Source organism: Rhodothermales bacterium (assembly GCA_041391505.1).
Classification (GTDB): Bacteria; Bacteroidota; Rhodothermia; order Rhodothermales; family JAHQVL01; genus JAWKNW01.
This window is the reverse complement of sequence record JAWKNW010000001.1, coordinates 115,344-230,686: the sequence shown is the minus strand read 5'-3', so window position 1 is coordinate 230,686 and position 115,343 is coordinate 115,344. Positions and strand designations below refer to the sequence as shown.

Below are 115,343 nucleotides of genomic sequence, written 5' to 3'. Positions count from 1 at the left end.
GCGAAGATGATCGTCCAGTCAATCGAGGCAAGATGCATGGCGAGGCCGGCGGCGCTGGTGGGGTATCAGGCGCTGCGGTTCAACGCCTGATCGATATCGGCGACGATGTCGTCGATGTGTTCTAAACCGACCGAAATTCGGACAAGTCCGGGTAAAATACCAACGGCCTGCCGATCTTCTTCGCTGAGCGAGCTGTGGGTGGTGCTGGCGGGGTGGGTGGCAATGGACCGCGTGTCGCCCAGATTGGCCGAGAGCGAGCACAGCGCCAGGGCGTCCAGAAACCGCCGGCCCTGCTCGATCCCCCCCTTGACGCCGAACGTCACCACGCCGCCGCCGGCCGACATCTGCCGCCGCGCCAGCTCGTGCTGCGGGTGCGAGGGCAGATACGGGTACTTCACGAACTCAACGCCCGGGTGTCCTTCGAGGAAGCGCGCCAGCGCCAGGGCGTTGGCGCAGTGCCGCTCCATGCGCACCGCCAGCGTCTCGAGGCTTTTGCTGAACATCCAGGCATTGAAGGGCGAAAGCGACGGACCGGTGTGCCGCGCGAAAAACCGGATGGGCTCGATGATTTCCGCGCTCCCCAGAATCACGCCCCCGATGCCGCGCCCCTGGCCGTCGATGTATTTGGTGGCGGAGTGCATCACGAGGTCGGCGCCGTGCCGCATCGGCTTCTGGAGGATCGGCGTGGCGAAGATGTTGTCGACAAAAAGCAGCACCCCGCGCGCCTTGCAGAGGCCGGCGAGCCAGTCGAGGTCGATCAGGTCCAGCGCCGGGTTGGACGGCGTCTCGACGTAGCAGATCTTCGTATTCGGCTGGATGAGCGCCTCCCAGCGCTCGGGCGCCTCGATGTCGGCGTAGCTGTGCGTGATACCCCAGCGCGGGAGCAGCTGGGTCAGGATCTGGTGCGTGGAGCCGAAGACAGACCGCGACGCCAGGATGTGGTCGCCGCTCTTGAGCAGGCCGGCGAGCCCGGTGAACACCGCCGACATCCCCGACGCGACGGCGATGCCGTCCGCCGCCTCCTCCAGTTCGCACATCTTGACCACGAACTCGTCGACGCTCGGGTTGCTGTACCGCGCATAGATGTTGCCGCTTCGCTCCTTGGCGAACAGGGCGCGCGCATGTTCGGCGTCGTCGAACAGGAAGCTGGACGTCATGAAGATCGACGTCGCGTGTTCGCGCTGCGTCGAGCGCTCGGTCTGGGTGCGGATGGCGCGGGTTTCTTCGTGCAGGGATTTCGAGGGGTCGTGGGGGGCGTTACTGGGCATAATCGACAGCGTTGACGGAGAACGAGTACGTGATCTGGGCCGTTTTTTCGAGCGTCTTGGCCACGGAGCAGTATTTTTCGAGGCTCAGGTCGATGGCGCGGCGCACCTTGTCGGGGTCGAGGTCGCCCTCGAGGGCGTAATGGGCGTGGATGCGTGTGTAGAGGGATGGTATCTCCCCCTGGGCGCGTTCAGCCTCGAAATCGACGCGGAACGACGTGATGTCCTGCCGGCCTTTTTTCAGGATCGATACGATGTCGATCCCGCTGCAGCCGCCAAGCGCCATCAGGAGGGTTTGCATCGGCCCGGCGCCCTGGCCAGAGCCGCCATCTTCGACACCGGTATCCATGTGCACGGTATTGCCGCGGTCGTTGCGGCCCACGAAATGGAACGCGTCGTCAACACGCTCCACCTGGATATGAATCATACGCGGTAGGGAGGTAGGAGGGGAAAGCACGAAACGCCGTCAAGATACGAACGCCGGCATTGAAAATTTCTCCCCGATGGAGATCCCGAACAGGGCGGCGAAGCGGGCGCCGCTGAATGTGCCTTCGTCAGTGGCGACGATGGCGAGCTGGAGCACGGTGCCGCCCGCGCAGAGCACGAGCAGGCCGCGATCCGGCGTCGTGGCGATGACGGTGCCTGCCGGCAGCCGGGGAATCGGCTCGAACGGCGTCGGGCGCGCCTCCAGGATGCGGACCGGCGTGTCGCGCAGGAAAGCCACCGCCCCCTGATAGGTCGGATTGGCGGCGCGCGCCAGCGCCGCGATGGCGGCGGCGTCGGACGCGGACCAGTCGACCGTGAGGTCGTCGAGGCCGGGCCGGCCCTGATAGCCGGCCTCGGCTTCGGATTGCGCCGGGAGCGCGGGTAGCTCGCCGGCCGACAGCAGCGCGATGAACTGCTCGATGCAGCGGCCGGCGGCCTCGATCAGCACGCTAAGGTGCACGCCATACGTGTCTTCCGGCCCGATGGCCACCTCCTCCATCCACACGATCGGCCCGTCGTCGAACGCGGGCGTCATCCGGTGCAGCGTGGCGGCGCCCGACGCGCTGCCCTGTTTGATCTGCCAGAACACGGGGTCGGGGCCGCGAAAGGCCGGCAGCTTGCCCGGGTGAATGTTGAAGAACCCGTGCCGCGGGAGGTCCAGCACGGCGGCCGGGATGCGGTAGGGGAAGGTCTGCACGAGGGCCGCATCGGCCCGGCTGGCGATGAGCCAGTCCTCCAGATCCGAGGCGATCGTGGCGCGGGCCACGGTGGCGAAGGGGATGCCGAGCTGGCGAGCCTGCTCCTGGAGCATGCCGGCGATGTGAGGCGCGAGGTCCGAACAGGCGAGTCCGGCCAGCATACCGTGTTGCGCGAGAAGCGGGACGGACGGCAGTGCAAATTCTGAATTGCACAAAAAGGCGATGCGCATGGCTCGATCGGACGGCGTGTTCGGGCGCCCGGGGTGGCGAAGGTGAAAAACCTTCCTCCCACGCGACGGCGCGATCCGGGAATAGGCCGCTCGGCGCCTGGCGCCGGCCCTTTACCCGTGAAACGCGGTCAGATGAGCAATAATGCGACCAGAATCAGCAAGATGATAAAGCTGATGATAAACAGCGGGCACCCGAAGCTGGACAGTCGCGTCCTGGTCGCCGACTCGTTTTGCATGTGTCGCTCTTCCAAAGGCATGCAGCGCCTTTTGATTTAGGTACAACAGAGCAGGTGGACGCCTAGGCCGTTCTCGGGCGGCTTAGAGCCGCGGCGACGAGTTGGCGGGACAGGTCCTCGATGAGGTCAAAAGAAGCGGTGCCGGTCGTTGTTTGCACGCGCTCCTTGATATGATTCCAGACGTTCGGATTTCGGACATTGTCCAGGAAATCGTGGCCGCGCGACGTCAGGCTGCGAATCGCCGTAAACAGGATGCGGTTGTTCGTGGTGTATTTGTATTCGCCTTCGAGCATCTTGGAGTCGATGAGCAGCTTGACGTGCTCGTCGACGAGATGCTGATCCACGTCGTCCAGTGAAAGCGCGTGGATCAACGGCTCAGCCGGATCGCCCTGCTCTTCTACCTGGAGCAGGATGTGGCGCATCAGATCGAGATTTCGCTTCATACAATCAGTTTGGGACGGATGTGAATATAGGACATCCGAAGAAAAAAAACGCCACCGGGGCCACGGGAAGCGCCGGGGGCGCCCGCGGTGAAGGACGCCGGCCTCAAACCGGTCTCCCGCAACGATATACGCCGCGCAGCGGACCACATTGCGTCTCTGTCGTGCCATCGCGGGCAAAAGTCAGAAAAACACCCGGAAATTGGCGCATCGAAATGGCGCATCCGTTTGCATGGGAGCGGGGGCTGAGGTATGCTCCCTGGATCGGGCTTCCTGCTTCCACCCCCCGCATCGTCCAGCGCGGCGTGCTGTGACGTCCGGTCGCCCGTACTTGAAGACGTGCTCGCTGTCGGTTAAGATAGCGTCGTATCCCTGGACCTCGCTCACCCGCGCCCATGATCGTTCGCAGTCCGCTACCCGACATCACCATTCCCCGTGTTTCGCTGCATGCCTTTATCGCCGAGCGGTTTGCGGAGCTGGCGGATCGGCCGGCGCTGATCGATGGCGCAACCGGACGCACCCTCACCTACGACACCCTGCGCATATCGATCGAACGCGTCGCCGCCGGCCTGCATGCGTTCGGGCTGCGGCCCCGCGAGAAGGTGGCGCTCTATAGCCCGAACGTGCCGGAGTACGCGGTCGTTTTTCTGGCGGTGTCGATGAACGGGGCGGTCAACACGACCATCAATCCAACCTACACGGCGGACGAGCTCCACGCGCAGCTGATGGATTCGGAGGCCGTCTACCTGGTTGCGCATCCGGCCGTGATCGAGACCGCCAAAAAGGCGGCCTATGGCACCCACGTCCGCCACATCATCGTCTTCGGCGAGGCGGAGAGCTGCGTGCCGTACGAAACCCTGCGCGCCTCGAAGGCTCCGGTCCCCGAGGTCGCGATCGATCCCGAAAACGACCTGATCGCACTGCCCTACAGCAGCGGCACGACCGGGTTGCCGAAGGGGGTCATGCTCACCCACGCCAACATCGTCGGCAATGTCATGCAGGTCATGGCGGCCCTGCCGGTGACGTCGGACGATGTGCTGATCGGCATCCTGCCCTTTTATCATATCTATGGGATGACGGCCATCATGGGACTGGCGCTCTACGCCGGCGCCACGATCGTGACGATGCCGCGCTTCGAGCCGGAGTCGTTCCTGCAAAACATGCAGGATCATGGCGTGACCCTGGCCTTCCTGGTGCCGCCCATCATCCTGTTCCTGGCCAAGAGCCCGCTCGTCGACCGATACGACCTCAGCCGGCTCGTCCATATCACGTCGGGTGCGGCGCCGCTGTCCGAGGCGCTGGCGCGGATGTGCCAGGACCGGCTCGGCTGCACGGTCCGGCAGGGCTACGGGCTTACCGAGACCAGCCCGGTCACGCACATCTGCTCGCCGCTGGTCCCGGATCGGCTCGGCGCCGTGGGCACGTGCATTCCGAATACCGAGGTGCTGATCGCGGACCTATCCACCGGCGCTCCGGTCGCGACCGGCGAAACCGGCGAAATCTGGCTCCGCGGCCCGCAGGTCATGCGCGGCTACCACAACAAGCCGGACGCCACGCGGGACATGATCGACACGGAGGGATGGCTGCATACCGGCGACATCGGCTACACCGACGCCGAAGGCTTTCTCTACGTCATCGACCGGGTGAAGGAGCTCATCAAATACAAAGGGCTCCAGATCGCGCCGGCCGAACTCGAGGCCGTCCTGCTCACGCATGCCGATATCGCCGACGCCGCCGTGATCCCGAGTCCGGACGAGGAGGCCGGCGAGGTGCCCAAGGCCTTCGTGGTCCTCAAAGCCGGCGCGTCGCTCTCGGAGACGGCGCTGATGGACTACGTGGCGGAACGCGTCGCTCCCTACAAGAAGGTCCGCAAGGTCGCCTTCGTCGATCAAATCCCCAAGGTGCCGTCCGGCAAGATCCTGCGCCGCGTCCTCGTCGAACGCGAGCGGGCCGGCGCGGGCTGACGGCATTTCGCGACACCCGCAGTTGGTTCAAGGTTTGAGGATCAAGGATCAAGGACGTTTTCCTTAAACCTTGAACCTCAAACCTTGAACCCTCCCTCACCTGAACAGCCAGTACACGCCGGCGGCCAGGATGCCGCCGAGGATCGGGCCGGCGATCGGAATCCAGGCGTATCCCCAGTCGCTGTCGCGCTTGCGGGAGATTGGAAGGAGCGCGTGCATGATCCGGGGGCCGAGGTCGCGCGCCGGGTTGATGGCGTATCCGGTGGTGCCGCCGAGGGAGAGCCCGATCGCCAGCACGAGGAGCGCCACGGGCAGGGCGTCGAGCGGACCGAGGCCGACTTCCGCCTGAACCATGTACAGCACGCCGAAGACGAGCACGAAGGTGCCGACGATCTCCGAGATCAGGTTGTTGCGGGTGTGCCGGATGGCCGGCGCGGTGCAAAAGACGGCCAGCTTGGCGTCCGGGTCGTCGGTGCGCTCGAAGTGGTCCCGGTACATCAGCCAGACCAGGAACGAGCCAAAGGCCGCGCCGAGCACCTGGGCGATGATGTAATAGGGGACGTCGGCCCACGGGAAATTGCTGGCGGCGGCGAGCCCGATGGTCACCGCCGGGTTCAGGTGCGCGCCGCTGTACGTGGCGACGCAGAACACGCCGGTAAAAACGGCCATGCCCCAGCCGATCGTGATGACGATCCAGCCGGCGTTATGCCCTTTCGTCTGGGCGAGGACCACGTTGGCGACCACGCCGTCCCCGAGCAGGAGCAGCATGGCGGTGCCGATAAATTCCGCGAGAAATGGTGTCATGGGTGGGGAGGGTTAGGAGGGGGCTTCCCAGTTTTTGGATCGGTCCAGCGCTTTTTGCCAGCCGCGTTTGAGCAGGTCGACACGGTCGGCCGGCATGGAGGGGGTGAATCGGCGATCGACCTGCCATTGACCGGCGATCGCGGCTTCGCTTTCCCAGTAGCCGACCGCCAGGCCGGCGAGATAGGCGGCGCCTAGCGCCGTGGTCTCCAGCACTGTGGGGCGGACGACCGGTACGCCGAGGATATCCGCCTGGAACTGCATCAGCATGTCGTTGGCGGCCGCACCGCCGTCGGCGCGGAGTTCGGCGAGGCGCAGACCGGAGTCGGCCTCCATGGCGGACAGCACGTCGCCCACCTGGTAGGCGATCCCTTCCAGCGCGGCGCGCGCGATATGCGACGCCGTGCTGCCTCGCGTCAGGCCGGTGATCGTTCCGCGGGCGTAGGGGTCCCAGTGCGGCGCGCCCAGGCCGGCAAAGGCCGGCACGAGGTAGACGCCGCCGTTGTCCTCCACCTGCGCTGCAAGCGCTTCCACCTCGGCCGACGACGAGAAGAGCCCGAGGCCATCGCGTAACCACTGCACCACGGCGCCGGCGATGAAGATGCTGCCTTCCAGCGCGTATTCCGTGCGGTCGCCGATCTTCCATGCGACGGTGGTCAGCAGGTTGTTTTTCGAATCGACGGCTTCCGTGCCGGTGTTCATCAGCATGAAGCAGCCTGTGCCGTAGGTGTTTTTCACCATGCCCTGCTCCGTGCACATCTGGCCGAACAGCGCGGCCTGCTGGTCGCCGGCGATGCCCGCGATGGGGATGGGGGCGCCGAAGAGGTCGGCGACGGTCTCGCCGTACACCTCGCTCGACGAGCACACTTCCGGCAGCAGCGCATGGGGTACGTCCAGGAGGCGCAGCAGCTCGTCGTCCCACACGCCGGCCCGGATGTCATACATCAGCGTGCGCGAGGCGTTGGTGACGTCGGTCACGTGGCGGCGGCCGCCGGTAAGATTCCAGATCAGCCAGCTGTCGATCGTCCCGAACGCGAGCGAGCCGGCGTTCGCCATTTCGCGGGCGCCGGGTACGTTGTCCAGGATCCAGTTGACCTTGGTGCCGGAGAAGTAGGCGTCGAGCACGAGGCCGGTGCGCGACCGGAAGCGATCCACGTGGCCCGCCTTGCGCAGGTCGTCGCAAAAGCCGGCGGTCCGCCGATCCTGCCAGACGATGGCGTTGAACACCGGCTTCCCGGTTTCCCGATTCCAGACGACGGTCGTTTCGCGCTGGTTGGTGATGCCGATGCCGGCGATGTCCGCCGCGGTAAGTCCGTTTTTGCGGAGCACGTCCCGGGCGACGGCGAGCTGGGACGACCAGATCTCCATCGGATCGTGTTCGACCCAGCCGGGGCGGGGGAAGTGCTGCTCGAATTCCTGCTGCGCCACGCCGTGGATTTTGCCGTCGTGCCCGAAGAGAATGGCGCGAGAACTGGTGGTGCCCTGATCGAGCGCGAGAATATATTTCATGCGTTGTAAACCGGGTGAGCGGTGGGGCGTATGGTAGCCGCGCGTCACGCTTCGCGGCGCGGCACGCCAAGATAGAATCCATTCCCAAGACATGCTACTCGTCCGTTGCCGCGCATTTCTGCGAAAAAACTTCGGCAACCGCGCTTTTTCGGGATGAATAGCCCTACGTGCGTTCGCACATCGATGCCGGATCCATGCCTTCTCAACCCCTGATCGTGTCCCGTACGTCCATTCGCCGGTTCGCCGGCCTGTTGCTGCTCATCGCCGTCCTCGCGCCCGCGCGGGTACTGCCGGCCCAGCCGTTTCGCTGGGGTGTCGGCGCCGGCGCATCCTACCAGCAGCTGGTGCTCGATGCGCCGCTGCCGCAGTGGTCGGATGAAGGGCTCGTTTTTCCCACCCTGCTCGTCTTTGGCGAGGCGCCGCTGTCGCGCATCGAGGGGCCGCTGGGCAGGCGGCTCCACCTCGGCGGCGGGCTGCGGTACAACCGCCAGGCCGGGCGGATCGCCTGGACGTTCGAGGTAAGCGAATCCATGCAGACCTTTTCCGGCACCTTCACGATCAAGCAGCACTACGTGTCCATCCCGCTCTGGCTCCGGCTCGATCTCGGCGATTCACCGCTCTTCCTGACCGCCGGCCCGGAGGCCAGCCTGCTCGTCGCCGCCCGCAAGGAATCGCGCACGGACACACCCGCTTCCGCGCGGTCCCGGCGCGACGACGCGGTGGCCGAACAGCTCAATCGCTTGGGCGTGGCGCTGCGCGCCGGCGCCGGCGTCCGGCTCGGCGGACGCGCCCGGGCCGTTCTGACGTACTGCGGCGGACTGACCTCGGCGAAAAAGAACGCCGATCAGCCGGTGCTGGTCTCGGACTGGCAGAACCGCGAGTGGGCCTTCGAACTGTTGTATTCGTTGCGGGAATGACCGTTTATGCGATACATTAACACCCCCGGACACGGAACCGTCCTCTTGTACCTTTACTCGTTCTGACATGCAAGTCGGCAAGGCCATACTCATCACGCTGGTTACATTAGCCCTGCTTCAGTTTCTGACGCTCACGTTCCGAACCGAGCACATCGAGGCCGATCTCCTGCGCCGCACCCGGCAGCGGCTCGAGCAGGGACGCGCCGGCATCGCCATCGCGCAGGTCTCGTTCGCCGGGCGCGACGCCACGCTGGAAGGACCGGTTTCGTCCGAGGAAGAAAAGCTGCGTGTGGAAGGGCTCGTCGGGGTATACCCGGTGCGCGTCGTGCAGAATAACCTCGAAGTCACGCTATCCGAAGAGGCTGCGGCGAACGCCATGCCTCCCTCGCGTATCCCGGATGCGGAGATGATTTTCATGTTGGCCTCCTCCGCCAACCAGCAGTTGCTGCTCACGGGCCGCCTGCCCGATGCGGAAACGCGTGACCGTTTCCTGCAGGCGGCGCGATCCTCGTTTCCAGGGCACACGGTGACGGACGCAACCGTGCTCGACGCCGGCACGGCCGGACCCTGGGTCGACGGCGTGCTGTCCATGTTGCCATCCATCAGCGCGGTGCTGCGTCCCGCGCTGCGGGTCAGCGCCACCGCCGTCGAACTCCGCGGCGACGTGCCCACGACGCTGCAGGAAACGGTCGTGCTGCAGGACGCTCGCGCGGCCCTCGCCGAAGTGCTGCCGCTCCAGACCAACCTGCGGGTGCTCGATGCCGGCGCGGCGCCGGCTTCGGCTTCGGTGATTCAGATGCGGCAACGGCTCGAGGCCGTGCTCGCCGGCCACCGGGTGCAATTCCTGATCAACACCGCCGAACTGGTGCCGGCGTCCAAAGAGTTGCTCAACCGCGTGGCCGCCGTCCTGGGCGAAGCCGAGGACGTGCACATCGAGGTCCAGGGCCATACGGACATCCTGGGCTCGGTGGCCATGAACAATGCCCTCAGCCAGAGCCGGGCGGATGCCGTTCGCGACTACCTGATCTCGCAGGGGATCGCGCCGGCGCGGCTGACGGCCATCGGCTATGGTCCGACCCGCCCCGTCGCCACCAACACCACCCAGGAAGGACGCATCAAAAATCGGCGTGTAGAATTCAGCTTAAAGGGAGGCTCCTAATGGTTTATTTGTTCGGCCAGATCCTGTTCTGGATCGCCCTGTCACTCGTGGCGGGCATTGTGCTCGGCTGGTATCTGAGAGGCATCATCCGCGGCGATGCCTATCAGGAGCTGGCCATGAAAGAGGTGAAATACGAACGCCCCGTGCGCCCTGCCGTCTCGACCGACGGGATCGCCGGCGGCAGCACCGTCCTCAACGACGCCCTGCTCAAGGCCCAGCGCGATCTGGAGGCATGCCAGCAAAGCCTGGCGCTCGCCGAGGCCCGGCTGCAGTCGACCCACGCGCCGGTGGAAGAACCCGTGATGCGCAAGCCGTCGAGCGCCGCGAGCAAGCAGATGCCCGTCGTGCAGGAGCGGGATGACTTGAAGAAGATCTTTGGCATCGGGCCGTACATCGAACGCCGCCTCGCCGAAATCGAGATCACCACCTATCGCCAGATCGCGCAGCTTTCCGAGATCGAGATGGAACGCGTGGGCGAGCACCTGAACTATTTCCCGGGACGCATCCAGCGCGACGGCTGGACGGAAAGCGCGCGCCGGCTCCACCAGGAGAAATACGGCGAGTCGATCTGAAGCCCGCCCGGGGGCGTCGCTCAGTGGACGTATGCCGTGCGTACATTGCAGGGGACGGCGTCGGTCGCAGGTCAGTAGATAAACCCAGTAGAAAAAAAGGCCTTCTCGAATACCGAGAAGGCCTTTTTTACATCAAACCATAGCGGTGTCGCTCAGGCGCGCGCCCGCAGCAGGTCGCGGATTTCGCCAAGCAGCTTTTCTTCAGCCGAAGGAGCCGGCGGCGCCGCAGGTGCCGCTTCTTCCTTCTTCTTGAAGTTGTTGACCGATTTGACGAGGAGGAAAACGCAGAACGCGACGATCAGAAAGCTCACGACGGTGTTGATGAACGCGCCGTAGTTGATGCTGACCGCCCCGGCTTCCTTCGCAATCTCCAGCGAGGCGTACGGACCCGCAGTCGCCCCTTCTTTGATTACGAGGAATAGATTCGAGAAGTCCACGTTACCGAGTGCCAGGCCGATGGGCGGCATGATGACATCGTTGACGAGAGACTGGACGATCGTGCCGAACGCAGCGCCGATAATGATACCGACGGCCATGTCGACGACATTGCCCTTGACAGCAAACTCTTTAAACTCTTTGAGCATTGCTTTGGTGAGTGAGTGAGAAAAAAGGTGGACAGTGGTGGGTCCATATGCCGGCAAAAATAGGATGGGCGTGTTAAAAAACAAAAAACGGAATGCGGAGCGACGGATGGGCGGGATGGCGACGGCGCAGGGGCGGCGAGGGTGCTCCAGCCGGGTGTTTATTCGCCACCGGTGGCCTGGAAGCGCTACAGGGGATTGATGCACACGCAAATAGTACTTACTTTTGCGCGCGACCCATACAATGGCTGCTGTATCGTTGCTATTCCCCCGTATCGAGTGGATCCGCAACCGTAGAACGAATTGCGCCCATACCGGGCAGGCTCGTCAAGAGATATAGTTCAAGCAACAGCCGATCCGAGAATCTCTGCAACATCGAGTGCAACATTGCATAGGAGGCATTTATGGCAAAATTGACAACCATTGAAGGTATCGGCGACACGCTGGCTGAAAAAATGAAGAAAGCCGGCGTGGGCTCCGTCGAGGCGCTGCTCAAAAAAGGGAGCACGCCGGCGGGTCGCAAGGAGATCGCCGCGAAGAGCGGTATCGACGACAAGCGCGTCCTGCGCTTCGTCAATCACTCCGACCTCATGCGCATCAAGGGCATCGGCGGCGAGTATTCGGAGCTGCTGGAAGCGGCGGGTGTCGATACGGTCGTCGAACTCGGCACACGCAAGCCCGAAAATCTTCATGCGAAGATGGTGGAAGTGAACGCAGCCAAAAAGCTCGTCCGGCAGCTGCCGACGCTGGCGGCTGTGACGGATTGGTGCAAGCAGGCCAAAGGTCTTCCCCGCGCGGTCAACTACTGATCGCCCGCCCGCTCTGTTTTAAAACGGCCCGTACATGCCATCGTGTACGGGCCGTTCTGTTTTGTCCGGTCAGGGCCTGGGCTGCCAGAGCGGGTGGTCCACATGCGCCTCGTCCATCATCGCCGTCAGCTGCGCCACCCGTTCCGGCTGCGCCGCGGCCAGGTCGGTTGTTTCCCCCGGGTCGGCATCGAGATTGTACAGCTCGACCGGCCCGGTGAACATGGGTTCGCGCAGGGCTTTCCACGGGCCGGACCGGACCGCCTGTCGCGGCCCCTGCTCGAAAAACTCCCAGTAGAGATAAGGATGCTCGGCCTGTACGCCTGTCCCGAGCAGCGTGGGAACGAAACTGATGCTGTCCAGCGAGTCCGGCGGCATGGCGCCGGACAGATCGGCGAATGTCGTGATCACGTCGCCGAAATACCCGATGTGATCGGATACGGTGCCGGACATGATCTTCCCCGGCCAGCGTGCGATCATCGGCACGCGGATGCCGCCCTCGTAGAGATCGCGTTTGATGCCCCGCAGCGGACCGTTGGAATCGAAAAACGCGGGGTCGTTGCCGCCTTCGGCATGCGGACCGTTGTCCGAGGTGAAGATGACGAGCGTGCGGTTGTCGATGCCGTTCTGCCGCAGCCGCGCCATGAGCCGGCCGATGTCGCTGTCCATCCGGGAAATCATGGCGGCGAGGCCTTTTTGCGGCGCCGGCCAGGACTCGCCCTCGTAAACGCCCAGATCGGGCACCTCCATGCCCTCCTTGCCCGCTTCATTGTTGGCGTGCGGGATGGTGAGCGCGAGATACAGGAAGAAGGGTCCGTCCTTGTGCTGATCGATGTAGTCGAGCGCTTCCTTCGCGAGCAGGTCGTGGCTGTACGTGACCTTCTCGGCAGCCTGGCCCGATCCGTCAGGCCGCTTCGGCTCCGGGATGCGGTTGCCGTCGAGCGGCACCCGATCCTCGTTCCTGAACAGGAATTCCGGATAGTAGTTGTGCGCGTGCCGCTGGCCCAGATAGCCAAAGAAATAATCGAAACCCTGCCGGTTCGGGTGGCCTTCCGACCCAACGCTGCCGAGTCCCCACTTGCCGATCAGGGCCGTGGAATAGCCGGCCTGCCTCAGCATTTCGGCGACGGTCACGTTGTAGCCGGGCAACGGCGTCTGCCCCATGGGTTGCACTTCCAGATTTCCGCGGATATCATTGTGCCCCAGATGCTTGCCCGTCATCAGCACGCTGCGGGATGGGGCGCATACGGTGGAGCCGGCGTAGAACTGGGTGAACCGCATCCCCTCTCCGGCCATCCGGTCGATGTTCGGTGTGCGGATGCGCCGCTGCCCGTATACGCCCAGATCACCGTATCCCAGGTCGTCCACCAGGATGAAGATGATGTTCGGAGGGGCGGTTGTCGGCGCGGTGCGCGGTGCGCAGCCGGCGAGGCAAAGCGCGCTGCATAAAAGAACAAAAAAACGTTTCATGGGGCTCTTCACAATGGCGAGTAGATGGTCGAGCCCGAAGATACGAAACGCATCATGAGATACACCCTCATTGAAGGTCGCTCTCGGGCGCTCTGATAGGATGCGGGGTGTTGGAGAGGGGGATGTTGGAGAGAGGATGCAGGATGCAGGATGCAGGGGTTTTATGTAAAAACCCTGGCCTTGCTCGGTGATCCCGCATCCCAGCATCCTGCATCTTGCATCCTGCATCCCGAATCCCGAATCCCGTACCCAGCATCCCCCATCCCCCATCCCCCCAACATCACACCCTCATCCCACCATGCCCAATCCCGCACCCATCTGGCACAAGCCGGTCGATCTCGACGCGGTCAACGCGCTGGGACACGGCGCCATGCCCGGTTACCATGATATTGTATGCACGGAGGTCGGCGACGACTATCTCGTGGCGACCATGCCGGTCGATCATCGGACCCACACGCCGCATGGCGTCCTGCATGGCGGGGCCTCGGTCGTCCTCGCTGAAACGGTCGGCAGCCTGGCCGGCACGCTGTGCGTCGATTGGGAACGGCAGGTCTGCGTCGGCCTGGAGATCAACGCCAATCACATCCGGAGCGTGCGCGACGGGATCGTCGCCGGCACGGCGCGCCCGCTTCATCTCGGCAAACGGACGCAGGTCTGGAATATCGAAATCCGCGACGAGGCCGGCCGACTCGTATGCGTCAGCCGGCTGACGCTGGCCGTCATCGACCGCGGCTAACAAAAAAAGGCGGCAGAGCCGAAGCTCCGCCGCCTGGTAACGGTCCGGACATCGTTCCGGCGCGTGTTCAGATCCTCGAACCTGAAACCGGTACCCGGAACGGCCCGATCGCCGGGCGATCGGGTCTAGAAGTCCATGCCGCCCATGCCGCCCATGTCGCCGCCCGGGGCGCCGGCAGGGGCTTTCTCGCGTTCCGGCTTGTCGGCCACGACCGCTTCCGTCGTCAGGAGCAGGCCTGCCACGGATGCCGCGTTTTCGAGCGCCGAGCGCGTGACCTTGGTCGGGTCGATAACGCCTTCCTTGATCATGTTGCCGTAGGTCTCGGTGCGGGCGTTGTAGCCGAAGTCGGCTTTGCCTTCCTTCACCTTCTGCACGATGATCGAACCTTCCTGGCCGGCGTTGGCCGCAATCTGACGCAGCGGCTCTTCGACCGCGCGGCGGATGATCGCGACACCGATCGTCTGGTCTTCGTTCTCCGTCTCGACCTTGTCGAGCGCGGGGAGGGCGCGCAGGTACGCCACGCCGCCGCCCGGAACGATGCCTTCCTCGATGGCCGCGCGCGTAGCGTGCAGCGCATCTTCCACGCGAGCCTTCTTTTCCTTCATTTCAGGCTCGGTAGCGGCACCGATCTTCAGCACGGCAACGCCGCCCGACAGCTTGGCGAGGCGCTCCTGGAGCTTCTCGCGATCGTAGTCGCTGGTCGTGACTTCGATCTGCTGCTTGATCTGGTTGACGCGCGCCTTGATCTGCTCGGCTTCGCCGGCGCCATCGACGATCGTCGTGTTGTCCTTGTCGATCACAACCCGCTTGGCAACGCCCAGCGAGTCCAGCGTGGCGCTTTCGAGCTTGTAGCCCTTCTCTTCGGAGATGACCGAACCGCCGGAGATGACGGCGATATCTTCGAGCATGGCCTTGCGGCGATCGCCGAAGCCCGGCGCCTTCACGGCCGCAACGCGGAGCGTGCCGCGGAGCTTGTTGACGACGAGCGTAGCGAGCGCTTCGCCTTCGACGTCTTCCGCGATGACGAGCAGCGGACGGCCCATCTGCGCGATCTTCTCGAGGACGGGGAGGAGGTCCTTCATCGAGCTGATCTTCTTGTCGTGGATCAGGATGTAGGGGTCCTCGAGGACGACTTCCATGCTGTCGGCGTTGGTCACGAAGTAGGCCGACAGGTAGCCGCGGTCGAACTGCATGCCTTCAACCACTTCGAGCGTGGTTTCGGTGCCGCGCGCTTCCTCGACGGTGATGACGCCGTCCTTGCCCACTTTCTCAAAGGCATCGGCGATCAGGCTGCCGATGTCGGAGTCGTTGTTGGCCGAGATGGTGGCAACCTGCGCGATCTCCGTCTTGTCCTCGATCTCGCGGCTCTGCTTGCGCAGTTCTTCGACGATCGTGATGACAGCCTTGTCGATGCCTCGCTTGAGGTCCATCGGGTTGGCCCCGGCGGTGACGTTCTTCAGGCCGGCGCCCATGATCGCCTGCGCGAGCACGGTAGCCGTGGTGGTGCCGTCGCCGGCGACGTCGCTGGTCTTGGAAGCTACTTCCTTGACCATCTGGGCGCCCACGTTCTCGAGTTTGTTCTCGAGTTCGATTTCCTTGGCCACCGTGACGCCGTCCTTGGTGACGGTCGGCGAACCGAATTTCTTTTCAATGATCACGTTACGTCCCTTCGGGCCGAGCGTGACCTTAACGGCATCGGCCAGGGTGTCCACACCACGCTTGAGAGCGCTGCGGGCCTCCGAGTCGAAAATGATTTGTTTTGCCATGGTTGTGTCTGGTGTCTAAACGTACAATAGGTCGAAACAGCCCCGATGGGGCCGATGCGACAGGATCAGTCGACGATGCCGAGGATGTCCGACTCGCGCATGATCAGCAGCTCTTCGCCGCCGATCGTGATTTCGGTGCCGGCGTATTTGCCGTACAGCACGATGTCGGCCTTCTTGACGGTCATGTCGATCTTGGTGCCGTTCTCGACGCGCCCCGGTCCTACAGCGACGATGGTGCCCCGCTGGGGCTTTTCCTTCGCAGCGTCAGGAATGTAGAGTCCGCTCGAGGTTTTCTCTTCGGCGGGCTCGGGGCGGACAACAACGCGATCGCCAAGCGGTTTGATGCTTGCCATTTGGTTATCCTCCAGTATGATGGTTGTTGGTTGTTTGATTAGCGATAAAGATGACGCACCGCTTGTTAGCACTCTCCTCTGGTGAGTGCCAGCAGGTGGATGCACGTCAAGCTCTTGAAAAAAGAACAAGGGGAATGCGGTCAATGCCACGCGTGCGCTTCGCCATAGCGAAAGGCCCAGAACAGGACGCCGGCCCGTTCGTATGGAAGTGGAGCGAAGCGGGCCAGATAAACCCGACCCTATACCCCATGTTCCAGACGCCCGCAACCGGACCGAGCCTGACACCCTGACAAAGCGGAATCGCCTGTGTCAGACAGAGCGCCTGACGCTGTCAGGATGTCACGCAAAATCTGCCAGAATACATGAACAGTTGACCGGGCCATGGTACGTTCAAGCATGATGCCAAATCGTATAGCACGCCACGTGCTGTGGGCCGGTGTCTTTCTGGTACCCGTTCTGATCGTGGCTCCGCCCTTTCTCCCACCGGGCTGGCGACAGATTGTCCTGTGGGCGTTTTCTTCGGTCTGCCACCAGTTGCCGGATCGCACGTTTCATGTCCACGGCGTGTCGTTGGCCGTCTGCCACCGGTGCCTCGGCGTCTACGCCGGCCTGGCGCTGGCCCTGTGTCTCTGGCCGGCGCTGCGTCACGCCGCCGATCGGATCGAGCGTCGCGCCCTGGTTCTGCTGGCCGCGGGTATCCTGCCGCTGGGCATTGACTGGGGCCTCGGGTTTCTGTCGATCTGGGAGAACACCCCTTTCAGCCGCACCACGACCGGCCTGCTCTTCGGCATCGCCGCCGGCCTTCTACTGGCCCGCGCGCTCGATCAACTCGGCCGGATGGACGCGCCGCCGCTGGCGGCCGCGTGATCCTTTCGCATCCGTTTCATCTTTCTGTACGTAGCGCCTATCTTCAGACGCGTCGCGCCCTGCGCGATCCGCTACCCATCCGGTCATAAGAACAAACAGAAAGGCATGTCGAACAAGATGCAATCCATCCTCCTGAGCGGAGTCGCTTCGGGTGTGCTCGTGACACTCATGGCGAATATTCCGGTCGTAGGGGGGTGTCTCTGCTGTCTGGCCTATATCGGCGCCGGCGTGATGTCCACCTGGCATTACACGAATACAAACGAACTCACGATCGCCGGAGGAACGGGCGCCGGCATGGGGGCCCTGACGGGACTGATCGCGTCCATCGTCAGCTCGATCCTCGGGTTCATCTCGTCCAAACTCGGCCTCACCCCGACGATGGAGGAGGCGTTCCGGCAACTCGAGGAATCCGGACAGATGCCTCCCGAACAGCTCGACGTGATCATGGGGCTGGTAGATAACCCGATGTTTTATGTCGGCATTCTGTTCGTGGGAATGATCGTCGGCGCCGTCCTCGGGACCGCCGGCGGGGCGATCGGCGCATCGGCGTTCAAGAAAGGCGGCGCGTTCCCGAACGAGTAGCGGAGGGATGGTTCGAGGTTTGAGGTTCGAAGTTCAAGGCGGGCAGGACCCGATCCTTGAACGGTACACGTTAAACCTTGAACCCTGAACCTTCCACGCCGCCCACCAACGGTGGGCGGCCCCCTACGCACGGAAGCGCTTGAAGGCCGGCTCGTCGAGAATTTCCTTGAGCAGCCAGGCCCGTTTCAGCTTCTCCGGATCCTTCAGATCGTCCTTGATGTCGGCGCTCAGCAGGTCGGCCCGCGTCTTTTCGACTTGAAGCCCATCGTTCTTCTGGGCCGGCCGGGCGACCGGTTTCAGCGTCGGAGTCGTTATGGAGGGCGTCGGTCTGCGCGCGGGGATTCCCTCGCGTTCCACACGCATCTCGCGTTGGAACTGGGCTTCCAGATTGTGGAATTCGGGCGTGGGTTTGGGTGCGGCAGGTCTGGGTGGCAGGCGCTGCACCGGTTCCGGCGCAGGCGGCGGCGTCTCCGGTACGCGCTGTGGATTCTGAAGCGCCTCCTGGATTTCGCGCAGGGCTTCCGCCAGCGTGGCGGGTCGTTCACGGGGCTCGGTCCCGGGCGCATCGCCCGGCAGGGGCGGAAGCGACTTGTTCTTTGGCCTTTTTTTGTTGCCCAGCACCTGGAAAATCAGGTACAGCACAAAGAAAATGACCCAGACTACGAGTTCCGACATGATCGTTGAGGTTAGCAAACGGCGCGAACGCGGCCGGAGCACAGTGCCGCGAGGATGACCATCCCGACCTCAATATAGGCGTCCCGGCCCACCATCTCCAACGTCACGGAAGCCGGGTGATCGTTTTCGCGCTGCTGCCCGCCTCGCCGACGACGCGCAGGACGTACACGCCGGCCGCCAGCGTCTCGCCATCCAGCGTCGCGGTATGTTTGCCGGCCTCCACCCACCCGTCGAGCAGGGTCCCCGCGCTCCGCCCGAGCATATCGACGAGGTCTACCACGATGTGCTGCGCATGCGGCACGTCGTATACGACGGTCGACGTGCCCCGTATCGGATTCGGAAACACCGCGTGCACCGCGAGCCGTTCCGGGGTGGGAACCTCCACGTTCAGTTCGGCGACCGGAAAATGCATGTTCGCGCGCGGTTGATCGAAGAACACGCGGTACCGGTACGCTCCCGCGGTCGCCCCGGGGTCGACCACGGCATACACGCCGTCGCCGGCCGTCGCCGGGATTCGGGCAACGGATTGGTATACGGCCGATTGCGGCGCATCGAAGGGGTCCCCTTTATCCAGCCCGGCGCGTTCCACGACGTACGCCCCGTCGAGACGCTCCTGCTGAACCGACCAGCGGATGCGCACGACGCCATCGCTGCGTTCTGCGCCGGCCTCGCGCAGCACCACCGGCGCCTCGTCGACGCGCAATCCGGAAACGAGGAGGGAATAGGCGAACGCCTCCGTTTCGGCTGATCCCGGCTTGGCGCGCACGGTCAGTCGGTACGCACCGGGAGCGGCCTCGGGAAGCGCGATCTGTTCGATCGGATCGACGCGGTTATCCCCGGTCGACGCCGGCTCGCCCGGATGCTCCGGGTCGAGCACGAACGGGGCATATTCGATTCCGGAAGCCAGGTGCGTCAGGCGAATGTCGAGGTCTGTCCGCAGCTGAGGCGTGCGGTTGTCGAGCCGGCCCGCCCCGGATGCCGCGATCGGTTCGCCCGGCCGGTCTGTCCAGGATGCCGTGATCCGCAGAGGGCCGGCGACATCCACCCGGAGGTCGAATACATCGGGCTGCCGGTTGGATAGCGTGCGTTCTCCCAGCGCCAGCGCGTCGCGTCGCGCATCCAGCACGACCCGCGCGGCTTCACGGACATCGAGCGCCCCCCATCCCGTGGCATAATCCGGCCCCGGCTGCCCCATGTCGCGGGCGGTGTGGAGGACGAGTCCTTTGAGCGTGGCCGCCCGCAGGGGCGCTCCGCGCGTTTCGATGGCCAGCTGCTGGAGCAGCGCGAGACTGCCTGTAACGGTCGGCGCGGCCATGGAGGTGCCGGACGACCGGCTGTAGGCCGCCGGCCCGGCCGCGATGGATGAATACAGCGCTTCCCCGGGCGCCACCAGATCCGGCTTGATGCGGCCGTCGTCGGTGGGGCCGAAGCTGCTGAAATAGCTGGGCTGCGCGGCGTCTCTGACAGCCGGCATCGCGCCCACGGTCAGTACGTTTTTTGCCAGGGCGAAGCTGGATATCGTATCGTATCCCTCCGCGTCGCCGTCGGGGCCTATGGGTCGCTGCGTGGCGTCGTAGTCCGTCCACCGGTTCGAGGGATCGAGCGCCCGGTACCTGCCGGCAGCTGGCCCCGTGTCGTCCCGATCGTTGCCCGCGGCGACGACCGGAAGGAGGTAGGGGTAGGTATAGGTCACGGCATCGAAGAGGGAGGCATCGCGATCGTAGTAGCCGAAGGTGTAGTCCTCGACCTCGCTTACGGCCGCGTCGCCGAACCAGTACCAGACGGTGCTGCTTTCCGACTCCCGCATGAGATTCCAGCCTGCGATCCGGCTGTACGAGTGGTTCGAGATGAGCAGCCCCTCGTGCGCGTCATCGAGCAGCTCCGAGCCGTGGAGCAGCCAGTCGTGGGATCGAAGCCCCGCGTCGGGCGCCATGCCGCGCGCCAGCGGGTCGACGCCCCGGGCGGCGATGGTGCCGGCCACGTGCGTGGCATGGTTGGACGGGTAGCCGCCGTCGAGATCGAGGATGCGGCCATACAGCTCCTGGTGACCGCCCCACGCCGGCCCGTCGTCCCACAGACCCACCGTCACGCCGGCGCCGCTCAGGGCGATCCCGAGGGATCCCTCCGGCGCCACGTCGCGGGCTCCGATGGCCATCGCGGCATCCTCGTTCGCGATGCCGAAATACACGGGGCGGTCGTCGTCGAGCCCGACCAGGGCCACGGTGGAGTCGGCCAGGCGAAACACGTCCGGGCGCGCGGTATGTCGCGCCCACTCGAACCGGCGTAACGTCTCTGTGTCGAGCCGCGATGCGGCCTCTTGCGCCGAGGCCGGTTTCTGGATGCAAACGAAAAGCGCGACAGCCGGCGCCAGCCAGCGGCGAATCGATCCCATGGCGATGCGTGCAGGAGGTGCAGAAAGGGCACGGAAATGCAGTCGCCGCGGGAAATGCAAAAGCGGGGCCGGCGCCTCCTGTTATGTCGCGATGGCCTCGAAAAGGCGCCGACTGGCCCGGTCGAAGGCGAGGCCCTCGGCGGCGTCGGGCGCTGCCCAGCGCAGCCTGCGCCCCGCGAGGTCGTCGCCGATCCGGGCTTCCTGGCAGACGCAGGCGTGGAGCGTGATTTTGAAGTGCGAATACGCGTGGGAGAGCGTATGCGTCGGTGGCGCCACGAGGGTCTGGATGGAAAAGGAATCGGCCAGGGCGCGCGCGCAGGCGGCCTCGATGGACTCCGCCGGCTCCTGGCGGCCGCCGGGAAACGTCCACAGTCCGCCCAGCATGACGTCCTCCGGACGCTGGTAGATTAAATATTCGCCGGCCTCGTTCCGGATGATGCCGACGGCATGGTGGACATGCGGGACGGGCGCTTTTTTCGTCTTGACCGGAAAGAATGCCTGTCGATCCGCCGCACGCGCCGAGCAAAACGCGGCGACGGGGCAACGGGGACAGTCGGGCGAGCGCGGCGTGCAGCACGTCGCGCCGAGCTCCATCATCGCCTGGTTGAAGTCGCCGGGCCGCGACGGATCGATCAGCCGATCGGCCTCCTCCTGAAGCCGGCGTTTCGTCCGCGCGCCGGCCACGTCGTCGTCGATGCTGAACAGGCGGGTGAGCACGCGGATCACGTTGCCGTCGAGCACGGCATGGGGGCGCCCGTAGGCGATGGACAGCACCGCCGCTGCCGTGTACGGACCGATGCCCGGCAGCGCCCGGATCGCTTCGTAGGAGTCGGGCACGGTCCCGCCGTGCCGGTCGACCATCGCGCGGGCCGCGGCGTGCAGGTTGCGAGCGCGCGAGTAGTACCCGAGCCCCTCCCAGTTGAGCAGCACCGCATCCAGATCGGCCCCGGCCAGCGCCGGCAGATCCGGAAAAGCGGCGACGAAGCGTTCGTAATAGGGGAGGGCCTGATCGACGCGCGTCTGCTGGAGCATGATCTCCGAGAGCCAGATGCGGTAGGGATCGTTCGATGCACGCCACGGCATCGTACGCGCCACCCGATCGTACCAGGCAAGCAGCGCATCCCGAAACAGAGGGAGGTCGCGCTCGGGTACGGCGTCGGTCATATAAAAAGAGAGAAGCGAGAGGGCTGCCGCGCGTCAGCGGACATCCACGAGGACGTAGACCTCCTCCGCGACGCGTCCGCCGGCGAGGCCTTCAAAAACGATCGTATGCTCGCCGACATCCTTGGCGAGCGTGCGCCAGAAGTAGGAGCGCTCCACCAGCCAGCTGAGCGCCGGCGCGCGTTTGAGCCGATACGTGTCGATCTCCTGCGCACCGAAAGAGGTCGGCAGATTGAAGATGAGCACTTCACCCGAAGCGACGACGAACGACAGGGATTCGGCCGGCACCTCGCGACGTTCCAGCGGGAGCCCGTCGAGGGAGGAACGGAGGGTAGCCGCATTCGTTTGCTCCACGATATCCACCTGCGGGATCGTCACGACCGGATCGCCGGCCGACGGGCGCTGGAAGCCCGTCAGTACGAGCGCCGCCCCGAGGATCAGGGTAGCGAAAGCGGACAGCATCACACGAGATATGGGCATAGTCTTGTTGCGAACGAGATTTATGCAAAGATATGCAAATTCCGGCGGGAAACCCACCAGGTTGCCGTCGAAAAAATGGGTGTGTCTGTTTGCCTGTCTGGCGCTGGGGATGTCGGTCGGCGGGTACGATGCGGCGGCCCAGGCCGGCGGCGAGGCGGTTCGCTGGTTTGTCAACGACGGCCGCGCCCAGCGCGCGCTGAAGCCGGCGCCCGGCTGGCACCCCGACAGCCTCGCGCTCGTCGCCGGCGCGGTGATCGACGCCCTGCAGCGCGACGGGCATTATCAGGCGCGGGTGGATTCGATTCGCGCCTTTCCGGGCGCCGCGCCGGTCGTCGTGGTTTATGCCCATCCGGGGCCGGCGCCGCGCATCGCGGAGGTTCGGATTTCAGGCGCCCGCGTGATGACGGCCGAAACGCTCCGCGCCCTGATGAAAACGCGTCCGGGTCGTACACTGAACGCCGAGACGCTCGAATCGGACATCGACGCGTTGCTGGTTGCCTATACGGAACGCGGCTACGGGCTGGCGGCCGTGTCCGTAGCGCGCATCGAACTGGGCGCCACGGCGCAAGACGGTCTGATCGTCGAGCTGCAGGTAGACGAGGGCGAGCCGGTGACGGTGGCCGCCGTCGAACTCGTCGGCGCGGCACGGACGCGGCGCGCGTATGTGGAGCGGCTGACCGGGCTGCGCGCCGGCGACGTGCTGGCGCGCGACCTCGACGAGGTGCGTCTGCGGCTGGAGGAGACGGGCTTCTTTGCCCGCGTGGAGCGGCCGGTGCTGTATCGCCTGCCTTCCGGCGCGATCGCGCTGCGCATGGTGGTGGAAGAGGCGTCGCCGGGTGTGTTCGATCTCGTGCTCGGGTATCAACCCCCGGCGGGGAGCGCCCGCTCGCAGGGGCTGGTTGGAAACGGACATCTCGAACTCCGCAACCTGTTCGGCGGCGGCCGCGTGATGGCGCTGCACTTGAATCGGCTCCCGGGCCAGATCAGCCGGCTCGAAGCCTCGTTTCGGGATCCCTACGTAGCCGGATGGCCTCTCCAGCTCGAAATGACGTTCCTCGGGCTGCAGCAGGACTCCACCTACGCCACCCAGCGGTACCTCGGCGCGATGGGCTACCGGGTGGCCCCCGGCCTGGATGTGCTGCTTACCGTGAGTCGCGAAGTGACGCGTCCGGGTTTTGCGGGAGCGCAGCTGGTGGGCGGGCAGCAGCGTATCGCGCGCTCCGACGCCGTCTTCGCCGGCGCGACGGTGCGGTATCGCCGGGTCGATCGCCTGACCAATCCGCGCCGCGGGCTCGCGGCGGAGACGCGCTTCGAACGGGGAAACAAGGAGCGCGTGGCTTTTTCCTCCCTCGGGGTGGCGGATACGACCAGCGTCACGGCGCTGGTCCGCCAGGAGCGGCTTGCGATGCAGGCGCGGCTGTATGTGCCGACGCTGGCCCGACAGGTTTTTGTGCTGGGGGGAGAAGCGAATGCCGTTATTGGAAAAGTACTGGATGAAAGCGACCTGTTGCGTTTTGGCGGGGCCGCCAGCCTGCGCGGGTACGAGGAGGATCGCTTCCGGGGACAATTCGTGCAGCGGAGCTTCGCCGAGTACCGATACCAGTTCGAGCGCGACTCTTACGCGTACCTGTTTTTTGATCTCGGTTATGTGGATCGGCCGGCCACCGCCACGTCGGCGCGTCAGCGCGACGTCTACCCGGGGTACGGGTTCGGCTTCCAGTTCGGAACGTCCGTGGGGCTGATCAACACCAGTTTCGCGCTGAGTCCGGACGATGCGCCCACCGAGGCGAAAGTGCATGTCGGCATCTCCGTTGGGCTCTGACGGCCGGCTTGCTTCCGGAGCGGCGGACCAGTATCCTGGCGCCGAAATCGATAGGTATCTCCGATGACGACCTACTTCTATACGCCGCCGGATCGGGTCCAGGGCGATCGGCTCGTGCTGGACGCGGATGAGGCGGTGCATGCGTTTAGGGTATTGCGGCATCGCGCCGGCGATGAGCTCTGCGTCGTCGACGGCGAGGGCGGCTGGTATCGGGTCCGCCTGGATGCCATCGATGCCCGCCAGGCCGTGGGCCGGATCGTCGAGCGCCGGCGCGACGTTGGCGAGCCGGCCTTCCGGATGCGGGTGGGGATGGCCCTGCTCAAGCAGGAGAAACGCTTCGAGCAGTTTTTGGAGAAGGCGACCGAGCTGGGCGTGTCGGATGTGTATCCCATGACGACCTCCCGCACCGAGAAGCAGTCGATGCGGCTGCATCGCGTCGAACTCATCCTCCAGGCCGCGATGAAGCAGTGCCTCCGCTCGCGGTGCGTCACCATGCACGAGCCGGCCGGCTTCGACGCGGTGCTCGCGGCCGTGCCCGACGAGCTGGTGTTGATCTGTCACGAGGGGGCGGACCGCACCGCATCCGGGCTGCTCGATGCGATCGACCGGGCCGGGATGCCGGCTGCGTTAACCCTGCTCGTGGGGCCGGAGGGCGGATTCAGCGACGAGGAAGTCGCGCGCGCCGTTGGGGTCGGCGCCGTACCCGTATCCCTGGGCGAACGACGCCTGCGGGCCGAGACGGCCGCCATCGCCGCCTGTGCCGGCGTCATGCTGCATTATCAACAAAAAGATGGGGCCGCCCGATGAAGGACCTGCGGGAAGAACGCCTTTCCTCCAAATCCGTGTTCAGCGGCCTCCTGCTGGATGTGTATCGGGATGTCGTTCGGCTGCCCGATGGCAGCGAGGGCGTCCGTGAACGGATCGTGCATCCGGGCGCTTCCGCCGTGGTGCCCGTCCTGCCGGACGGACGCGTCATCCTCGTGCGCCAGTTCCGCTATGCGCTGGATCGGGAGTTTCTGGAGGTGCCGGCCGGCAAGCTGGACGGTCCTGAAGACCGGCCGGAGCGCGCCGCGCTCCGCGAGCTGGCTGAAGAGACCGGATGGACCTGCGATGAACTGGTGCCGCTCGGCGCCTTCCATCCGGCGATCGGGTTCAGCAACGAATGCATCTATTTCTTCCTCGCCCGGTCGCTGCGCGAAGGCATCGCCACGCCGGACCATGACGAATTCCTGGACGTGGTGTATCTTCCGCTGCGGGATGCGCTCCAGCGCGTGACCGACGGCGCCATCACCGACATGAAAACCGCGCTCGCCCTGCGTCTGGCTGCAGATAGCCTGGCAGGAACGAGCTGATCACGGCGGCGCCGGCCGCCGCACTTTCCGCCTTCAGGGCAGGATCTTATCAAGCCCATTGCGTTTAAAGGGCATTCTGAAACCTATCGACGCCCATGTTTACTTTTCTGATCATCCTTATTGCTCTCATCGCCGTCCTGATGACGTTCGTTGTATTGATCCAGAGCGGGCGTGGCGGCGGACTCGCGGGTATCGCGGCCGGCGGTACGCAGCAGGTTCTCGGCGCACGGCAGGCGCCTGACGTGTTGGAGAAAGCAACCTGGACGATGGCGACCCTTTTCATCGTGCTCTGCATCCTCTCGAACTTCCTGATTGACAAGGGCGAGACGCGGAACAGCGTGTTGCAGCAGCGTGCCGGCCAGCAGACCGAACAGGCTGCGCCGACGCTTCCGCCCCCGGCGCCTTCCACCGATGCGCCCGCTGGCGAAGCGACGCCGGCTCCGGAAGGTCAGAACAACTAGGTTCTGTCTGAAAAATCTTTCAGACTGCAACGTATCCTGAACGTGATTCAGGATCCAACGCTGTTTTGGCGGTTTTTTTGGATGCTCAGGGATGCCCCGAACATTTTTCAGACACGGCCTGGGGCAGCCGGAAAAATCCGCAGACGGTGGCGCGATCCTGACGTGATCCATGCCCCGCCCGTCGCACTGAAATAGGCCCGGAAAGGGCGAAGGCAGCAGGACGATGTCCTGCTGCCTTCTTTTTTTGCGGCAATCGCCTGCCTGTAAGCCGAATTCTGTTCGCCGTAGACCGGGCCGCGCCGGCCGTACGGGAGATCATCATTTATCTGGGACCTGTGTCGCCACAGGCCTCTAGCAGCCTACCCATCCCGTTCGACGGGCCATCCTATCCGCTGCCGCCGAAGCGGCAGCGGGCCGGGATTGTTTGGCCTTGCACCCCGTGAGGTTTGCCTGGCCGCCCCGGTCACCCGGGACGCCGGTGGGCTCTTACCCCACCATTTCACCCGTCACCTGTGTCCCCGAAGGGACCATCGGCCGGTTTGCTTTCTGTTGCACGTGCTGTTCCCGCCGAAGCGGGACCTTCCCGTTAGGAAGCACGGCGCCCTGTGGTGTTCGGACTTTCCTCATCCCGCGGATGCGGGACGCGATGATCCGGCAGACGATAATGCTTTGTGCCCGGGTTGACGGCGTGAAAACGCCTACTTGGCGGCCTGATCCATCTCGCCGATGGTCTCCAGGTACAGTTCGCTGTCCACGATGATGCGCCCGGTGTGTTCGCAGGCGACGATCCGGTTGCGCTGGCGGATTTCAACCTGGCGCTGCGGGGGGACGGCGTAGCCCGAGGCGGCGCCGCGCTCCAGCGGAACGAGGGCGCGGCCGTCACGGAGCCGGCTGCGAAGCCGCTTGTACGCCCGAAGATAGCGCGAATCGACGGCGCTTTCCGCTTCCGCGCGTTTCGCTTCGAGTTCGTCCTGCTCCTGCTTCGTATCGCCCAGCACCTCGTCCAACTCCTTGCGCTTTCCGCCGAGGATTTCGAGCAGGTCCTTCAGACGCAGTTCGGCTTCCTCGTGCGCCACCTTGTTGGATACGGTGGTCTGGTTGATCTGCTCGATCTGCAGGTTCGAATCGATGATCCGCTGCTTCTGCGCCTCGATTTCCTTCGTCAGCGCATCGTACTCGCGGTTGTTACGTACCTGAAGCTGCTGTTCCTCGTACTTCTTGATCAGGCCTTCGCTTTCCTTGATCGTCATCTCCGCCTGGCGGAGAGCGACCTCATTCTCCTTTTCCTCCTGCTTGAGATTGTTCAGGCGCGTTTCCAGGCCCGTCTTTTCATCCTCGAGATCGCGGATCTCGTCGGGCAGGTCTCCGCGCATCTTTTCGAGTTGGTCGATCCGGCTATCGACATGTTGGAGGCGAATGAGCGCCTTGAGTTGTTCACCGATGCCACTTTCATGGACAATGCTTGACATGGTCGACTCCCACGGGTTTAGGCTTCACTTGAGTTCGGAACGTAAACATGATAAACCGCGTCCGGGCGGGAATGTTCACCCCGAAAGGGCTCGGCCGGGCTTCCGGGCGGCAAAAGGGCGGATCTTGACGATTGTTTCAAAACGGGCCTGAGAGGCCGTTTCCCTTCGCCGGCTCGCTCCGCTCAGGGATAAGACTGCATCGGACTCGTACCATGTCCGGTGCGAATCCATCGAACCTTCGAAAAGCGCGTCGCCAGCCACTGCTGGAGCAGCGCTTCCGTATGGCGCTCGGTCTCGTAGTGGCCGGCATCGATTAGCGCCATGCGCGGGTCGCCGGCGCCGTCCAGTACATCGAAAAAACGGTGATACGTGATGTCGGCGGTGACGTACGCATCGGCGCCGGCGCGCAGCGCGTCGCCGATCAGGTCGCTCCCGGAGCCGCCGCACACGGCCACGCGCCGCACGGACGCGTCGCGCGAGCCGGCGAAACGCAGATGCCCGGCATCGAGGCGGTCCCGCACGCGCCCAAGAAACGCGTCGAGCGGCAGGGTGCTTTCCAGTTCGCCGATGGCGCCCATCCCGGTGCGGGAATAGGGCTGGAGCACCGGGTACACGTCGTACGCCACGGTTTCGTACGGGTGCGCGGCGCGCAGCGCGGCGACGACGGCCGGCAGCGTCCAGCGGGCCACCTCCACCTCCAGCCGCCGTTCCGCGACCTGCTCGAGTCCGCCGCCCGCCGTACCGATGTGCGGGTTGGCGTCCGGGCCGGGGCGGAAATACCCGGTGCCGGACAGGGCGAAGGCGCAGGCATCGTACGCGCCGATCGCGCCGGCGCCGGCTTCCGCGAGGGCAAGGCGCACCGCCTCGAAATGACTTTCCGGGACGAACGTGACCAGCTTGTAGAGCGAGTCCGGCAGGGGGCGCAGAAAGTCGACGCCGCGCAGGCCCAGCCGTTCGGCGAGAGCGATGGAGACGCCGCCGTGGGCCGCGTCCAGGTTGGTATGGATGGCATAGAGGGCGATGCCCGCGTTCGCGAGATCGAGGATCAGATCGCCATGCCAGTCGCCGCGTCGAACCGACCGCAGCGGCTTGAAGATCAGCGGATGATGGGTCACGATCAGCCCCGCGCCGGCGGCGATCGCCTCCTGCACCACGGCCGGCGTGAGATCGAGCGCGAGCAGCGCCGCTTCGATATGCGCCGCGGCGTCGCCCACTTGCAGACCGACGTTGTCGTACGACTGGGCCGAAGCGGGCGGGGCCCAGACCTCCAGGGCCCGGGCGATTTCGGCCACGGTGGGCCGTGCTGCGCTGGAGGTATCGGTCATCATGTTCGGTTTGCCGCGGCGCGGCCTTCGGCCTCGTTCACGGAGTGCAGGATGAGGCCGCCGATGAGGAACATCACCATCACCACCGCGACGCCCGCGCGCTGGCTGTTGAAAACCTGGGTGAGGCGCCCGAGCAGGAAGGGGCCGATGAACGCAGTCGCTTTTCCGGAGAACGCAAAGAAGCCGTAAAACTCGTTTTCTTTGTCCGGCGGCACAAAACGGCCCATCAGCGAGCGGCTGGCCGACTGGTTGGGCCCCATCAGGATGCCCACGCAGGCGCCGGCGATCCAGAACGCCGTTTCGCTCTGCGCGAACACCGCGAGCGCCGACGCCGCGAAGAGCCCGATGTTCGAGATCTGGATGGTCATCTTGCCGCCCAGGACGTCGTCGAGGTACCCGAAGGCGAACGCGCCCAGGCCGGCGCACACGTTGAGTACGATCCCGAAATACAGGATCTTGCGCGTATCGAATCCGAAGGTGCCGGCGGCGTAAATGGCGCCGAACGAGATGATCGTCACGAGACCGTCGTTGTAAAAAATGCGCGCCACGAGCATCCGGAACAGGTGCCGGTAGGTCCGGATCTCGTGGAAGGTATTGACGAACTGCCGGGTCGACGACCGGATGAGGTCGCTGGAAAGCGGAAGCCGGTCCTTCTTTTTTTCGCTGACGAGAAAGAAGATCGGGATGCTGAAGAGTCCGTACCAGACCGCCACGAGCAGGTTGGTCGCCCGGATATGCTCGCCAGAGGCCATGTCGAGCCCGAAGGGGGCTATTTCGGGCTGTATCAGCACAAAGAGCGCGACAAACAGACAGAGCAGGCCGCCCAGATAGCCCAGTCCCCACGCGTACCCCGAAACGCGGCCGATCCGGTCGGGCGGGGCGAGGTCGGGGAGGAAGGCGTTATAGAACACGGCGCCGATTTCGAACGCGAAATTGCCCACGGCGAACACCGCGATAGCGAAGCCGATCTGACCGGGTTTGGGGAAAAACAGCAGCGCCGTCGCGAGGACGCCCAGGATGGTGGACCAGAGCAAGAATCGTTTGCGAAAGCCGCCCTGATCCGCGATGGCGCCGGCGTACGGCGACACGATCGCCACGGCCAGGGCCGAAATCGTCACCCCGAGCGACCAGTACCCCGTCCCGCTGTTGGAATCGGGCGCAATGGCCTCCGTGAAGTAGGTCGCGTAGATGAAGGTGACGACGAGGGTCGTGAAGGCCGAATTGGCGAAGTCGTACATCGCCCAGCCCCATATCGCGCGTCGGTTGTAAATGGCTTCGTTTGCCACGGATTGTCGCCTGGCCGGTGAAAGAAACGATGGATGGTAAGGCGCAATCGGCACTCCGCCAAATCCGGAACCGTCGTAGCCGGCGTACGTGATACAGGGGTTTTTTAGCCTCCGTAGCTCAGGGGATAGAGCACAGGTTTCCTAAACCTGGTGTCGCTGGTTCGATTCCAGCCGGGGGCACGCATCTCGTTCGCATCCATCGGAACGCAAGAACCCACGCACGTTCGCCCTCCTCCTGAGCCTGTTGGGGCTGGCCGGCTGCCGATCCGCGGAGCCGACCGCGCGCCAGGCCGTCGTCGCCGAGCGCGGATCGATGGTGATGCCGTTCGATCTCGACCGGACGACGCACCATTTCGAAAAGCTGCCCGATGGCGGCCGGCAGCAGGTGGTGACGGACGACGGCGACGCTGGCCAGATCGCCCTCATCCAATCCCATCTCGCCGAAGAAGCCGAACGATTCAGCCGCGGCGATTTCCACGATCCCGCCATGATCCACGGAGATCACATGGCCGGCATGCACGAACTCGTCATGGGGCACGACCGGATCGAGATCGCCTACACGCCGCTGCCCGATGGCGGACAGATCCTTTACACGACGGACGACCCCGCGCTCGTGGAAGCCATCCACGCCTGGTTCGATGCCCAGGTATCCGACCACGGCCATCACGCGCAGGACCACTGACCTTCCCGGAAGATCACACCGCCAGGTGTTCCCTGGAGCTGCGGAAGTCGATCTTCGGCCATTTTTCGATCATGCGGTTGAGCAGCCAGGGGTTATCGGATAGATAAACCAGCGAGCCGTCGGTGTCCCGCGCCATGTTGTGCTCCTCGTCCCGCACGAAACGCTCCACCTCCGCCTCGTCCTCGCTTTCGATCCACCGGGCGACCTGATAGGGCAGCGGGTCCAGCAGCACATCCACATTGTACTCGTGCTGGAGCCGGTTGGCGACCACGTCGAACTGCAGCGGACCCACCGCGCCGAGGATGTAGCTGGCGCCGTGCAGCGGTCTGAAGAGCTGGATCGCACCTTCCTCGATCAGATGGAGCAGCCCTTTTTCGAGTTGCTTCGCCCGGAGGGCGTTCGAGAGCCGCGCGCGCCGGAAATGTTCGGGGGCGAAGTTGGGGATGCCCGTAAACTGGAGCGGCTCTTTTTCGGTGAGCGTGTCGCCGATGCGGATCGTTCCGTGGTTCGGGATGCCGATGATATCGCCCGGATAGGCCTCCTCGGCCCCGGTGCGGTCCTGGGCCATAAAGACCGTCGCGTTGGCGATCTTGATGTCCTGCCCGATGCGGTGATGCCGGAGGCGGATGCCGCGTTCGAAATGGCCCGAGCAGACCCGCAAGAACGCCACCCGGTCCCGGTGGTTGGGATCCATGTTCGCCTGGATCTTGAAGACGACGCCGGAAAACGCCTCTTCGTACGGGGATACCATACGCGTCGTGGTGGGGCGGGGCTGCGGCGGCGGGGCGATCTCGACGAAGGTGTCGAGCAATTCCTCGACCCCGAACCCGTTGATGGCGCTGCCGAAGAGTACGGGCGTCTGCGTGCCGGCCAGATAGGCGGCCTTGTCGAACGTCCCGCCGGCGCCGTCGAGCAGCTCGATCTCTTCGCGCAACGGGTCGGCATGCGATCCCAGGGCGCGGTCGATAAACGGATCGTTCAGATCTTCGACGACGAAGCTCGGGGGCAGCGACGCGGCCGTGTTCGGCGGGTACAGGTGGACGACCTTCGTGTAGCGGTTGTACGTCCCCTTGAAGGTGCCGCCGCGCCCGATGGGCCAGGTCATCAGGACCGCCTCGATCTTCAGGTTGTCTTCGATCTCGGAGAGCAGTTCGAGCGGATCGCGCCCCTCGCGGTCCAGCTTGTTGATAAAGGTGAGGATCGGCGTATTGCGCAGCCGGCACACCTCCATCAGCTTTTTGGTCTGGCTCTCCACGCCCTTCACACTGTCGATCACCATCAACGCGCTATCCACGGCGGTGAGGACGCGATAGGTGTCTTCGGAAAAGTCCTGGTGGCCGGGCGTGTCGAGCAGGTTCAGCTCCAGACCGTGGTAGCTGAAGTGGAGGACGGTGGAGGTGACGGAGATGCCGCGCTCCTTCTCGATGGCCATCCAGTCGCTGGCGGCAAAACGGGACGCCTTGCGGGCCTTGACCTCGCCGGCCTCGCGGATGGCGCCGCCGAGCAGCAGGAGCCGTTCGGTGATGGTGGTTTTGCCGGCGTCGGGGTGGCTGATGATGCCGAAGGTGCGGCGCCGGTTTGTTTCGCTGATCTGGTGTTGACTCACGGAGTTGGCAGGAATGCGGGAACGATGGCCACAGAACCCGGCAAGGGCCCCGCGGGTTCGGGCGCGCGCAAAATGAGGCCGATGCGAGCCGGAGGCCTGCGCACCAGATGCGAGGCATGCTCTTGAAATGATGATGGGTTTGTCTATTTTCTGAACCGGCGTCGCGTTTCCGGCTTCGCCATCGCATCAACCGGCAACCAGACCCATCAGGCAACGACCATGAAGGATGAAAAACCGACGCCCACGAACCCGACACGCCGAGACTTCCTGAAAAAGGGGGCCGTCGCATCTTCCTTTTATTTTGTGCCCCGGCATGTGCTCGGAGGCGTCGGGTTTACGGCGCCCAGCGATCAGATCAACCTGGCGGCCATCGGCGCCGGGGGTAAGGGCGCGAGCGATATCCGCAACGCTTCGGTGAAGGGGCGCGAACGGGTCGTGGCGTTATGCGATGTCGACTTCTCGGGTTCGGCGGCGAAGACCGTAGAGGAATATCCGAAGGCGAAGCTGTATGCCGACTACCGCATCATGCTGGACAAGGAAAAGGACATCGATGCCGTGACGATCTCGACGCCGGATCACGTGCATGCGCCGGCCGGCGTGTACGCCATGCAGCGCGGCAAACACGTGTACATCCAGAAACCCATGACGAACAACATCCGGGAGGCGCGGCTGTTGACACAGATGGCGCGCGACCAGAAGGTCGTCACCCAGATGGGCAACCAGGGCGGCTCGAACCCGCTGCTCGGCATGGTCCAGAACTGGGTCGACTCGGGAGTGCTCGGCAAGATCTCGAAGGTGCACGTGTGGACCAACCGGCCGGTGTGGCCGCAGGGATTCGCCATGCCGGCGCCCGACGAATCGCAGAAACCGAAAGACCTCAACTGGGACCTATGGCTCGGTCCGAGCGCCTACATGCCCTATACGCCGGGGCTGCATCCGTTCAGCTGGCGCGGCTGGTGGGATTACGGGACGGGCGCGCTGGGCGATGTGGGGTGCCACCTGATCGATATCCCGTTCCGCACGCTGGGGCTGAAATATCCGACCGACGCCGAATGTAGCGTGGGCGCCGTCTACACGAAGTTCTGGGAGGCCGACTACCATCCCGAGGGCTGCCCGGTGTCGTCGCACATCACCCTCCACTTCGCGGCGACGGAAAAGAGCAAGTCGTCGATCGAAATGACCTGGAGCGACGGCGGCATCCGCCCCTCGCGCCCCGAAATCATCCCGCCGGATCACGACATGGGCGGAAAGGATAGCGCCAACGGCGTGCTGATCATCGGAGAGAACGGGTTGATTTCGACGAACATCAACGACAGTTCGCCGCTGATGCCCAAGCTGTATCTGAACGACGGTACGACCGAGTTCGGCCCGGAAGTCGAGGACGACAGCGAGCCGGAATACGGGCATCAGCGCCTGTGGGTCGAGGCGTGCAAGGCCGGCTTCGGCAGCAAGGAGCACCGCGCCCTGACGTCCAGCTTCGACTACGCCGGCCCGATGACCGAGACGGTGCTCATGGGCAACCTGGCGATCCGGAGCTATTACCTGCGCCGGGAGCTGGAGGAGGGCCGGATGGATTATTACGCCCGCAAGAAACTCCTCTGGGATGGCGAGAACATGCGGATCACGAACATGGAAGAGGCCAACCAGTTCGTGGGCCGCACCTATCGGCCCGGCTGGGAGGTCTGATCGGACCGGCCGCCGCGGCCCCTGATTGGTCTGGCAAGACGATAACCGCCGGGAAGGCGATGTGGATGCGCGACGCGTCCGCATCGCCTTCTTCGTTTTTATGGATGGCGGCGCCGGCGTCCCGGTATTCCGCATCCGGTCCGGTCGCGCACGACCTGTGGATGAGCCACGCGGCGGAGAAACGGTGTGTAGTGCGTAAGCGGCGAGGAGGCCGGATTGCGTCAATTCCCGCGCAGGATTGCATCGCAGGCGCCCGGATAGTACTATGCTGCACCCCCAACCCATCACCCAGGAGCATACAGATGAAACGTAATGGATCGGCCGTATGGACCGGCGGCCTCAAGGACGGCAAAGGAACGGTATCGACGGCCAGCGGCGTCCTCAAGGACACCCAGTATTCGTTCAGCACCCGTTTCGAAGACGGCATCGGGACGAACCCGGAAGAGTTGATCGCCGCGGCGCACGCCGGCTGTTTTTCGATGGCGCTCTCCGGTCAGCTCGGCGCGGCCGGCCTCACCGCCGAACGTATCGCGACGACCGCCGCCTTGACGCTCGAGAAGACGGACGCCGGGTTTACGATCACGGCGATCCATCTGACGGTCAGCGCCAGGGTCCCGGGCGCTACCGAGGAAGCCTTCGCGACCGCCGCCGGTAATGCGAAAGCCGGCTGCCCGGTTTCGCGCGTGCTGAATGCCGCCATCACGATGGATGCCACGCTCGAAGCCTGAGCGGTACCGGGAGCGAGATTCATGGGCAGCCATTCCATCAGCCTGATCGCGCTGGTCGTCGCGGTTTTTTTCGCCGGCATTTACTTCCGGGGTGAATCCGCGCGCAAGAAAGAGATCGAGCGCGAGCTGGACGCCATCCGCGCGCGCCAGGTCGAGATCAATGCGGTCATCGGCGATATCAGTCGGGTTGCCGCGCGCAAGGACAGCCTGTTCCGCGCGCGCATCGACAGCGCGCGGGTGGACATCGAGCTGCTGAAACGCGAGGAGAAGGTGGTTCGCGCCCGGCTGGATTCGCTCGGAGCGGAGATCCTGGTCCTCCAGGCGGATATCCTCCAGAACATCCAGCTGATCCGCGACGCCGGCGCCTTCTCGATTTCGCCCGTGAGTCTCCATTCGGTGGCGATCGATCCGGACATCACGCCGGAGGATTCCATCCCCAACAACCCCATTGCCATCCACGTGGGCGATACCCTGATGACGCTCGACACGCGTCCCGTCGGGTCGCTGGTCCATCTGGAGACCGCCCGCACGTACGTGGGAGTGACGGAGCGCCCGAAGGATTCCAACCGGGGTACGGAGGTGGAGACGTTTCTCGCCGCGGTCAACCTGGCCCCCAGCAAGGATCGTTATGGCGCGTGGCACAGCTATCCGTATTGCGCCGCGTTCGTGTCCTTCGCGTTGAATAGCGCACCGAACGTCGACGCGCCCAGGGTGCGTTCGGCGCGGGCCCGCGACTTTGTCACGCGGGAAAGCATCGAAGCCCGGCTCGTACAGCGGGGGACGGTGGAAATTCCGCCCGGGACGATCGTCGTGTGGAAGGCGAAACGCGACCCTTCCGATACGTCGGGCCATGTCGGTTTCGTCGTGGAGTGGGCCGGCCAGGGCGGTACGACGATCGAGGGCAACACGAGTCCGGGCCAGGGCGGCGACCAGCGCGACGGCGGCGGCGTCTACCTGCGCAAGCGGATGCTTTCGCCCGGCAGCGCCTTCCGGATCACCCACTTTACGCCGGTTCGGTATGCCCCCTGAGCCCCCGGCCGCCCACCCGTAACCTGTAACCTGCCACCCGTAACCTGCCAACCATCCCTATGCAAGCCATCCTCGCCTTTCTCGGAGCGAACGCCGGCTACGTGAGCATCGGCGCGCTGATGCTTTCGGTGTTTTGCGCGGGCTCCATGCTCAAGGGCGAGCAAGTCCGCAAGGAAGAGATCCGCGAGCAGCTGCGCGACATCGAGGCGCAGACGGCATCGACGATGGAGCGGGTGCACCAGATCACGGCGCAGCTCGAAGCCCAGGATCGGCAGCTGGTGCAGGAGATCGAGAAGACGTACGGCGAACTGGCGGCCCTCTCTGCCGAGGAAACGGAGGCGCGCAGGGCCAAGGCGTCGGCGGATCAGCAGATCAGACAGGCCACCCGGCGGCCGGCGGGCTACCAGGCCATCCAGGACATCCCGGGCTTCCACATTCGCGGCAACTGAACGATGAACACGAACTACATCAGCATCATCGCCCTGGTCGTCGGCGTCTTCTTCTCCGGGATCTACGTGCGCGGCGAAGGCGCGCGGAAGCAGGAGATCAAGCGCGAACTCGACGCCATCCGGCAGCGGCAGGACGAGATCGTCGCGACCGTGGCCGAGATCAACCGGGTCACGGCCGAAAAGGACAGCCTGCTCCTGAACCGCATCGCCAGCGCGCGGACGTACATTGATCGGCTGGACGACAAAAAAGCGTACAGTGTGGAGCAGATCGAATCCTTCGGCCAGGAGCTGACGGCGCTGCAGAGCGGCATCGACAGCAGCATGGCCGCCATCCAGCCGTCAGGCGCTTTTTCCGTGGCCGAACCGGCCGTCGTCGTCGAGCCGGCCGGTCAGTGATGCCCCAATCCCACCTCGAATGAGTTCCGTCATGAACATCCGCGTTTTTCTCGTCCTTTTCTGCCTCGCCGGCCTGGCGCCCGCCGCGAACGCCCAGTTCAGAGGGTCCTCCGTCCAGTTCAGTCCGCCGGACGGGGCGCCGCTCGATGTCAACTACATTTCGGTGCCCGACAGCACGAGTCTGAGGGATCTCTACGGCAGGATGCCGATCATCGATTACCCGGTCGTGGTCGTGAAGGCGGCCGTATTCAGCGCCGGCGTGGCGATCGTGCGCGATCTCGAAAAACAGAAGGCGCTTTATGCGGAGCGCGACCACGAGTGGCAGCGGGTGGATTCGATCCAGGCCGTGAAGCTGGCGAAGCTCGAAGAGATCATCAGCTTGCAGGAGATGCGGGTAGAGGCACACGCGTCGGCGAACCGGCAACTACTCGAACAGATCGACTACCTGAACGAACAGTTGACGCAGTCGGTGGAGTTGACCGAAAAAAGTCTGCGCGGCCGGCAGGTGCGCAATATCTACATCGGCATGCTGGGTGGCGCAGTGGGTTTTTCGCTCGCGTCGCTGATTGCGCTGGCCTCCCAGTAGCGGAGAGGCGTTTATCGCCGCTTGCCCTTGAGCAGCGTCGCGGCCATGGTGTAGCCGCCGTCCGACCCGTCGACAAAATGGATGTGCCGGTCGCTGCGGTCGGTGATGTAGCAGGACATGATCGATTCGCGGCACACGAAAAGTCCGTACGCGATTTCGCCGGCGGCCTCCATGTCCGCAAGGCCGGCGTCGAGCGCGGCACGTTGCGCGGCGGTGCCGGCGATGACCGTGTTGATGCGCCCATCGATCACCAACGTATCGGTCTGTTCGACCAGCGCCTGTTTGTAGCTGCGTCCGGCTTCCCGCGCAAAATAGCCGATCCGGCTCCCCTGTGTGAGCGCCCAGTTGGAGACCAGGTGGGAGAGGCTGAGCCGCCCGAGCCGGACGCGCGTTTCGAGGGCAATTTTCTGGAAGCCGGGATCCAGCCGTAACCGCGAGGTGGAAACCGGGTTGCGGGCCTCGGGGGATCCGTACACCCGATCGATGAGCTCCACGACGGCCCGGAACGCCGCGGCCTGGGACCGGCCGGCGCCGGCGTTCACCAGCAGGCAAACGATCTCGTGCGCCGCGTGGGCCGGCTCGATGCGGTCCCACCGGCATTCCATCCCGCTCAGGTCGAGCGCGTCGTCGAAGTTGGAGGCCGCCAGGCCCTCGTCGGCCTGTTTGACGCGGCGTTCGGCTTCCGACAGACCGGTGCCGAGCAGGATGGGGATGGCGTAGCGGCCGGTGAGGGCGAGGCGGGCGATACGCAGCGGATGACCGGCCTCGTACAGGGAGGCGACGGACGACGAACCCACGCGCAAATCCAGCCCGAACGATTCCATGGTCTGGGTGCGGTGGGTGCTCAGCGCGCCGAGGACGGGGGCGAGGAGGCCTTCGGGGACGATCATCGAGGCGCCGTCCCCGCCGAAAAAGAAGGGAATGGCGAGGCGCTCCCGCCGGGCGAGGTTGAGGGTGGCGATGATGCTTCCCGCGGCGATCAGGTTGATCTCTTCGTGGCGGCCGGCGCGGTGGGCCCGCGTCGAGTTCTTGATGTCGGTCACGACGACGTGCCACCCGGCAGGTATCTCCATGAACAACGCCTCGTGTCCCAGCAGGTCGCTGAGCGCGATGGAATGGACGGGGAGATCGGCAAAAAATGAAGCGTCGGAAACGGCCGGCATGGTGCGCGCGTACGGAAAGACTACGCCGGCATACGCTTGGGCCGGCGTGCGAGGTCCCGCCGGCCCACGGACAGCCATTGCCTGTCGCCTACCCGGCCATTATCTTTGAGTTCGCTACTATCTCACCAGGAGGAATCCCCATGCATCGCACGCGAATCGTAATCGGTACGCTCGTTCTACTCATGACGGGCGTGCTATCCGCCACCGCCCAGGATCAATCAAAGGCTGTTGAAAATGGCGGCATCTCGGTTCCCGGCTGGTCCGGCGCCATCGATGCCAACGAGACGAAAAACGGACAGATGCTCGAAAATTCCAGCCTCTCGGCTCATGGCGAGATGCTGCACGTCAAGACCGGGCCTTCCGTCGTCTACTGGAAGCCCGAAAACAAGGCCAGCGGCGACTACACGATTTCGGCCACGTTCGAGGAGCCGGGCTACATGGCTGGCGGCGATCACCCGCATCCGTACGGGTTGTTCATCGGAGGAAACGACCTCGGGACGGATTCGGCGAGCTTCCTGTATTGCGCCGCGTACGGCAATGGTTCGTTCATCGTGCGGGGATTCGGCCCCGAGCCGTTCCAGATGAACGGCCGCCGGCCGGAAGCCAACGCCGCGGTGAACAAGGCGGCGGACAAGGGCACGGCCGTGACCCAGGCCATCTCGTTGTCCGTCAAGGGCGATAAGGTGGAATGCGCCATCAACGGCGCCGTCGTGGCGAGCTACGCCAAGGCCGACGTGGTCGGAGCCGGCAAGCTGAAATCGACGGACGGGCTGTACGGCATTCGCTTCGGGCACAACACGGAAGCGTCGGTCGCCGGCCTGAAGATGAGCAAATAGCACGTTGCGATGGGGGATGCCTGCGTGCACGCCATCAGGCATCCCCCATCGACATCCTTGCGGTCAGGGCATCGACGCGCGCAGCGCCTCCAGCACCTCGGCCGGCGAGGCGGAGGGATGCTGGCTCAGGTAGTGCGCCGCCAGGGCCGTGACATGCGGCGCGGCATAGGACGTGCCGCTGCCGCCGACGCGTTTCCAGGAGGCGAGGTGGGACACCGAGACGATGTCCACGCCGGGCGCCATCAGGTCGATGCCCGCGCCGTGATTTGAGAAGTCGGCCGGCCGCCTTTTCTGGTCGTAGGCCCCTACGGTGATCGCTTCGGCGACGTGCGCCGGCGTGACGGTGGCCACGTCGATGCCGTCGTTTCCTGCCGCGATCACGTACACGACGCCGGCCTCGATCGAGCGCTGGATGGCCCGGTCCAGGACGTTGTAGGCGCTGGAGCCGAAGTCGGCGCCGAAGCTCAGGTTCACCACCATCGGCCGCCCGGGGTTCGCCTGTTTGCGCGCCGTGATTTCGTCGATGGCCTTGAGTACGGTCGACATGTCGGTCTGACCGTCAGGCCCCAGCACGCGCATGTTATGGAGCGCAGTCCCCGGCGCGACGCCGCGCACCCCCATCATGTTGTCGCGCGCGGCGATGGTGCCGGCGATGTGCGTCCCGTGGCCCAGCACATCGGCCGCCAGGAGGTTGTTGGTCGTCGAGGCGAGTCCGAGCAGGGACGTGATCGGGTTCACAACGTCCGCAACGCGCGCCAGATAATACATCGAGAAGTCTGTCGACGAAGCCAGGGCGATCTCGGTCGAGGCGTTGATGCCGGAATCGACGACGAAGATGTCGACCTTCGAGGCGTCCCTGCGGGGGGCGTTCATCCGGGCGACGCCCCAGGAGACCTGCTGCCCGAGGCTGCCCATGTTGGAGAAGGCGCCGGGGTCGCCGGCGAGGAGCCGGTCGGGTTCAATCCAGGCCACATCGGGATCGCTTTCCAGGTCACGCAGCACGTCGCGCAGGGCGGAAGGTCGTATGGCCAGCGAAACGGCCTGCAGGGTGTAGCCCAGGTCCAGCCTGAACACCGCGTCGCCGTCGTATTTGGTGAGGATGCGGCGCGTCACATCGTAGCTGTTCAGCTTGCGCCGCGTCACGCCGGAGGCTTCGAGATCGCCCTGGTCCTCGTTGACGCCGACGATGAGGTAAACCCATTCGGCGTCGGTGGCGAGCAGCTCGTTCGCGAACGACAATTTGGTCAGCGTCCCGCTATCGCCAAGCAACGCGAGGCGTTGTTGCGACGGCGAGGGCTCGGCATCGATGAGCGCGTCGCATCCCTGCAACAGGGATGGGCTGAGGAACAGCGCGAACAGGACGCACAGTGCGATCCAGGGGCGGGGGAGTCGGGTAGCGTGCATACGAATGGCGGTAGGGTGGTCGAAACGAAAGTCGGCCGCCGCATCTTCGCAGGAGCTGGACGCTCCGCTGCACGCAAAGAGAGCTGGGACGAAAAAACCAGGCGCTGTGGCCCCGGCGTGATCCTGCCGGGCAGAATCGGGTGGGGCATGCCGTCGCGAGGGAAAGAGGCAACCGAGAAAACCCGCCTCTCGATCGCGACGCCGTGGGCCCGGGGCACAGTACGTGAAGGGTATATCGGCCGAGAATGGCCTGACTTAAATGAGCCGCCCGGAAGCCACGAGATCGAGGATTTCGAGTGCGGCCGATGGGGCGGAGCGGCGTGCGGCCTGGACGTCGGCTTCCAGCGCGCCGAGTCGCTCCTCGACGCCGGCCCGCTCCTTCCATTGCCGCTGCACACCCTCCGCGATGCGCTCGTGCAGCCAGCATCGTGTTTGCCGGGCTCGCAGGGCGGCGAGGTGCCCATCCGCCTGTTGCGACGCCAGGAATGCGTCAATGAGAGACCGGAGCGCGTCCAGTCCCTCTCCTGTCTGGGAAGAGGCGGTCAGCACCGCCGGCTCCCATTCCGGCCGGGGCGATTGAAAGAGGTGGAGTGCGTGCTGCATCTCCTTGCGTAGCACCTGCGCCGGCACCCGATTGTCGCCGTCCGCCTTGTGGATGATGAGCGCGTCGGCGATCTCCAGCACGCCGCGTTTCATGCCCTGGAGTGCGTCGCCGGCGCCGGTAAGGGTGAGCACCAGGACCATGTCGACGAGATCCGTCACGCTGGTTTCCGACTGCCCCACGCCCACGGTCTCGACGAACAGGAAATCAAAACCGGCGGCCTCGAGCAGGACGAGTGCCTCGCGGGTCCGGGAGGCGACGCCGCCGTAGGCGCCGGCGTTTGGTGTCGGGCGGATGAAGGCGCGCTCGTCGGCCGCGAGCCGGGTCATGCGGGTTTTGTCGCCGAGGATGCTTCCGTGCGTCTGTTTGCTGGAGGGGTCGATCGCGCACACGCCGACACGCCGGCCCTGTTCGAGCAGCTGCATGCCCAGGGCGTCGATGAAGGTGCTCTTGCCCGCGCCCGGAACGCCGGTGACGCCGATGCGGGGGGCGCCAGCGCAAAGCGGAAGGCAGCGGTCGAGCAGGGCCGCCGCCGCGCGCTCGTGGTCGGGCCGCGTGCTTTCCACCAGCGTCAGCGCCCGGGCGAGGGCGAGCCGGCTGCCTGCGCGCAGGCCGGCGAACAACGCGTCGATATCGGGCGCGACGTCAGCCATCGATGCGGCCGAGCAGCAGGTGCAGGAGTTCGGTGGCGGCCTCGGGAATGACGGTGCCCGGGCCGAACACGGCGGCGACGCCGGCTTCGCGGAGCCGGGCATGGTCGTTGGGCGGAATGACGCCGCCGGCGACGACGAGGATGTCCTCCCGGCCGAGGTCCTTCAGCGCGTCGAGGACGGCCGGGACGAGCGTGTTGTGGCCAGCCGCGAGGGAGGAGATGCCCAGGATGTGCACGTCGTTTTCGACGGCCTGGCGCGCGGCTTCTTCGGGCATCTGGAAGAGCGGGCCGATATCGACGTCGAACCCGAGGTCGGCGAAGGACGAGGCGATGACGCGCGCCCCGCGGTCGTGGCCGTCCTGGCCGAGTTTGGCGATCATGATGCGCGGCCGGCGCCCCGCGCGCGCGGCAAAGGTATCCGCCAGCCGGCGTGTGGCCTCGAACGCTTCGTTGTGGTTCATTTCGCGAGCATATACGCCGGAGATGGGCGCCATGCGGGCTTCGTAGCGCCCGAACGCCTCCTCCATGGCCATGGAAATTTCGCCGAGGGTAGCCCGGACCCGCGCGGCGTCCACCGCGGCTTCGAGCAGGTTGCCGCCCGCGTCGCAGGCGGCGCGCAGGCGGCGCAACGCGTGTTCGACGGCGCCGGCATCGCGGCCGGCGCGCAGCGCCTGCAGCCGATCGATCTGTGCCTGTCTCACCGCCGTGTTGTCGATTTCGAGCAGCTCGATCGGCGTGTCGTCGTCCGTCGTGAAGCGGTTGACGCCCACGATGACCGCCGAGCCGCGATCGATTTCCGCCTGCCGGCGGGCCGACGCTTCCTCGATCCGCGCCTTCGGAATGCCCCGCTCGATGGCCCGCGTCATGCCGCCCAGCGCCTCGATCTCCTGTATTTCGGTCCACGCCCGATCGATCAGGTCCGCCGTGAGCGCCTCGACATAGTCCGAGCCGCCCCACGGGTCGACCGCATGGACGATGCCGGTTTCGCGCTGGAGCATCAGCTGGGTGTTGCGGGCGATCTGCGCGGAGAAATCGGTCGGCAGCGCGAGCGCCTCGTCCAGCGCATTGGTGTGCAGGGACTGCGTGCCGCCGAACGCCGCGGCCATGGCCTCGACGCTGGTGCGGACGATGTTGGTGTAGGGATCCTGGGCCGTGAGGCTGTAGCCGGAGGTCTGACAATGGGTGCGGAGCATCATCGACCGGGGATCCTTCGGTGCGAAGGCCTTTACGAGCCGCGCCCAGAGGACGCGGCCGGCGCGCATCTTCGCGATCTCCTCGAAGGGATGCATCCCGATCCCCCAGAAAAACGAGAGCCGGGGTGCGAAGTCGTCAATGCCCAGGCCCGCCGCGAGCCCGGTGCGGAGGTATTCGACGCCGTCGGCGAGCGTGTAGGCCAGTTCGAGGTACGCCGGCGCGCCGGCTTCGTGCATGTGATAGCCGCTTACCGAGATCGAATTAAACAACGGCATCCGGCGGGCGGTGTACGCGAAGATATCCCCGACGATACGCATCGAGGGCGCCGGCGGGTAGATATACGTGTTACGCACCATGAACTCCTTGAGGATGTCGTTCTGGATGGTGCCGCGTAACGCTTCCGGGGAGACGCCTTGCTCCTCGGCCGCCACGATGTAAAACGCCATGATGGGGATCACGGCGCCGTTCATCGTCATCGAGACGGACATCTTGTCGAGGGGGATGCCGTCGAACAGGCGTTTCATGTCCTCGATCGTATCGATCGCGACGCCGGCCTTGCCGACGTCGCCTCGGACGCGCGGATGGTCGGAATCGTACCCCCGGTGCGTGGCGAGGTCGAACGCGATCGAAAGCCCCATCTGGCCAGCGGCGAGGTTGCGCCGGTAGAAGGCGTTGGAGGCCTCCGCCGTGGAGAAGCCGGCATACTGGCGGACGGTCCAGGGCCTTACGACATACATCGTGGCGTACGGACCGCGCAGATAGGGCGGCAGGCCGGCCGTATAGGCTTCATGGGGGTGCCGCGCGGACAGGCGGGCTTCGATCGCCGGCGCGGGGTAAGGTATCGTGGTGAAATCGGGCTTCATGGTCAGGCCACCTCGTCGTACCGGTCGAGGGACTCGGGGCCAAGCGCCACGCGCCGGTCCCGTTCCATCGCCTGAAAAATGCGCCATGCCTTGCGGGCGATCTGGTCCGTCAGGTGCTCCACATACCCGGCCCCGCCGGCGGCGTCGGCCGTCTGGCCGATCTGCGCCTCGTAGCGCAGCACGTGGTGGGTGTTGAGCGCGAGTCGATCCCAGGCGGAATCACGCGATGCATCCGTTTCCCTTCCGGGGTGGATGATCAGGGCGTCGCATCCGCCTATAATGGCGGCGAGGGCCATGGGGGTGGTGCGGAGGGCGTGCGCATAGGGGTCCCCGTCGGTACAGCGTTCGGTTTCAGCCACGATGTGGAGGGCCGGCCAGGCGGCGCGGTCGGGCTGATAGGCACGCAAAAGGACATCGACGGTGGCGCGGAGGGCGCGCAGGCGGGCCAGTTCGGGGAAGAACAGTCGGCCTGTGGGGACGGTGAACAGCATGCGGCCGAGCACGGTGTCGATCGGCCATCCGGCATCGAGCCCCAGCTCGATGTGGCGCCTCGTGGCCGACAGCGCGAGCCCGAGCTGGACCGGGAGCGACCGGCCGGCAGCCGGCACGAGGTCGATGGCAAGAAAACGAAGGGCCTGCTGTTCGGCCAGCGCCGGCGCGGCCACCCACTGGGTGCGGATGGCGTCGTCGAGGTCGTCGGGGGCGGCATCGGCCGGGGCGCGCAGGACGAAGGCGCCGGTTGCCGTGCCGGGGCCTAACGTAAGGGATGCGTGGGGGGCAAAGACATAGGCCGGCAGCGCGGCGGCGGGCCAGGAACCGGAGGTCAGGGTGCCGGCGAGCGTGTCAGCGCCGCCGGCGGCCGCTGTGGCGATGCGGCGAGGGGCCTGTGTGTCATCCAGGGCGCCGATCCACGCGCTCGATGTCCAGGTGCCGGGGAAAGGTACTCCGGCGAGTCCCGGTCGGGCGGCGGGGTAGAGCGCGCGGACCGCGATGCCCGGCGCCGGCGTCCAGTCGATGACGGAAGCGAGGTCCTGGCCCTTCAGTTCGGCGGCGACGCGTTTGAGCCACGCCGAGGGATCGGGCGGCGGGAAGTGCCGCGCGAGATCGAGCGCTTCGCCCAGTGGTTGCATGTTCATGGCTGCTGCTTCACGGTTACTCCTGCACGGTTACTCCGTGCGTTCATGCATCGCCGGCATACCCTGCAGCGCCCGATAGGCGCGGACGATATCATACACCGCGATGCCGTAAGCCACCGATACGTTGAGCGATTGTTTCGAGCCGTACTGGGGAATTTCCAGCGCGAGGTCGGCCATCGCCACGACGTCGTCCTGCACGCCGTGCACTTCGTTGCCGATCACGAGGCAGAGGGGGAAGTGCTCGGGCCGCAGGTCGGCGGGCAGGGAGGGGCTGTCGGTCAGTTCGAGGACGGCGACGGTATAGCCCTCGCTTTTGAGCCGGCGGACCGCGTCCACGGTATTTTCCTCCCGATGCCAGGGAACCGTTTCCTGGGCGCCGAGTGCGGTTTTGTGCAATCCATGATGGTCAGGGGTTGCCGTGATGCCTGTCAGATAGAGCTTCTCGATCCACGCCCCGTCCGACGTTCGGAAGAACGAACCGACATTGTGCGCCGAGCGCACGTTGTCGATCACGACCGCGATCGGATGTCGGGGCGAGCGGCCTGTTTCAGCAGGATCCAGACGCGGGATTTCTTCGTGTCGTAATTTTCGCATGCTGCCAACGGCAGAATCATCGGAAGCGGACGACCCACGCCGCCCCACGGAACGAGCATCGCATGAAACGCCGGATCATTCTTCCTTTAATTGTTATCGCACTCGCCCTGCCGGCATGGTCCGGCTGTCAGACGCTCAAGGAAATTGCCAATCTACGAAATGTCGACTTCTCCCTCGATCGGCTGACGGACATCGACCTTGCCGGCGTCCGCCTGGACGCGGTCCGTTCGTATCGGGACCTCAGCGCCGGCGACCTGTTCAAGCTGACCACGGCCGCCGCGCGGCGTGACCTTCCACTCCGGTTCAACCTGCATGTTGCCGCGCTGAACCCGGAGAGCAACAAGGTGGCGGCCCGACTGGTCCGGATGGACTGGACGCTGTTTCTCGAAGAGCGCGAGACGATCAGCGGGGTGTTCAATCAGGAGCAGGTGCTCAATCCGGGCCAGCTCGTCGATATCCCCGTGAGCATCGACCTCGAACTGATGAGCTTCTTCGACAAGAACGCGCGCGATATCGTCGAACTCGTGCTCTCCCTGAGCGGCGAGGGGGGCTCGGCGAAAAACATCCGCCTGCAAGCCATTCCGGTGATCGACACCGTCCTCGGGCCCATCCGGTATCCGGATCCGATCGTGATCGTGAACCGGGAGGTTGGGTGACAGGCCGGCCGGGCGCACGGCTTCCCTGTTTGATGTTCCATTTTCATGATGCGAAGTGCCTTTGTCTTCTCCCCCTCATCCGGCGATCATCGCGCTTGACGGCCCTGCCGGCTCCGGAAAAACGTCCACGGCCCGCGCGGTAGCCGAGCGACTTGGCTTTGTGTACCTGGACACCGGCGCGATGTACCGGGCGGTGACCCTCGCCGCGCTCGACGCCGGCGCGCCGATCACCGATGACGGGCTGGCCGGCGTGCTGGATGCGACCCGACTGGAGATCGGCTATGGGGAAGGGCGGATGGCCATCCGTCTGAACGGCGAAGACGTCTCGGATCGCATCCGCAGTGGGGAGGTGGGCCGGCACGTCTCTCCCGTCAGTGCGCTCGCGTCGGTGCGTCACCGGATGGTGGATATGCAGCGGGCGTTTGCCCGCGCGCAGCTCGTCGCCGGCCGCGGGATCGTGGTGGATGGACGGGACATCGGGACGGTCGTTTTCCCGGATGCCGAGCTCAAGGTCTTCATGTCCGCCCAGCCCCGGGTGCGCGCGGCGCGCCGGCACCAGGAACTGGCGCAGAAAGGGGACGAACGATCCCTCGACGACGTGCTCGCCGAGATCGAACGGCGCGATGCGATGGACAGCGCGCGCGCGATCGCCCCGTTGCGGCCCGCCGAAGACGCCATTCTGCTGGATACGAGCGGGCTGACGATGGACCAGCAAGTTTCATTCGTAGTTAACAAACTGTCGGAACGCCAGCAGCAGAGCGACGTATGAGCCGTTTGTGCAATTCGACCGGGGCTTTTCGACCACGGTTCGAATGCCCATGGGCTCGGCGCTTGCCGAGCAGGGGATCGTCCCCAGCCTAACCAGCTTGTTAAACCTAACCTCTTTCGGGAACGGCGCGTTGAGGCCGCTGTCCTGCGAAGAGTAAACACCCCAGGGCGCCATCGCACGCCTCTTCAAACCCAACGCGGTGGACCCGGAGAATCCGAATGGCTGAAGATCAGCAAAAAACCACTGAGACGCCGGAGACCGTCGAAACGGCGTCCGAATCGACAGACGTAACGGAGGCCGCGGCCTCCGCTCCCGAGACCCCCGAAGTTGTAGCGGCCGAGGCCGAAGCGCCTGTAGCCGAAGCGGCCGAAGCTCCAGTAGCCGAGGCGCCTGTAGCCGAGACGACAGTAGCCGAGACGACAGTAGCCGAGACGCAGGAAGCGCCTCCGGCTCCGGTAGCCGCCGCGCCGGCGAGCAAGCCCATCGACACGCCCGAATTCGTCGGTTTCCGCGGCGAAATCGAAGGTCAGGTCGTCAAGCTGGCCGACCTCGATCGCGGCATCGACGACCCGGCGGCGCTCGCGATGTACGACAATCTGCGCAAGATGATCGACGACACGCTGACCAACGTCTCGGAGAACGAGATCGTGGCCGGCCGCGTCGTCAGTATCGGCGAAAAGGATATCGTTGTCGACATCGGGTTCAAGAGCGATGGCATCATCGCCCGCAACGAATTCGACTCCGAACTCACGCCTGGCGATGAGATCGAAGTATTCCTCGAGCGCATCGAGGACTACCAGGGTCAGCTCATCCTCTCCAAGACGAAGGCCGATACGGTCAAGCGCTGGCAGAAGATCGAGACCGCTCACGTCGAGGAACAGGTGCTCGAAGGCACGATCGTGCGTCGCATCAAGGGCGGCATGATCGTCGAACTCTTCGACGGCATCGAAGCGTTCCTCCCGGGCTCGCAGATCGACGTCCGCCCGGTGCGCGATTTTGACGCGTATCTCGACAAGCGGATGGAGTTCAAGATCGTGAAGCTCAATCCGGCCAACGAGAACATCGTCGTGTCGCACAAGGCGCTCATCGAGAAGGACCTCGAGGAACAGCGTCAGAAAATTCTCTCCTCGATGGAGCCCGGCCAGGTCCTCGAAGGCACGGTCAAGAATATCACCGACTTCGGTGTCTTCATCGACCTCGGCGGCGTCGACGGCCTGTTGCACATCACCGACCTCTCCTGGGGCCGTGTGTCGCACCCGTCGGAGCTGGTCGAACTCGACCAGAAGCTCAACGTGGTGGTGCTGGACTACGACAAGGAGCGCCAGCGCATCTCGCTCGGCCTCAAGCAGCTCCAGTCGCATCCGTGGGAGAACATCGGCGAAAAGTACCACGAAGGCGACGAAGCCGAAGGCAAGGTGGTATCGATCACCGACTACGGTGCGTTCGTCGAACTGGAAAAGGGCATCGAAGGCCTCGTCCACATCTCGGAAATGAGCTGGACGGAGCATATCAAGCACCCGAGCCAGATGGTGTCCCTGGGGCAGATCGTCAAGGTCCGCATCCTGAACATCGACAACGAGGGCAAGAAGATTTCCCTCGGCATGAAGCAGCTGGAACCCGATCCGTGGGTGGGCATCGCCGCCCGCTATCCGGGTGGGACGGTGCTGCGCGGCAAAGTGCGCAACATCACCAACTTCGGCGTCTTCGTGGAGATCGAGCCGGGCATCGACGGCCTCGTCCATATCTCGGACCTGTCCTGGACGAAGAAAATCCGCCATCCTTCCGAATACGTGAAGAAGGGCCAGGATCTCGACGTCGTCATTCTCAACATCGACGAGAAGGAACGGCGTATCTCGCTCGGCCACAAGCAGATCGAGACGAACCCCTGGAACGACTTCGCCAAGATGTATTCGGACGGCACGGATACCGAAGCGACGATCAAGAAGATCGTCGACAACGGGATCGAGGTGTCGCTCGGGCTGGAGCTGGACGGCTTTGTGCCGGCCGGCGAGCTCAAGAGCGGCCCCAAGAGCTTCCAGGATGCCTACAAAGAAGGCGACACCCTCCAGCTGCGCGTGATCAAGTTCGATCCCAACCAGAAGGAGATCCTCCTCAGCGAAACGGCCAAGCAGCGCGCGGACGACCGTGCGAAGAAGGACGAAGAGCACAAGGAGCGTCGGAAGGAGCAGGACACCGAACGTCAGGCGGTCCAGGATTTCCAGCGCAAAACCGCTGCCGCCACGGGTCCGACGACCCTGGGCGAACTCAGCGGGCTCGAAGACCTGAAGCGCAAGATGGAAGCCAGCGAAGCAACGGAAGCTGCCGCTGCGACGGAAAGCGCGGCGTCCGAAGATGCCGGCGAGGAAGAAGCCGAGTCGTAGTTCATCGCTGCGACAAACCGATTAAAGGCCGTCTCCGCCATGCGGGGACGGCCTTTTTTTATGCCTGCCTGTTCGTGGATGCATCGTCGTCAATGCGCCGGCGATCCTCGGGGTGCGCGTCATCCCATCCACCCGGCCGCCCATCGCGCCAGGGCGGCGTCGGCCAGGTTCGCCTCGACGGCCTCCGCAAGCTGTTCCCCGACGAGTGGGCCGAACTTGAACCCGTGCCCCGAGAAGCCCGCGAGCACCCATACCCCTCCCTCGCGGCGGACGATGAAGCGTTCCTCGGGCGCGACGGCGTAGAAGCAGACGTGGCCGCGCTCGATGTCGAACCGGTCGAATGCCCGGATTCGCTCCCGCGCAGCGGCACATACGGCTTCGATTTCCCGGGCTTCCGCCGCGCGAGGCGCATCCGGATCGCCGGCGAGCGAGAACCGGTGATCGCCGATCTTGAGCCCGAGCCCATCCACTGGTGGAACGAGGTAGAATCCGCTGTCCGGATCGATCTCCAGCAGCATCGGCGATGCGGCCCAGGCGGCGCGCGCCTCCGGCGGGGGAGCGGCATAGACCACCACTTGCCGCGAGGCCGTGACCGGGACGTCGATGAGACGGCGCGACCACGCGCCGGCGGCGAGCACCACGGCATCGCCCGTCAGGATGCGCCCGTCCTCGGTGTACACACGGGTCGGCTCGCGGTCGATCCGCGCGATGCGGGTATGCGGCATCAACTCGACGCCGGCCGATTCGAGGTAGCGGGCCAGATCCGCCAGGATGGCCGATGCTTTCAGCACGCCACCCTGCGGCTGGTAGAAGGATCTGGATACCCCCGCGTCGTTAATCAGGGAAAAACGCTCTGCGACGGCCTCGGAGGTGAGCCGTTCATAGGGGATGCGGAGCGCGTCGAGCACGCCGGCTGAGGCATCAGCCCAGCCGTCGTGGGTTCTGCTGAGCACCAGCGTCCCCGTCTCGACATAGTGCGAGCGCCCGAGGTCGGTCCAGAGCCGGTCCCATGCCGGGTAGGCCTCGGCGGTCATCGCCGCGTAGCCGGTCATGGCCCCGTAAGGGTAGCGGATCAGTCGATGCTGATCGTGCGACGCGGCGAGCGGGTTCGGGATCGGACCCTGGTCGACGAGGCGGACGCGGTGGCCCTTTTTTGCCAGTGCGCGAGCGGCGCTGAGGCCGATGATGCCGGCGCCCACAAGGATGAATGTTTGGCTCAAGGCTCAGGAAGCGAGGGTTTTTCGATAAACCAGTTCGGCGGCGGCCAGGTCTTCGAGCGCGGTGCCGACCGATTTAAAGAGGGTGATCGACGCGTCCGATGTGCGGCCTGGAATGCGCCCGCGACACAGGTCGAACAGGTCGCCCCGGATGTCGGTTTCAGCGATGACGCCGGCCTGGATCGGCTGGATCAGGTCGCCGGCTTCGGAAAGGGCGCCGTCGCGCGTATCTACATAGATCGTGGAACGGCGCATCGTCTCGTCATCCGACTCGCGCATGGTGGGCGTGAAGCCGCCGATGAGGTCGACGTGCGTGCCGGGCCGCAGTCGCGCGCCATCGAACAGCGGCGCCCCGCTCATGGTGGCGCAGGAGACGATGTCGGCATCGTCCAGCGCCGCGTTCGGGTCGGGCACGGCGCGGGCGTCCAGACCGCCGCTCGCCAGTTCCGCGGCCACGGCCGCGGCACGCTCGGGGCGCCGACCCCATACGTGAACGCGGTCGATTCCAAGGACCGCGACGTAGGCGCGGGCGATATAGGGCGCGAGCCGGCCGGTGCTGAGCAGGAGCAGCCGGCGGCTGTTTGCGCGCGCCAGATAGCGGGCTGCCAGCACCGAGGCGGCGGCTGTGCGATGGAGGGTGATCGTGGCGGCGTCCATCGCGGCGAGCGGGGTCCCCGTGGCGGCGTCGAACAGGCAGTATATACCCTGGATCGACGGCAGGCTGCGCGCGGGGTTTTCGGGGTAGACGGTGACGAGTTTGACGCCGGCGAGGCCGCCGCTCCATGCCGGCATCAGCAGCAGAGTGCCGGGCTGCCCGATCTCGTGGTGGTGCCGCACCGGGGCGGTGACGTCGAGTCGAAATTGCGCCTCCAGCGCGTCGACCAGGGGACGCCAGGCAAGCAGGGGGGCGAGTTTGTCGGCTGGGTAGAATCGCATACGTTTAGGTGAGTTCGCGGCGATGTATGATTCCTCACCCCACGCAAAAGCATGGGGGAAAGCAAAGAGTTTAGCGGCGTCGTTGTTCGAAGACAAACGATCGGCAATGTCCATAGCCCCCATGCTTCAGCGTGGGGCTATGGGTAGGGTACGAGGCGCGTCGATGCAAAATGCCCCCACGCTAAAGCATGGGGGAGAGCAAAGAGTTTAGCGGCGTCGTTGTTCGAAGCCAAACGATCCGGCAACGTCCATAGTCCCCATGCTTCAGCGTGGGGCTATGGGTAGGGTGCGAGGCGCGTCGATACAAAATGCTCCACGCTAAAGCATGGGGGAAAGCCAGGCGTTCCGCGGCGTCGTCGTTCGAAGCCAAACGATCCGGCAATGCCCATCGCCCCCATGCTTCAGCGTGGGGGCCATGGGGTAGGGCGCGAGACGCAGCGATGCATGATCCCCTCGCTTTCGCTGGGGGGAAAAGATTCGCATGCCTGGCGCCGAAGTCCGAAGAAACGCGATCTTTGAAGGTCCATGGCCCAATTTCTGTAGCCTTCAGTTTACGGCCTCCGCCCATCCATCCAGGCCCCTCCATTGCATTGCGCGCGCCTATGAAAAGCGTTTCGATAGGTTTCGCCGGCGTCCTCATGCTCATGCCGGGTCTCAGTTTAGCCGAATCGGGTCGCATCGCGCCGGACGAAATCCGCCCCGGTGACCTCCTGTTTTTCTGGATCAACGACCAGGTCCGGCACGTCGGCATCTACCTGGAAGATGGCGTCTTCTTCCATGCGTCAACCACCGCCGGCGTCACGCTGAGCAACCTGAACGAGGACTACTGGCGGTACCGGTTGATCTCGGTGCGCCGCGTCCAGCACAACATCTCGTTGAAGGAATTGCGGCAGGATTTCTCCCGATACGACCCCGCCGGCTACCGATACGGCAGCACGGGGCCGAAGCAGTACGACTGTTCGGGTCTCGTCTGGCGGGTTTTCGGCAGCCATGGCGTCGAGCTGCCACGAACGACCCGGGCGCAGATCCGCGCGGGCTCGCTCGTCATCAGCGGGCGAAACTATCTATTGACGCACCGCCGGAGCTAACAGGCCGGCGCCCCGGAGAGGCTCAACGGGTCTCTCCAGGGCGAACCGCCACCAGTTTACGGACTGATCGGATCCCGGCGCTCCGGACCTCCGAGGGAGGATCAAGGGGGGCAGGATCAACGATGCGGGCACCGTTCTTGGGAAAAATCCTGCACCCTGCGTCTCGTATCCCTCATCTCAACCTCATTTCGCCGCACTGCGTCACGTCACTCACTGGTTGTCGATCTGCGCCTTCTGCAGCTTGCCGCTGTAGTCGATGTAGACGCTCTTCGTCTCCGTATAGAAGTCGAACACCTCCCAGCCGCCTTCTCGGTGGCCGTTGCCGGTGGCCTTGACGCCGCCGAACGGCATGTGGGCCTCGGCGCCGATCGTCGGGCCGTTGATGTAGGTGATGCCGGCATCGATGTCGTTGATCGCCCGGAAGGCCACCGTCACGTCTCGGGTGTAGATCGAGGAGGAGAGGCCGTATTGCGTATTGTTGGCCACGGCGACCGCCTCTTCGTACGACGATACCTTGATCACGGAGAGCACCGGGCCGAAGATTTCCTCCTGGGCCACCCGCATATTTTCGGTGACGCCCGTGAAGACAGTCGGCTCGAAGAAGAAGCCGTCATCCAGGCCGGCGCCCGATGCGCGTTTGCCCCCGCAGGCGATGGAGACGCCCTCCGATTTGGCGACGTCCATGTACGAGGATACCTTGTCCATGGCTTTCTGGTTGATCAACGGGCCCACGTCCACGCCGGCGTCGTTGCCATACCCGAGCCGCAGCTTGCCGGCGGCGGCCACGAGGCGGTCGACCAGTTCGTCATGGATGTCCTCGTGCAGGATGAGCCGGCTCGTCGCCGTACAGCGCTGGCCCGTGGTGCCGAATGCGCCCCAGAGCACCCCCTCGAGCGCGAGGTCGAGGTTGGCGTCGGCCAGCACGATCTGGGGATTTTTGCCACCCATCTCGAGCGATACACGCTTGTTCTGCCGTCCGCAGGCCTCCGCGATGCGGCAGCCCGTCGCCGTCGACCCTGTGAACGAAACAGCGTCGATGCCCGGGTGGTCGACCATCGCGGCGCCCGTCGCGCCGGCGCCCTGGACGAGGTTGACGACGCCTTCCGGCAGGCCGGCTTCGATGAATACCTGGACCAGCAGCTCGCCGCTGTGCGGCGCGTCTTCGCTGGGCTTGAAGACGACCGTGTTGCCGGCCGCGATCGCGGGAAACATCTTCCAGGTGGGTACCGCCACCGGGAAATTCCACGCGGTGATGACGCCGATCACGCCGACGGGCCGGCGGATGCTCATGTTGAACTTGTTCGGCAGCTCGCTCGGGACGGTGTGCCCGAAGAGCCGGCGCGTTTCCGAGGCGGCGTAATAGGCCGTGTCGATGGCCTCCTGGACGTCACCGCGCGTCTCCGTGAACGTCTTGCCCATCTCGCGCGTCATCTCGAACGCGAGCTCGTCCTTGCGCTCGGTCAGCAGGTCGCCGATGCGCTTCAGGTAATCGCCGCGCTGGGGCGCCGGCATGCGCCGCCAGCTCTCGAACGCCTTGCGCGCCGCCCGAACGGCCTGGTCGACGTCCTGGGCGCCGGACTGCGGGAACTGGCCGATGATGTCGGCCTTGCGCGCGGGGTTGGTATCTGTGAAGGTGGCGTGATCGGCTGCTTCCTGCCAGCGGCCGCCAATATAATTCTTGAAATATGAAGTCATGGCTATGGGTTGGGTTCGACTCAGGCGTCGGTGTATATTGCAAATCGAAGCGGCCGCGACATCCGCCGCAGGGCCGGCTGTTGGAACATCCCACAACGTTTGCACGTGTCGGGTGATCCCGACGCCCGTCGGGAACGCGGATCACGAATTCATGGCGCACGCGCCCGTCTTTTATCATCTCCGGCTATCCGGTAACTCGTCTGTACGGCTATGGCACTCGCACCTTCGCAACGCACGTTGACCGATCAACTGTCCACCCGGGCCCGTGACGTCAAACCCAGCGGCATCCGGCGGTTTTTTGAAATCGCCGCGACCATGGAGAATGTCATTTCGCTGGGGATCGGCGAACCCGACTTCGTCTCCCCGAAACCGATCATCGACGCCGCCATGCAGGGGTTGCGCGATGGGAAGACCGGGTATACGGCGAATAGCGGCCTGCTCGAGCTGCGCGAGTTGATCGCGGCCGACCTGAAGGCGCGTTACGGCGTCGCCTACGACCCGAAGACGGAAGTGATCGTGACGGTCGGGGTGAGCGAGGCCATGCTCCTGGCGATGCTGGCGTTGCTCGATCCGGGCGACGAGATCCTGATCCCCGAGCCTTGTTTTGTGTCGTATGGACCGACGGCGGAGTTTGCCGGCGGGAAGGTGGTGTATGTGCCCACTTCCGTCGAGCACCAGTTTCAGGTGACGGCGGCGGACATCGAAGCGAAGATCACGCCCCGGACCAAGATGCTGTTCGTCGGCTACCCCAATAACCCGACCGGCGCCGTCATTTCGCGGGATACGATGGAAGCCATCGCCGAGGTGGTGGAGAAACACGACTTGATGGTGCTGTCGGACGAGATTTACGATCAGCTCGTCTACGGAGAGGCGAAGGCCGCCGGCCACGTCTGCGTCCCGTCGGTCGCCGGCCTGCGCGAGCGCACCGTGCTGCTGGGGGGCTTCTCGAAAAACTACGCCATGACTGGCTGGCGCATCGGGTACGTCTGCGCGCCGCGCGAGATCGCCCAGGCGCTGTACAAGCTGCACCAGTACGTCGTGATGAGTGCCCCGACGCTCGGGCAGATCGGCGCGGTGGCGGCGATGAAGGAATGCGCGGACGATGTCGAGATGATGCGGCAGTCGTACGACAAACGCCGCCGGCACCTCGTGGACGGGCTCCGCGCGGCCGGCTTGCCCACCTTCGAGCCCGAAGGCGCCTTTTATTGTTTCCCGGATATCCGCTCGACAGGGCTCACGTCCGAGGAATTTGCCCAGAAACTGCTCGAGGAAGAGCGCGTGGCCGTGGTGCCGGGGGATGCGTTCGGGCCGAGTGGCGCCGGCTACGTCCGCTGCTCCTATGCCACGGCGTACGAAAAAATCGAAGAAGCTGTGCGCCGGATTACCCGGTTCGCGCAGCGCTACCAGGCGCGGTAATGAGGATGCGGAACGGACGTACAGCCCACCTTGTGGGTGTCATGCTGCTGGGCATCGCCCTGCTTTCCGGGTGCGCCGGCCGCCGGCCGGTGGAGCCCGAAGAGCCGGCGTACCGTCCGCGCGTCATCCAGCCGCGCACGCCGCCGCCCCCGCCGGAGGAGCCGGCGACGCCGCCCGCGCCGGTCTATGTGCCGCCGGCCTATCAGGTGGTCCGCAATCCGGACGCCGCCTATGTGGAGCCCATCAGCAACTTCGACGTGCTCCACACGACGCTCGACCTGGGTTTCGATTTTCCCGGGGAACGGGTCATCGGCACCGCGACGCACACGCTGCGAACGCTCGTCTCGGGCATGACGCGTCTGACGTTCGACGGAAGGGATATGGAGATCCACAGCGCCACGTTGGGCCGGCGCGGCGCCACGCGCACGCCCCTCGAGGTGCAGTACGACGGCCAGACGCTGATCCTGGTGCCTCCGCAGCCCCTCGGTATCGACACATTCGACGTGGCGATAGCCTACACCGCTCATCCGACGCGCAACGGCCAGCGGCTCGGAATGAATTTCGTCGATGGCGCCGGCACGGACGCCTCGAAGCCGACGCAGATCTGGACCCTCGGCCAGCCCGAAGACAATCGCTACTGGTATCCGGGATGGGATTATCCGAACGATCCCGTGACGGTGGATGTGCTTCTGACGGTGCCGGCGTCGTACACGACGGTGTCGAATGGCGGCATCGTCGGGCAGGAACAGCTCGCCAATGGCATGCGGCGCGATCACTGGCGGCTGACGCGGCCGCACGCGTCGTACCTGACCGGGCTCGTCGTGGGCGAATTCGCGTCGGTGATCGACCGCTACGTGCGGCGTGACGGAAGCCAGGTGCCGCTGGCGTACATCGTCGAACCCGCCTACGCCAGCAAGACCTCCCTGATCTTCGGGGAAACGCCGCGCATGATGGGCCTCTTCGAGGACGCGACTGCGGTGGCGTATCCCTGGGGCAACTACAAGCAGGTCACGGTGCGCGACTTCACCGCCGGCGGGATGGAGAATACCACGGCCACCGTGCTTTTCGATGAACTCCAGCACGACGAGCGGGCGCAGCTCGACTTCAACGGCCGCGACCTGATATCGCACGAACTGGCGCATCAATGGTTTGGCGACCTGCTCACGATCCGAAACTGGGCAAATCTGGCGCTCAACGAGGGCTTCGCGAGCTACTTCGAGCGGATTTATATCGAAGGCAGCGCCGGCATCGACGAGGCGCAGGCGCATACGATCGAGGAACGGGACCTGTATCTGAAAGAAGCCGAGTCGATGCGCCGGCCGATCATCTGGTACGGCTACACCGATCCGAACGCGATGTACGATCGGCATACGTATGAAAAAATGGCGCTCGTGCTCCATCAGCTCCGTTTTGAACTCGGCGACGTGCTCTGGTACAACGGCATCCGGAAATACGTGCGCGACAACGCATCCCGGACCGTCGTAGCGGACGACCTTCGCAAGGCGATGGAGCAGGCGTCGGGGCGCAATCTCGGGTTCTTCTTTAATCAGTGGCTGCTCCAGCCCGGCCATCCGGAGCTGGATGTGACCCACACCTTCGACCCCAATCGCGGGCTCTACGAGATCCGGGTGCGGCAGGTGCAGGATAGTCTGCTATTCTTGCCGTTCCGATTCGACGTCCAGGTCGAACTCAATATCCAGGGCGGCACCGCGCCCTTCATGCAGCGGTTTACGGTGGCCGACCGCGACACCACGTTCCGGTTCGCCCTCGCCGGCGACGTCACGTTCGCCCGGTTCGATGTGGGCGACTGGCTCCTGGCCGACATCCACGTCGACAAGCCGCTCTCCGAATGGATCGCGCAGGTGCGGGGCGACGACGAAATGGCCGGCCGCTACGACGCCGTGGTGGCGCTGGGCGAGCTGGAGCCGACCAACGAAATCCGCGACGCCATCCTCCAGACCCTCGTGCGGGATCCGCATCATACGGTGCGGCAGGCGGCTGCCGCGGCCCTGAACGGCTACGCCGGCGATCCGGTCGTCCGCCAGACCCTCTCCAATACCGCCCGCACCGACACCGACGCGGCCGTGCGCAAGGCGGCCCTGCTGTCGCTTTCCCGGTATGCGGACAGCGTGTTGCTTTCGACCCTGCGCGGCACCATCGCCGATCCTTCCTATGCCGTCACGGCCGAGAGTGTGCGTCTGTTCGCGCGGGCCTACCCGAACGAGGCGCTGCCCGCCATGCGCTCGCTCTTCGAGGTCGATAGCTGGAAAAGCACCGTCGAACTGGCGATGATCGAAGGGTATTCGACCATCGCGGCGGTCGAAGGCATTCCGTACCTCGAGGCGCGCCTGAATCCGGCCGAACCCGAGGACGTCCGCGCCGCGGCGGCCGATGCGATGGGCGTCATCGCGCGCGCCCAGCCGGGCATCGGGGAAGGGGTGGGCCGGTCGCTGGTCGCGTTGCTGGACGATGGGATCGAGATGGAGCGGTTCTCCGCCGCTCAGGCGCTGCGTTCGGTGAACATCGCGCCGCTTCGGGAGGACATTCGCCGCTGTCTCGCAAAAGAGACCTCGGCGCGCGTGCGGTCGCAGCTCGAACAGCTCGTGGGGCTTTGACGCATGACGTGGCTACTCGGGGTTCTGGTCGCGCTCGTGGCGCATGTGGTCGCCGGATGGCCGTTCAGTGTGCTGGGCGGCGTCATCGTGGGGTACAGGATGGTGGATCGCGGCTGGTTGTGGGGGGGACTGGCCGTTGGCGCTTCATGGGCCGGCCTCGTGGCCTATAACTTCATCGCCGCCGCCGATCCCACGGCCGAGATGATCCGGGTCATGGCCCGGATACTGGGAAACATGCCCGAACCTTTATTCGTTGTGTTGACGATTTTCACAGGATGCGTACTCGGCGTGTGCGGCGGACTGGTCGGAGCCCAGGCGGCCCGAGTAGCGCGCACGCGGACCGCGCTGGCTGTCCGGCGCTGAGCGGATCCCCACCCAACTGGTTATCATGCAGAAAACCACTGAAGATATCCGTAGCCTGTTAGAGCGCGTTGTCGCGCTCGGGAGGTATCTTTGACCCGGCTCGTAGAGAAAAAGCCCTCGAGTCGTTGAATGCCCGTCGCCTGGATCCCAATTTCTGGTCGAACCAGGCCGAGGCGCGGGAAGTAGAGAAGGAGATCTCGCTCCACCAGGGATGGCTGGATGCGTGGAAAAAGGTGTCCCGTCGGGCGGAGGACATCGAGACACTGATGCAGCTAGAGGCGGAAGAGGGCGGCCTCGCCGACGAGATCCAGGAAGAGGCCGAGTTGCTCCTCCAGCAGGTCGAGGCGATCGAATTCCGCAACATGCTGAGCAGCCCGGACGATCCGCGCAACGCGATCCTCACGATCCACTCCGGCGCGGGCGGCACCGAAGCGCAGGACTGGGCGGAGATGCTGCTCCGCATGTACACCCGTTATTGTGAAAAGGCGGGTTTTTTGGTGAACCTGCTCGACTACCAGCCGGGGGACACCGCCGGCATCAAGAGCGCCTCCATACGCATCGGCGGCGAATACGCCTATGGCTATCTGAAGGCCGAATCCGGCGTGCATCGGCTGGTCCGCATTTCTCCGTTCGACTCCAGCGGCAAGCGGCACACCTCGTTTTCCAGCGTGTTCGTCTATCCGGAGATCGACGACACCATCAACATCGACATCAAGCCCGATCAGCTGGAGCTGCAGACCTTCCGCTCCGGCGGCAAGGGGGGGCAGAACGTCAACAAGGTGGAAACGGGCGCGCGGCTCATCTGGACCGGCCTGCTATCGAACGGCGAGGAAGCGCGCGTCGTCGCGGAGTGCACCGAAGAGCGCAGCCAGCTACAGAACCGCGAGCGCGCGATGACGATGTTGAAGAGCCGCATCTATCAGCTCGAACTGGATATCCAGGAGGCCGCGAAGAATGAAGTCGAGGGCAAGAAAAAGAAAATTGAGTGGGGGAGCCAGATTCGATCTTATGTCTTCCAACCGTATACTATGGTGAACGATCACCGCACGGAGACCAAAATCACCGATGTTCAGTCGGTCATGGATGGGGATCTGGACGAACTGATCAAAGCCTACCTCATGCAGCAGTCGTCGCAGGAATCGTAGTTTAGCACCCCCGGTGTCATGGCCGAACGGTACGATTTTTTGTTGCTCGGTAGCGGGATTGCCGGCCTGTCGTTCGCATTGCGGGTGGCGGAATTCGGCAGCGTCGCCATCGTCACCAAAAAGGAAAGTGCAGAGTCGAACACGAACTACGCCCAGGGCGGCATCGCCGCGGTGATCGACGACAGCGACTCGTACGAAAAGCACATCCAGGACACCCTCATCGCCGGCGCGGGACTCTGCGACCCGGAGATCGTGCGGATCGTCGTGACTGAAGGGCCGGAGCGGGTGCGCGAACTCATGGCGCTCGGCGCGGCGTTCACCCGCGAGAACGGCCGACTGCATCTGGGCAAGGAAGGCGGCCATTCGGAGAACCGCATCGTACACGCCGCGGATACCACCGGGAAGGAAGTCGAGCGCGCCCTGCTCGACAAGGTCAACGCGCACCCAAACATCCGGATCTTTCAGCACCATTTCGCCCTCGAGCTGATCACGGACCACCACCTGGGCCGGCACGTCACGCGCCTCCGCAACGACATCACGTGTTACGGCGCCTACGTGCTGGACGAGGAACACAACCGGGTCATCACGATGCTCGCGCGCGCGACCCTGCTCGCGACGGGTGGCTGCGGGCAGGTTTATCTGCATTCGACGAACCCGAGTATCGCCACCGGCGATGGTCTGGCCATGGCCTATCGCGCCAAGGCGCGGATCTCCAACATGGAGTTCATTCAGTTTCACCCGACCAGCCTGTTCCACGCCGAGGCCAATTCCTTTTTGATCTCCGAGGCCGTCCGTGGAGAGGGGGGCATCCTGCTGAACCGGGACGGGCACCGGTTCATGCCGGACTACGACGAGCGCGCCGAACTCGCGCCGCGCGATATCGTCGCGCGCGCCATCGACGATCAGCTGAAGCAGCGAGGCGATGACTACGTGCTGCTCGATATCTCCCATATCGGGGCCGATGCGGTCCGGCAGCACTTCCCGAACATCTACGAGACCTGTCTGCGTTACGGGTTCGACATGACGAAGGGCCCCATCCCCGTGGTGCCGGCGGCGCATTACCAATGCGGCGGAGTGCAGGTGGATGAGATGGGGCGCACGTCCATACACGGACTCTTCGCCTGCGGCGAGGTCAGCTGTACGGGTCTCCACGGCGCCAACCGGCTGGCGAGCAATTCGCTGCTCGAGGCGCTCGTGTTCAGCTACCGCGCGGCCAGGGAAGCTGTGCCGTATGCGGAGCGGGGCGCCTGGAAGGAGGGCGTGCCGGAGTGGGACGATAGCGGGACGGAAAAGCCGCACGAGTGGGTTATGATTTCGCACAACCGCGACGAATTGCGCCGGGTGATGTGGGATTATGTCGGCATCGTCCGCTCGACGCTCCGGCTCGAGCGCGCCTTCCGCCGCACGCACCTGCTCTACGAAGAGACCGAAGATTTCTATCGCCGGTCCCGGGTGTCGACCGGGCTGTGCGAGCTGCGCAATATGATCGCGGTGGCCTATCTGATCATCCGTAGCGCGCAGATGCGCCGGGAGAGTCGGGGGCTCCATTATATGCTCGATTTCCAGGAAACCGTCGAGTCGGAGCGGCGTCCAACCCTGGTCTGAACGACCGCGCCGGCTGCCCCCGAGCGATCTGGAACCATCGCCATATGGCTGCGTTTGATGGGTCCTCAGGAGCGCACGGACAGGTGCTTACGGCGCGTGTTTGCCGGCTTTAGGGTCGCTCGCGCGATAACGTGTAAGGGGGGGCAGTGGCCGCCCTTTTTTGTTGTTGTAGGTAAGATTCCTGCAGCGCCCGTTCTCGAAAGGATCGGGCTTTTTATTTATGAGCATTACGGTTGAACCGGAATACGATCCGCTGACCGCCCGCGTGCGGAAGATCATCGAAGAGGTGATCTCCGATCCGCCGTTTTTTCTGGTGGAGGTGTCCGTGCGCGGACGGGAAGGCGCACGCGTCGTGGAAGTCTTCGTCGATCAGGATGAAGGCATCTCGATCGACGCCCTTGCGGACCTGAGCCGGGAAATCGGATTTTTGCTGGAAACCGAAGATGTCATCAAGGGGCGTTATCATTTAAACGTCTCTTCGCCGGGGGCCGACAGGCCGCTGGGGCATCCCAGGCAATTCCGCCGACATAAAGGGCGCCCTGTGCGCCTCGTCCACCGGGCCGAAGACGGCGCCGAGCACACGGTGCGCGGCGTCATCGGAGCGGCCGGCGAAGACGATGTAGAACTTGAAATCTCAGAGGGTCAGACGCGACGCTTCCGGTATGCGGAGATCGCGGAAGCCAGGATCGAGCTGCCCTGGTAAGGCCGGGCAGCCGCGTTACTGGTCCACTTATTCACCAAGAGATATCTGATACGAAGGCAACCGCCATGCAGAGCACGAACCTAGTATCTTCATTTGCTGAAATCGCCCGGGAGAAGGGCATCGAACGCGATACGCTCCAGATGATTGTGGAGGATGTGTTTCGCGCGATGATCCGTAAACGTTATGGATCGGACGAGTCGTTCGAAATCATCTTCAACCCGGACAATGGAGATATTCAGGTTCTGCACATTCGCGAGGTAGTGGAGAATCTCGATCTCGAGGACCCGGTCACGCAGATCGAGGTGAAGGACGCCGTCCGGATCGACGAGGATTTTTCCGTCGGCGACGAAGTGGCGAGCGAGGTGGACATCGCTGATTTCGGCCGGCGCGCCGTCATGACCGCGCGGCAGACGTTCAGCCAGCGTATCCGCGACATCGAGAAGGAGAACGTCCACAAGGCGTACCAGGATATCATCGGCGAGGTCGTGGTGGGCGAGATCTACCAGATCCGCCGGCGTGAAGTGCTGGTGATCCACAACAAGGTCGAGTTACTTCTGCCGCGTGAAGAGCAGATCTATAAGGATCGGTACCGCAAGGGCGACATGCTGCGCGCCGTGGTGAAGGAAGTGCGTCGCGACGCCGGCAGCAATCCGCAGGTGATCATTAGCCGCGCGGATCCTATCTTTATGGAGCGGCTGTTCGAACTCGAAGTGCCGGAGATCTACGACGGGATCGTCGAGATCAAACGGATCGTGCGCGAACCGGGCGACCGCGCCAAGGTGGCCGTCGTCAGCCACGACGACCGGATCGACCCGGTCGGCGCGTGCGTCGGCATGAAGGGCGTCCGCATCCACGCGGTGGTGCGGGAGCTGGGTAACGAAAATATTGACGTGCTGGAATGGACGGACGACGCGCATGAGTTGATCAAGCGCGCCCTTTCGCCGGCCAAGCCCGTCTCGGTCAACGTCAACAACGAACTGACGCCCCCGCGGGCGAAAGTGGTTGTTCGGGCCGATGAAGTCAGCCAGGCCATCGGCCGCGGCGGCATCAACATCCGGCTGGCCTCGGCCCTCTCCGGATACGAAATCGACATCTACCGGGAAATCGCTGAAGATGAGGAAGACATCGAAATCAGCGAATTCGCGGACGAACTGGATGCCGACACCTTGACTCTGCTGCAAAACATCGGGTGCGACTCGGCTCGCGCGGTACTCGAGCTTTCCATCGAAGAGCTCGTGCGGCGCTCCGGTCTTGATACCGAAGCCGCCCAGCGCGTACTTGATGTGATCAAGGCGGAGTTTGAGGATGAAGAGGAGCTGGAAGAAGAATGATTGCGAGTGTACGCAGAAGAGGCGGCTTTTCGCCTAAGTGTGTATCTTAAGGTGTATGACAAAACAGACGACCTTTAAGAAAGTCAGGCTTTTCAACGTATCTAGAGAGCTCAACGTAGCGATCGATACGCTCCTCCAGCATCTGGAACAGGACGGCTTCAAGGATGTCCTGGTCGGAAAAGGAGTGAATGCCTCAATCACCGACGAGGATGCCTATCTCTCGTTGCTCGAGGCATTTGCCGAGGACATGGAGACGGCGGCCCGCGTAAAGGAAAAACGCGCGGCGCGGCTTGCGGATCTGGACGAGGAAGGAGCCGACGAATCGGAAGAGAGCCCGGCCGAAACGCCGGCGCCTGTCGCCGAGCCGGCGCCCGAACCGGTTGAGGTCGTCCAGCAACCCGAGCCGGAACCCGAACCCGAGCCGGAGCCCGTCGTGGCCGAGGTCGTCGAGCCGGTGGTGGAACCGGAGCCCGAGGCTCCCGTGGTCGTCGAAGAAGCGCCCGAAGAGGTAGTAGCCGCCGAGCCCGAAACGGTCGAAGCCGTGGCGGAGCCCGAAGTGGCCGCCGAGCCCGAGACCGAGGAGGTCGAGGAAGAAGAGGTCGAGGAGGACGAGGAGGAGGTTGAGGCCGTCGCTCCAGTCGCCGCCGGACAACCCGCGGAAAGCGAGGCCGGCGAGACGGTGGTCGACGAGGAAGGCTCCCTGGTATCGGCGAGCCGGTATCGTCTCGAGGGCACCAAGGTCATCGGCAAGATCGATCTGGCCGATGTCGACGATGCCTCCGGACGCAAAAAGCGCAAGCGCAAACGGAAACGCAAGGCGGACACGCCGGACGCGGAACCGGAAGCCGCAACGACGACGCCCGAGCGCGAGGTGCGCGAAAAGGACGCCGCGGCGAAGGCCAAAAAGAAACGCAAACGCGGCCCGCAGGTGGACGCGGCGGAAGTCGAGCAGTCCTACCAGGAAACGCTGCGCACCCTCGAACAGGGGGCCAGCCGTACGCGCCAGCGTCGTCGCCGGCAGCGCCGCGACGAAGTAGCGGCCGAGCGGCAGCGCGCCCAGGAGATGGCGGACGTCGACTCCCGGATTCTGCGCGTCACCGAGTTTATCTCGACGGGTGAACTGGCCAACCTGATGAACGCCTCGGTCAACGAGGTCATCGGCACGCTGTTCTCGTCGGGCATGATGGTGTCGATCAACCAGCGTCTCGACGCCGACACCATCCAGTTCGTCGCCGACGAATTCGGGTACGAAGTCGAGTTCATCACCGACTTCGCCACCGTCGATATCGAACTCGAGGAAGACGAACCGGAAGACCTGATCCCGCGCGCACCGGTCGTGACCGTGATGGGTCACGTCGACCACGGCAAGACGTCGCTGCTGGACTATATCCGCAAGGCGAACGTCGTGTCCGGCGAGGCCGGCGGCATCACGCAGCACATCGGCGCGTACCACGTCGACGTGGGCGATGGCCGGCAGATCACCTTCCTCGACACCCCGGGTCACGAGGCTTTTACGGCCATGCGTGCTCGCGGCGCCCAGGTGACGGACGTGGTTATCCTCGTCGTCGCCGCCGACGACGCGGTCATGCCGCAAACGATCGAGGCTATCAACCACGCGAAGGCGGCCGAAGTGCCGATCGTGGTGGCCATCAACAAGATCGACCGACCCGACGCCAACACGGCGAAGGTGATGCAGGGCCTCGCGGATCATGGTGTGCTCGTCGAGCAGTACGGCGGCAAGGCGCAGTGCGCGCTCGTCTCCGCGAAAACCGGCGACGGCGTCCAGGAACTGCTCGAAAAGGTCATCCTCGAATCCGATCTGCAGGAGCTGCGTGCGAACCCCGAGCGCAACGCGTACGGGGTGGTCATCGAAAGCCGGCTCGAAAAAGGGCGCGGCACGGTCGCCACGATCCTCGTCCAGAACGGCACGCTGCGGGTTGGCGATGCGTTTGTCGCCGGCATCTACAGCGGACGCGTCCGCGCGATGTTCGACGAGTGGGACCAGCGGGTGGAGTCGATCGGGCCGGCGTTGCCGTCCCTCGTCGTCGGGTTCACCGGCGCGCCCGAAGTGGGCGACCAGTTTATCGTGATGGACGACGAACGCGAGGCGCGTGAAATCGCGCAGCGACGGCAGCAGATCCACCGCGAGCAGTCCCTCCGCCAGCGCAAACACATTACGCTGGACGAAATCGGACGCCGGCTCGCGCTGGGCGACTTCCAGGAGCTCAACCTCATCGTCAAGGCGGACGTGGGCGGCTCGGTGGAGGCCCTGTCGGACTCGCTCCTCAAGCTGTCGACCGAGGAAGTGGCGGTGAACATCATCCACCGCGGCGTGGGTGCCATCACGGAGAGCGACGTCATGCTCGCCTCGGCCTCCGACGCCGTCATCATCGGCTTCCAGGTACGCCCCGACACCGGCGCGCGCAACCTGGCGGAGCGGGAAGAGATCGATATTCGGCTGTATTCGATCATCTACGACGCAATCGAAGACGTTCACAACGCCCTCGAAGGCCTGCTCTCGCCCGAAGAATCGGAAAAGATCACGGGTGTCGCCGAGGTCCGCGAGACGTTCAAGGTGCCGAAAATGGGTACGATCGCCGGCTGCTTCATCTCGGAAGGCCGTATTCGACGCAGCGACCGGATCCGGCTCATTCGCGACGGTATCGTGATTTACGACGGGGAGATCAGCTCCCTCCGCCGCTTCAAGGACGACGTCAAGGAAGTGCTCACCGGGTACGAGTGCGGCATCGGGATGGAGCATTACAACGACATCAAGGTCGGCGACTATTTCGAGTCCTACGAAATCGTCGAGACGAAGCGCAAGCTGACGGTGTGACGCGTGCGCATGGGGCCGGCCGGCTCCATGCGCCGTTTTTCAACGCCCCCAAAGAGAGGATAATGCGATGAGCATCCGCATGGAACGGGTGGCGCGGCTTGTCCAGCGAGAGATCGCCCAGATCCTCGGTCAAGACTATGCCGAGCAACTGCAACCCATGGTGACGGTAACAGGGGCCCGCGTGACGAAAGACCTGTCGATCGCCTACATCTACGTGAGCGTCATGGGCGCGACCGAGGCGCAGCGCAAGTCGGTCTTCAAGCATCTGGAAGGGTTGGCGCCGCAGGTGCGCACCGATCTCGCCGGCCGGATCCGCCATCAGGTCCGCACCATCCCCGAGATTCGATTTTTTCTCGATGAGTCGCAGGTGGAAGCGGAACGCATGGAGCACATCTTCGAACGCATTCGGGCCGAACGGGAACGTCGCTCGCCGGACTCCTGAGCGCTGTGTTATCGTGATCACCTCCCCGAACGACCCCACCGTGTACGGTTATCCCCATTTCCCCGACACGCAGGCAGCCGTGTTGCTGGTCGACAAACCCACCGGTCTTTCGTCCTTTTCGGTCATTCGCCGGCTGCGTCGCATCCTGGGCGTCCGGAAGATCGGGCATGCCGGGACGCTGGACCCGCTCGCTACCGGGATGCTCATCTGCCTCGTGGGCAAGGCCACCAAGCGGATGGAATCCTTCATGGGCATGGATAAGGTCTATACCGGCGTCATCCGGCTCGGGCAGACCACCGCGTCCTACGATGCAGAGACGCCGGTTGAGGTCGAGGTCGACGCCGGCGCCGTCACCGAGGAACAGCTCGAGGCCGCCCGCCGCCATTTCCTGGGCCGGCAGGAGCAGCTTCCGCCCATGTATTCCGCGGTCAAGGTGGGGGGCGAGCGGCTCTATCGCAAGGCCCGGCGTGGCGAGGAGGTCCAGCGCAAGCCTCGTGCGATCGAGATTTCGCGGTTCACACTGGGCGCGCGCGTCGGGAACGATCTGCCTTTCGAGGTGGCCTGCACCAAAGGCACCTACATCCGCACGCTGGCGCACGATTTTGGCGCCCTGCTGGGTGTCGGCGGGCATCTGACGGCGCTGCGTCGCACAGCCATCGGTCCCTACACGGTCGACGCGGCTTGGACGCTGGAGGCGCTGGCGGAAGCGGCCGAGGCACGAAGCGAGGAGCCTGCACCGTGATGGAACGCGTGGTAGGGATGGATGCGCTCGAACGCAACCCGCTGTCCGTGGTGACCGTGGGAACGTTCGACGGCGTGCACCTGGGGCATCGTTCGATCGTCCGGTATCTGGTCCAGCGGGCGCGCAGCCAGGGCGGTCTGAGCGTCGTGATCTCGTTTCATCCGCACCCGCGCGAAGTGGTCAAGGGCGAACCGATGCCGCTGCTCACCACGGTCGACGAGCGGGCCGATGCGCTCGAGGACCTCGGGCTGGATCGGTTTGTCGTGATTCCGTTTACGCCGGCGTTCGCCGCCATGGATGCGTCCGCCTTCGTCGAGGACGTGCTGCTTGCCCGCGTCGGGCTGAAGGAGATCGTGATCGGGTACGACCACGGCTTCGGGAAGGACCGCGCCGGCGACAGCGCGCTGCTGCGCGAACTGGGCGCCCGTCACGGATTCGGCGTCGACGTCATCCCCGCCCAGGTGCTCGAGGCCGACATCGTGTCGTCCACCCGGATCCGGCAACTGCTGGTCGAGGCGGGTGACGTGCGTCAGGCCGCCGGCATGCTCGGCCGGCCCTACCGGCTGACGGGCGAGGTCGTCCACGGCGACGGTCGAGGCCGGCAAATCGGCTATCCGACGGCCAATCTGGCCATCGAAAACCCGAACAAAGTCATCCCGCGCACGGGCGTGTATGCAGTGCGCGCCTGGCGGCAGGGCGCTGCAGCACCGGTCGGCGGGATGCTCAATATCGGGGTGCGGCCGACGTTCGACGGGGACTCGATGCGGATCGAGGCGCACCTTTTCGACGTCGACGCCAGCCTGTACGGCGAATCCCTCCGCATCGATTTCATCGAGCGGATACGGGACGAGCAAAAATTTAGGACGATCGACGCGCTCATCGAGCAACTTTCAAAAGATGAAGCGCGTTGTAAGGCGGAATTACAGCGCTGATATGCAGCGCAGGGTGTACGCAACGGCGATACCAGTGCCGGCGTGCATCTTCTTTAGCATGGTATAATCTAAAGAGGAGCCCTACATGCTCACCAAGGAAGTAAAAAGCGGACTGATCGAACAGTTCGGAAAAGCGGCCGGGGATACCGGTACACCTGAAGTTCAGATCGCCATATTCTCAAAGCGGATCTCCGAACTGACGGAACATCTGAAGATCCACCCGAAAGATCACGCCACGCGCCGGTCGCTCATCAAGCTGGTCGGCAAACGTCGCCGCCTGCTCAACTACCTCGTCGCGAAGGATATCGAGCGCTACCGCAAGATCATTGAGGAACTGGGTATTCGTAAGTAACTGACTATCGCCGCGTCGCGACCTGAGGTGCGTGAGGCCGTCCGTGTGGGCGGCGCGCCTCCTGCTGCTGTGTTTGACGCCCGATCCCATGTGCGCGTCCGATGGATCGTCTGTCGGATGGCCATCCGTTGATCCGATGTAATGCTGACCTTAAACAGGTGCGTCTGAGCACGCAGCAGCAGCGTCAAGTTGATTGATGGAGAACGCGTAGAAAAATACTATCATTTAATCGAAGAACATGTCTAAAGCAACCACTCAGGAGATTGAGTTCGCCCCCGGGCGATTCATTTCTCTGGAGACCGGTCGCCTTGCCAAGCAGGCAGGCGGATCGGTCGTCGCTCGGTTGGGCGACACGATGATCCTGGCTACGGCCGTACTGGCCCCCAAGCCCCGCGAAGGCGCCGACTTTTTCCCCCTCACCGTCGAATACAAGGAGAAATTCTCGGCCGGCGGCAAGATCCCGGGCGGCTTCATCAAACGGGAAGGACGCCTCAACGATAAGGAGACCCTGACCTGCCGGCTCGTCGACCGGACCCTGCGTCCGCTCTTCGCCGAAGGGTATCTGAACGAAGTCCAGATCATCATCTACGTCATTTCGGCGGACGACGAGCACGATGCCGACGTCCTCGCCGGCGTGGGCGCCTCGGCGGCTCTCATGCTGGCCGGCGCTCCCTACGACGGCCCGACGGCCGGCGTGCGCGTGGGCCTGGTCAATGGCGAATACATCGTCAACCCGACGATCGCCGAACTGGCGGAATCGGACATCAACCTGATCGTCGCCGGCAAGGAAGACGCGATCGTGATGGTGGAAGGCGAGATGAAGGAAGTCTCCGAAGAGCAGATGCTCGAAGCCTTCGAAGTCGGCCACGAAGCCATCAAAAAGCTCTGCCAGGGCCAGCGCGCCCTCGTCGAGGCCTTCGGTCAGCCCGCTACGATCAGCTTCGACCCGATCATGACGCCGAAGCCGTTGATCGCGCAAGTCGCCGGCCTGGTCAGCGACAAGATCAACAGCCTGCTCATGCAGCCGTACCAGAAGGAAACCTTCTACGGCGGGATCGACGAGATCAAGGAGTTTGCGCTCGCGCAGCTGCTGGGGACCAACAATCCGGAAACCGGCGAAACCCGGGCGGAAGCGACCGCGGAAGGGTATACGGCCTCGCAGATCAAGAGCGCCGTCGGCGCCGTGGAGAGCGATCTCATGCGTGAGATGATTCTCTCGGCCGGCCGCCGTCTCGACGGTCGCGGCCTGATGGAGATCCGCCATATCTGGTCGGAAGTCGGGTACCTCCCGCGTGTGCACGGCTCGGCAATCTTCACCCGCGGCGAAACGCAGGTGCTGGCGTCGGTAACGCTGGGCACCCGGAAGGACGCGCAGGCTGTCGATCAGGTGTTCGACACCACCGACCGCCGGTTCTTCCTGCACTACAACTTCCCGCCGTTCTGTACCGGCGAGGCCAAGATGCTCCGCGGCACCAGCCGTCGCGAGATCGGCCACGGGTACCTGGCGGAACGCGCTCTCTCCGCGATCATGCCGGCCGATGAGGACTTCCCGTACACCGTCCGCATCAACGCGGATGTGCTGGAATCCAACGGCTCTTCGTCGATGGCGTCGGTCTGCTCCGGCACCCTGGCCATGATGGATGCCGGCGTGCCGATCAAGACGCCGGTCGCCGGCGTGGCGATGGGCCTCATCACCGACGGGAAACGGACGGCCGTGCTCAGCGACATTCTGGGCACGGAAGACCACCTCGGCGACATGGACTTCAAGGTCACGGGCAGCCGCGACGGGATCACCGCGTGTCAGATGGACATCAAGGTGTCCGGTCTGACCAAGCAGATCCTCAAGAGCGCGCTCGACCAGGCGCGCGAAGGCCGGCTCTTCATCCTCGACAAGATGGCCGAAGTCCTCGAGGCGCCTCGCGGCGAAATGTCCCCGTATGCGCCTCGCCTCACCCAGATCACGATCGATTCCGAGTTCATCGGCGCGGTCATCGGGCCGGGTGGCAAGATCATCCAGGGCATCCAGCGCGAAACCAACACGCAGATCGAGATCGAAGAGCGTGAAGGTGTCGGCTATGTGACCGTGGCCGCGACCAACCAGGAGAACGCGGAAGCCGCGCTTCGCATCATCAAGGGCATCGTTACCGTCCCGGAAGAAGGCGAAGAGTACGAAGGCACCGTCCGCGACATCCTCAGCTTCGGCGCGATCATCGAGATCATGCCGGGCAAAGAGGGGATGCTGCACGTTTCGGAGATGGACCACGGCTATGTCGAGCGTCCGGAAGACTATGTGCAGGTCGGCGACAAGGTCCGCGTCAAGCTCATCGAAGTGCGCGACGACGGCAAGCTGCGTCTGAGCCGCAAGCCGTTCCTTCCGAAGCCGGAAGGGTACGTCGAGCGTCCTGAGCGGGATCGCGGTGACCGCGGTGACCGTGGCGGCGATCGTCGCGGCGGCGGTGGCGGCGGTCGGGATCGTCGCGGCGGTGGCGGCGGCGGTGGTGGGCGCGATCGCCGTGGCGGTGGCGGCGGCGGTCGGGATCGGCGTAACTGAGCCGTCCAGCCTACATGAATCGAGTACCGGGAGGGAGCACATGCTCCCTCCCGATGTTTCTGCCGGCGCCGCCTCCGAGCGGCGTTATCTCTAGATAGCCTCACAGGGGCCTGGATTATGAAGCAGCCGGCCGCTTCCGGATTCAATAAAACGACGCTGCCCAACGGGCTCCGTATCGTTACGGAAAGCATCCCATCCGTCCGCTCCATCTCCGTGGGCGTGTGGGTGCATACCGGCAGTCGCGACGAAAGCGACGCCGAAGCCGGGATCTGTCATTTCATCGAACACATGGTGTTCAAGGGCACGAAGCGCCGGCGGATGGATCAGATCGCCCGCCGACTCGAGTCCGTTGGCGGCTACCTCAACGCCTTTACCACCAAGGAATACACGTGCTATTACGCGCGGGCCCTCGATGAACACCTCGACCGCGCGATCGATGTGACGTGCGACCTGATTCTTCGCCCCACGTTTCCCGAGAAGGAGCTCGACAAGGAAAAGGACGTGGTGGTCGAGGAGATCAAGATGTATGAGGACGTGCCGGAGGATCTGATTTTCGATCGGTACGAATCCGTCGTCTATCGGGACCATGCGCTGGGCCGGCCCATCATCGGTTTCCCCGAGAGCGTTCGCTCGTTTACCCGCGACCAGCTCAACCAGTACATCGACCGCTGCTACACGCCGTCGCGGACGATCATTTCCGTTGCCGGCAACGTCAGCCACGATCGCGTGGTGCAGTACGTGCGCAAGGCCTTCGAGGACATCGATCGTACCCCGACCGCCCGCGTACCGGACGTGGTGACGCCCTATGGGCCCGGTGAACTCGTCGAAAAACGCCCCATCCAGCAGGCCCACCTCGTCATCGGGACGCGCATCTTCGGGATCCAGGACGAGCGCCGCAGCGCGATGAACGTCCTCAACACCATTCTCGGCAGCGGCATGTCCAGCCGGCTGAACCAGAATATCCGCGAGAAATACGGGTTCTGCTACAACATCTACTCCTTCGCCAACATGCAAACCGATACCGGCGACTTTGGCGTGTACATGGGGACGGATGGCGCGAAGATCGCGCGGGCGCGCAAACTCATCCTGCGTGAAACGGATCGCCTGGCGCAGGTGCCGGTGAGTCCACGGCTGCTGCATCAGGCGGTCAATCAGGTAAAGGGGTCGTTGATGCTCGGTCTGGAAAGCATGAGCAACCGCATGATGCGGCTTGGGCGGCAGGAGCTCTATTTCGGACGCAATTTCACGCTGGACGAGATCATCGAGTCGATCGAAAGCGTGACCGCCCAGGACATCCAGAATCTGGCGCAGACGCTGTTCGTGGCCGACTCGTTCTCGACTGTCGCGTTGACGCCGGCATGAAGGTGCTCGTGACCGGCGGCGCCGGCTTCATCGGCTCGCACGTCGCGGACGCCCTGCTCGAAGCCGGGCACGAGGTGCACGTGCTCGACAGCCTGGTCAACGGGTACCGGCATCAGGTGCCCGACGGCGCCGTCTTCCATGCCCTCGATCTCTCCGATCCGGCCGTTTCCCGGCTGTTCGAGACCCATCGCTTCGAGGCGCTCCTGCATCTGGCCGCCCAGATCGACGTCCGCAAATCGGTTGCCGATCCGGCGTACGATGCGCAGGTCAACGTCCTGGGCATGTTGCGCTTGCTCGAGGCCGGCCGCGCCCACGGGCTCCGGCGCGTGGTCTTCTCCTCATCCGGCGGCGCCATCTATGGTGAGCCCGACCGCGTTCCGCAGCAGGAAGCGGATCCCGAACGGCCCATGTCCCCCTACGGCGTTTCAAAGCTCGTTTCGGAGCGCTATCTTGCCTATTACGCCCGCGTGCATGGGCTGACCGCCGTCTCGCTCCGCTACGCCAACGTGTATGGTCCGCGACAGACCCCCGAGGGCGATGCCGGCGTGATATCGCGGTTTATCGATCGGATGCAGGCCGGCGCGCCTGTAACGATGTACGGCGACGGCGCACAGACGCGCGATTACGTTTTTGTCGGCGACGTGGTTCAGGCGAACCTCCTCGCACTCGATCAGGATGCCAGCGGCGCGTACAACATCGGGACGGGTGTCGAGACCAGCGTGCTCCAGCTGTACCGGCATCTGGCCGACGCTCTCGGCCAGGATCCGGGTTATGCGTTCGCGGCGGCTCGGACCGGCGAAATCGCCCGCAGCGCGCTCGATGCCTCCCTGGCCGCCGAACGGCTCGGCTGGAGGCCGGCCGTCGCCCTGCCGGACGGCCTCTCGCGCACGATTGGTTGGTTTAAATCTCGCGCCGCCGGCAGCCCGTTACGATAATCCTATGTAGCCCCGCCGAGTGCGAATGAGGACCCCTTCGCCAGGACGATCCGCTCCACCAGACGATTCATCTCGCAAGCATGTACCGTGTTCAACTGCAGGAATTCGAAGGTCCGCTCGACCTTCTCTTGTTTTTTATCCAGCGGGATGAGCTCGATATCCACGACATCCCGATTTCGAAGATAACGGACGAGTTTCTCGCGTATCTGCGCATCCTGGAGCAGATCGATCTGGATAGCGTGGGCGATTTTATCTACATGTCGGCCCAGTTGATCAACATCAAGGCGAAGATGTTGCTGCCGTCGGATGAGGTGGACGAGGAAGGAGAACCGGTGGACCCGCGCCGCGAGTTGGTGAAGCGACTGCTTACGTACATGCAGTACAAGGAGGCGGCACAGTCTTTGAACGATAATTACGAGTTGCGCGGCGAGCATTTCACCCGGTCGTTCTCCGAACAGGAGAAAGAACAGATCGTGGGGATGCAGGGGGTCGAACTCGAGGTTTCTGTCTTCAGTTTGATCAGCGCGCTGCAGCGTGTGCTCAGCGAGGTGCCGGAGGCGCCGGTGCACGCGGTGCACCGGAATCAGTATTCGCTTGAGTCTCAGCGTGAGTTTGTGCTGGAACGGCTCGCCTTCGATGATCGGCTTTCGTTTGTCCATCTCATCACAGGCCGGCCCAAGCACTTTGTCATCGTGACGTTCCTCGTCATTCTGGAGATGGCCCAGCAGGGTCAGGTGGCGCTGCTGATCAATCCGGAAGGGAACGACTTTTATCTGGAGCGCAAAGTGAATTACAGCGAGCCGGCGAACGGTTCGGAAAACGGACACGCCCCGTCCGAAGCGTGAGTCCATCGGCGCATGGCCTTTATCTGAAAAACGCAGCCAGGCGTCGTCAAAAGGCGTTCGATACGGTAGGCCGAACACGTTAAACTTACCCGAACGCCCCTGGCGTTTTTCCACATCCCCCCAAATCCCCGCACGTCACAGGCTGCCGGCGCAGCCCGACGTATGCATTTATTCACCGGCGAAACGGTTGCGGTGCAATGGCACGCTACTTTGGCGGATTTAGGGACCGGCTGTTAAAGAAAGGGCGCTCGTCGCCGCTTTCCGATCGGGATGTGGACTGGGTGAAGGTTTCGGGCACGGTCATCTGGTCGCCCGAAAAGCGTAACTACGAGTGGCTGGATCCAGAAACCTATCTATCGTCCTTCCTCGGGGACGCTCCCGAGCCGCAGAAGGCGGTTCCGCAGGAGCCTGAAGCGAAGCCGATCTGGGATCTCAGCGCGTTCGCCAACGAGGCCGAGGACGACCTCTACGCCGAAGAAGAAGGGTATCAGCCGCCCAGCGGGCTGTTCTCCACGGCTGGCGTCGCGAATTACCAGCCCGACATCGAGGCCGAACTTCCGAGCATCGAGGAATACAAGCATGAGCTGCTGTCGGCCCTGCGCCGGCGCGGCCTTCGTGTCGATGTCCGCAAGATATCCCTGCCCGAGGACGTCGAGACCGAACTGGAGCTGTTTCATCAGGGCGACAAGACGATCGATTCGCACGCCCTTCGCGCCCGACTCCAGCTCTTCAAGAAGCAAGTCATCGAGTCGTTCGACCAGTTCAGTCGCGTAGGCGAAACCTACATCATCCCGCACGCCCCGAGGTATCCGGATTTCGCCGGCGACGAGGCGTCCGATCCCGCGGCAAACGACCCGTTTGCGGACGCCGGTGAGCTCGAGTCCGACGTCGCCGAGGCCTCGTTTGAGGAGCCGGCGTTCGATCCCGACTTCCTGACCGAACCGGCCGCCGAGATCGAGGACGTCGTCGACGACGGGTACGTCCGCTTCGAGGACGAGCCCGAGCCGATCGAATCGATCGACAGCGATTTCGAGTCGTTCGTACTCAAATCGCTCGACAAGCTCGAGGCGTCGATGCATGAGGCGATGGAGCGTCCGGCCACGGACAGCCCGGAGGACGAGGAGGCGGCCCCGCGCGCGGTGCCCGAAGCGGAGAGGCCGGCCAACGAACGCATGATTTACGACCCGGTGAACGGGACGCTCGATGTACCCCGCAAGGCGGGCGACGTCTCGCCGCGCATACGGCCGTCCACCGGTAGTGCGGATCCCGAATCGCCTCGCGACCACGCCGGCGTCCCCGGCTTCGTCGGCGCCCGCCTCGATGGCGCGCCGTCTTCGGAGAGCTGGCTGGTTTCGCCGATTCAGAGCCGGAAGGCGCCGAGCGACGAGAAAGCGGCGGGGGCAACGCCGCCCGCGGATCGCCCGGCCGAAGCCGGCAAGGCCACCTCCGCCGGAAAGACGGACGCCGATCGTCGATCCTTGCGCGGCATGGATGTCGCGCCGAGCAAACCGGACATCCTCAAGGCGCTCAACACGATCCGCAGCGCGCCGGCCGACAAGGCGACGACCGCCGAGAGCGTCGATCCGGCGCACAAGGCTGAGCCGGACACCCCGAAGGATGCCGGCGATAAGAAAAACCCGTCGGCTGACGACCCGCGCCAGCAATCCCTGTCGATCCTGGAACGGCTGGACCAGCAGACGGGCGATGGCCACGCCTCGCCGACGCACCTGGACGACGCCGGCGATTCGGTCGAACAGCGACCCCGTTTCCCCGCGCTCGAGTCGATTACCGCCGCGATGGACGAAGGCGTGAAGGCCTCGGAGCCGGCGAAACCGGCATCACGATCCCGCTCGCAATCGCTATCGGATTTCCTGCTGAGTCTGAAAAACGACAACGAGGAGCAGCATCTCGCGGTGGGCAAAATGACGGCACCGGCCGCGGAGGAGAAGCCGCCGGCCGTCGTGTCGCGCGCGCCGGCGACGGAAGAGAAGCCGCCCGAAGCCCGTCCGCCGAAGCCCGCGGAGGAGAAAAAACGCACGGTAGGTCTGTTCGCCAAGCCGGAGCGTCGCACGCCGCCGCCCGAGGCGCCGCCGGCACCCGTGGATCCGCTGGATCTGCCGGTCGCTCCGCTCGACCTTTCGGACGTGCAGCTCGAATCGGAAGCGTTCACCCTGCAGGAAGAAGCGCCCGACCGCTTTCCCGCGCCGAAGACGGCATGGGTAACCCCGACTATCGCCCGGGAAACGTCGTGGCTGCATACCGACGTAGAGGATAGGACGCCCGAAGCGGCGGCGCCCGAAGAACCCGAACCGTCCCGAGTCGCGCCGGCCCGGGAAGCCGAAGCCCAGGTTATCCCGGAGGCCCCATCGCCGCCAACGACCGAGGGGCCTGATCAGGCCGCTATCGATCGGCTGGCCGAATGGCTGGATGCTTCGGATCGAGAACGGGCGCTGGATGAGCGGGAAGACGACGCCGCTCCGCTGGCGGAAGCGCCGACCGTCGAGACGAATGTGACGCCTGACGAAACAGACGCGCCGGCGCCCACCGACGCGCGCAGCGCAGCCCCGCCTGATGACGCACCCGAGGCGCCGTTGGCGCCGTCGCCGGCATACGCCCCGCGCTGGGCCGATGCGGTGGAGTCCGAGGTTGTGGAGTCCGAGGTTGTGGAGTCCGAGGTTGTGGAGCCCGGGGTGGTGGAGCCCGAGACCGTAGCGCAGCGGGCCGCTGAGGCGGTATCCGAGGCGGATGCCTCGACGGACGCGCGGCCCAAAGCGGATCTGGCGCAGGACGCGACGCCGGAAGCCAGTGTCCCGGAATCTAGTGTCCCGGAAGCCAGCGTCCCGGAATCTAGTGTCCCGGAATCAGGCATCCTGGCATCTGGCATCCTGGCATCTGGTACCGAGGATTCCGTGCCGCTTGCCGAGGATTCGGTCGAGAGCCCGGAGGACGGTGCGCGTCGCGTCGACCAGGAGGCGGAAACGATGACGGAGGAAACCCCGGATCCGGGCGAAGTGTTTAGCGAGCACGAAGCGCCAGAACCCATCATCGAAGTTTTGCCGGAGGAAGAGCCCGACGAGGTGGCGCCGGCAGAGAAACCACACAATTTCATGGCAAACGATAAGGCCGTCTCGGAGGATACCGACCAGCGTCACGCCGAAAAGCTGGCGCAAAGCGCCCGCGAAGCGCTCGAGGCGTTGGAGAGTCGGGATACGGCGGAAACGCCGGCCCCTGCGGTCGCTGCGCCGCCGAAGAAGGCGGCGACCCAGACGCCCCCCGGGCCCTATGAGAAGGCACTTGATGGGGTGGTCGAAGCGCTTGCCTTCGCCGCGGATGACCCGATCCCGCTGGTCAAGGTCTCCAAGGTCTTCTCTGAAGTCTCCGGCGAGCGCCGGCCCACGGAAGCGCAGGTGGTCGAGTCCGTGGAACGCCTCAATGCGCTCTATGCCGAACTGCGGCGCGCTTTCCGGGTCAAGATCTGGGCCGGCGGCATCCGCATGGCGACGGATCCGAGTTACGCGGAGTACATCCGCGCCATCTATCAGCAGGAGCGACCCAAGAAGCTGTCGCGCACGCTGATGGAAACCCTGGCGATCGTCGCGTACAGCCAACCCACTACGAAACCCGAAGTCGATTTCATCCGCGGCGTGGACAGCGATTATGCGGTCCGCAAGCTGCTGGAGCTGGGCCTGATCGACATCGTCGGGCGGAGCGAGGCGATCGGCAAACCGCTGCTATACGGCACCTCCGAACGGTTCCTCGAACAATTCGGGTTGAGCGAGCTGGCGGCCCTCCCCAAACTGAAGGAGATCGAGGAGCTGCTCGACGACCCTTCCCTGCAACGCGAACGCATGCACCTGCTCGCGCTGGAGAGCGGTCTGGCCGACGAAGGCGGCGCGGAGCCGCAAGAGGCCGAAGAAACCGCGACGGAAAACGAAGGGGACGCGCAGGCCGACGCCTAGCGCGCACGCGGAAGGCCGGTCTGTCAACCCATCAACGGCGCGAAGACCTCTGTGGCGTAGGCGAGGCTTTGCTTCTGGGCGTCGACAGTCGACATTGTTTTGGGCGTGCCTTTCTCGGCTGCCTGTTCAAGCACCAGATGCGGTTTGATGCCGCGTTCACGCAGCACGGCGACCAGCCGGCGATAATCGATATCGCCATCGCCGAAGGTTTCGCTCCAGATCCCGTTGTGCGACTGCCGGAGGTGAAGCTCCACGATGCGGTCGCCGTAGAGTCGGACGATGTCGAACAAGGCGACCTGGGAGTCGCCAGCCCCGCGGAACACCCAGTGCGCATCCAGGCATAGTTTCACGTTCGCGGGGTCCGAGGCGAGGAGCATGTGATGAAACTCGCGGGCGCCGGCGCGCAATTCCGGGTCGTGGGTATGGTAGGCGAGGGTGAGGCCGGCCTCCCGCAACATCGCGCCGAGCCGATTCAGTGCGCCGGCCTGCCGTGTAAGCTGTTCGTCGTTTTTGTTCTCCTGACTCCCCCAAGCAATCGGCGACGGATTGGTCACGACGATGCGCGCGCCCATCGATTTGCCCGCCTGCGCGATGGCGACCGCCTGCGCGATGCTTTCGTCGACGGCTTCGGCGAGATGCAGCGTCGAGTTGACGTACAACGACGACATCCACACGTCGTGCGATTTCAGGAACGGACGCAGCCGTTCGGCCTCCTCCAGGGAGCCGAATGCCGGCTCGTAGCCGTCGAGGCCGGAGGCGCGAAACGCACGGAACGAGGCGTCGTAGTCCGCGAACCAGTCTTTCTCTTCGCGCTGGTAGAAGTTGAACCAGGTATACTGCTGGCAGGCGATGGGCGAGCCCGGTGCGGCGAAAGCGTGTGAAGCCCAGCGCGGGTTAAGGGCGAGGGGGCCGGCAGCGACGGCGGTCTGTACGAAGTGGCGACGGCTTATCATGACGCAAAACGAACTGGGAGATGGGGTAAACCCCTGGAAAATAGGGGTAAACCCCTCGTAAATAGGGGTAAAGGTAAATAGAGGTAAACTCCCATAAGGTACTGCGCGCCAGACGGTAGCGCAACGCATGCTGCCCGCTCGCGGCCCGGTGGTGAGGCATCCGGTATGGCTTGGCCGAGTCGCCGATGCGTGACACCGCGACGGTAGCGTGCCATCGGGGCGATGCAGGGATGCAGGATGCTGGGGATGCAGGATGCAGGATGCTGGGGATGCAAGATGCAGGATGCAGGATGTCGGCCGAGCGCCGTGTCGTTGAACAGGGATCCGGCATCCCCGAATCCTGCAACGGATGATCGCAGCCTCCGGGCTGCCGGATCGGTCAGTAGATGATAATCTCGAGTCCGTACTGGCGGTCGGTAATCAGGAGCGGCTGCGTGGTGAACGGGATGTAGAAGTGGGTGTCCGAGTTGCGCTTTTTGGGGAGGTCCTCGACGTTCAGCGTGATGTAGTAGCCGTCCGACGTATAGCCGAACTGGTAGGCCATCGCGTTGGAGCCCGAGGAATTGGTCTGTTCGATCTCGAAAAAGCGCTTACGCTCTTTGCCTTTACGAAGCAGGATCTCGCTGAAACCGAAGCGGCGATCGACGCGCAGCGCGCGCGGGGTCATGCCTTTGTCGACGCCGTCGAGGAAAATACGCACCGGCTCGGCGCCGGCCAGGGTCGCGTCCCGCAGCTGGACGTCTTCCGTCTTGTCTCCTTCGCTGTCTGCGCCCGATTTCGATGCAAGCGCGCATCCGGAGAAGAGCAGCACGGCGCCGGCTAGGAGGAATGGGAGGTGCTTCATGAGGGTCTCCTTCTGATGATACCGGATTCGGTTGCAGGGTGCGCGTTCACGCCGGCTTGCGCGCGTAGGGCCACGGCGATGCTTTCCTTGTGATATACCTGAAACAGGCTGGATGCTCAGTGCCGGATGTAACGTTCCGGCAATCAAGGTACCGCCGGCCCGTATTGGATTGTAATGGGTCTCAATGGGTGATGTTTCCGGCGACCAATCAAAAGCCGTACCCGAACCGTGAGCGGACCCTCAGGAATTCGATCCCGCACGCTGGCGTTTTCGCTGTTCCAGCAGGAGATGGATATGGCGCAGGGGGTCCTCCGTCGTGCTCGCATCCTCGGCCGTCTGCCCCCGTCTCCGGGCGTGAACGAGCGCGGGTTGCGTATCCGGGAGGCGATGGGCCGGCGGTTTTGCCGGCGGAGTAGCCTCGGCGATCTCGTCGTGGTGCCCCATATGCAGGATCAGGCGCGCGCTGCGGTTGTGGGTCAGGTAGGTGCACAACCAGCTGATGAACACGTGCATGCGATTGTGGAAGCCCACGAGCAGAATGAGATGGAGAACGAGCCAGCTCATCCAGGCGAAAAAGCCCTCGAGCCGGATGTCGCCGGGAAACTCGGCGACGGCGGCGTGGCGGCTGACGGTCGCCATGATGCCGGGATTCCGGTACACGAACGGCGGCGCCGTCTCCTGGCGGAGCCGGTGCTGGATGACATGACCCACATGCCGGCCGGCCTGCCGCGCGACCGAGGCCAGCTGGGGGTGCAACGCGCCTTCCCCATCCGCGCTGGCCGCCATGTCGCCCACGACGAACACATTCGGGCGGTCGGGCAGGCTCAGGTCCGCATTGACCACGACGCGGCCTCCACGGGTCTGGTCGAGGCCCAACCGATCGGCCAGCGGGTTGGCGCGGACGCCGACCGCCCAGATCGGCGTGTTGGTCCGGATGAACTTCTTGCTGTCCAGGTGCACGGCGTGCGGCGTTACCCGAACAACCCGCTCGCTGAGCATGATGTGTACGCCCTGTTCGCGCAGCGCTTCGTAGGCGTGTTTCCGTGAGTCGGGTTTAAACGGCCCCAGCAGATGCGGGCCCCCCTCGATGAGGATAACGCGGGCCTTGTCGAGCCGGAGGTCCGGGTAGTCGTTCGGGAGCGAGTGCTGGAGCAGTTCGACCAGCGCGCCGGCCGTCTCGACGCCCGTCGGCCCCCCGCCGATCACCACAAAATTGAGCAAGCCATCCTGGATCCGCTCGGGGTACTGATCCGCCAGTTCGAACCGGTGCAGGATATGGCTCCGCAGCGCGATGGCGTCGGGCAGCGACTTCATCGGGAAGCTATGCTCACGCGCGCCTTCGATCCCGAAATAATGCGGCGTGGAGCCGGCGGCGAGCGCGAGGAATTCGTAGTCGATCCGTTCGCCCGTATCCAGGATGACCTGATTCTCCTCGAAGTCGACGCCATCCACCTTGCCGAGCCGGAATCGGTAATTCAGCTGGTTTCGGAAGACGCCCCGGATCGGATAGACGATCTCTTCGGGTTCGAGGCCGGCCGTCGCTACCTGGTACAGCAGGGGCTGGAAGGTGAGGTAGTTGTTCGGGTCGATCATGAGCAGCTCGACCGGAGTTTTGCGGAGCGCCAGGGCGAGCGCCTGGCCGCCGAAACCGCCTCCAACAATCACAACCCGGGGGAGAGATGGCGTAGGGATAACAGAAGACATAGATCCTGCAGTGATGAGTATGGGTCGACAGGGTGACCGGCGCGGCGGGGGAAGAGCGAGCGGAATGCGAGCCGGCGAGGAGCGATGAGGGTACGGTGATCGAGAACAAAGATGATGCCAGCGAAACGCCCTCTATGGCGTTCAGCGGCGCTTTTACCGGCATGGAAATTGTCAGGCCGATTTTTGCTCCCACGAGCGAGGCCCCCCACTAACGATCCCATAACCGCCCCTCGCCATCAGTAAGAGAGCATCATGCGTTCAACGCACCTTCTACGATTCGCGCCAACAGCGCCGCGTTATGTTAGTATTGTTCTGATTCTTCTGGCCACCGCGAGTACGTCGTTCGCCCAGAGTAAAGTGGGCGGGCATTTCGGTATGGTTACCCCACTCGTCCAGCTCGCCGCCGGCGACGTTTCCATCGCCGCGGACGGCCTCGGTCTGGGTTTCCCGATGGGCTTGAACCTGGGGGTCAAGCCGGGTGTCGCGTTCGATCTGGAACTGGTCCCCTTTATTCAGGATAATCAGGTTTCCAATGTGCTGATCCATCCAGGCGCCTTGATGGCCCTGACGAACGGCTATACGTTCGGTCTGCGCGCTGCCTTCGAGACGGGAGGCGCCTACGGTGTCACCGCGCTGCTGAACAAGGGGAAGCGCATCTCGAAAGACGTTACCCTCTTCGCAGAGTTCGTCGTGCCGATCCGCTTCTTCCGTGAAGCCCCGCAATTCGAAGGCGAGGTGACCGACGTCCGCAAGGCGATCGCCGGCGCCCTGCACGTCGGCATCGGCTTCTGACCCCGCGCCCCGGCCGTCATTCGACGACGACGGTACAGCGCGCTACGATCGGGTGGCCCTGGTACGCATACAGTTTATGGTCGTTTGAATTCAGTGTGACCATAAAGGTGTGGGTGCCAGGGCTTAATTCTGCGACATAGTGCCAGGGGCTGTACATCCGGGCGATTTTCCTGTCGTCGATATAGAGGTGCGCGTGCCCTTCGCCCTGGACCGGCTCCTGGCCCGCCAGCTCGGGCACGAAGGTGAAGCCGTCGGCGATGAGGTGTACGTTCCACCCGCCGGCGGCGTCCCGCGTTACGTCGACCGCCAGTGCCGGCGGCGCGTCGGGGCCTTCCCATTCCGCGCGGGCCATCGGCATGTCGTGGTCCATGGTTTTGCTGGCCAGGTAGACGTCCGTGGCGATGGCGTCGTACGAACCCAGCATCAGCGCATACATCGCCGTAAACGCGACGATCGAGAACGCCACGCGTTGCCACATGTGATAAAAGAAGGTGATCGGGGTCCGGAAGGTCTCGCCCCGACCCTGAAGGATGAATACGATCATGGCGGCGTGCACGATGGCATGTCCCACGAATTCCAGCTTGCCGAAGACCATCGTCGTCGTCATGAACAGGCCGGTCACCGCGATGGCGATCGGACGCTGGATCAGGCAGACGATGAGCAGGAAGCCGAGCGTGAATTCGACGAACGCCGCGCTCGTCAGAAAGAAGTTCGGATCGAATCCCATGGTAAGAAAAGGCCGATCCTGAAGGATGCTGAGCGCCCACTGGGGATAAACGAGCTTTTCGAGCGCGACCCAGCACAGCGAAAACCCGACGCTGGCGTACAACACGGGCAAGCCGCTGGCCCGTATCTTTTTCTGTTTCGACTGAGACGCGATCAGGTAATACGCGGCGCCGACGAGGTAGATGTAATCCAGAATGTGGAGCGCTCCGTACTTCCAGTAGGCCAGGATATAGAGTCCGATCAGCCCGTAGCCGGCGACCTGCGTAAAGCGGTTGGACAAGATCAGGATGGCCAGCAGAAGCTGGACGAAATCGACCAGGACGTGCGAGCTGGGAATTTCGGGCACGAGCATCGCACCCGACTGCCAGGATAGCAGCAGCACGCCGCCCACCGCGACGCGCAGCACCAGGTCGCTCCGGCTCGCGTACCCGCGGAGGCGCTCCACGAGATGCCGGTACCAGGCCGTTTGCGTCAGGCGCTCGTCGAGCACCACGATACCCGCGATGCTCACTACGGAGGCGGCGAACAGGAGGCCGAAGAGCGGCGTCATGATTTCATCGAAGGAAAGCGGACGCTCGGCGTAACTGTAATCGCTAAACCATTTTACGTGGGCAAAAGCATATCCGGGGAAAGCGATCAGGAGGGCCGCGAAAAGCGCGCGCAGCCGGTTGCGTTTAAACATTCGCATGGCGTGGGAACTGCTTGCATGTCGCCGTGTGTGAGGGGGCGACAAACGGCACGGGTGACGGAGAGGAACGGATGATGGGGGTGGGGAGCGTGCCGGGGATCTCGCCGGCGTCTCAACCAGGTACAGCCGCCGGGATACCGTAACTGGTTTTCAAGGAACGTGCCACTCGCATTCACGCTCGCTGTCGTTCACTATGGGCAAGGCAAAAACACCGGACTGGGTCAAGAACGCGGTATTCTATCAGATCTTCCCGGATCGTTTCGCGCGCAGCAAGCGCATGAAGCATCCTGCGTCACTGCGTTTTAAGCCGTGGGGCAGCCCGCCGGAAGAGCAGGGGTACCAGGGCGGCGATCTGTACGGTGTGGTCGATCGCCTCGATTACCTGCGCGGCCTCGGGATCACGGCCATCTACCTGAACCCGATTTTCGCTTCGGCCTCCAATCACCGGTACCATACCTTCGACTATTACCAGGTAGATCCGCTGCTGGGCGGCAACGAGGCGCTCCGCGAATTGCTCGACGAAGCGCACGCCCGCGACATGCGCGTGGTGCTGGATGGCGTCTTCAATCACGCGAGCCGCGGATTCTGGCCCTTCCATCACATCCTGGAGAACGGCCCCGATTCCCCGTATCTCGACTGGTTCATCGTCCACGACTGGCCGCTCAATCCGTATCCGCGGAAAGCCGGCGAGCCGCTGAACTACGACGCCTGGTGGAATCTGCCGGCGCTGCCGAAGCTGAACACGCGCAATCCCGACGTGCAGGAGTACCTCTTCGACATCGCCACGCACTGGCTCGAGTTCGGCATCGACGGCTGGCGGCTCGATGTGCCAGCGGAGATCGACGACGATGCGTTCTGGCAGACCTTCCGCCGTAGGGTGCACGCCGTCAATCCGGAGGCGTATATCTGCGGCGAGATCTGGGAAGACGCCCGCCGCTGGCTGCAGGGCGATCAGTTCGATGCGGTGATGAACTATATCTTCACCTGGGCGGTGCTGTCCTTCTGCGGCGCCGAGACGCTACGGCCCGACTACAAGCGGAATCATCTTTCGCTCGAGCCCCGCGACGCGCCCGCGTTCGGTGAAGCCGTCGCCTACATGCACGGCCTCTATGATTGGGAAATAAACCAGGCGCAGCTCAACCTCATCGGCAGCCACGACATGGCGCGGCCGCTCTGGATCGTCGGGGAGGATGTGTCGGCGATCCGTCTGAGCGCGTTTTTGCAGATGACGATGCCTGGCGCGCCCTGCATCTATTACGGCGACGAGATCGGCCTGTCGGCCGGCGACGACCCGGCATGCCGCGAGGCGTTCCCCTGGGAGGATCGATCGAAGTGGAAGCTGGATCTTCTCGATGCCTATACCCGGCTTACGGCGCTCCGGCACGCCTATCCCGTCCTGCGCACGGGTACGTTCGAGCCGATCATCACGAGCGGTCACGTGTACGGTTTTCGGCGCGAGCTGGCCGGTGTGGAGGCCCTGGTGGTCGTCAATGCCAGCCGCGAAGGCGTCGTGGTGGACCTGCCGCTCCACAATGCCGGCCCCGTTCGCTACGCGAGCATCTGGCCTGCCGGCGGGAAGGACATCGAAATCACGGAGCCCCGCAGTACGCTCACGCTGTCGCTGCCGGCGCGAGAAGGAGCCGTCTGGATGACGGATTCCCCCTCGCTCGCCGCGACACATGACAGGTGAGTGCAGGGGGGCTTCGTGTTGCCCTGGAAACAATAGGTCCTGATGAACGCGTTAGAAGGCCCGACACGTCGTGCGCACGGGGCGCACCCCATCCTTTCATCCTACGGGTATATGAAAAAAAGCTTGACCACACTCCTGCTCGTCGCAGGCGTGACGCTGTCGGCCATGGCTCAGAACGAGACCGCCGCGCAGTTTCAGAAAGAGTTTATGAACACGTTTAATGCCGCCGCCGAGAAGATCGACGGATTGGCCCGGGCGCTTCCCGCGGAGGCGTACGACTGGCGCCCCAGCGAGGGCGTGCGCTCCACGAAGGAGGCCATGATGCACGTTGCGGCCGCGAACTATTTTATCGGCAGCATGCTCGGCACGCCGGTTCCGGAGGGCGTCGATGCCCGCAACCTGGAATCCAGCGTCAAGACGAAAGACGAGGCCATCAAGCACCTCAACGCGTCGTTCGATTTCGTTCGTAAGGCGGCCGGCGCCGTCAAGCCGGCCGATCTGACGAAGGAGATGGACCTGTTCGGAAACAAGAGCACCACGATGGGCGCGATGTACGTGATCTCAGATCATATGTCCGAGCATCTCGGGCAGCTCATCGCGTACGCGCGTTCGAATAACGTCGCTCCGCCCTGGAGCCGTTGACGCCGCGCCCCCCGTCCGAAACGAGGGGCACCGATCGGTAGCATAAAAAAACGGCCGGGAGCACGCTGCTCCCGGCCGTTTTTCATTCAGGCAGAACCTGTCCTGTCAGGCAGGCGGAAGGCGCGTCAGAGCGCCGGCGCCGGCTGCAGCTTCATGACCTCGCGGCACAACCGGCGCCACATCTTGAGGTCGCGGCTGATCTCCGACTTCAGTTCGCGGAATCGCTGCTTCATCTCCTGAAACTCTGTGACGTGCACTTTCTTGTCCAGCGCGCGGAAACGATCCGTCACCGTCTTCGCCGAGGCGATCGAGGCCAGCAGCTGTTCATGCAGCTTGACCACGGTCTCCTTCAGCTCCGTCACGTCGATATGGGCGACGCGGTTGAGGTGATCGATGAGCAGCTCGCGGTCCGCCTGGACGAGGCGTTTTTTGATCATGAGCGGATCCGTCCGCTTGAGATCCCAGGCGAGGCCCAGCTTGCTGAGCGTCCAGATGAGGTACTTGGGCGGGTCGAATTGATACCAGCGAACGCCGTTGCGGTAGTCGCCGGCGAACGTGTGGTGGTAGTTGTGATACCCTTCGCCGTAGGTGAGCAGGGCGAGGATGAAATTGTTCACCGCCGAATGCTCGGTCGAATACGGCTTCGCGCCCCACATATGGCACAGCGAGTTGATGAACCACGTCGAGTGGTGCACGACGAACAGGCGAGCCAGGAATCCGATCACGAACGCGCCGATCCAGTCGCCCGTGATGAGGCCGAGGATGATCACCGCGATGATGTTCGTCACGGCCATGAACCAGCCGTAATGCGCGTGCTGGAGCCGGAGGATGCGATCTTCCTTGAGATCGCTGATATAGCGATCTTCGATCGGTTCGCCTTCCTTGAACATCCACAGGAGGTGTGAATGCCAGAATCCCTTGGTCGCGTCGTACGGATCCCCTTCCTTATCGACGAAGCGATGGTGGAGGCGGTGATCGAACGACCAGCGGAATACGCTGCTCTGCGTGGCCAGCGTCCCGAAGAACAGCAGCACCATTTCCACGGCGCGATGCACGCGGTAGGTACGGTGCGCGTACAGGCGATGATAGCCCGCGGTGATGCTGATCAGGGATGCGGCGGTGAAAAAGAAGGTCCAGCCGATCAGCGAGCCGCTCGGCGTCGTGTTCAGCAGGTAGAGGGGAAGCGTGATGAGGAGCAGTACGTGATAACTGGCTATAAAAATCAGGGCTACCCAGTCTACTTGATGGGTAGAGGAGTGCGTTTGGGGTTGGTTAGGCTGCATTCGCTCAGTTGCAAGAATCGTGAACGGGAAGGGGCGGGAGAACCGGCAGAACGCCTTACTTCTCCGGCCGTGTCTGGTGGTCTTCACACACGCGATGCCTTGCGAACCGAGGAACCCTGATGCCGTTTGGGGCCGGGGACGACGGAAGAGAGCAGTACAAAAGATGGCGTGTGTTGTTGGTTGGCTGCAAGTATACTTCTGCCCCCCAAAAATGACAACACACACGCTGCATTTCTGGATCCAGATAGGTCACTGCAATGCGGAGTAAACGCGCGGCCCCTGATTTTGATCTGCGCCCGATGCATCCGCATCACGATATGTTGTAGGCCTTTTTGCTTACAACAGAAACAGCGGGGCGTCTCAAACGTTGGGGGCATCGCGTGATCACGCGTTTTTCCCGTCAATCACATCGTTAGATGAAAAGAAATTTATTTACCCTCGCGCTGTTGTTCGTTACGTTTGCGGCCTGCCAGAACGGTAATTCGCAGAGCGGGTCCACCGCGGCCGGCGATCAGCAGCTGTTTTCGGTCGATGGCGACTTTGCCGGCTCGCACATTCTCGTCGCCTACTCCGGCGCGATGCGGGCCAATCCGAGCGTGACCCGTACGAAAGAGGAGGCGATGGCCAAGGCCGACAGCCTCATCGCGGTGCTCAAAGCGAATCCGGATCGTTTCGACGACCTGGCGCGCGAGGAGTCGGACGGGCCGTCCGGTCCCAGCGGCGGCAACCTCGGCGCCTGGAAGCGCGGGATGATGGTGCAGGAATTCGACGATGCGATTGCCGGCATGGACATCGGCGCGATCACCGAGACGCCGGTCGAAACGGCCTTCGGGTATCACGTTATCCGCCGCAATTCGCTTGAAGCGCCGTTTTACGGGGCGGATGCGTTCTTCGTAGGCTTCGCCTCCCCGCAGTCGCCGCCGGAAGTGACGCGCACGCAGGAAGAAGCGCGGGCCCTGGTCGAAGGCCTCAAGAGCAAGGTCAATGGCGCCAACTTCGAGGAAATGGGCGCCGAATACAACGACTTCGGCGACGAGCCGTTCTTCTTCATCGGGGGCTTCAAGGAAGACGACAACGTGCCGCCCCAGCTGCTGGAAGCCCTGAAGGGCGTCGCCATCGGCGAAGTCGCCGGCCCGGTGGAATTCCCCTCCGGCTATGCCTTCGTCCGCCGCACGCGGCTCGAACGGCGTTCGGGCGCGCACATCCTCGTGCCCTATGCGGGCGCGCAGCAGGCCGACCCATCGCTCACGCGCACCAAAGAGGAGGCACTCGCCCGCGCGAACGAAATCATCGGGATCCTGAAGGACGACCCCACCCAGTTCGCCGCGCTGGCGAGCGAGAATCCGGATATGACCGGCAGCCAGGGGGGCGATCTCGGCCTCTGGTTCAAGGGCAGCATGGTGCCGACCTTCGAGGATGCGATCTCCGACCTCGAAATCGGCGAGATCACCGAGACGCCGATCGAGACCGACTTCGGCTACCACATCATCATGCGCAAGGATCCGATCCGCTGATCGGACTCGGCGCATCCTGTACGGGGGGCCTCTCATCGAGAGGTCCCCTTTTTTGTTTGGCGTACGCCCGCATTGCGCCGGCCTCCAGGGGACGCTATCTTCCGCCATCGCACCCATGAACCGGACATGAACATGAGCTCTTCCGCCGTTTTTTCACCCGCCCGCCTGTGCGTGCTTCTGACCGTGATCTTGCTGGCTGCCGGCATCCAGCCGCTGCGCGCGCAGGACGACCCGGACCCGGGCCGCTTTGCCGAGGAAATAGCGGATTTTGAAGCGTGGGATATGAAAAACGTGACGCCGGAGCGCCCCATCCTTTTCGTGGGCAGCTCCAGCATCCGGATCTGGCTCACGGGGACCTATTTCCCGGATCTGCCGGTCATCAACCGCGGCTTTGGCGGTTCGCACATTTCGGACGTGAACTTCTACCTCGAACGGATCGTGCTCAAGTATGCGCCGCGCGCGATTGTGTTTTATGCCGGCGACAACGACATCGCCGGCGGCAAGTCCCCGGAGCGCGTGCTCGACGATTACAAGGTTTTCGTGTCCCGCGTGCACGCCCTGCTGCCGAAAACGAAGATCTTCTTCATCCCCATCAAACCGAGCCTGCTCCGGTGGGACATGTGGCCCCAGATGATGAAGGCGAATGCGATGGTCGCCACCTATTCCGAGGCGTCGCCTTACCTCTATTATATCGACATCGCCACGCCCATGCTCGGGACGGACGGCACACCGCGGCCGGAGTTTTTCAGGGAAGATGGCCTCCACCTGAACCGGGAAGGGTACGACCTGTGGACGCAGATCGTGCGGCCGCAATTGCTTTCGGCACTCGCATTGGATCTGCCCTGAACGCAGCACGGCACGGACCGCGGGGACGTCTCAGCGTCGCCTCACCGTCCGTGCCGCGCGGTTTGGGAATACTCGAATCTTACCGGCTTGCCTTTTTGAAGGCTTTTAGCCACGCCTCGGCCATGAGGTAGTTGCCTGGAGGCGCCGGATGGACGCCGTCCGGGCACCAGTAGGATGCCGGCGCTTTTTTCAGGGCAGCGTCGAACAGTTTCTGGTAGGGGACCCACTGCGCCTTGTAGTCGTCGGCTATACGTTTTGCGGCCGCCTGGTACGCATCGAATTCGGGGTGCCACGTTTCGTTGATGGCCGTGCCGCCTTCCACCGCGAACGGTTCGCACAGAATGAGGCGAACACCGGGCAGGGCGGCCTTTGTGCGGTCCAGCAAGGCGCGGTAATCGCGTTCGTAGATCTCCGGCGTCCCGTCGTAGTTGCCGTTTAGCTTGTGCCAGAAGTCGTTGACGCCGATGAGGATGCTGAGCACGTGCGGCTGGAGGTCCATGCAATCCGCCTCCCAGCGTTCGGCCAGCTGGTAGACCTTGTTACCGCTGATGCCCCGGTTGTAGCACTGCCAGTTGGCGCGGGGCTGCATGGCCAGCAACTGAGCGGCCGCCAGCGATACGTACCCGTTGCCGAGGCTGCGGCCGGCGTTGGGCTCCTGCTTTTCCTTCTCCCGGCCGGCATCCGTGATCGAGTCGCCCTGGAACAGCACGACGCGGTCGGCGGCGAGGAGGAAATCGGCGCCGTCGTCGTCGGCATCCTCAAATACGGAGGCGACGATGTCGGCGATGGGGATACCGGCGCCGGCGGTAAAGGCGGCCGTCTTCAGAAAGTCGCGACGGCTCGATGCGGATGGTCTCATGGTCTCTGGGGGATGGGGGTTATTCGGACGCTTCTTTTTTTGCGCGCTCGATCAGCTCCATAAAGAGGGCGCTGCTTTTGGCGCCATTGATGGCGTATCCATTCACGAAAAACGAAGGCGTGGAGCCGACGCCGAACTGGGATCCGATGGCGATGGATTGATCGATGGCGGTGTTGGCGCGCAGGTAACCTTCCGAGGTGGGGTCGCCGGCGCAGGTCGACCAGGCGTCCAGGTCGATGCCCGTGCGCGTGAGCTTCGCCCGGCTTTGCTCCAGGACGTTTTCTTTGGTGAGCCCCTTCTGGCCGGCAAAATAGCTGTCATGAAGCGTCCAGAAGGCGTCTTCGGACTGCTCGGCCGCGCATAGCGCTGCCACCGAGGCGATGCGGGCCCAGGGGTGGATGCTCTCCAGGGGGAACTGGGCGTAGACGATGCGTACGTCGTTCGGGTATCGGGCGACCACCTTGCGGAGGGTATCGACGGCGGCGGCGCAGTAGGGGCACTGGAAGTCGGAGAACTCGACGATCGTCACGGGCGCGTTGACGGGCCCCTTGATCGGCATGCCGGCCACGGCGGCCAGCAGCTTCTCGTGGGTATCCCGGGCTTCCGCCGAGGCCTCGCGCTCCCGCGCGGATTTCATCTCCACGATCTGGCCGGAAGAAAGGCCGGCGTTGAAGGGGCCGCCGGCGATCATGTACAGCGTTTCATCCTGGGGATCCGTGAGGAATCGCTGCACCTGCTGTCCGTTGATCACAAAGGAGCCTTCTTCCATCCCCGTGACGACGGAAGGCTCGAACTGGCCGATCGTGACCTGGTATTCTTCGAGCTGGGGAAAGAGGAAGAGGAGGTTGGCGTGGAGCCGGGCCTTGCGCGCCTCGGAGTTGTCGGCCGTCTGGCCGGCTGCCGGCGCGAGCCACAACAAGGACGCAAAAAACAGGATCGAAAATGATTTCATGAGACGATAGAAGCTCGGTGTATCCACCACGGTGAAGGAGCAATACGGCACGGGCCGGTAAAATTGCTACCTGAAACACCTGAACGCGTCGAATGATCGCATGCGGCGCAAAAACATGCGTCGCGCGGCGGAAGGGCACCATTGTTGCAAACGTTCCGCTCACCCTCCGACGTTCGAAATCCGCGGTTCTCCCGCTCGCGAACCGCCCCGCACCGGCGCCAGCCCCTCCGCGCCCGGATGCCGAACACCTCCTGTTTCCGTTTCCATTCCAGGACAGAGAATACGCGTATGACAGCCCTCGCTGCCGCCGGCGCCGGCGTGGCCGGCCCATCCCGGTCACAGGCGACGCATGCCGCTGGACTCGACCCCTACACCCGGACGCTCGACCGCCGCCGGCTCGCTCATCTGCTGCGCCGCACCACTATGGGGGCGCACCCTTCCGACGTGGCGATCCATGTCGGCAAGTCGGCCGAACAAGTCGTCGATACCCTGCTCGCCGACGCGACCGACCCCGCGCGACTGCCGTTGCCGCCGAAGCCGAACTGGGCCGACATCCCGATGCCCGACCGCAAGACGTCCTCCTCGGAAGCCGTCAAACAGTTCAATCAGGATAACCGGGACTGGTTGCTGGCCTTCCGGTCCGACTGGATGGGGTGGTTCCACAAAGGCGGGCTCCGCGAGAAGATGACGCTCTTCTGGCACAACCATTTTGTCGCCGGCGCCGAGGTGTACACCCTGGCGGCGATGGCCTACCGCTACGTGAGTCTCCTGCGCGAGCACGCGCTCGGGGGGTTCAAAACCATGGTCGCCGGCATCGGGAAGACGCCGGCGATGCTCGTGTACCTGAACGGCGATAAAAACGTCAAGGACGCGCCCAACGAGAACTACGCGCGCGAGTTGCTCGAGCTGTTTACCATGGGCCCGGTGGATGCGCAGGGCCAGTCCAACTACAGCCAGACCGATGTGCAGCAGCTGGCCCGGGCGCTGACCGGCTGGACCGTGAACTACGAAACCCATACGGCGGTGTTCGATGTCGCGGAGTTCGACGATGGGGTCAAGACCATTCTCGGACGCAGCGGCGCCTATGGTTACAACGATGTCGTCGACCTGCTGTTCGAGGAGCGCGGCGATCAGATCGCCTGGTTTGTGTGCGCCGAGCTGTACCGGGAGTTCGTTCACGAAACCCTCGATCCGGCGGTGGTCGCTGCGATGGCGGAGCTCTTCAAAAACAGCCAGTTCGAGATCGAGCCCGTCGTTCGCGCGCTGCTGACGAGCGCACACTTTTACGAGACCCGCTTCATCGGCGCGCGCATCAAGAGCCCGATCGAACTGATCGCCGGCTTCATGCGCGACCTGGGCTACGCCCCGCCGGCGGACATGCTGCGCACCTTCTACGAGGCCGCCGGCGAACTGGACCAGGACCTGCTCGATCCCCCCGACGTGTCGGGATGGCCCGGCTACCACACGTGGCTCTCGACAAACAGCCTGCCCGTGCGCTGGAGCACCACGGACGATCTCCTGTTCGCCGGCCGCAGCGGGCAGCCGCTGGACCTCGTCGGGTGGGCTCGCTCATTTGCCGCGCCGTCCGACCCCTTCGCGCTCGCCGTCGCCATTGCCGAGCACCTGCTGGCCGTCCCGCTCGATGAACTCGATCTCGAGGAATCGGACGAGCCCTTCGACGGCGACCTCATCGGGCATCCGATACCCGAGGGCATCCTGACCGGGCCGCCGGTCCATGTCCGCGCGCTGGCCAAGACCTTTCTCAATGGCGTGCCCTGGTACGAATGGGCGCTCGAAGAGTCGGGCTCGAACGCCGTTCTGCTCAATTACGTGCAGCTTATCGCGCAATTTCCTGAATTTAATCTTGCCTGATCATGTGTGACCATCATCCCGTATCCGCCGCGCCGGCGCGGCGCGGAAGCCGTCTCGAACACGGCGCGGCGCACGCGGCCGAGCATCGTTTGTGGTCCCGCCGTGGATTTCTGGCCAGCCTCGGCGCCCTGTCGGCCGGCGCCTTCACGGTGGGGGCGTCGCCCCTGCGCGTCTTCGGCGGCTCACCCTTTTCCCGTCAGCTGGACGCCATCGCACCCAACCGCATCCTCGTGCTCATCCAGCTGCGCGGGGGTAATGACGGACTGAACACCATCGTCCCCTACAATGACGACCGGTATTATACGATGCGGCCGGCCATCGCCATCCCGCGGGAGGAGGCGCTGGCGCTGAGTCTGACGGACCAGCTCGGCATGCATCCGTCGCTCGCGCCGCTGGAGTCCCATTTCGGGAACGGGGACATGGCGGTGGTGCAACAGGTCGGCTATCCCGACTTCACGCTCTCCCATTTTCGATCGACCGACATCTGGCTCAGCGCGAGCGACGCTGACCGGATCGAAGGCACCGGATGGCTCGGGCGTTACCTCCAGGCGGAAAATCCGGGCTTCGACCTGAATCCGCCCGACAATCCGCTCGCGGTGCAGATCGGCGGGTCGGTGGCCCAGATGTTCAAGGGGCCGACGGCGGACATGGGAATGATGCTGACCAGCACCAAGGTGCTGGACCGGCTCGTGGCGGACGGGGAGGTGTACAACACCTCGGCGGTGCCGGCGACGACCTACGGCGAAGAAATGGCGTTTGCCCGGCTCGTGGCGAACAACTCGTTTCGCTACGCCGGCGCGGTGAGCGAGGCGTACGACCGGGGCAGCAACAGCATAACCTACCCCGACATCGAAGGCAAACTCGCGTCCAACCTGGCGACCGTGGCGCGGCTGATCGACGGCGGGCTCGGCGCCCGGATCTATCACGTGTCGCTCATCGGGTTCGATACCCACGCCAACCAGACCAACCAGCACGCGAATCTGCTGGACATGCTCGCGCGCAGCATCGACGTGTTTATGCAGGATGTCGCCAACCTTGAGGGCGATCACGAGGTGCTCGCGATGACGTATTCCGAATTTGGCCGACGCGTGCCGCAGAACGGTTCGAAGGGCACCGACCATGGCACCGCAGCGCCCGTGTTGCTGTTCGGGAAGGGGCTGAACGGTGGCGTCTACGGCGGTCCGCCCGACCTGGCGAACCTGGACAGCGGCAACATGGCCTTCGAGACCGACTTCCGCAGCGTCTACGGCACCATCCTGCAGCGCTGGTTCGGGATCAATCGGAACCAGACCCAGGAGGCGTTGCTCGGCTTCAACTATGCGTCCCTCGACCTCTTCAGCGAGCCGCTGGCGATCGGCGGCCCCGGGGGGGAGCAGCCGGATGGATTCGAACTGGGGCAGAACTACCCCAATCCCTTTGCTTCCGCGACGACGATCTCGTTTTCATTGCGCGAGGCGGGGCCTGTCACGGTGGACGTCTACGATATCCAGGGACGCGTGGTGGCGGCCCTGGTCGACCGAACGCTGCCGGCCGGCGAACATCGCGTGACGTTCGATGCGGCCGGCCTGCCGAGCGGCACCTACCTCTACCGCATCCGCACCGGCGCCGGCGAACAGACGCGGACGATGGTGCGCATGCGTTGACGCGGTCAGTCGATCTTCACGCCGTAGTGCCGCGAAAAAGGCTGCCGGACGCCGTCTTCCATGTTGGCCTCGCCATAGGCGTTCGCCTTGTCGCCCGTCACGATGCGAAGCCAGAACTCGCGTTTCCCGGCGTCATAGTACCACCGGTGATGCGTGTCTGACCGGTCGGTCGTGACGACCGACGCCACGTCCGGCGCCTCCTCGATGCTGTCGCGTTTGGAATTGGGGCGCACGCGGGGGGCGGAGGGCACGTCGGTGAATTTCAGCACCACGTACTCGCCCCGGAATCCTTCGCGGGTGGCGTATTTGCCCTGGACCGGCCCCTTGACCTCGTAGATGCGTCCTTCCGGCAGGAAGAGGGCTTCCGCCTGGTCGCCGGAGTAGGAGGTGCCGTTCACCGTCACTTCGTTGCCCTCGAAGGAGGCGAAGCGCACGGCGCGCGTGGTGCACGTCATCACCGGCGTATCGAACTTGGTGTCGGTTTGCCGGCAGCCGGCCGTCTCGTCCGTCATGATGCCCGGGCCGACGCGGACTTCCCGGTACCCGTTCTCGCCCGTCAGCGTGCCGTCGGAATCGATGATCACCACGCCGCGGCTTGTTTCGCGGGCGCGGGAGCTGCCGCTTCGACGCCGTCGTTCGACTTTGGCCGGCGTGGGCACGAACGGGTCGGAGTCGATCATCGTCGAGCCCTCGAAGAAGATCGGCGCGTCGAAGCTCATTGAGCCGACGCTGGCCACGCCCCGCTCGAACAGGTCGTCCGACTTGTAGCCGATGAAGGTATTGTTGATCGAGAAGCTCTTGCTGTAGAACCCCATGATCGCCGAGATCAGGCGCTGCTTGTCGTTCATGTACGGGGGGATGGTGCGGCCGACGAGTTTCTCGTCCTCGGTTTTCGGGGTGCCCACGTTGGCGGTGTGCGCCACGAACAGCGAATTCATGCTGCCGTCCCGGCGCTGCCAGATGCTGAAGTGGGCGTCGGAGAACGTGGCATTCACGAGTTCGAAATCGGAGCTCTCGTCCGCCCAGAAGTTGACCATGTTCTTGTAGGCGTTGAGGTTCTCGATCGGGCCGACGCCGCCCTCGTACATGAAGCCGGCGCCGCCGTGGATCTGCGGGTCGCCGGTGCCGTAGAGGCCCCGCCGGCTGCCGAGCACGGTCGAATGCACCACGTTGTCCCGCACCTCGCCCATCGGGGCGCTCGCGTTTTCGTTATGCGCGCTGCCGCCCGTGTCCCGCAGGTCGATCCAGAAGCCAAAACCCTCCGCGCCGGCGGCGACGTTGCCGATGAGCGTGTTCGTCGGGTAGGAAATCCAGAAAATCGACGGATTGACGTCGCTTTCGATCAGCTCCTGGCTCTTGTCGGGGAACGCGCGCATCACCGCGCCGATGTTGCGGATCAGCGTGTTGTCGCGTTCGACAAAGTTTTCCAGGAAGTAGCAGTGCCCGATGGAGTTGTATCCCACGTTGCCTTCGAGCAGCACGTTGAACGTGCCGTGGATGGTGTAGCAGCGCTGGAAGCTGTCGTGCACGGCGTTGTTCTTGAGGTAGGCGCCGTCGGCATGCCCCATGAGGTGGAAGTGGACCGGGTAGCGCGCCATGTGGCCCGTCTGCCCCATCCGGTAGAACTCGACGCCGTCGATCCGGCTCATCGTGGTGGGGTCGTTCGCGTACTGGGGATCCTCCCACATCTTCAGCCACATGTCGTCGCGGTCGTGGCCGGCATGGGTCATCATCTCCTCATGGTGTTTGGAAACGATCATGACGTGCCCTCCGAACCCGTCGGCCTCCGACGCGGCGTCGCCCTGGATGAGGATGTTGCGGCTCAGATGCATGACTTCGGCGCGCTGGTCGACGGGGCGGCCGGCGTATTCCATGATCTCGCCCCAGTGCATGTACGCGAGGGGCGTGTCGAAGTAGAGCACGGTGCCGTCCGCGGAGACGCCCGACAGGATGCGCCGCTCGGCCTGGTTCGGGTCGAAGTCGGTGCTCACGATCACGATCTCGTCGCCGGGCTGCCAGCTGACGGCCTCCTGGAGGGTGATCGAGGTGGCGCCGGCCTGGGCCGTGGCGCCGTCAGCCAGGCGCGTCCACGTCGGGGAGCCGACGGATCCGTGGAAATCGAGCTGGCCGCCCTGGGCGCAGAGGACCTTTGTGCCGCAGGAGGCAATGTTCGTCGATTCGTCGGTGTGGTCGCCTGTCAGCGTAATCACGCCGCGATGGAGGTAGGGCGCCTCTTCCGTTCCGATCTGGAAAAGCCCGCGCACGATGATATAATCCGCCGACAGCGCGAGATCGCGGTCGTCGAAGTAGAGCGATCCCTCCACGAAGATGCCGGCGAGGGCGGGCGGATTTTCGTCCAGGACCAGGTTTACGCCGGCCGGGATGGTGACGATATCGCCGGCGGCCGGCTTTGCGACACCCAGGTGGTGCCAGGTGGCCGGGTCGCTCCATCGGAGATAGTCATCCGGGAAGCGGGGTGCGGCCGCGTGTGCGGCTTGGGCGAATAGAAAAACGAGCAGACCGATCGCGCCGGAAAGGCGCAGCAGCTGACGCACGAGGCCGGTCATCCGCATAGACATAACGTTCACGGGAAGGTGGTTGTCGCATCGCGCCCGAGGGCGATGAGCGAACAGGCAAAAACCGTTCGGAAAAGAGGGGCTCGAGGGGATAACGGGCGCGCTGCAAAAAACAGCCCAACCTCATGCCGGCAGCGATAAAGGCCGCTGAGGGCCTGTCGAACGCCGTTCCAGGGGGACATGCGGAACGGCCGGCCGGCGAGGTGTTCACGAAATCGTACGCCCGGGGTTACCCTCTGAGGACACCCCCGCTATACCGTAGTTCCTTTCGGATGGTTTTTCATACTTTCAAGTCGTAGCACCGGTGCGGCGGCGCGTAGCCGGCCGGTGCGCCTGACGTTTCACGTTTTCCCGACACCCCATGATAATCTCCGGTTTTGAAGGCAGGGTCGCGCTCGTGACGGGCGCGGCCAGCGGCATCGGCGAGGCGACGGCCCGCCTGTTCGCCCGGCGCGGAGCGTCGGGGCTGGTCCTCACGGATCGGCAGGAGGAGCGTGGGCGACGCGTGGCCGAAGAACTCCAGCTGGGGGGCTGCGCGACGCATTTCGTGCCGGCGGACCTCGAGTCGGTCGCGGATTGCGCCCGCATCACGGACGAGGCGTTTCGGCGGTTCGAGGGGATCCACGTGCTCGTCAACGCCGCCGGCCTCTCGTCGCGCGGCAGCCTCTACGACACCACGCCCGCCCTGTGGGACCGCCTCATGGCCATCAACGTGCGTGCGCCCTTTCTGCTGACGCAGGCCTGCGTGAAGCACATGATCGAGCGCGGCATCGAGGGGAGTATCGTCAACATATCGAGCGTGGTGTCGACGGGCGGGCTTCCGACCCTCTGTCCGTATGCGACGTCGAAAGGCGCGCTGTCCATCTTCACGAAAAACGCCGCCTACGCCGCCGTGCGGCATCGCATCCGGATCAATGCGCTGCTGCTGGGATGGGCCGATACGCCGGTGGAGGACGTGATTCAGCGCGACGTAGACCGCCGGGGCCCCAGCTGGCGCGCGGACGCGGAGGCGCGACTGCCGTTCGGCCGGCTCATCCAGCCCGAGGAAGCCGCGCGCGCCATCGCGTGGATGGCGTCGGAGGAATCGGGGATGATGACGGGCGCGCTCGTGCACTTCGATCAGTCGATCCCAGGGGCCGGCGGCGTCAACTGGCCGGCCGCCGGCGAGCCGGGCACCGCGCCCTGACCTGCGCCCTGACCTGCCAACGGGGTATCCACCTTCCGTTTTCCGGTGGCGGGGGCGTTTTGGGCACCGCTCAGGGTTGATAATCGGAAAAAATAAGGTACTCTAGCCGGTGCGGTCTGGCCCCACCAGAGGCATTCCACCGCGCCAACGATCCAACGCATCCCGGAGCACACCAGAGATAGGCCATGAAGAAGAATACCATCAATCGACGCACCTTTGTGGGGCAGAGTACCGCGGCGGCTTTCGGCGCCATCGTGCTGCCCCGGCACGTACTGGGCGGACGCGGTTTTATCGCGCCCTCCGACACCCTGAACGTGGCCGCAATCGGAGCCGGCGGCATGGGTGCATCCAACATGAACAATCTCGTCAGCCAGAACATCGTCGCGATCTGCGATGTGGATGACAAGAGCGTGGAAAATGCCTTCTTCAACAACGAAGGCAAGCTGCGCGAGGAGCGGAAAGATCTCAAGGCCGCCTACGAGAAGGCGAAGCGGTACAAGGACTTCCGCGAGATGCTCGACAAACAGAAGGATATCGAAGGCGTGGTGATCGCCACGCCGGACCACGTGCATGCGGCGGCGGCCGTCATGGCCATGAAGATGGGCAAACACGTGTACGTCCAGAAACCCCTCACCTACACCGTCCACGAAGCGCGTGTGCTTCGCCAGGTGGCGAAGGAAACCGGCGTCGTCACCCAGATGGGCAACCAGGGCCACTCGCACGACGACGGCCGCCGGATGCTCGAATGGGTCTGGGCCGGCGCGATCGGCACCGTCAGCGAGGTGCACGTATGGACGAACCGCCCGATCTGGCCCCAGGGCATGCCTCGCCCCGAAAAAGGGGAGAGCGTGCCGAAAACGATGGCGTGGGACCTCTTCCTCGGCCCCGCGCCGGCGGTGCCTTACCATAGCTCGTACGCGCCGTTCCTGTGGCGCGGCTGGACCGACTGGGGCACCGGCGCGCTCGGCGACATGGGCGCGCACCTGATCGACCACGCCTACTGGGCGCTCGACCTCGACGCGCCGACGTCGATCGAGGCGGCCGGCTCGCCGTTTGGCGGCAAGGACAAGGCCTCGTATCCGCTGGCGACGGTCGTCCACTACGAATTCGCCCGCGGCGGTCGCACCCCGGTGAAGATGACCTGGTACGATGGGGGCCTGCTGCCGCGGCGTCCTCCGGAAATGCCGGCCGAAGCGGAAGTCAACCCCGCCGGCGGCACCATGCTGATCGGCGACAAGGGCGTGATCGTGTACGATACCTACGGCCACAACCCCCGCCTCTTCCCCCAGCACCTCGAACAGGAGTACGCGAACGTGCCGCAAACGCTGCCGCGCATTCCCGACAGCCATGAAATCAACTGGGCGAAGGCCTGTATGGGGACGGCCGAAGCGTCGTGCCCGTTCGACTACGCCGGCCCGTTGACCGAGACCATGCTGCTGGGCGTCGTCGCCCTCAAGGCAGGTTATGGCCGCAAGTTGTTCTGGGACGCCGGAAACGGCAAATTCCTCAACGCGCCGGATGCCGACCAGCATCTGCATCGCGAATACCGGAAGGGCTGGGAGCTCTAGGCCGGCCCGGTTCTGTGCCTGGCGCAGACATCCGTTAGCGAACGAAAGGCGCACCCCTCCGGTGCGCCTTTCTGCTTAATCCTGGCGTGATGTCGCCCCCTTATGTTGCGGCGTCTTTCCATCCAACCACCCTGTTGCTATGAGATCCCTACGCTTTTTTCTGCTGCTGACCGTCCTGGCCACGCCGGCGACGGCGCAGCACGGTCGCCTGCTCGTGTTTCCGGATGTGCCCGGATACGTGACCCTGAAATGCGATTTCCACCAGCACACCGTCTTCTCCGACGGCAGCGTCTGGCCGAACATCCGGGTCCAGGAGGCGCTTCGCGATGGCCTCGACGCCATCTCGCTCACCGAGCACCTCGAGTACCAGCCCCACGGCGAGGATATCCCGCATCGGGACCGCAATCGCTCGCTGGCCATCGCGAAGGATGCAGCGGGAAACAGCAACCTGATGCTCGTGCACGGCTCGGAAATCACGCGCGACATGCCGCCAGGACACACCAATGCCATCTTCATCAACGACGCCAACAAACTCCTGAACGACGATCCGCTCACCGTCTTCCGGGAAGCCAACAGCCAGGGCGCGTTTGTGTTCTGGAATCATCCCAACTGGACGGCCCAGCGTCCGGATGGCGTGGCGCGGTTGACCGATCTGCACCGACAGTTCCTGCGCGAGGGCCTGCTCCACGGCATAGAAGTGGTCAACGAGCACACCTACTCCGACGAGGCGCTGCAAATTGCCCTGGATCATGACCTGACCATCATGGGCACCTCGGACATCCACGGCCTGATCGACTGGGATTACAATGTGCCGCACGGCCATCGCCCGATCACGCTCGTTCTGGCGCGCGAACGCAGCCAGGAGGCCATCAAGGAAGCGTTATTCGATCATCGCACGGTAGTTTTCTTCAAGGATATGCTCATCGGGCGCGAGTCGCATCTGACGCCGCTGGTGGCCGCGTCGCTGCGGTTCACGAGCAAAGGGTACGACGAGGACGAGTCGGTGCTGGAGATCGAGATCGAAAACGTGAGCAGCAGCCCGTTCGTATTGCTCAACGCGAGTCCGTACAGCTTCCACGAGCACACCGACCTCGTGCTGGTGGAGCCCCAGAATACGACAACGCTGTATGTGAAGACGCTCCAGCAGGTGGATCGCGTCGAGCTGGCGTTTGACGTGATGAACGCCGTGACGGCCCCCAATACGCACCCTCGGGTGACCTGGACGACGGAGGTACGCTAAGGCAGGGTAATTTCTGCGCCGCGTTTTAGGGCTCGTCTGGCGGATCCGGCCGGTTGCCTGTAGATTGGCCGGATCACTCACCCAGGAGGATTCTGCTATGAAACGCAATCTCATGTGCCTTGTCGCCCTCATCGCGCTGGTGGCGGCGCAACCCGGCTATGCCCAGGACGAAGAGGGGCGTCTGCGCATCATCGCCTTCGGCGCGCATCCGGATGACTGCGAGATCAAGGCATCCGGCGTTGCGAGGATGTGGGCCGCGCAGGGCCACAAGGTCAAGTTCGTCTCGGTGACGAACGGGGACATCGGTCATTTCGAGATGGCCGGCGGACCGTTGGCGCGCCGGCGGGAGGCCGAGATCCAGGATTGCGCCCGGCTGCTCGGCATCGAGACCGAAATGCTGGACAACCACGATGGCGAGTTGATGCCGACGCTCGAGAACCGAAAGGCCATCGCGCGGCTCATCCGGGAATGGCAGGCGGACATCGTGCTCTCCCCGCGGCCGAACGATTACCACCCGGATCACCGCTACACGGCCATCCTCGTGCAGGACGCCTCGTTCATGGTAACGGTCCCGAATTTCACCCCGACGACGCCGCGGGTCACCAGGAATCCTGTTTTCCTCTACTACGCCGACCGGTTCCAGAAGCCCAATCCGTTCGAGCCGACCATCGTGGTAGGCATCGATGCGCACAGCGGGCCCAAATATGCCTGCATGGCGGCGCTGCGCTCGCAGTTCTCGGAATGGAACGCCTGGCTGGACGGATACGACGTGGAGGTGCCTGTCGACGAAGCCGGCCGGGTGGCCTACATCACCCGCAAATTCCAGGAGCGGGATGCCTGGGTGGCCGATACGTACCGCGACCTGCTGGTGGCGTATTACGGCGCCGAGCGCGGCCAAGCGTTCGACTATGCGGAAGCCTTCGAAATGTCGGAATACGGCAGCCAGCCGACACGCGAAGAGCTGAAGAAGCTCTTTCCGTTTTTTGGCGAGTAGCGCAGGCTGACGGCGGCAACCGGAAAGACGTGCCGGCAAAAAATAAGGGTAGACTTCTTCGGCCTCGTGAAACCGAGTGGATGCCACGGAGCGCTTTACGGAGCGCCCGGGCCGCCGGACTCGATCACGACGCTTTACGGAGCGTCGGGCTGAGGAAGTCTACCCCTGGTAAAAACAATCTATTTACTGCGGACGCAGATAGCGGCGGCAGAGGACGTCGCTGCCCATGAACACGAGGTACATTGTGACGATACCTGCCGTGGCGTACAGGAAATTTCCGATCTTGAAGGCGTAAATCACACCGAAGACCAGAGCGAGCAGGGACGCGATCAGAGTCAGCACAACGAACGCGTTCGAGGCGCTGAGCACCTTACGTTTCATTTCAGCGTGCATGTCGTATCTATGTATGCCGGCACCGAAGCGCCGAGGTTGTATTCAGAGAACCCGATAGTTCCAGCATCGGCCGGGGATCGGGGGGGATAACACCAACACATCGTAACACGCGGGCCGGCCTACTGACGCCGTTATTACCGCGCACCCCATGTGTCTCCATTGTTGCAATGAACGATGTGCCATTGGCACACGGGCGTTCTACGCAAAAGTTTTGCCTCGGCCCACGCAGATTTAAGAATATGCCTTAAAGAAATCTGAGCGACATCTGCCGAACTGCCTGCGGGGAATCAAAGTGCACATGCAAGTAAACGTTCCTGCCTGCTAAGGGTAAATGCGGATAATCTGGCCAAAAACAAGGAATTAACACATCCACGTGACAAATTAGCCGCATCTACAATAAGATTGTGCTTAAACAATTGCAGAAACAAACGAAGCCCCGATGGCGCGTGATATCGCCGGCCTTTCTCGAAGGTTTGGATAGCTATTCGTGAAGTGTTGTCGAAGGCCAAAAGGGCCGTCATGCCGGAAGCGGTTTCACCCGCGCGTACAGTAGTATCCGTTATTGATGTGTGATATTTTGTAGAAGGTCCGGAGGATGCGCCACGCCGGCGAGGCGCGCCCACCGGGCAGGGGCGAGGCGGCCCGAATCCTTTTGCCGCAGCAGCCGTTCGACCTAGCAGGTTCTTTCGCCCTCGGTCTTTACCCTCGGACTTCACCCCTGGACCTCACCCACGGACTTCAACCGTAACTTCCCGGGCATTTCCGTCTCGAAGCGTTCGGATGTCCGTCAATGTGCCCCGAGCGCCAGCGCGATATGTTTGATTCCACGCGAGTATTTCCTTTCAAGACGGTGCTGAGTTTTGACGCCCTGCTTGCGTTCTGGGAGAAGCAGGAGACGGCGGATAACGGCATGATCGCGCGCATGGCGCGTTTTGTATCGGATGCCGCCGCGGAAGTCCCATCGCTGCGCGGTCCCATCGACGACCCGGATGCGCTGCTCGACCATCAGCATGTGGTGGATGCCCTCATGACGGCGGTATTCCCCGCCGGCCTCGTCGCGAGCTCGTATGCGGCGGCCGTCCTGCCGTTCGGCATCAAAAGCTTTTATGTCACGCCGGCCTTTGCGGCCCTCGATCTCCTGAGCCATCTCCGGGCGCTGTTCTACCGGGAGATGGATCGCATGATGCCGGCCAAGATCATGACGGCGTATGCGTACATCCTCAAGAAGGTGTACGGGGCCTCGACGGACATGGCATTTCCCGTCATGGTGCCGGTCACCGATGAGGCCACGGGCCTGACGCGGTACTTCAAGCTGGATTTCGACACCAGTTTTTGCACCGTCGTCGTCAAGGGACAGACGCCCGAACTCGACCCGGCGACGATCGAGCGCCTGCTCGCCCAGCGGGACGCGCTGGACCTCTGGTATGCCGCGCTGCCGCCGGATCGATTCGAGTTTCACGGCTTCGCCCTGCTGTCGGCCGTCGAGGTGACCGAAGGGCAGCTGCTCTCCGAACTGAAGCACGACTTGCTCCAGAAAGACGCCCTGGCCACTCCCGAGCGTATCGACCTCGTCCAGCAACGCATCCGATCGCTGCTTCGCTGCGCGGAAATCGAACTCGGCCTGATCCAGATCGAGCAGGGGGACTTCGACCGGATCACCAGCATCCACCCGCTGGGGCGGAGTCTGCTGCTGAAACGGGGGGTGCCGCCGGATTGCGACACCTGGCAGGAGTCGCTCTACGCGCGCGCGTCGGACGGGCGGACCGAACCCATCGTCGTCAGCCGGCTCGATACGCTGGAGCAGCCGACCGGCTTCGAGACGTTCCTTCACGAGCAGGGCTACTATAATCTGATTCTGGCGCCGCTGTTCTCTGAGGATCGGCTGGTGGGCCTCCTCGAACTGGCGTCGAAGCGCAAGGCGCGGCTCGATCCCATGGGGGCGAGCGCTCACCTGCGTGAGATCACGGCCCTGTTCGGCGTCGCCATCCACCGCGGCCTGGAAGAGCAGGAAGACCGGATTCAGGCCGTCATCAAGGAGCAATACACATCGATCCACCCGGCCGTCGAATGGCGCTTCCGGGAGGCCGCCAAAAACTACATCCACCGCGGGCAGGAGGGGGGTGTCGTTCGGGCGGAAGAGATCGTGTTCAACGAGGTGTATCCGCTGTACGGGCTCTCCGACATCCGGGGCTCCTCCACGGAACGCAACCGGGTCATCCAGGCCGATCTGATCGAGCAGCTGGCGCTGGCCGACCAGGTTCTGCTGGACGTCCAGGTGACCCGCCCGATGCCTGTCCTGGACGAGATGCGTTTCCGAATCGGGCAGTACGTGGCGGAAGTCGAGCACGCCTTGCGCTCGGGGGAAGAGGTCACCATCCTCGGGTACCTCCGCAACGAACTGGAGCCGTTGTTCGACGAGTTCGAACGCCTCGGCCCGGAGACGCGCGCGAGCATCGCGCGGTACCGCGAGGCGCTCGATCCGGAGCTCGGCATCCTGTACCGCCGCCGGCGCGACTACGAGGAATCCGTCAGCCGCATCAATCATACGATCGGCGTGTTCATCGAGCGCGAGGAGGAACGGGCGCAGCAGATGTACCCGCATTTCTTCGAGATGTACAAGACGGACGGCGTCGACTACAACCTCTATGTCGGCGGCTCGCTGTTGCATCATGGCCGGTTCGACCCGCTTTATCTGCGCAATCTGAGGATCTGGCAGCTGATGCTCATGGCAGGCATCGAATGGGAGATGGCCGCCCTCCAACCCGAATTGCCAGTGCCGCTGGACACCGCGCACCTGGTGCTGGTGCAGGACTTTCCGCTATCGATCCGGTTTCGCGTGGACGAGAAGCAGTTCGATGTCGATGGCGCCTACAACATCCGCTACGAGATCGTCAAGAAACGGATCGACAAGGCGCGCATCCTCGGGAGCGGCGAGCGGCTCACCCAGCCGGGTCATATCGCCATCGTATACACCCAGGACGCGGAGGCGACGGAATACCGGCGGTATCTGCAATATCTGGCATCGACCGGGTACCTGACCGGAGACATCGAGTCGGTCCAACTGGAAGATCTGCAGGGGGTGCACGGGTTAAAGGCCCTGCGGGTCCGCATCGCGCCCACGCCCGTCGAAGGCAGCGAGGCCGCGCCGCGCTCCCAGCTTCGCCCCCGCACGGCCGGCGACGGCCAGGGCGAGGGCATCGGCCTGATCGATGTCGCCTCTGTTGCGTTCGAACCGAGATAAACCGTCATGCACGACAGCTCCCCGCTCGTCACCGCCGCGCTGGCGGCCTGGCAGCCGCCGGCCACCTGGTGGCATATCGATACGATCGACGCCCACACCGCCGGCGAGCCGTTCCGCGTCGTCGTGGCGGGCTACCCGGAGCCGGGGGGCGATACCATGCTCGATCGCCGACGCTATATCGCCACCCATTACGACCACCTCCGCCGGGCCCTCATGCTCGAACCTCGCGGGCATGCCGATATGTACGGGTGCATCGTCACCACGCCGGCGACGCCGGACGGTCATCTCGGCGTCTTGTTCATGCACAACGAAGGGTACAGCACGATGTGCGGCCACGGCATCATCGGTCTGGCGACGGTGCTGGTCGAGGCGGGGTATTTTGGAGAGACGATACCGGACCCCATCCGCATCGATGCGCCCGCCGGCCGCATCGAAGCCCGCGTCGTGTTCGATGGAGAGCGGGTCAGACGGGTGACGTTTCGCAACGTGGCGTCCTATGCGGCGCTGCTCGACGGCGCCGTGGACGTGGAAGGGCTGGGGCGGGTGCGTTTCGACATCGGGTTCGGCGGCGCCTACTATGCCTATGTCGACGCCGCGTCCATCGGCCTCGCCTGCCGACCGGAGCGGATTCAGGAGCTGATCGACGCCGGCAAGCGCATCAAGCGGGCCGTCGCGGCCGCCCATCCGATCGTACACCCGGAAGCGGAGGATATGGGCTTTCTCTACGGCGTGATCTTCACCGGGCCGGCGGAGACGGCCGAGCGCCACAGCCGGCACGTGTGCGTCTTTGCGGAAGGGGAAGTCGACCGCAGCCCGACGGGAACGGGCGTCAGCGGCCGGCTGGCGATCCTGCACGCCCGGGGCGAACTCTACCTCCACGAAACCGTGCGGATCGAGAGTGTGGTCGGCAGCGAGTTTTCAGGATCCATCGTCGCCACCGAATCCTTCGGAGGGCACGATGCCGTGATCCCCGAAGTCTCCGGGTCGGCCAGCATCACCGGCAAACACCAGTTTCTGATCGATCCGGAGGACCCGTTCCGGGAGGGCTTCCTGCTGCGCTGAGCGCGGCCGAACGGGGTGTGTCGGTGCTCAGATGGCCTGTTCGCTACCGGTGTCGGCGGCTTGCAGCGGAGGGAGTTCGGGCAGCGGCAGTACCTGCTCGAGGCTTCGCTCTTGTTCCAGGGAGCGTGGCGCGCGGCGGAATTTGAAGGTGCGTTGCCGCTCGGTCCAGGTTGGCGGAAGGGGGGCCATGCGGAGTTCCAGATGGCCGGGCGGCGTGAGTGGCATCGACGGCATGTGGCGTTCCCATCTGAAATGGAGCGGTTCGTCGGCCTGAACTTCAAATTCGGCGGCCGGCGTGCGCTGCATCCGGTAATCGATGTAGCGCTGGAAATTGAGCGCGAACAGGGCGAGCGCGGTGAGGCCGAGAACCGGCGTAACGAGCGAATGCGAGGACAGGGTCATGGGTAATACCTCCGGCGGAAGGGCGGTCAAGCGATCGGATGGCCGGCAGCGTGTACGCAAACCGCCGGCGCCAGCAGCCACGGGCGACGTGAGAACCGTGGACACAAGGGCTTAACGTTGCGACTGCGCCGGCTAGTGTGCGCCGCGGGAAAAAAGGTCGGAGCGGGATGCCGGCTCAGGCGGCGCGGACGTGGATGTGGGCCTCGCGCAGATAGGACTTGGCCTCGCGGATGGTGAACTCCCGGAAGTGGAAGATCGACGCGGCCAGGACGGCGTCCGCCTTGCCGACGAGCAGGCCGTCGCGCAGATGGTCCAGCGTGCCGGCGCCTCCCGAGGCGATGACGGGGATGTTGACGAGCCAGTGGAGGGCCTGCAGCAGTTCGAGGTCGTACCCGTCGCGCGTCCCGTCCTTGTCCATGGACGTCACGAGGAGTTCGCCGGCGCCCCGCGATTCCGCCTCCTTCGCCCAGGCAAGGGCGTCGATACCGGTGGGCTTGCGACCGCCATGCGAAAAGATCTCCCAGCGGAGCGGATCGTCGGAGACGCGCTTCGCATCGATGGCCACCACGATGCACTGCGCGCCGAATTCGCGCGCGCCCTCGGTGATGAGCTCCGGCGTCTTGAGCGCCGCCGAGTTGAGCGACACCTTGTCGGCGCCGGCGTTGAGCATGGCGCGGATGTCGTCGATGGTGCGCAGGCCGCCGCCGACGGTAAGGGGGATAAAGACCTCGTCGGCGGTGCGGCGGACGACGTCGTGCATGATGCCGCGGCCCTCGTGCGTGGCCGTGATGTCGAGAAAGACGAGTTCGTCGGCGCCGGAGTCGTTGTAGAACCGCGCCTGCTCCACGGGGTCGCCGGCGTCGATCAGGTCGAGGAACTGAACGCCCTTGACCACGCGGCCTTCGTTGACGTCGAGACAGGGGATGATGCGCTTGGCGACCATGACGGGTGGGTTAGCAGGAGCGAAGCGTGGCCGAGCTGTAGCGGTCCAGGTTCACATCATCCTTCTTGTGCCAGCACCAGATGTTCTGGCAGGGGAATTTGTTGTCGTAAAGCGCCCGGCCGACGATGACGGAGTCGACGCGCAGGTGGGCGAGCGTGGCGAGTTCGAGCAGGTCGCGATACCCGCTGACGCCGCCGGACGCGGTGATCTTGCAGCGGGAGAGCCGGCCGCCGAGTTCGCGGTAGGCGTCGATGTTGGGGCCGGCGAGGGTGCCGTCGCGGCTGATGTCTGTGTAGACGATACGACAGCATCCGCGCGCCTCCATGTCCAGCGCCAGCTCGATGGCGTCGATGCCGCTGCCCTTCGTCCACCCGTCCACGCGCACTTCCCCGTCGCGCGCATCGATCCCGACGACGACGCGATGGGATTTGAACCGCGCGATCGCCTCGGAGACGAGATCGGGGTTTTTGACCGCCGCCGTGCCGATGATGACGCGGGAAATGCCCATGTCGAGCGCGGCTTCGACATCCTCGATGGTGCGAATCCCGCCGCCGAGCTGGACGGGGATGTCGAGATTCTGGCAGATCTCACGGATGACGCGGCGGTTGTCCGCGTCGGCCTCGGCCCCCTTGGCGGCGTCGAGGTCGACGACATGGAGCACCTTGGCGTTCTGTACGCGCCAGAGCTTGGCCATCTTGACGGGGTCGTCGAAGTAGATGGTCTCGCGCTCGTAGGAGCCCTGGTAGAGGCGTACGCAGTGTCCGCCGCGCAGGTCGATCGCCGGAATGACGAGCATGGTGGGCGTGGTCATGGGCGCAGCGAGGCAAAATTTTTCAAAATGCGGAGCCCGTTGTCGTGGCTTTTCTCGGGGTGGAACTGGACCCCATAGACGTTGTTCCGACCCACGACGGCGGGGAAATCGCGCCCGTAGCGGGTCGACGCGACCACGTCGGACGGCCGGTTGGCGTCGGCGTGGTACGAATGGACGAAGTAGAAGAAGGGCGCGTCCGGCAGCCCGTCGAGCAGCGGCGTCTCGCGTTCGATGGCGAGGCTGTTCCAGCCCATATGCGGGATTTTCAGCGGCGCCGGGCCCTCCGCGAGCGGGATCTCCGGGGCGGCGTCGTCGCCGGCGACGGCCATGGCCGCGTACGAAGGCAAAAACTTGATGACACGGCCCGGCAGGTAGCCGAGGCCCTCGTGCCGGCCCATCTCCTCGCTGTAGTCGAACAGCAGCTGCATCCCGACGCACACCCCGAGAAACGGCTTTCCGGACGCGATGGCGGCATGGATCGGCCCCTCCAGGTCGCGCCGGCGGATCTCGTCCGCGCACGCGCCGAAGGCCCCGACGCCCGGCAGGATCACATGCGAGGCCTCGGCGATCACGGCCGGGTCGTCCGACCGCACCACCTCCGCACCGACGGCCTCGACCGCCTTCTCCATGGAACGCAAATTCCCGATCCCGTAGTCGATGATGCAGAGCATGGTGAAGGGTTTAAGGTGGGCAGGTTTAAGGTTAAAGGATTCCGCCGTATTCGCTTCTGCTCAACGCGCCTTGAACCTCGAACACGGAACGTCGAACCGATTTTTTGGCGGCCGCCGGCCGCTAAAAATCGTTGATCTGGCTCAATTCCTTAGATCGGGCCGTGGCGGTGGCTACGGCGTTGATCAGCATGGTGCGGAGCCCGTGGCTTTCGAGTTCGGCGATGGCGGATATCGTCGTTCCGCCGGGGGTGGTGACTTCGTCGCGCAGGATGGCGGGGTGTTTTCCGGTTTCGATGACGAGTTTCGCGGCGCCGAAGACCGTCTGTGCCGCCAGGCGCGATGCGATGGGGCGCGGGAGGCCCTGCTTGACGCCGGCATCGGTCAGCGCCTCGATCACCATGTAGATGTATGCCGGGCCGCTGCCGGACAGCCCCGTCACGGCGTCCATCAGGTATTCGGGTACGATTTCTACGCGTCCGACCGCCTCAAAGATCGCGCGGGCCTTCTGGGTGTCTTCCGGGGTGGCGAACGAGCCGGCGCAGATGGCCGTGGCGCCTTCGTCGACGAGGGCCGGCGTGTTGGGCATGGTCCGCACCACCGGCAGGTTTTTGCCGAAGCGTTCGACGAGCGTGGCGGTCGTCACGCCGGCGAGCACCGAAACGATCAGCGTGTGGTTCTGCACGCTGTTCTTGATCTCGCCGATGACGCGCGAGGCCATCTGCGGCTTGATGGCGAGAATGACGATGTCCGCGCCGGCGACGGCGTCGGTGTTCTCGACGCTGGTGCGGATGCCGGGAAACTGGATTTCCAGCTCGTCGAGCGACTCGCGGGTGCGGCGCGAGGCGCGGATCTGGTCGGGCTCGAGGTCATGCCCCTTGAGCAGGCCGCCGATCAGGGCGCGTCCGATGTTGCCGGCGCCGACGATGGCGATGGCGGCGTTTTCGAGTGCTTTCATGCTGCTGGATGCTGGTTGCAGGATGCAGGATGCTGGATGCGGGATGCTGGAACGCGGAGATCCAGCATCAAGGATCAGGTATCAAGGATCCTGTATCTCACAAAACCCCCTTCGTAGAAGGCATTCGTGCATTTCCGTCTTCCCTGCGGACGGCGGCACGCAAAGCGCGGGCTACGGCCTTAAAAATGGCCTCGATCTGATGATGCGCGTTGTCGCCCTGCAGCAGATCGATGTGCAGGTTCATGCGGGCCTGCTCGGCGAAGCTGTACCAGAAGTGCCGCACCAGTTCGGTCGAGAGGTCGCCCACCCGCTCCCGCGTGAAACCCGCCGAAAAGTGGAGGTAAAACCGGCCGGACAGGTCGACCACGGCCCGGGCCAGCGCCTCGTCCATCGGGACGTACGCGTGGCCGTACCGGTTGATGAACGCTTTGTCGCCCAGCGCCTCGTGGAAGGCCATGCCCAGCGCGATCCCGACGTCTTCCACGGAATGATGATCGTCAACCTGCAGGTCGCCGGCGCAGGTCACGTCCAGGTCGAACTGGCCGTGGCGTGCGAAGAGGTCGAGCATGTGATCCAGAAAGCCGACACCGGTGGCGCGCGTGCCGCCCCCTGCGCCATCGAGGCAGAAGGTCAACGAGATCCGGGTTTCGGCCGTGTTGCGCGCTACGGAGGCGCTGCGGCGGTCTCGGGGTAAATCGCTCATGCGTTGATTGCGGAACGACGGACGGATGCGGAGAGACAAAAGTACTCGATGCGGTCGTGGATGTTTATGACGGTTGTCTGAATAATCGCCACGGAGGGTCCGAATCGAAGCGCTTTGCGGTTTCAGGGGCCCAATGCGAGGATCCTTCTACGACAGGTCGGTTTATAAGCCAATCGCTCTTCGGAGCCCTGTGCAGACTGATAGCATCCCCGTCGAGGCCCCAGACTCCATGCCTGATTCCGACTTCAAGCGCATCCTCGTCACCGCGGCCCTGCCGTATGCCAACGGGCCGATCCACATCGGCCACCTCGCCGGCGCGTACCTGCCGGCCGACCTCTACGTCCGCTACCAGCGCCTGATGGGGCGCGATATCGTCTTTGTGGGGGGATCGGACGAACTGGGCGTGGCGATCATGATCCGCGCCCAGAGCCAGGGTATCACCCCGCAGGATATCGTCGACCGCTACCACCCGATGATCAAGGAGAGCTTCGAGCGGTTCGGGATGAGCTTCGACCACTACAGCCGCACCACGGCCGATGTGCATCGGGAGACGAGCCAGGATTTCTTCCGCCGGCTCGCCGAAAAGGGCGTGTTTAAGACCCGCACCGAGCAGCAACTCTTCGACCCCAAGGCCGGCATGTTCCTGGCCGACCGGTTCGTGCGCGGCACCTGCCCGAACTGCGGGTACGACGACGCCTATGGCGACCAGTGTGAAAAATGCGGGACGGCGCTGAGTCCGCTCGAACTCCTCAACCCCCGCAGCGCGCTCTCCGACGCGACCCCGGAACTGCGCGAGACCACGCACTGGTACCTCCCGCTGGGCGACATGCAGCCCATGCTCGAGCAATGGATCGCCACGCATCCCGAGTGGAAGCCGAACGTCCTGGGCCAGGTCAAGAGCTGGTTCAACGACGGGCTCAAGGACCGCGCCATCACCCGCGACGTCCCCTGGGGCGTGCCGGTGCCCGAAGACTCCGCCGCCGCCGCCGGCGTGGACGCGACCGGCAAGGTCATCTATGTCTGGTTCGACGCGCCGATCGGCTACATCTCGTCGACACGCGAATGGGCCGCGCAGAAAGGAGAGCCGGAGCTGTGGAAAACCTACTGGCAGGATCGGGACACGAAACTCGTCCACTTCATCGGCAAGGACAACATTGTTTTCCACTGCCTGATGTTTCCGGCGATGCTCATGGCGCACGGCGACTTCGTGGTGCCCGAAAACGTGCCGGCGAACGAGTTTCTCAACATCGAGGGCAAAAAGCTCTCTACCAGCCGCAATTGGGCCGTCTGGCTTCATGAATACCTTGAGGCGTTCGACCCCGACCTGCTGCGCTACGCCCTCGCCACGACGCTCCCCGAAACGAAGGACGCGGATTTCAGCTGGAGCGATTTTCAGGCCCGCGTCAACTCCGAACTCGCGGACATCCTGGGCAACTTCGTCAATCGCACGATGACGTTTGCCGACCGGTACTTCGACGGCCGGGTGCCGCCGCTTGAAAATCCGAGCCGCGACGACCACGAGGCGCTTTCCGCGCTCGCCGGCTTTCCGCATCGTATCGGCGCCTCGTACGAGGCCTTCCGCAACCGCGAAGCGGTGTTCGAGACCATGAACCTGGCGCGGCTCGGCAACAAGTATTTCAACGACACGGAGCCCTGGCACAGCCGCAAAACGAACATGCAGGCCTGCGGCAACACCATCCATGTGTCGCTGCAGCTCTGCGCCGCGCTCTCGATCCTCATCGAGCCGGTGCTGCCGCACGCGGCGGCGCGGATGCGCGACATGCTCAAGCTACGGGACATTCGCCCCAGCCTGCCCGGCTTTGCGAAAGGCGGCCTCGGGTGGAACGAAGCCGGCCAGCCGCTGCTCGAGCCCGGCCATGCCCTCGGAGCCCCCATCATCCTGTTCAACAAGATCGAGGACAGCGTCATCGAAGCCCAGCTCCAGAAACTCCACGCCGGCGAGCCCGAAGCGCCGCCGGCGGCGCCCTACGCCCCGATGAAAGGGGAGATCGTGTACGACGACTTCGCGAAGCTGGATTTGCGGATGGGCACCATCAAGGTCGCCGAACGGGTCCCGAAAGCCGACAAGCTCCTGCGCCTGGAAATCGACCTCGGTTTCGAGACCCGGCAGATCCTCTCCGGCGTCGCCGAACAGATGAAGCCGGAGGAGCTGATCGGCAAACGCGTGGTCGTGGTCGCCAACCTCGCGCCGCGCAAACTGCGGGGCTTCGAGAGCCAGGGCATGGTGCTCATGGCCGAAAATCGCGACGGCAAGCTCTGCCTCATCCACTCCGAAGGCGAAGACGGCGCGCCCGTGCTGTAGCGCTCGGGCTGACGCCCGGCGCGTGTAAGGTTCTAGGTTCACGGTTCAAGCATGATCGGACACCTTGAACCGTGAACCTCGAACCTTGAACCCGCAACGATCTTGAGTATTCTTACCCTGGAGGGCGTCGTCAAACGGTACGACATGAAGCCCTTGCTCGAGGGCGTGACCTTCAGCCTCGAGCCGTCCGAAAAAATGGGCGTCATCGGGCCGAACGGGTCGGGGAAGACGACCCTGCTCCGCATCATCGCCGGCGTCGAGCCGGCGGACGAAGGACGCGTCTGGCGCTCCAACGACGCGCGTATCGCCTACCTCCCGCAGCAGCCGGCATTCGACGAAACGATGTCGGTGCTCGACGCCGTGTTCGACCAGGGCGATCCGGTGATGCGCCGGCTGCACGACTATGAAGAGGCTGTGTCGCTGCTGAATGCGAGCGGGGGGATGGACGAGGCGTTGATCGAGCGGGTTTCCGATCTCGGCCACGAACTCGAGGTGGCCGGCGGGTGGGAACTCGAGGCGCACGCCGAAGCCATCCTGGGCCGGCTCGGCATCACCGATACAGCCGCCCTGGTAGGGACGCTGTCCGGCGGCCAGCGCAAACGTGTCGCCATGGCGCGGGCCCTCATCCTGCGCCCCGATCTGCTCATCCTCGACGAGCCGACCAACCATCTCGACGCGGAGACCATCGCGTGGCTCGAGTCCTATCTCGCCCGCATGACGTCGGCGCTCCTGCTGGTCACCCACGACCGGTACTTCCTGGATCGCGTGACGAACAACATGCTCGAACTGGAACGCGGGCGCACGCACCGTTTCCAGGGCAACTACTCGTACTACCTCGAGAAAAAGGCCGAGCGGGAAGAACAGCGGGCGACCGAAGAACAGAAGCGCCAGGGCCTCATGCGGCAGGAACTGGCCTGGCTGCGCC

The 115,343-nt window shown here is 64.2% G+C and carries 99 protein-coding genes, 1 tRNA gene and 1 other RNA gene (2 of these 101 cut by a window edge); 57 read left to right on the top strand and 44 right to left on the bottom strand.

Annotation, left to right across the window (positions count from 1 at the left end):
• From R2834_00950 to R2834_00930, 5 genes are all read right to left on the bottom strand, one after another.
• Positions 1-38 carry the 5' portion of a sodium:solute symporter family protein gene (locus R2834_00950; GenBank protein MEZ4698868.1) on the bottom strand. The gene continues 1,747 nt to the left of window position 1, outside the view, so only the first 38 of its 1,785 coding nucleotides appear in the window; its start codon is at positions 36-38; the stop codon falls past the left edge of the window.
• Between the two features lie 27 nt (positions 39-65).
• Entirely contained in the window at positions 66-1,268 is a 1,203-nt protein-coding gene (locus R2834_00945; protein MEZ4698867.1) for an aminotransferase class I/II-fold pyridoxal phosphate-dependent enzyme, read from the bottom strand.
• The gene (locus R2834_00940) at positions 1,258-1,692 is read right to left on the bottom strand and encodes an OsmC family protein (GenBank protein ID MEZ4698866.1); all 435 of its coding nucleotides are present in this window, start codon (positions 1,690-1,692) and stop codon (positions 1,258-1,260) included. The genes R2834_00945 and R2834_00940 overlap by 11 nt, the downstream gene beginning before the upstream one ends.
• Before the next feature lie 39 nt (positions 1,693-1,731).
• A complete protein-coding gene (locus R2834_00935; GenBank protein MEZ4698865.1) occupies positions 1,732-2,610 on the bottom strand; it encodes a formyltransferase family protein in 879 nt (292 codons plus the stop codon).
• 367 nt (positions 2,611-2,977) lie between these two features.
• Complete coding sequence (locus R2834_00930; GenBank protein ID MEZ4698864.1) at positions 2,978-3,358, bottom strand: DUF2513 domain-containing protein; 381 nt, start codon at positions 3,356-3,358, stop codon at positions 2,978-2,980.
• Between the two features lie 392 nt (positions 3,359-3,750).
• Here R2834_00930 and R2834_00925 point away from each other — a divergent pair, with 392 nt between their 5' ends.
• A complete protein-coding gene (locus tag R2834_00925) occupies positions 3,751-5,319 on the top strand; it encodes an AMP-binding protein (protein ID MEZ4698863.1) in 1,569 nt (522 codons plus the stop codon).
• Between the two features lie 96 nt (positions 5,320-5,415).
• On the opposite strand, the gene R2834_00920 is transcribed toward R2834_00925, so the two are convergent.
• Both R2834_00920 and glpK read right to left on the bottom strand, forming a co-directional pair.
• Positions 5,416-6,123 carry an MIP/aquaporin family protein gene (locus R2834_00920; GenBank protein MEZ4698862.1) on the bottom strand — a complete coding sequence of 236 codons (708 nt, stop codon included), beginning with the start codon at positions 6,121-6,123 and terminating at the stop codon, positions 5,416-5,418.
• Positions 6,124-6,135: 12 nt separating this feature from the next.
• Positions 6,136-7,629: a glycerol kinase GlpK gene (gene glpK / locus R2834_00915; protein MEZ4698861.1), complete on the bottom strand. Its 1,494-nt coding sequence runs from the start codon at positions 7,627-7,629 to the stop codon at positions 6,136-6,138.
• Positions 7,630-7,823: 194 nt separating this feature from the next.
• Between glpK and R2834_00910 the strand changes: the two genes are divergently transcribed.
• From R2834_00910 to R2834_00900, 3 genes are all read left to right on the top strand, one after another.
• Positions 7,824-8,546, top strand: a complete 723-nt coding sequence (locus tag R2834_00910) for a porin family protein (protein ID MEZ4698860.1) — start codon at positions 7,824-7,826, stop codon at positions 8,544-8,546.
• Positions 8,547-8,613: 67 nt separating this feature from the next.
• On the top strand, positions 8,614-9,705 hold the full coding sequence (locus R2834_00905) for an OmpA family protein (protein ID MEZ4698859.1): 1,092 nt from the start codon (positions 8,614-8,616) through the stop codon (positions 9,703-9,705).
• Positions 9,705-10,277, top strand: a complete 573-nt coding sequence (locus R2834_00900; GenBank protein MEZ4698858.1) for a hypothetical protein — start codon at positions 9,705-9,707, stop codon at positions 10,275-10,277. Before R2834_00905 ends, R2834_00900 begins: the two co-directional genes overlap by 1 nt.
• 152 nt (positions 10,278-10,429) lie before the next feature.
• Here R2834_00900 and mscL read toward each other — a convergent pair whose 3' ends face one another.
• A complete protein-coding gene (mscL, locus tag R2834_00895) occupies positions 10,430-10,861 on the bottom strand; it encodes a large-conductance mechanosensitive channel protein MscL (protein ID MEZ4698857.1) in 432 nt (143 codons plus the stop codon).
• 401 nt (positions 10,862-11,262) lie between these two features.
• On the opposite strand from mscL, the gene R2834_00890 reads away from it, so the two are divergent.
• A complete protein-coding gene (locus R2834_00890; GenBank protein ID MEZ4698856.1) occupies positions 11,263-11,667 on the top strand; it encodes a DUF4332 domain-containing protein in 405 nt (134 codons plus the stop codon).
• Positions 11,668-11,736: 69 nt separating this feature from the next.
• Here the strand turns inward: R2834_00890 and R2834_00885 are convergent, their stop codons facing one another.
• Positions 11,737-13,134 carry an arylsulfatase gene (locus R2834_00885; protein MEZ4698855.1) on the bottom strand — a complete coding sequence of 466 codons (1,398 nt, stop codon included), beginning with the start codon at positions 13,132-13,134 and terminating at the stop codon, positions 11,737-11,739.
• 298 nt (positions 13,135-13,432) lie between these two features.
• Between R2834_00885 and R2834_00880 the strand changes: the two genes are divergently transcribed.
• Positions 13,433-13,870, top strand: a complete 438-nt coding sequence (locus R2834_00880) for a hotdog fold thioesterase (protein ID MEZ4698854.1) — start codon at positions 13,433-13,435, stop codon at positions 13,868-13,870.
• A 125-nt stretch (positions 13,871-13,995) separates the two neighbouring features.
• On the opposite strand, the gene groL is transcribed toward R2834_00880, so the two are convergent.
• Together groL and groES are read right to left on the bottom strand one after the other, a co-directional pair.
• A complete protein-coding gene (gene groL, locus R2834_00875) occupies positions 13,996-15,636 on the bottom strand; it encodes a chaperonin GroEL (GenBank protein MEZ4698853.1) in 1,641 nt (546 codons plus the stop codon).
• Positions 15,637-15,701: 65 nt separating this feature from the next.
• Positions 15,702-15,989, bottom strand: a complete 288-nt coding sequence (groES, locus tag R2834_00870; GenBank protein MEZ4698852.1) for a co-chaperone GroES — start codon at positions 15,987-15,989, stop codon at positions 15,702-15,704.
• A gap of 423 nt (positions 15,990-16,412) precedes the next feature.
• Here groES and R2834_00865 point away from each other — a divergent pair, with 423 nt between their 5' ends.
• On the top strand, positions 16,413-16,856 hold the full coding sequence (locus R2834_00865; protein ID MEZ4698851.1) for a DUF2085 domain-containing protein: 444 nt from the start codon (positions 16,413-16,415) through the stop codon (positions 16,854-16,856).
• A 117-nt stretch (positions 16,857-16,973) separates the two neighbouring features.
• Positions 16,974-17,438, top strand: coding sequence for a hypothetical protein (locus R2834_00860; protein ID MEZ4698850.1), 465 nt, complete (start codon positions 16,974-16,976; stop codon positions 17,436-17,438).
• 123 nt (positions 17,439-17,561) lie between these two features.
• On the opposite strand, the gene R2834_00855 is transcribed toward R2834_00860, so the two are convergent.
• From R2834_00855 to R2834_00840, 4 genes are all read right to left on the bottom strand, one after another.
• The gene (locus R2834_00855; protein MEZ4698849.1) at positions 17,562-18,113 is read right to left on the bottom strand and encodes a hypothetical protein; all 552 of its coding nucleotides are present in this window, start codon (positions 18,111-18,113) and stop codon (positions 17,562-17,564) included.
• Between the two features lie 103 nt (positions 18,114-18,216).
• Positions 18,217-20,505, bottom strand: a complete 2,289-nt coding sequence (locus R2834_00850; GenBank protein ID MEZ4698848.1) for a S8 family serine peptidase — start codon at positions 20,503-20,505, stop codon at positions 18,217-18,219.
• Between the two features lie 81 nt (positions 20,506-20,586).
• Positions 20,587-21,669 carry an A/G-specific adenine glycosylase gene (mutY, locus tag R2834_00845; protein MEZ4698847.1) on the bottom strand — a complete coding sequence of 361 codons (1,083 nt, stop codon included), beginning with the start codon at positions 21,667-21,669 and terminating at the stop codon, positions 20,587-20,589.
• 33 nt (positions 21,670-21,702) lie between these two features.
• Entirely contained in the window at positions 21,703-22,146 is a 444-nt protein-coding gene (locus R2834_00840; protein MEZ4698846.1) for a hypothetical protein, read from the bottom strand.
• A 61-nt stretch (positions 22,147-22,207) separates the two neighbouring features.
• On the opposite strand from R2834_00840, the gene R2834_00835 reads away from it, so the two are divergent.
• From R2834_00835 to secG, 4 genes are all read left to right on the top strand, one after another.
• Complete coding sequence (locus R2834_00835) at positions 22,208-23,968, top strand: POTRA domain-containing protein (GenBank protein MEZ4698845.1); 1,761 nt, start codon at positions 22,208-22,210, stop codon at positions 23,966-23,968.
• Between the two features lie 63 nt (positions 23,969-24,031).
• Positions 24,032-24,775 (top strand): RsmE family RNA methyltransferase, encoded by a 744-nt coding sequence (locus R2834_00830; GenBank protein MEZ4698844.1) that lies wholly within the window; start codon positions 24,032-24,034, stop codon positions 24,773-24,775.
• A complete protein-coding gene (locus R2834_00825) occupies positions 24,772-25,320 on the top strand; it encodes an NUDIX hydrolase (protein MEZ4698843.1) in 549 nt (182 codons plus the stop codon). Before R2834_00830 ends, R2834_00825 begins: the two co-directional genes overlap by 4 nt.
• A 95-nt stretch (positions 25,321-25,415) precedes the next feature.
• On the top strand, positions 25,416-25,781 hold the full coding sequence (secG, locus tag R2834_00820) for a preprotein translocase subunit SecG (GenBank protein ID MEZ4698842.1): 366 nt from the start codon (positions 25,416-25,418) through the stop codon (positions 25,779-25,781).
• A 248-nt stretch (positions 25,782-26,029) separates the two neighbouring features.
• Here secG and rnpB read toward each other — a convergent pair.
• The 4 genes from rnpB to R2834_00800 all read right to left on the bottom strand — a co-directional run bounded on the left by rnpB (position 26,030) and on the right by R2834_00800 (position 29,861).
• An RNA gene (gene rnpB / locus R2834_00815) (RNase P RNA component class A) lies at positions 26,030-26,444 on the bottom strand.
• Positions 26,445-26,479: 35 nt separating this feature from the next.
• Entirely contained in the window at positions 26,480-27,250 is a 771-nt protein-coding gene (locus R2834_00810) for a hypothetical protein (protein MEZ4698841.1), read from the bottom strand.
• 182 nt (positions 27,251-27,432) lie between these two features.
• On the bottom strand, positions 27,433-28,578 hold the full coding sequence (locus R2834_00805) for a Nif3-like dinuclear metal center hexameric protein (GenBank protein MEZ4698840.1): 1,146 nt from the start codon (positions 28,576-28,578) through the stop codon (positions 27,433-27,435).
• The gene (locus R2834_00800; GenBank protein MEZ4698839.1) at positions 28,575-29,861 is read right to left on the bottom strand and encodes an MFS transporter; all 1,287 of its coding nucleotides are present in this window, start codon (positions 29,859-29,861) and stop codon (positions 28,575-28,577) included. The genes R2834_00805 and R2834_00800 overlap by 4 nt, the downstream gene beginning before the upstream one ends.
• A 107-nt stretch (positions 29,862-29,968) precedes the next feature.
• Here R2834_00800 and R2834_00795 point away from each other — a divergent pair.
• Together R2834_00795 and R2834_00790 are read left to right on the top strand one after the other, a co-directional pair.
• Positions 29,969-30,041, top strand: a tRNA-Arg gene (locus R2834_00795).
• Positions 30,042-30,105: 64 nt separating this feature from the next.
• A complete protein-coding gene (locus R2834_00790) occupies positions 30,106-30,543 on the top strand; it encodes a hypothetical protein (GenBank protein MEZ4698838.1) in 438 nt (145 codons plus the stop codon).
• Positions 30,544-30,556: 13 nt separating this feature from the next.
• Here the strand turns inward: R2834_00790 and R2834_00785 are convergent, their stop codons facing one another.
• Positions 30,557-32,149, bottom strand: coding sequence for a peptide chain release factor 3 (locus R2834_00785; GenBank protein ID MEZ4698837.1), 1,593 nt, complete (start codon positions 32,147-32,149; stop codon positions 30,557-30,559).
• A gap of 219 nt (positions 32,150-32,368) precedes the next feature.
• On the opposite strand from R2834_00785, the gene R2834_00780 reads away from it, so the two are divergent.
• From R2834_00780 to R2834_00755, 6 genes are all read left to right on the top strand, one after another.
• Positions 32,369-33,835: a Gfo/Idh/MocA family oxidoreductase gene (locus R2834_00780; protein MEZ4698836.1), complete on the top strand. Its 1,467-nt coding sequence runs from the start codon at positions 32,369-32,371 to the stop codon at positions 33,833-33,835.
• A gap of 302 nt (positions 33,836-34,137) precedes the next feature.
• Positions 34,138-34,563, top strand: a complete 426-nt coding sequence (locus R2834_00775) for an OsmC family protein (protein ID MEZ4698835.1) — start codon at positions 34,138-34,140, stop codon at positions 34,561-34,563.
• Between the two features lie 21 nt (positions 34,564-34,584).
• Positions 34,585-35,592, top strand: a complete 1,008-nt coding sequence (locus R2834_00770; protein MEZ4698834.1) for a CHAP domain-containing protein — start codon at positions 34,585-34,587, stop codon at positions 35,590-35,592.
• Between the two features lie 59 nt (positions 35,593-35,651).
• Positions 35,652-36,041, top strand: coding sequence for a hypothetical protein (locus R2834_00765; GenBank protein MEZ4698833.1), 390 nt, complete (start codon positions 35,652-35,654; stop codon positions 36,039-36,041).
• Between the two features lie 3 nt (positions 36,042-36,044).
• Entirely contained in the window at positions 36,045-36,437 is a 393-nt protein-coding gene (locus R2834_00760; GenBank protein MEZ4698832.1) for a hypothetical protein, read from the top strand.
• A 31-nt stretch (positions 36,438-36,468) separates the two neighbouring features.
• Complete coding sequence (locus R2834_00755) at positions 36,469-37,023, top strand: hypothetical protein (GenBank protein ID MEZ4698831.1); 555 nt, start codon at positions 36,469-36,471, stop codon at positions 37,021-37,023.
• Between the two features lie 11 nt (positions 37,024-37,034).
• Here R2834_00755 and R2834_00750 read toward each other — a convergent pair whose 3' ends face one another.
• Positions 37,035-38,186, bottom strand: a complete 1,152-nt coding sequence (locus tag R2834_00750) for a DUF3095 family protein (GenBank protein MEZ4698830.1) — start codon at positions 38,184-38,186, stop codon at positions 37,035-37,037.
• A 140-nt stretch (positions 38,187-38,326) separates the two neighbouring features.
• On the opposite strand from R2834_00750, the gene R2834_00745 reads away from it, so the two are divergent.
• Positions 38,327-39,022: a hypothetical protein gene (locus R2834_00745; GenBank protein MEZ4698829.1), complete on the top strand. Its 696-nt coding sequence runs from the start codon at positions 38,327-38,329 to the stop codon at positions 39,020-39,022.
• Positions 39,023-39,085: 63 nt separating this feature from the next.
• Here the strand turns inward: R2834_00745 and R2834_00740 are convergent, their stop codons facing one another.
• The 5 genes from R2834_00740 to R2834_00720 form a co-directional block, all read right to left on the bottom strand.
• On the bottom strand, positions 39,086-40,426 hold the full coding sequence (locus R2834_00740; GenBank protein ID MEZ4698828.1) for a S8 family serine peptidase: 1,341 nt from the start codon (positions 40,424-40,426) through the stop codon (positions 39,086-39,088).
• A 255-nt stretch (positions 40,427-40,681) separates the two neighbouring features.
• Positions 40,682-41,680: a methylmalonyl Co-A mutase-associated GTPase MeaB gene (meaB, locus tag R2834_00735; GenBank protein ID MEZ4698827.1), complete on the bottom strand. Its 999-nt coding sequence runs from the start codon at positions 41,678-41,680 to the stop codon at positions 40,682-40,684.
• Positions 41,673-43,736, bottom strand: coding sequence for a methylmalonyl-CoA mutase (scpA, locus tag R2834_00730; protein MEZ4698826.1), 2,064 nt, complete (start codon positions 43,734-43,736; stop codon positions 41,673-41,675). Before scpA ends, meaB begins: the two co-directional genes overlap by 8 nt.
• Before the next feature lie 2 nt (positions 43,737-43,738).
• A complete protein-coding gene (locus tag R2834_00725) occupies positions 43,739-44,872 on the bottom strand; it encodes a methylmalonyl-CoA mutase family protein (protein ID MEZ4698825.1) in 1,134 nt (377 codons plus the stop codon).
• A gap of 30 nt (positions 44,873-44,902) precedes the next feature.
• Entirely contained in the window at positions 44,903-45,466 is a 564-nt protein-coding gene (locus tag R2834_00720) for an RNA methyltransferase (protein ID MEZ4698824.1), read from the bottom strand.
• Between the two features lie 62 nt (positions 45,467-45,528).
• On the opposite strand from R2834_00720, the gene R2834_00715 reads away from it, so the two are divergent.
• From R2834_00715 to rpsA, 3 genes are all read left to right on the top strand, one after another.
• Positions 45,529-46,122 (top strand): hypothetical protein, encoded by a 594-nt coding sequence (locus tag R2834_00715; protein MEZ4698823.1) that lies wholly within the window; start codon positions 45,529-45,531, stop codon positions 46,120-46,122.
• Positions 46,123-46,183: 61 nt separating this feature from the next.
• The gene (gene cmk, locus R2834_00710; protein ID MEZ4698822.1) at positions 46,184-46,891 is read left to right on the top strand and encodes a (d)CMP kinase; all 708 of its coding nucleotides are present in this window, start codon (positions 46,184-46,186) and stop codon (positions 46,889-46,891) included.
• Positions 46,892-47,109: 218 nt separating this feature from the next.
• Complete coding sequence (rpsA, locus tag R2834_00705; protein MEZ4698821.1) at positions 47,110-49,272, top strand: 30S ribosomal protein S1; 2,163 nt, start codon at positions 47,110-47,112, stop codon at positions 49,270-49,272.
• 119 nt (positions 49,273-49,391) lie between these two features.
• Here the strand turns inward: rpsA and R2834_00700 are convergent, their stop codons facing one another.
• Positions 49,392-50,492, bottom strand: a complete 1,101-nt coding sequence (locus R2834_00700; GenBank protein MEZ4698820.1) for an FAD-dependent oxidoreductase — start codon at positions 50,490-50,492, stop codon at positions 49,392-49,394.
• A 3-nt stretch (positions 50,493-50,495) separates the two neighbouring features.
• Positions 50,496-51,425, bottom strand: a complete 930-nt coding sequence (locus R2834_00695; protein MEZ4698819.1) for an ornithine cyclodeaminase family protein — start codon at positions 51,423-51,425, stop codon at positions 50,496-50,498.
• 602 nt (positions 51,426-52,027) lie between these two features.
• Here R2834_00695 and R2834_00690 point away from each other — a divergent pair.
• Entirely contained in the window at positions 52,028-52,513 is a 486-nt protein-coding gene (locus R2834_00690) for an NlpC/P60 family protein (protein ID MEZ4698818.1), read from the top strand.
• 210 nt (positions 52,514-52,723) lie between these two features.
• On the opposite strand, the gene R2834_00685 is transcribed toward R2834_00690, so the two are convergent.
• Entirely contained in the window at positions 52,724-54,208 is a 1,485-nt protein-coding gene (locus tag R2834_00685; protein MEZ4698817.1) for an aldehyde dehydrogenase family protein, read from the bottom strand.
• Between the two features lie 210 nt (positions 54,209-54,418).
• On the opposite strand from R2834_00685, the gene R2834_00680 reads away from it, so the two are divergent.
• The 17 genes from R2834_00680 to scpB all read left to right on the top strand — a co-directional run bounded on the left by R2834_00680 (position 54,419) and on the right by scpB (position 78,342).
• A complete protein-coding gene (locus tag R2834_00680; protein ID MEZ4698816.1) occupies positions 54,419-55,624 on the top strand; it encodes an aminotransferase class I/II-fold pyridoxal phosphate-dependent enzyme in 1,206 nt (401 codons plus the stop codon).
• Between the two features lie 41 nt (positions 55,625-55,665).
• On the top strand, positions 55,666-58,239 hold the full coding sequence (locus R2834_00675) for a M1 family aminopeptidase (GenBank protein MEZ4698815.1): 2,574 nt from the start codon (positions 55,666-55,668) through the stop codon (positions 58,237-58,239).
• A gap of 3 nt (positions 58,240-58,242) precedes the next feature.
• Complete coding sequence (locus tag R2834_00670; protein MEZ4698814.1) at positions 58,243-58,602, top strand: hypothetical protein; 360 nt, start codon at positions 58,243-58,245, stop codon at positions 58,600-58,602.
• Between the two features lie 25 nt (positions 58,603-58,627).
• Positions 58,628-59,747 (top strand): peptide chain release factor 2 gene (gene prfB, locus R2834_00665; GenBank protein MEZ4698813.1). Its coding sequence is split into 2 segments (ribosomal slippage): positions 58,628-58,695 and positions 58,694-59,747, totalling 1,122 coding nucleotides; the frame shifts between segments, so codons are not numbered across the junction.
• Positions 59,748-59,765: 18 nt separating this feature from the next.
• Positions 59,766-61,352, top strand: coding sequence for an L-aspartate oxidase (gene nadB, locus R2834_00660; protein MEZ4698812.1), 1,587 nt, complete (start codon positions 59,766-59,768; stop codon positions 61,350-61,352).
• A gap of 220 nt (positions 61,353-61,572) precedes the next feature.
• Positions 61,573-62,055 (top strand): ribosome maturation factor RimP, encoded by a 483-nt coding sequence (rimP, locus tag R2834_00655; GenBank protein MEZ4698811.1) that lies wholly within the window; start codon positions 61,573-61,575, stop codon positions 62,053-62,055.
• Between the two features lie 65 nt (positions 62,056-62,120).
• Positions 62,121-63,386, top strand: a complete 1,266-nt coding sequence (gene nusA, locus R2834_00650; protein ID MEZ4698810.1) for a transcription termination factor NusA — start codon at positions 62,121-62,123, stop codon at positions 63,384-63,386.
• A gap of 55 nt (positions 63,387-63,441) precedes the next feature.
• On the top strand, positions 63,442-66,222 hold the full coding sequence (gene infB, locus R2834_00645; GenBank protein ID MEZ4698809.1) for a translation initiation factor IF-2: 2,781 nt from the start codon (positions 63,442-63,444) through the stop codon (positions 66,220-66,222).
• A gap of 67 nt (positions 66,223-66,289) precedes the next feature.
• Positions 66,290-66,664, top strand: coding sequence for a 30S ribosome-binding factor RbfA (gene rbfA, locus R2834_00640; protein ID MEZ4698808.1), 375 nt, complete (start codon positions 66,290-66,292; stop codon positions 66,662-66,664).
• Positions 66,665-66,677: 13 nt separating this feature from the next.
• Positions 66,678-67,406: a tRNA pseudouridine(55) synthase TruB gene (gene truB, locus R2834_00635; GenBank protein ID MEZ4698807.1), complete on the top strand. Its 729-nt coding sequence runs from the start codon at positions 66,678-66,680 to the stop codon at positions 67,404-67,406.
• Positions 67,406-68,338 (top strand): bifunctional riboflavin kinase/FAD synthetase, encoded by a 933-nt coding sequence (locus tag R2834_00630; protein MEZ4698806.1) that lies wholly within the window; start codon positions 67,406-67,408, stop codon positions 68,336-68,338. Before truB ends, R2834_00630 begins: the two co-directional genes overlap by 1 nt.
• 85 nt (positions 68,339-68,423) lie before the next feature.
• Entirely contained in the window at positions 68,424-68,690 is a 267-nt protein-coding gene (gene rpsO / locus R2834_00625) for a 30S ribosomal protein S15 (GenBank protein MEZ4698805.1), read from the top strand.
• Between the two features lie 238 nt (positions 68,691-68,928).
• Entirely contained in the window at positions 68,929-71,241 is a 2,313-nt protein-coding gene (gene pnp, locus R2834_00620; protein ID MEZ4698804.1) for a polyribonucleotide nucleotidyltransferase, read from the top strand.
• A 117-nt stretch (positions 71,242-71,358) separates the two neighbouring features.
• Positions 71,359-72,603, top strand: a complete 1,245-nt coding sequence (locus R2834_00615; protein ID MEZ4698803.1) for a pitrilysin family protein — start codon at positions 71,359-71,361, stop codon at positions 72,601-72,603.
• Positions 72,600-73,538, top strand: a complete 939-nt coding sequence (locus R2834_00610) for an NAD-dependent epimerase/dehydratase family protein (GenBank protein ID MEZ4698802.1) — start codon at positions 72,600-72,602, stop codon at positions 73,536-73,538. The genes R2834_00615 and R2834_00610 overlap by 4 nt, the downstream gene beginning before the upstream one ends.
• 80 nt (positions 73,539-73,618) lie before the next feature.
• A complete protein-coding gene (locus R2834_00605; protein MEZ4698801.1) occupies positions 73,619-74,383 on the top strand; it encodes a segregation/condensation protein A in 765 nt (254 codons plus the stop codon).
• A 197-nt stretch (positions 74,384-74,580) separates the two neighbouring features.
• Positions 74,581-78,342, top strand: a complete 3,762-nt coding sequence (scpB, locus tag R2834_00600; protein MEZ4698800.1) for an SMC-Scp complex subunit ScpB — start codon at positions 74,581-74,583, stop codon at positions 78,340-78,342.
• A gap of 23 nt (positions 78,343-78,365) precedes the next feature.
• Here the strand turns inward: scpB and R2834_00595 are convergent, their stop codons facing one another.
• The 3 genes from R2834_00595 to R2834_00585 form a co-directional block, all read right to left on the bottom strand.
• Positions 78,366-79,295, bottom strand: coding sequence for a sugar phosphate isomerase/epimerase (locus R2834_00595; protein ID MEZ4698799.1), 930 nt, complete (start codon positions 79,293-79,295; stop codon positions 78,366-78,368).
• A 379-nt stretch (positions 79,296-79,674) separates the two neighbouring features.
• Positions 79,675-80,139, bottom strand: coding sequence for a hypothetical protein (locus R2834_00590; protein ID MEZ4698798.1), 465 nt, complete (start codon positions 80,137-80,139; stop codon positions 79,675-79,677).
• A 240-nt stretch (positions 80,140-80,379) separates the two neighbouring features.
• Complete coding sequence (locus R2834_00585; GenBank protein ID MEZ4698797.1) at positions 80,380-81,804, bottom strand: NAD(P)/FAD-dependent oxidoreductase; 1,425 nt, start codon at positions 81,802-81,804, stop codon at positions 80,380-80,382.
• Between the two features lie 291 nt (positions 81,805-82,095).
• Between R2834_00585 and R2834_00580 the strand changes: the two genes are divergently transcribed.
• Positions 82,096-82,635, top strand: coding sequence for a hypothetical protein (locus R2834_00580; GenBank protein ID MEZ4698796.1), 540 nt, complete (start codon positions 82,096-82,098; stop codon positions 82,633-82,635).
• A gap of 16 nt (positions 82,636-82,651) precedes the next feature.
• Here R2834_00580 and R2834_00575 read toward each other — a convergent pair whose 3' ends face one another.
• On the bottom strand, positions 82,652-84,049 hold the full coding sequence (locus R2834_00575; protein MEZ4698795.1) for a hypothetical protein: 1,398 nt from the start codon (positions 84,047-84,049) through the stop codon (positions 82,652-82,654).
• A gap of 193 nt (positions 84,050-84,242) precedes the next feature.
• Here R2834_00575 and R2834_00570 point away from each other — a divergent pair, with 193 nt between their 5' ends.
• Positions 84,243-85,739 (top strand): alpha-amylase family glycosyl hydrolase, encoded by a 1,497-nt coding sequence (locus R2834_00570; protein MEZ4698794.1) that lies wholly within the window; start codon positions 84,243-84,245, stop codon positions 85,737-85,739.
• Positions 85,740-85,850: 111 nt separating this feature from the next.
• A complete protein-coding gene (locus tag R2834_00565) occupies positions 85,851-86,381 on the top strand; it encodes a DinB family protein (protein MEZ4698793.1) in 531 nt (176 codons plus the stop codon).
• A gap of 125 nt (positions 86,382-86,506) precedes the next feature.
• Here R2834_00565 and R2834_00560 read toward each other — a convergent pair whose 3' ends face one another.
• On the bottom strand, positions 86,507-87,664 hold the full coding sequence (locus R2834_00560; GenBank protein ID MEZ4698792.1) for an acyl-CoA desaturase: 1,158 nt from the start codon (positions 87,662-87,664) through the stop codon (positions 86,507-86,509).
• Between the two features lie 416 nt (positions 87,665-88,080).
• Between R2834_00560 and R2834_00555 the strand changes: the two genes are divergently transcribed.
• Both R2834_00555 and R2834_00550 read left to right on the top strand, forming a co-directional pair.
• Complete coding sequence (locus R2834_00555) at positions 88,081-89,178, top strand: peptidylprolyl isomerase (GenBank protein ID MEZ4698791.1); 1,098 nt, start codon at positions 88,081-88,083, stop codon at positions 89,176-89,178.
• Positions 89,179-89,310: 132 nt separating this feature from the next.
• Positions 89,311-90,024, top strand: a complete 714-nt coding sequence (locus R2834_00550; protein MEZ4698790.1) for an SGNH/GDSL hydrolase family protein — start codon at positions 89,311-89,313, stop codon at positions 90,022-90,024.
• Between the two features lie 79 nt (positions 90,025-90,103).
• Here the strand turns inward: R2834_00550 and R2834_00545 are convergent, their stop codons facing one another.
• A complete protein-coding gene (locus R2834_00545) occupies positions 90,104-90,883 on the bottom strand; it encodes an SGNH/GDSL hydrolase family protein (GenBank protein MEZ4698789.1) in 780 nt (259 codons plus the stop codon).
• 19 nt (positions 90,884-90,902) lie between these two features.
• Positions 90,903-91,835, bottom strand: a complete 933-nt coding sequence (locus tag R2834_00540; protein ID MEZ4698788.1) for a DsbA family protein — start codon at positions 91,833-91,835, stop codon at positions 90,903-90,905.
• Positions 91,836-92,123: 288 nt separating this feature from the next.
• Here R2834_00540 and R2834_00535 point away from each other — a divergent pair, with 288 nt between their 5' ends.
• Entirely contained in the window at positions 92,124-93,707 is a 1,584-nt protein-coding gene (locus tag R2834_00535; protein MEZ4698787.1) for a DUF1800 domain-containing protein, read from the top strand.
• A 2-nt stretch (positions 93,708-93,709) separates the two neighbouring features.
• Complete coding sequence (locus tag R2834_00530) at positions 93,710-95,350, top strand: DUF1501 domain-containing protein (GenBank protein MEZ4698786.1); 1,641 nt, start codon at positions 93,710-93,712, stop codon at positions 95,348-95,350.
• Between the two features lie 5 nt (positions 95,351-95,355).
• On the opposite strand, the gene R2834_00525 is transcribed toward R2834_00530, so the two are convergent.
• The gene (locus tag R2834_00525) at positions 95,356-97,929 is read right to left on the bottom strand and encodes a G8 domain-containing protein (protein MEZ4698785.1); all 2,574 of its coding nucleotides are present in this window, start codon (positions 97,927-97,929) and stop codon (positions 95,356-95,358) included.
• Between the two features lie 358 nt (positions 97,930-98,287).
• On the opposite strand from R2834_00525, the gene R2834_00520 reads away from it, so the two are divergent.
• The 4 genes from R2834_00520 to R2834_00505 all read left to right on the top strand — a co-directional run bounded on the left by R2834_00520 (position 98,288) and on the right by R2834_00505 (position 102,914).
• Entirely contained in the window at positions 98,288-99,112 is an 825-nt protein-coding gene (locus tag R2834_00520) for an SDR family oxidoreductase (GenBank protein ID MEZ4698784.1), read from the top strand.
• Between the two features lie 185 nt (positions 99,113-99,297).
• Entirely contained in the window at positions 99,298-100,680 is a 1,383-nt protein-coding gene (locus R2834_00515; protein MEZ4698783.1) for a Gfo/Idh/MocA family oxidoreductase, read from the top strand.
• Between the two features lie 139 nt (positions 100,681-100,819).
• A complete protein-coding gene (locus R2834_00510; protein MEZ4698782.1) occupies positions 100,820-101,920 on the top strand; it encodes an Sb-PDE family phosphodiesterase in 1,101 nt (366 codons plus the stop codon).
• A gap of 97 nt (positions 101,921-102,017) precedes the next feature.
• Positions 102,018-102,914 carry a PIG-L family deacetylase gene (locus R2834_00505; GenBank protein MEZ4698781.1) on the top strand — a complete coding sequence of 299 codons (897 nt, stop codon included), beginning with the start codon at positions 102,018-102,020 and terminating at the stop codon, positions 102,912-102,914.
• A 183-nt stretch (positions 102,915-103,097) separates the two neighbouring features.
• On the opposite strand, the gene R2834_00500 is transcribed toward R2834_00505, so the two are convergent.
• Complete coding sequence (locus R2834_00500; protein ID MEZ4698780.1) at positions 103,098-103,307, bottom strand: hypothetical protein; 210 nt, start codon at positions 103,305-103,307, stop codon at positions 103,098-103,100.
• A gap of 850 nt (positions 103,308-104,157) precedes the next feature.
• Between R2834_00500 and R2834_00495 the strand changes: the two genes are divergently transcribed.
• Together R2834_00495 and R2834_00490 are read left to right on the top strand one after the other, a co-directional pair.
• Positions 104,158-106,548 (top strand): hypothetical protein, encoded by a 2,391-nt coding sequence (locus tag R2834_00495; GenBank protein ID MEZ4698779.1) that lies wholly within the window; start codon positions 104,158-104,160, stop codon positions 106,546-106,548.
• A 6-nt stretch (positions 106,549-106,554) separates the two neighbouring features.
• The gene (locus R2834_00490; protein ID MEZ4698778.1) at positions 106,555-107,610 is read left to right on the top strand and encodes a proline racemase family protein; all 1,056 of its coding nucleotides are present in this window, start codon (positions 106,555-106,557) and stop codon (positions 107,608-107,610) included.
• 27 nt (positions 107,611-107,637) lie between these two features.
• On the opposite strand, the gene R2834_00485 is transcribed toward R2834_00490, so the two are convergent.
• The 6 genes from R2834_00485 to hisB all read right to left on the bottom strand — a co-directional run bounded on the left by R2834_00485 (position 107,638) and on the right by hisB (position 112,095).
• On the bottom strand, positions 107,638-108,012 hold the full coding sequence (locus tag R2834_00485) for a hypothetical protein (GenBank protein ID MEZ4698777.1): 375 nt from the start codon (positions 108,010-108,012) through the stop codon (positions 107,638-107,640).
• A gap of 175 nt (positions 108,013-108,187) precedes the next feature.
• Positions 108,188-108,955 (bottom strand): imidazole glycerol phosphate synthase subunit HisF, encoded by a 768-nt coding sequence (gene hisF / locus R2834_00480; protein ID MEZ4698776.1) that lies wholly within the window; start codon positions 108,953-108,955, stop codon positions 108,188-108,190.
• A gap of 10 nt (positions 108,956-108,965) precedes the next feature.
• Positions 108,966-109,766 (bottom strand): 1-(5-phosphoribosyl)-5-[(5-phosphoribosylamino)methylideneamino]imidazole-4-carboxamide isomerase, encoded by an 801-nt coding sequence (gene hisA, locus R2834_00475; protein ID MEZ4698775.1) that lies wholly within the window; start codon positions 109,764-109,766, stop codon positions 108,966-108,968.
• Positions 109,763-110,437, bottom strand: a complete 675-nt coding sequence (gene hisH / locus R2834_00470; protein MEZ4698774.1) for an imidazole glycerol phosphate synthase subunit HisH — start codon at positions 110,435-110,437, stop codon at positions 109,763-109,765. The genes hisA and hisH overlap by 4 nt, the downstream gene beginning before the upstream one ends.
• A gap of 121 nt (positions 110,438-110,558) precedes the next feature.
• A complete protein-coding gene (proC, locus tag R2834_00465) occupies positions 110,559-111,392 on the bottom strand; it encodes a pyrroline-5-carboxylate reductase (protein MEZ4698773.1) in 834 nt (277 codons plus the stop codon).
• Positions 111,393-111,489: 97 nt separating this feature from the next.
• Positions 111,490-112,095, bottom strand: coding sequence for an imidazoleglycerol-phosphate dehydratase HisB (gene hisB / locus R2834_00460; GenBank protein MEZ4698772.1), 606 nt, complete (start codon positions 112,093-112,095; stop codon positions 111,490-111,492).
• Positions 112,096-112,324: 229 nt separating this feature from the next.
• Here hisB and metG point away from each other — a divergent pair, with 229 nt between their 5' ends.
• Both metG and R2834_00450 read left to right on the top strand, forming a co-directional pair.
• On the top strand, positions 112,325-114,418 hold the full coding sequence (metG, locus tag R2834_00455) for a methionine--tRNA ligase (protein MEZ4698771.1): 2,094 nt from the start codon (positions 112,325-112,327) through the stop codon (positions 114,416-114,418).
• A 102-nt stretch (positions 114,419-114,520) separates the two neighbouring features.
• A protein-coding gene (locus R2834_00450) for an ABC-F family ATP-binding cassette domain-containing protein (GenBank protein ID MEZ4698770.1) crosses the window boundary here: on the top strand, positions 114,521-115,343 show its 5' end (the start). It continues 1,079 nt past the right edge of the window; only the first 823 of its 1,902 coding nucleotides appear in the window; its start codon is at positions 114,521-114,523; its stop codon lies beyond the right edge, outside the window.

Excerpts from the sequence above, each read along its gene's own strand:
- hisF (MEZ4698776.1), bottom strand. The coding sequence starts at position 108,955 with ATGGTCGCCAAGCGCATCATCCCCTGTCTCGACGTCAACGAAGGCCGC.
- R2834_00830 (MEZ4698844.1), top strand. The coding sequence starts at position 24,032 with ATGACGACCTACTTCTATACGCCGCCGGATCGGGTCCAGGGCGATCGG.
- R2834_00945 (MEZ4698867.1), bottom strand. The coding sequence starts at position 1,268 with ATGCCCAGTAACGCCCCCCACGACCCCTCGAAATCCCTGCACGAAGAA.
- nusA (MEZ4698810.1), top strand. The coding sequence starts at position 62,121 with ATGCAGAGCACGAACCTAGTATCTTCATTTGCTGAAATCGCCCGGGAG.
- R2834_00510 (MEZ4698782.1), top strand. The coding sequence starts at position 100,820 with ATGAGATCCCTACGCTTTTTTCTGCTGCTGACCGTCCTGGCCACGCCG.
- R2834_00590 (MEZ4698798.1), bottom strand. The coding sequence starts at position 80,139 with ATGAAGCACCTCCCATTCCTCCTAGCCGGCGCCGTGCTGCTCTTCTCC.
- scpB (MEZ4698800.1), top strand. The coding sequence starts at position 74,581 with ATGGCACGCTACTTTGGCGGATTTAGGGACCGGCTGTTAAAGAAAGGG.
- groL (MEZ4698853.1), bottom strand. The coding sequence starts at position 15,636 with ATGGCAAAACAAATCATTTTCGACTCGGAGGCCCGCAGCGCTCTCAAG.
- R2834_00920 (MEZ4698862.1), bottom strand. The coding sequence starts at position 6,123 with ATGACACCATTTCTCGCGGAATTTATCGGCACCGCCATGCTGCTCCTG.
- R2834_00715 (MEZ4698823.1), top strand. The coding sequence starts at position 45,529 with ATGAAACGCCGGATCATTCTTCCTTTAATTGTTATCGCACTCGCCCTG.
- R2834_00570 (MEZ4698794.1), top strand. The coding sequence starts at position 84,243 with ATGGGCAAGGCAAAAACACCGGACTGGGTCAAGAACGCGGTATTCTAT.
- R2834_00765 (MEZ4698833.1), top strand. The coding sequence starts at position 35,652 with ATGCAAGCCATCCTCGCCTTTCTCGGAGCGAACGCCGGCTACGTGAGC.
- hisH (MEZ4698774.1), bottom strand. The coding sequence starts at position 110,437 with ATGCTCTGCATCATCGACTACGGGATCGGGAATTTGCGTTCCATGGAG.
- R2834_00750 (MEZ4698830.1), bottom strand. The coding sequence starts at position 38,186 with ATGCCGGCCGTTTCCGACGCTTCATTTTTTGCCGATCTCCCCGTCCAT.
- proC (MEZ4698773.1), bottom strand. The coding sequence starts at position 111,392 with ATGAAAGCACTCGAAAACGCCGCCATCGCCATCGTCGGCGCCGGCAAC.
- R2834_00685 (MEZ4698817.1), bottom strand. The coding sequence starts at position 54,208 with ATGACTTCATATTTCAAGAATTATATTGGCGGCCGCTGGCAGGAAGCA.
- R2834_00905 (MEZ4698859.1), top strand. The coding sequence starts at position 8,614 with ATGCAAGTCGGCAAGGCCATACTCATCACGCTGGTTACATTAGCCCTG.
- R2834_00725 (MEZ4698825.1), bottom strand. The coding sequence starts at position 44,872 with ATGAACATGCAACCACTGGGCGAAGCGCTCGATCTCGCGCGGCACTTC.
- R2834_00520 (MEZ4698784.1), top strand. The coding sequence starts at position 98,288 with ATGATAATCTCCGGTTTTGAAGGCAGGGTCGCGCTCGTGACGGGCGCG.
- R2834_00805 (MEZ4698840.1), bottom strand. The coding sequence starts at position 28,578 with ATGATGACCGATACCTCCAGCGCAGCACGGCCCACCGTGGCCGAAATC.
- R2834_00770 (MEZ4698834.1), top strand. The coding sequence starts at position 34,585 with ATGGGCAGCCATTCCATCAGCCTGATCGCGCTGGTCGTCGCGGTTTTT.
- meaB (MEZ4698827.1), bottom strand. The coding sequence starts at position 41,680 with ATGGCTGACGTCGCGCCCGATATCGACGCGTTGTTCGCCGGCCTGCGC.
- pnp (MEZ4698804.1), top strand. The coding sequence starts at position 68,929 with ATGTCTAAAGCAACCACTCAGGAGATTGAGTTCGCCCCCGGGCGATTC.
- R2834_00825 (MEZ4698843.1), top strand. The coding sequence starts at position 24,772 with ATGAAGGACCTGCGGGAAGAACGCCTTTCCTCCAAATCCGTGTTCAGC.
- hisB (MEZ4698772.1), bottom strand. The coding sequence starts at position 112,095 with ATGAGCGATTTACCCCGAGACCGCCGCAGCGCCTCCGTAGCGCGCAAC.
- R2834_00515 (MEZ4698783.1), top strand. The coding sequence starts at position 99,298 with ATGAAGAAGAATACCATCAATCGACGCACCTTTGTGGGGCAGAGTACC.
- hisA (MEZ4698775.1), bottom strand. The coding sequence starts at position 109,766 with ATGACCACGCCCACCATGCTCGTCATTCCGGCGATCGACCTGCGCGGC.
- rpsO (MEZ4698805.1), top strand. The coding sequence starts at position 68,424 with ATGCTCACCAAGGAAGTAAAAAGCGGACTGATCGAACAGTTCGGAAAA.
- R2834_00560 (MEZ4698792.1), bottom strand. The coding sequence starts at position 87,664 with ATGCAGCCTAACCAACCCCAAACGCACTCCTCTACCCATCAAGTAGAC.
- R2834_00675 (MEZ4698815.1), top strand. The coding sequence starts at position 55,666 with ATGCTGCTGGGCATCGCCCTGCTTTCCGGGTGCGCCGGCCGCCGGCCG.
- R2834_00690 (MEZ4698818.1), top strand. The coding sequence starts at position 52,028 with ATGAAAAGCGTTTCGATAGGTTTCGCCGGCGTCCTCATGCTCATGCCG.
- groES (MEZ4698852.1), bottom strand. The coding sequence starts at position 15,989 with ATGGCAAGCATCAAACCGCTTGGCGATCGCGTTGTTGTCCGCCCCGAG.
- R2834_00610 (MEZ4698802.1), top strand. The coding sequence starts at position 72,600 with ATGAAGGTGCTCGTGACCGGCGGCGCCGGCTTCATCGGCTCGCACGTC.
- R2834_00720 (MEZ4698824.1), bottom strand. The coding sequence starts at position 45,466 with ATGCGAAAATTACGACACGAAGAAATCCCGCGTCTGGATCCTGCTGAA.
- R2834_00900 (MEZ4698858.1), top strand. The coding sequence starts at position 9,705 with ATGGTTTATTTGTTCGGCCAGATCCTGTTCTGGATCGCCCTGTCACTC.
- scpA (MEZ4698826.1), bottom strand. The coding sequence starts at position 43,736 with ATGAAGCCCGATTTCACCACGATACCTTACCCCGCGCCGGCGATCGAA.
- R2834_00485 (MEZ4698777.1), bottom strand. The coding sequence starts at position 108,012 with ATGACCCTGTCCTCGCATTCGCTCGTTACGCCGGTTCTCGGCCTCACC.
- R2834_00545 (MEZ4698789.1), bottom strand. The coding sequence starts at position 90,883 with ATGAGACCATCCGCATCGAGCCGTCGCGACTTTCTGAAGACGGCCGCC.
- R2834_00860 (MEZ4698850.1), top strand. The coding sequence starts at position 16,974 with ATGCAATCCATCCTCCTGAGCGGAGTCGCTTCGGGTGTGCTCGTGACA.
- mscL (MEZ4698857.1), bottom strand. The coding sequence starts at position 10,861 with ATGCTCAAAGAGTTTAAAGAGTTTGCTGTCAAGGGCAATGTCGTCGAC.
- mutY (MEZ4698847.1), bottom strand. The coding sequence starts at position 21,669 with ATGACCGACGCCGTACCCGAGCGCGACCTCCCTCTGTTTCGGGATGCG.
- R2834_00940 (MEZ4698866.1), bottom strand. The coding sequence starts at position 1,692 with ATGATTCATATCCAGGTGGAGCGTGTTGACGACGCGTTCCATTTCGTG.
- R2834_00740 (MEZ4698828.1), bottom strand. The coding sequence starts at position 40,426 with ATGCACGCTACCCGACTCCCCCGCCCCTGGATCGCACTGTGCGTCCTG.
- metG (MEZ4698771.1), top strand. The coding sequence starts at position 112,325 with ATGCCTGATTCCGACTTCAAGCGCATCCTCGTCACCGCGGCCCTGCCG.
- R2834_00670 (MEZ4698814.1), top strand. The coding sequence starts at position 58,243 with ATGACGTGGCTACTCGGGGTTCTGGTCGCGCTCGTGGCGCATGTGGTC.
- R2834_00695 (MEZ4698819.1), bottom strand. The coding sequence starts at position 51,425 with ATGCGATTCTACCCAGCCGACAAACTCGCCCCCCTGCTTGCCTGGCGT.
- R2834_00745 (MEZ4698829.1), top strand. The coding sequence starts at position 38,327 with ATGCATCGCACGCGAATCGTAATCGGTACGCTCGTTCTACTCATGACG.
- R2834_00595 (MEZ4698799.1), bottom strand. The coding sequence starts at position 79,295 with ATGATAAGCCGTCGCCACTTCGTACAGACCGCCGTCGCTGCCGGCCCC.
- glpK (MEZ4698861.1), bottom strand. The coding sequence starts at position 7,629 with ATGAAATATATTCTCGCGCTCGATCAGGGCACCACCAGTTCTCGCGCC.
- rimP (MEZ4698811.1), top strand. The coding sequence starts at position 61,573 with ATGAGCATTACGGTTGAACCGGAATACGATCCGCTGACCGCCCGCGTG.
- secG (MEZ4698842.1), top strand. The coding sequence starts at position 25,416 with ATGTTTACTTTTCTGATCATCCTTATTGCTCTCATCGCCGTCCTGATG.
- R2834_00885 (MEZ4698855.1), bottom strand. The coding sequence starts at position 13,134 with ATGAAACGTTTTTTTGTTCTTTTATGCAGCGCGCTTTGCCTCGCCGGC.
- nadB (MEZ4698812.1), top strand. The coding sequence starts at position 59,766 with ATGGCCGAACGGTACGATTTTTTGTTGCTCGGTAGCGGGATTGCCGGC.
- R2834_00755 (MEZ4698831.1), top strand. The coding sequence starts at position 36,469 with ATGAACATCCGCGTTTTTCTCGTCCTTTTCTGCCTCGCCGGCCTGGCG.
- R2834_00575 (MEZ4698795.1), bottom strand. The coding sequence starts at position 84,049 with ATGCGAATGTTTAAACGCAACCGGCTGCGCGCGCTTTTCGCGGCCCTC.
- R2834_00535 (MEZ4698787.1), top strand. The coding sequence starts at position 92,124 with ATGACAGCCCTCGCTGCCGCCGGCGCCGGCGTGGCCGGCCCATCCCGG.
- R2834_00680 (MEZ4698816.1), top strand. The coding sequence starts at position 54,419 with ATGGCACTCGCACCTTCGCAACGCACGTTGACCGATCAACTGTCCACC.
- R2834_00780 (MEZ4698836.1), top strand. The coding sequence starts at position 32,369 with ATGAAGGATGAAAAACCGACGCCCACGAACCCGACACGCCGAGACTTC.
- R2834_00530 (MEZ4698786.1), top strand. The coding sequence starts at position 93,710 with ATGTGTGACCATCATCCCGTATCCGCCGCGCCGGCGCGGCGCGGAAGC.
- R2834_00855 (MEZ4698849.1), bottom strand. The coding sequence starts at position 18,113 with ATGTCGGAACTCGTAGTCTGGGTCATTTTCTTTGTGCTGTACCTGATT.
- R2834_00930 (MEZ4698864.1), bottom strand. The coding sequence starts at position 3,358 with ATGAAGCGAAATCTCGATCTGATGCGCCACATCCTGCTCCAGGTAGAA.
- R2834_00880 (MEZ4698854.1), top strand. The coding sequence starts at position 13,433 with ATGCCCAATCCCGCACCCATCTGGCACAAGCCGGTCGATCTCGACGCG.
- R2834_00550 (MEZ4698790.1), top strand. The coding sequence starts at position 89,311 with ATGAGCTCTTCCGCCGTTTTTTCACCCGCCCGCCTGTGCGTGCTTCTG.
- R2834_00500 (MEZ4698780.1), bottom strand. The coding sequence starts at position 103,307 with ATGCACGCTGAAATGAAACGTAAGGTGCTCAGCGCCTCGAACGCGTTC.
- R2834_00840 (MEZ4698846.1), bottom strand. The coding sequence starts at position 22,146 with ATGCCCATATCTCGTGTGATGCTGTCCGCTTTCGCTACCCTGATCCTC.
- R2834_00935 (MEZ4698865.1), bottom strand. The coding sequence starts at position 2,610 with ATGCTGGCCGGACTCGCCTGTTCGGACCTCGCGCCTCACATCGCCGGC.
- R2834_00615 (MEZ4698803.1), top strand. The coding sequence starts at position 71,359 with ATGAAGCAGCCGGCCGCTTCCGGATTCAATAAAACGACGCTGCCCAAC.
- infB (MEZ4698809.1), top strand. The coding sequence starts at position 63,442 with ATGACAAAACAGACGACCTTTAAGAAAGTCAGGCTTTTCAACGTATCT.
- R2834_00565 (MEZ4698793.1), top strand. The coding sequence starts at position 85,851 with ATGAAAAAAAGCTTGACCACACTCCTGCTCGTCGCAGGCGTGACGCTG.
- R2834_00555 (MEZ4698791.1), top strand. The coding sequence starts at position 88,081 with ATGAAAAGAAATTTATTTACCCTCGCGCTGTTGTTCGTTACGTTTGCG.
- R2834_00505 (MEZ4698781.1), top strand. The coding sequence starts at position 102,018 with ATGAAACGCAATCTCATGTGCCTTGTCGCCCTCATCGCGCTGGTGGCG.
- R2834_00890 (MEZ4698856.1), top strand. The coding sequence starts at position 11,263 with ATGGCAAAATTGACAACCATTGAAGGTATCGGCGACACGCTGGCTGAA.
- R2834_00925 (MEZ4698863.1), top strand. The coding sequence starts at position 3,751 with ATGATCGTTCGCAGTCCGCTACCCGACATCACCATTCCCCGTGTTTCG.
- R2834_00490 (MEZ4698778.1), top strand. The coding sequence starts at position 106,555 with ATGCACGACAGCTCCCCGCTCGTCACCGCCGCGCTGGCGGCCTGGCAG.
- R2834_00850 (MEZ4698848.1), bottom strand. The coding sequence starts at position 20,505 with ATGGGATCGATTCGCCGCTGGCTGGCGCCGGCTGTCGCGCTTTTCGTT.
- R2834_00630 (MEZ4698806.1), top strand. The coding sequence starts at position 67,406 with ATGGAACGCGTGGTAGGGATGGATGCGCTCGAACGCAACCCGCTGTCC.
- rbfA (MEZ4698808.1), top strand. The coding sequence starts at position 66,290 with ATGAGCATCCGCATGGAACGGGTGGCGCGGCTTGTCCAGCGAGAGATC.
- R2834_00910 (MEZ4698860.1), top strand. The coding sequence starts at position 7,824 with ATGCCTTCTCAACCCCTGATCGTGTCCCGTACGTCCATTCGCCGGTTC.
- R2834_00525 (MEZ4698785.1), bottom strand. The coding sequence starts at position 97,929 with ATGTCTATGCGGATGACCGGCCTCGTGCGTCAGCTGCTGCGCCTTTCC.
- R2834_00605 (MEZ4698801.1), top strand. The coding sequence starts at position 73,619 with ATGTACCGTGTTCAACTGCAGGAATTCGAAGGTCCGCTCGACCTTCTC.
- rpsA (MEZ4698821.1), top strand. The coding sequence starts at position 47,110 with ATGGCTGAAGATCAGCAAAAAACCACTGAGACGCCGGAGACCGTCGAA.
- R2834_00580 (MEZ4698796.1), top strand. The coding sequence starts at position 82,096 with ATGCGTTCAACGCACCTTCTACGATTCGCGCCAACAGCGCCGCGTTAT.
- R2834_00810 (MEZ4698841.1), bottom strand. The coding sequence starts at position 27,250 with ATGTCAAGCATTGTCCATGAAAGTGGCATCGGTGAACAACTCAAGGCG.
- R2834_00760 (MEZ4698832.1), top strand. The coding sequence starts at position 36,045 with ATGAACACGAACTACATCAGCATCATCGCCCTGGTCGTCGGCGTCTTC.
- R2834_00775 (MEZ4698835.1), top strand. The coding sequence starts at position 34,138 with ATGAAACGTAATGGATCGGCCGTATGGACCGGCGGCCTCAAGGACGGC.
- R2834_00540 (MEZ4698788.1), bottom strand. The coding sequence starts at position 91,835 with ATGAAATCATTTTCGATCCTGTTTTTTGCGTCCTTGTTGTGGCTCGCG.